Source organism: Egbenema bharatensis FJBBOT/2019, assembly GCF_048077055.1.
Taxonomy (GTDB): Bacteria; Cyanobacteriota; Cyanobacteriia; order Elainellales; family Elainellaceae; genus Egbenema; species Egbenema bharatensis.
In genome coordinates, this window is sequence record NZ_CP182236.1 from 1,870,001 (window position 1) to 1,985,343 (window position 115,343).

A 115,343-nucleotide genomic window follows, 5' to 3' on the forward strand; every position below is an offset into this window, starting at 1 on the left:
CCTCGCTTCTTCAGTTCTAAGATTTGGGCGATCACTGCCATGCTTTCTTCATAGAGTGGGTCTCGTCCCCAACGTTGCAACTGCTGACTGAGTAAAAATTCTGCCTTCTGATCACTTGTGGCTGTAACCTGTTCAGTTCGGCAGCTTTGGGCACTGCCACCTGCTTCCATCCGCATGCAGCCCGTGGTTTCAGAGCAGAGAATGGTGCAGCAGTCTGCATTTAGATTGGTAGAACTGAGACGCAGTCCGGTTAAGTCTCCGATGATTTCACCTGCGTCGGCTGTGGGAATTGCCGCCAGTTCAGCTTCAATGTCAATCCCATTGGAACCTTTGAAGTAAATGTGCTTCAGGTCATAATCGCCCCCCGTTTCTTGGTAGGAGACAGGTTCCCACTCTAGACGGCTAGCGAACCAACCTAAATACATTAAGGCTTGGGCAGCATTTCCCTTTTCGTAATCGATGGAAATTCGATCGATTTCCCCTAAGGACGATCGCCGTTCTGGGGGGTCAAAGGCAGCGGCAGTGAGTTCTTGCCAGGCAGATAGACGATGCCAGTTTAGATCGGCAACATAGGTATCGGCTTCAATGAGCTGTTGAATTTTGAGGAATTCTGACTCCGGATCACTGAAGAAGGAGGAATCCAGGATGATGCAGTTACAGCTATCCTTCAGCTGGTTGAACAGCTCTTGCTCCAGGTTCGGCGTGGCTTTCCACCAGACAAATTTGGGCAAGCCTGGAATCATTAGAGAGGTAACGGTATTCCCGACTCGATTGAGAGCATCCTTCGTTCCCCGCAGGGTGATGTACTCGCAGCAAATCAGGCTACCGCCAGAGGTGGTCTTCTCGATCGGACAGTAGGCAGATACTTGAGCCGTTACTCCTTCATCTTTGCCAAATTCAGGACAGAGCGTGACAATGCGGCAGGGATTTTGCACTGCGATCGCCTCGCTGATGCTGTAACCCCGATTGTCCATGTTGGAATACTTCAACTGTTCGGGGGGTAATTCTGCCGCTTCCTTGCGGAGTCGAGCCAGCGTTTCGGTGTCTACTCGTCCGGTTAGCCGCAATCCGTATGCTTTCTGCGCGGAGCGCACCGCTTCCTTTGTGGCTGAACCATTCACTCCATCGATCGCTTCCTTGTAAAAACCCAACACGGCCAACAATCGCTGGAACTCCTCTGGCTCGTACACTACCATACTGAAAGTAGAGGCCCGAACCGCTCCGGGTGTGCCCTTTTCGCTGTTTTGGCTATGCCAGATCTGGCTCAGTTCCGCCTCAATTTCGCTGACGGAAATATCCTTAGGTTGTTGTAGGGTAACAAGTGGTGTCGTAGTCATGGGCATGGATGGGTTATTAAGAATAGAATTTGCGTTTAATCTGCGTCATTGCCTAAAGTCTGCGCCAACGATGGCCATCTCGGTTGAGTAATAATTCCGCTTCGATCGGGCCCCACGTTCCAGCTTCGTAGAGGGGAATTGATTCGGGAGGGGCTGGAGATTCCCAGGTGTTGAGTAGCGGAGTCAGAATTCGCCACGAAGCCTCCACTTCATCACCACGAGTAAACAGCGTTGGATCGCCTAGCATACAGTCCACTAGTAAACGGGCATAGGCATCTGTATTCGCCTGACCAAAAGCGGTATCGTAGCGGAAATCCATTTCCACCGATCGCGTCCGTAGAGAGGTTCCGGGAGTCTTCACCTCAAAGCGCATGGCAATTCCTTCATCCGGCTGAATCCGCATTGCCAGTACATTGGGATTGGCCTGCCTTGAGGCAGATTGGAACATCAAAAATGGGACTTCCTTAAATTGAATCGCAATCTCCGACACCTTTTTGGGCATTCGCTTGCCCGTTCGCAGATAGATCGGCACCCCCTTCCACCGCCAGTTGTCAATGTAAAGCTTCACGGCTGCATAGGTTGGAGTGATGGAATCAGGACTGGCTCCCTCCTCTTCCCGATAGCCCGGAACCATCTTGCCATCTCGCCATCCTGCGGTGTATTGGCCGCGAATGGCCGCCATATCGATTCGTTCGGTATCAGCCAGACGGGTGGCTTGCAGTACTTTTACTTTTTCATTGCGGATACTGTTGGCATCCAGGGAGTTTGGCGGCTCCATTGCCGTTAGACAAAATAGCTGCATCAGGTGGTTTTGCACCATATCTCGCAACGCCCCAGAGGTTTCGTAGTATCCAGCCCGTCCCTCCAGCCCCACCTTTTCCGCCACGGTAATCTGAATGTGATCGACAAACTGGCGATTCCATAGCGGTTCAAAAATGGCATTAGCAAAGCGGAATACCATCAGGTTTTGAACCGTTTCTTTCCCCAGATAATGATCAATTCGGTAAACCTGGTTTTCATCGCAGGTCTGCTTCACCACCTGGTTGAGCGATTGGGCAGAGGTGAGATCACGCCCAAAGGGTTTTTCAATCACCAAACGCTGTTTAGCCGGATCCGGTAACATCTCAGCATCACCAAGCTGCCGAATGGCTTCTGGGAAAAAGCGTGGAGCCACAGCCAGGTAAAACACTCGATTGCCGCGAGTTCCCCTTGCTTCATCCAACTCCTCTAGAAAGGCCTTGAGTTTTTGATAGCCTTCCGAGTTATCAATATCTGCTGAGAAGTAAAATAACCCCTTAGCAAAACTCTGCCAAATTTCTTCCTTACCTAATCCACCACCAAATTGCTCGATGCCTTCCCGCATGTGCTCACGGAAGTAATCGTGGCTCCATTCTCGACGAGCAACCCCCACGATCGTCAGTTCGGGAGGCAGGCGGCGTTCTAGCTTCATTTGGTAGAGCGCGGGAACCAGTTTGCGCTGCGTGAGATCACCAGAGGCCCCAAAAATCACAAGAATCTGAGGTTCTGGAACGCGATCTTGTTGTAAACCAACGCGGAGAGGATTTTCAACTAGATTGATCATGTTTGGGGAAAGTTAGAGAGTAGGGATAGGGAGTAGGCTTCATCCGGAAGCAGCTCAGGTGAGCTTTGCCGAACCCTTTTGCCAGGGAGAAGGGGAAAGAAAAAGGAAAGGGACTAGAAGTGAGAACTGAGTGGGTGAACCTGATCGATAAACGGAGAAATTGATGAAATCAAAATCGTGATGAGAGCGATCGATTCTAGCCCCTAACCTAGAACGGCCTTTGGGGGTTTGGCTGTAGTGATTCCTACGAATTGAGAGGTGGGTCTAGCATAGGCGATCGAGATTAAACGAGTGTTAAAGGGGGTGAACCAGACTCAGTTCTGGCTAACTTCTGGAGGCAACGGCTTCTTGCTGTTCCCGTAAATGGTCTTGGATGAAGGATTCGACCAGAGCTACATCCTCTTTGCTACCAATCACCAGCGGAGTGCGGGCGTGGAGCTGATCAGGGATTACATCCAGAACTTCCTGAATTCCGGTAGTCGCTCGACCTCCAGCTTGTTCCATCAAGAAGGCCAGGGGAGCGGATTCATAGAGTAAACGCAGTTTGCCCTCTGGCTTTTTCACCGTGCCAGGATAAAGGAACACACCACCCTGGAACAGAATTCGGTGGATGTCCCCCACCAATGCGCCGCTATAGCGAGCTGTATAGCCCTCATGTCGATGAACATAGCGAATGTAGTTGCGAATGGAATCTTCCCATTGCCAGAAGTTTCCTTCATTGACGCTATAGACCGGGCCGTGCTCAGGGATTTGCACATTCTCGCTCGATAGAATAAATTCACCGAGGCTAGGATCCAGAGTAAAGGCGTGCACCCCTCGCCCCAGGGAATACACCAACATGGTGCTGGGGCCATACAGTACATAGCCTGCCGCAAGTTGCCTGCGCCCATCTTGCAATAAGTCCTGAGCCGAGCCGTCCAAATCTTCTCCTTCCTGCCGCCGAATCGAAAAAATGGATCCCACATTCAAATTAATGTCCACATTGGAGGAGCCATCGATCGGGTCATAAAGCAGAGTGTAGCGACCCACCGGACAATTCTCTGGAATGTAGTGAGGTTTGTCCATCTCTTCAGAGGCTAGACGGCAAACCAGACCGCTTTGCTCAAACACAGAGATGAACACTTCGTTGGCATACACATCCATTCTTTTGACGGATTCACCCTGAACGTTGGTTCGCCCCGTAAAACCCAGAGCATCTTCCACCAATCCAGCTCTAGTGAGACGACGGGCAATTAGTTTCGCGGCCAACGCAATCCGATTCATCAGAGCACTCAAGTCTTGGGCATCGGCGGAGAAACTCTGAAGTTGTTGCAATACATGGCGAGAAAGCGTGGTGCAGTCTCGATCGAGCACATATTGCCGATCGATAGCTAACGGTTGCTCAATTTCAGTCATATAACTTATCCTTCCGTTATCATCTGCCCTTCCCTTCCTATAATAGGGAGGCATTTTTGGAAGCTGCCTGAGCTTTAGCTCATCTTCGGAATTGTGAACGAATCACAGGCACCATGAATGATGGGTTGATGGGAAAAGCTTTAACATGAAGCCCGGATCAACAAACTGCAATTAAATCAACACGAAACGATACAAAACTTGGCGATCGTCCCATTAAATTTGAAGAATCCGTGCGAGGACGAGCACAGCCATCCCTATCAGGCAGATAATATGTATCGATTGTAATAAACGATGATGATCAGGTCGGCAGCATTCAGCGATCCGGGAGGCAATATGGGAGGACAACGGCGCATTGGGATTTTGACGAGTGGGGGAGATTGTGCCGGATTGAATGCCGTGATTCGGGCGGTGGTTCATCGGGCCGTATCTGCCTACGATTGGGAAGTCATTGGCATTTGCCGTGCTACCCAGGGGTTAATGCAGCGTCCTATGGATGTGGTCATACTGGACATTCCCCAGGTGGATTCGCTATTGACGGTCGGCGGAACCGTGCTGGGTACGACCAATAAGGGAAATCCGTTTGCCTTTCCCATGCCCGACGGCACTCTGGTCGATCGATCGGCGGAAATTGTTGCAGGCTATCATCTACTGGGTTTAGATGCCATCATCGGCATTGGAGGGGATGGCAGCATGGCGATTCTGCGGCGGCTGGCCCAGCAGGGAAACTGGAATCTGGTTGGCATTCCCAAAACCATTGACAATGATGTGGGGGCAACGGAACGCGCGATCGGGTTTGATACGGCAGTCAATATTGCCACCGAAGCCCTCGATCGGCTGCACTTCACAGCCGCCAGCCATTCCCGCGTCATGATTCTGGAGGTCATGGGGCGAGATGCCGGACACATTGCCCTCAGTGCGGGAATTGCGGGGGGAGCCGATGTAATTTTGATTCCTGAAATTCCCTATAGCATTGAAAAAATTTGTGAAAAAATTGAGGAACGCCAACAGCGCGGACAAAACTTTTGCTTGATGGTGGTGGCGGAAGCGGTTCGGACGGAAACCGGAGAATCCATTACCCAGGTGCAGTGCCAGGGTGAACAACGATTGGGTGGGATTGGCCATTATCTGGCCGATCGAATTTCAACCTGTAGCGGCGCTGAAACCCGCGTTACGGTACTGGGGCACATTCAGCGAGGGGGAATTCCCTCACCGCTCGATCGCCTGACGGCTGCTGCTTTTGGAGTCGCTGCGGTTGATTTGATTGCCGAAGGTAAATTTGATCAAATGGTGACCTGGCAAAACCGGCAAATTGTCAGTGTTCCGATTGAGTCAGCGATTCAGCAGTACAGCACCGTTGATCCAAATGGAACATGGGTCAAGACTGCGAGGGGATTGGGTATTTGTCTGGGGTCGTAGTTTCTCCTGTTCCCTGTCAGCCGTTGCAGAGGTGAAATCGCTTAAGGCAAAACTCTCCAGACCTTCACCGTCCTATCCTCACTACTGCTGACCAGGGTTTCCCCGATTGGGCTAAGCAAAACAGCATAAACCGAACCTGAATGGCCCTTCAGGCTGCGAAGGAGTTGTCCGTCCCGGTTCCACAACTTCACAGTTTGATCGGCATGACCACTGGCGATCGTTTCTCCATCTCCACTCATACTGACTGTGAAGACCTGCCCCCCTTCTTCCCCAAACCGATGGATGGCTTCCCCCGTCTCTAAATTCCACATTGCAATGCCATTTTGATCGCTGCCGCTCACCAGGTGTTGTCCATCCGGGCTAAAGGACAGGGCATTGATATCACTGGCATTACTTTGGAGGGTACGCAGCCGTTGCCCCGTCTCCAGCTCCCAGATCAGGATGGTTTGATCCACGCCACTGGTCGCCAGCAATCGGCTATCCTGGCTCACGGCAACGGCCAGCACAATCCCCCTGTGCCCCCGCAGGGTTTGCCGCTCCTGCCTACTGTCCATATCCCAAAGCTTGACGCTGTGATCGTAACTACCGCTCACCAGGGTTTCACCATTGGGGCTGACCACAATGGAGTTGACGAAATCCCGATGCCCTTGCAGTGTCGTAATTTCGGTTCCAGTTGCGACATCCCACAGTTTAATGGTGCTGTCTTTGCTACCACTCGCCAGGATACTACCATCCGGCGTAAACGCAAGGGAATAGATCCAATCATCATGCCCAGTCAGGGTTTGCAGTTCCTGTCCACTCACCAAATCCCATAGCTTAATTCTGCGATCGTCTCCGCCACTGGCCAGCACCGCACCATCAGGACTCATTGCCAGGGCATTCACCTCATCCGTATGGCCTTCCAGGGTAAAAGCAAGGGCGATTCGACTCCAATTGCCAGCCGATCCAGTGGCTTCAATAGAGGCATCGGAGGATTCCCGGAGAGAGGATTCAGCATCCGCAAAATTGAACTGCGATCGCAGCAGCCAAAATAAGCCACCCCCCACCAGAGCAGTCGCCAGGAGTGCCATCAATAGGACGATCGTCTCGTTGGACTTGGGCTTAGAAGACATTGCAACTCAATTCACTCTCAAGAATTCACTTTCAGGTACACGATCCGCCATTTGGGTAAGACCCACCGATCCATTGCCTCTAGAAAAAGCTAACCTCACTCCCCACTCCTCACTCCTCACTCCTACGAACAATCCAAAGCAATGCTCCCCCCGTAATCGCCCCATAAATTAGCGCATTCACAATCAGTCTAGGCACCAACCCCTCGATCGCTCCAGGGGAAAGCCAGATGCCGCCATAGCAAATCATTTGCACCGGAATCCACCAGGCTGCCCGCGATTGTTTCTGGCGCAGAATCATCCATTGACTGAGGCCCAAGATTCCGCCCACGACCCCACCCCGCACAAAGGGGGGAAACGGCTGCCCAATAAAGGCTCCTAAGGATAGCCCCACACCGCTGGCCAAAATCCATCCGGTCGATCGGGAGATCACCATCTGTAACACGAGCCACTGAGCCGCGCCAATTACCAATCCAATAATGGCGTTGATCACACCGTTGAAGCTGGGATCTGTTAAATCTAAAAAGCCTCGTCCCGTCTGAAACATAAACCCGGTCATCACAAAACTGACCACCGTAGCTAAGACCCAAAGTGCCCAAAAGTTTTTTCCGGCATTGGCCCGATCGTCCGTAGAGTGAGCTGCGGGGGGCTGAGGCGGCTGAGATGGCTGGGGGGGCAACACACCAAGCGGTTGGGCGGCAAAGTCGGGTGGAGAAGGGTATGCGGGCGGATAGGAGGGGGAATGGGGAACCCCCGGATAAATTCCCGGATTCGCAGATTTGGCGGTGGGAATCAGCGGTTCCGGCTTTGGCGTTGGTAGTTGGGCGTTCAGAGGCAGTTGCCCAGGCGGATATTGCCGCAACACAATCATGGAAACATGGAGATCGATATGTCCCAACCGCAGGGTGCTACCCTGACTGAGTTGCCGTTCTCCGTAGGTTAAGAGTTGCCCATCAACCAGAGGTGGATTCGTTTCTCGCAGATTGCGCACATAGAAGCTGCGATCGTGGGTATTGAAAAAAATCTCAACATGCAGTCCCGAAACCGTAATATCCGACAGCACAATATCACAGCGCACCGGATCACGCCCAATCCGAATTCGTCCCGCTTGTCGGCTCGGTTGCTGCGGCGAAATGATCTGGCTGTGAGCCTGTCCACCCTCCACCCATTGCAGCGTTAACTCATGCACCAGTTCAGGAATTAAAGTAGGGTCAGCCACGGGGAGTGGAGCGGAAACTGGAGGCGCTTTCTGTAATGTTTCCTCTAAAGCTTGCAGAGCTTCGGCCGCCGTTTGAAACCGATCGCGGAACTGATAGCGCGTCATGCGATCGAGCACCTCAATCAACCCTGGACTGGTTTTAACCAAATGATGCCAGCGAATTTCCCCAGTTTGACTATCATCTTCTAGCTGGGTGGGATACAGCCCGGTCAACGCCTGAATCCCAATCATCCCCAATGCATAAATATCGCTACAGGGTCTCGGTTTGCCTCGGGCCTGCTCCGTAGGCATATAGCCCACTGTACCAATCCGGGTGCCAGGAGCCGCCAGGCTGAATTCACCAGAACCATCGGGCTGAATCCGCACTTGTTTAATCGCCCCAAAATCAATCAGCACCAGAGAATTATCCTGCTGTCGCCGCATGATGTTGGCGGGTTTAATATCTCGATGGATTACCCCCTGAGCATGGACATACACCAGGATTTTCAGGACTTCTCGCAGCAGTTGAATCACCTGCTCTTCTAACCACCGCTGTTCGGGTTGGAGTTCCGCTTCCAGGGTATGTCCTTCAACGAATTCCTGAACCAGATAAAAGTCTTCCCCCTCGGTGAAATAGGCCAGCAGTCGCGGAATTTGTTTCTCGCTACCCAGTTGAGCCAGAGCTTCCGCTTCCCGGTTGAAAAGTTGTTGGGCTTTGGCAATATGTTTCGGATTATTGCTGGCAGGCTTGAGCTGTTTGACGACACAAAGCGGATTTCCAGGAAAACGAGTGTCCTGTGCCAGATAGGTTTCTCCAAACCCGCCAGAACTCAAACGTTGTGTGATGAGGTATCGTCTGTCAATGAGATGCCCAATCATCAGTCAGCCTACCCTGGATAGTGCTTCAGCCGCCATACCATTTGTTATCCCTGCTACCTTGAGTCTACGTCAAACTCACGGCTGCGAAAAATATTATGGTGAGTCGCTCGCCCGGTACGGAGGCTGACCCATGCTAACCCATCTCGCGTCCCAACCCACACTTTATTTCCGGTATCGGTGGACAGGGACAGGACTCGGCTGGAGGGCAAACCTGCCACTTCCGTCACGATCGCCCCATTATAGTAATTAACCCAGTAAAGCCCATTTGTGGTGCCAACCCAGAGGTTACGGGCATTATCAAACCTTACAGCCGTGACGTTCCGCCCCCGAAACGCAGTGACCGATCGCAATACATCCCCCGTTTCCGGGTCAATGACAAATAAACCGTTCGGTGTCGCGGCCCAAACATTGTCATCAGGGCCAATGGCAAGATCCTGAATGGCTCCCCCCGGAAACGCTTCAAATCGCCTCAGGATAAAGGCACTGGCTGTATCCACTCGCACCAAACCGTCCTGCGTTCCCACCCAAAGCTGTCCCTCTGCATCCAGGGTCATGGCATTGGCACTGGTTCCGGGCAAATCTTGCAGCGTCGTCATGATCAGCCCTTCATCGGGACTAATGAGCACCAAACCGCGATCGGTTCCTGCCCAGAGGTAGCCCCGGCGATCGACCAGTACTGACAAAACTCGGTTAGAGGGCAGAAGAAAATTGCGGGTTGTCACTTCATTGGTCCGCGGATCCACCCGTTGCAACCCTTCATAGCTGCCGACCCAAATCCGTCCGACTTTATCTTCCGTCAGGGATTCAATCACAATGTTGGGCAGGCTGACGCGGGCAATAATCCGCCCTGTGTTGGGATCCAGATGCGCCAAACCCTGCCAGGAACCGACCCACAGGTTGCCACCCACATCTCGCTGAAGGGCCGGAACCCGATCGTCAGCCACCACGGGTTCCGTTACGGGAGACTGCTGGGCGATCGAGGGTTCTGGAGCGAGTGAGGCTGAATTGAGTGATTCCGGAAAGATTAGGGAGTCAATTGCTGGAGGAACAACGACTGCGGAGAGAGGTGGCGTAAAAAAGGGCACAAAGACTTGCCACGTTCGGGCAAGGGGGGCGAAGGGAGTTAAAACCATCGCAGCCCCAAGCACTGGGAAAAAAGCATTCAACGGAGAGGCCATGAAGTCACCTCATCGGTACCAACGATAAATTTGTGCCTCAAAGCTTATCGCTTTTTCGTCGTTTATAGCTCATCGTAAATTCCCAGCGTCTTTAAATCCGTTGGCGGGCGATCGCTACTCCAGGCCCACCAGACCGTACCACACTGGCAGTGATAAAACTCTTGCCATTTGCGACGGTGATCTTCGGTAAAGACGGGTGCTCGACGGTTAATCCAGACCTGATGGGCTTCCAGGGGCGATGCTTTACAGGCAGGACAACCAAAGGCATGGGCATGCGTTGCCGATCGAGTCCAGTCGGGAGGAGTCAGAGCGAAGGCATCCATTCTGTGCGTGATTAAACTTCAAGGAGGGAGGTGTCTTCTCAAGGATAAAGGATAAAAGTGGAAGGAAACAGGCAGGCAGAATCAAGGGGTGGGTTCAACTATTCCACAGTAAATTTCCCGCAATATCTCTTCAAAACAAGCGGTGCAAAGGTTTAAGAATTACAATAACCGCTGGAATTTCCTGATTAAAACCCGGTGCTTCTTTTAAAATTTGGTGTTTTAAAACACAACTGCGTCAATTCCTGAATTCTTAGTTATTCTCTGTAGAGGGGAAATAGTTGCGCTCGCCTCCAGCCCTCTATCTGATCTGCCCCTGTTCTCGTGTAAGGACTTCGACTTATGGGTTTCCTCAACTTAATTTCCCTGGTTGGGATCTTTGGGTTATGTGCGATCGCCTGGTTGTTTTCAGAGAATCGTGACCCGAAATATTTTCCCTGGCGAATTGTGCTTGTGGGGCTGGCGGTTCAGTTTGGGGTAGGCGCTCTGGTGTTTCTGGTACCCCTGGCGTGGGGCATTTTGCAGTCCCTTTCAGGATTGTTAGGCATTGTATTTGAGGCGGCTGATGCTGGAGCCAGGTTTATCTTTGGGCGGCTGTTTGTGCCCTTTTCAGGACAGGATTCGTTTTTCCTAGTGCCACTGGTGCCCGGAGCAGAGAGTTGTGCAACGGACAGTATCGGTCAGGTGGTTCCAGGGTTTTGCGGCATTCGAGTCGGGTATATTTTTGCGTTTCGCGCCTTGCCCGCCGTGGTGTTTCTATCTGGGTTAATCGCGTTGTTCTATCGGATTGGACTCTTCCAACTCATTACCAATTTAGTCACCCGCGTGTCCTATCCCCTGATTCGACTCAGTGGTGCAGAAATCCTGGGGGGAGCCGCTAATATCCTGGTGGGCATTGAGTCTGCGATCGTCGTCCGTCCCTACCTCAGAAAAATGACCCGCAGTGAGTTGTGTGCGATTCTTGCCTGCTGTTTTGGCACGGCTTCCTCTGCTGCTCTAGCCAGCTATGTCAGTATTCTCAGACCGATTTTTCCCAATGTGCTGCCTCACCTCGTTGCTGCAACCATGATGGGAGTCCCCGCCTGCTTTCTCCTGTCTAAAATTCTCATCCCAGAGACGGAAACTCCTTTTACTGCCTGGCCTGTCTCGCCCGATCGCGCCATTAAGTCTGGCATTTCAGAACGCGCGTTTACCGATGAGCGGGAATTGGAGATTGCCCCAGAACGGCTCAGCCCTACGGAAGCAGCGATTTCAGGGGCAGTTGAGGGGGTCAAAATTGCGATATCGATCGTCGGTGCGCTGATTCTGATTTTAGGGATTGTGTATTTGCTGTATGGATTCCTCAACTGGTTGACCACCCTTCCGGCTCCGCTGGGTAATTGGTTTCGGGTGATTTCGCTCCCCAACCTTTTGGGCATTCTCTCCCTACCCTTTACAGTCATGACGGGAATTTCCCTGAACTGGAGTGAACTCTGGCAGTCTTCCGTGCTGATCGGTCGCAGGCTATTGGAAACGGCAATTTTACCCTATCAGTCGATCGTTTCCGGCGTTTCCGGCGTGGGCGATCGTTGGGTCGGCGATCGGGCGTTGCTAATTCTCACCTATACCCTGTCTGGATTTGCCCACTTTGCTTACTGGGGCATTGTGGTGGGTGCAGCGATCGCCCTGGTTCCATCTCGTCGTCATGAAGTAATTGGACTCTGCTGGAAGGCGTTTCTGGCAGGAATTTTGGCGACCTACATGGTGGGCTGTATTGCCGGATTTTATGAAGGAATTTTTGGCGCAGATACGATCGCGGTTTTGGGAAAGTCGTGATAGGAGTCGGGAGTGCGGTAGGGGCGAATCGCGATTCGCCCTCACAAGGAAGTATGCCTGTGTTAATCTCCAAAGCCCAGATAGCCGCGAGGGGTAATCATTGTGTTGGCGTGGATCTGGGTGCTGCGGTTGCCGATGATCACCGTAGTCAGCATATCGATCGGATTTTCCAGGAATTTGTCCAGGGTGGTGAGGGTAATGTGTTCATCGGGACGGTAAACCGATCGGACGATCGCCACTGGAGTCTGTGGATCCCGATATTCCAGAAAAAGCTGCTGGGCTGTTTCAATCTGGTGAACGCGGGTTTGCGATCGAGGATTGTACAAAGCGGTTACGAAATCTGCCTGGGCAGCGGCAATTAATCGTTGTTTAATGACATCCCAGGGCGTTAGCAAATCGCTGAGGCTGATGGCGCAGAAATCATGCATTAAGGGCGCACCAACCCTGGAAGCGGCGGCTTGGAGGGCAGAGATCCCTGGGAATACCTGCACATCCGGCGTTTTGCCATCCCAACCCTGCTGCTGAAGTTGTTCCAGTACCAGGCCTGCCATGCCATAAATGCCACAATCGCCCGACGAAATTACCGCTACCGTTAGCCCCCACTGAGCCAGTTCGATCGCCCGTTCAGCTCGCTGCCGTTCCTGGGTAATCGGCCAGGCTTCAATGATCTGCCCTGGATGCAACAGGGCGGAAACCAAATCAAGATACAGCGTGTAGCCGATCACAACATCCGCCTGACTGATGGCCGTCTGGGCTGCGGGAGTCATCTGAGTCAGTTCACCCGGCCCCGTTCCCACCAACCACAACCGCCCCGATCGCCCTGTAAATTCCTGTTCTGCCTCTGCAATGGCGACGGTAACGGCTCCTGGCTGCCCGGGCTGGCGAAAGATGGTTTTGGCAACTCGCAGGGGGGAGGATGACTCTGAGGGAATGGGACTTGCCTGGGTAATCTCTGCCTGGGTAATCTCTGCCTGGGTAGTCCTGTCTTTGGCAGGATTCTCCTGGCTAGCTAAGATCGCTGCGGCCTCAGCCACGCTGGGAGTCCCTACTTCTGCCGCCACAACATCCGAAGGAGTAGGAACCACAACCGATCGCAGTTGGTCAGCCGCAAAGCAGCGCAACGGCCACTGGCGATCGTGGCACAGTTCCAGAATGCCCGCTTCATCTGACTTCAGGTCAATTGTGGCAATTCCAGCGATCGCTCCCTCGGCAAACTGATGGGTTTGGCAAACCTCCTGAATGGCTGATTCAATCAACGAACGAGCCGTTCCCCGCTCGCAGCCTACCCCAACCCACAGGACTCTGGGATGCCATTGAGCTTGAGGGGGTTCAGTCTCAGGAGAGAAATGCCGTTGGATCGGGCTGATCCAGAGATGGGGCTGAGGGAGTTGGGAGTCGGGAGTCGGCAATTGAGGGTTGAAGGGCGCATGAGGGGTTTGTTCGATGGCACCTGCTTCTGGTGCAAACACCACGTCCTCATCTTTCCCTGCTCCTTGCTCCTCGATTCCTGATTCCCCCTCCCCATGTCCTATGCCAAACGGATGCACCTCTGGCAACCCCTTCTGCCACAGCCTTGAGCCTGCCTCCTGAATCACCTGAACCGATCGCCCCTGGGCCACTGCGGCACTCACCCCAGTCCAGTTCCCTGCCCCCCGCTGCCAGCCAAAGGGCATCCCCAACAAATCGATCGCAGGTAAGTTCAATCCATTGGCTCCCCCCGTGAGAATTGGCGTTGCTCCTAGCTGATGGGCGATCGATCGAGTCAAAGCATCCGCTCCGCCCTGATGCCCGCCACACAGGCTGATGACATACCGTCCTGCTAAGTCAACCACTACGATCGCCGGATCGGTGGCTTTGTCTTGCAGCAAAGGCGCAATCAACCGAACCACTGCACCGGTGGCTAAACAGAACACAAAGCTGTGATGGGTTGGCCAGAGGGTTTCGAGATGGGCTTTGAGGGAGCCGGAATAGGTCTGGATGGTGCAAGTAGGAAAATCAAGAGACAAACCTGGGCGAAGGGTTTCGGGAATCCACAACGTTGCGGCTCCAGTCTGCCAGAGAGGCTGAAGCACGGTCATTCCCGCCGGAGTCGTGGTCATCGCGGCGATCGGCTGAAAATCCTGAAACCAGTTGCCTGGATTGCCTGGCTGGTTCACCTAGCTGCTCACCGTCAGTAAAGGACGGAACCCATGCTTACGGGATACCTGACCAATCAAGTCCATTTTCTCCAGGGTGATCTGGTTACGCCCCCAGGAAAAGTTGGTGTATAGCTTCTCAAATTCCAACAGCATGGATTCGGCAAAGCAGGCAAACAACTGCCGGGCCGGAGCATCCATGTTGACAATTTTCATAATTTTCCAGTCAATATCCAGGGAATGTTCCACAATGCCGCCATTGAGCACATAAACGCCTGGATGCTTCACCAGATTAGACATATTTTTGGGATAGCCGCCATCAATCAGCAAGCAAGGTTGCTTCAGTTGGGTTGGATCAATCTCCATCCCCTTCGGCATACTGGCCACCCAGACAATGATGTCTGCCTGGGGTAATGCCTCTTCCATCGCCAGGATTTTGCCGCGCCCCAGTTCTGCCTGAAGTGCCTGGAGCCGCTCCTGGTTTCGGGCAATGAGCAACAGTTCCTTCATATCCGTGTGGGCATCCAACCAGCGACAGACGGCACTGCCGATGTCCCCCGTGGCTCCGCAGACCGCGATCGTGGCTTCTGACAGATCAACCCCAACCTGTTGAGAAACCTGCTCCACCTGACGGCAAATGATGTAGGCGGTGTGCGTGTTTCCCGTTGTGAACCGTTCAAACTCCAGCTTGATGTTGCGAACCTGGCTAATTTGCTGCAAGTTGAAGTTTTCAAAAATAATCGAAGAGAACCCCCCCAGAGCCGTGATATTAATCCCATTCTTTTGGGCATGAGCCATGGCATTAACAATTTTGCGCGTGGCGGCTTTAATTCGGCGACTTGCCAGCATTTCCGGTAAAAAACAAGACTCTACATACCGTCCTTCGATTTGCTGCCCTGTAACACTAGTAACTTTGATAGTGTCTACGATTTGCGGCGGGGCACTGCACCAAAAATCTAGCCCTTGATCAGCATATTCTGGATAACCTAACTCCCTAGCAACGGACTGGGCGTGTTCTAAACTCGTGAGATGACCGATTAAACCAAACATGGACAGCTATAATACCAAGCCTTGTGGAATCGAATGACAGTGATATGGATTAGTGCGAAAAATTAAGCACTTTCAAAATACTACACAAAATAAGCCTCCGACGAATCCAGAGAAGTTCAGCAGGAACAATCGGGCTGAAATCGTCTTTAGCAGCCATAAGGAGATAAAAACAACCTCCCCAGGTCTAGATCAACTGCCTAGCGGGGGATATCGGATGATTAGAATACCCGATCGCCTTTCCTGACTTAAGTTTTGATGTCACTCATCTGTCACTCATGAGCAACAAACCCAAGTTTACCCTTTACCACTTTACCTTTCTTGATTAAGAAGAATCACCAAACCTAACACTTAATTACAAGATAACCCCAGGAAATTTACTGAAGCCAGGGGGAATGGTAGGTTGAGTGTCACGACTTAAATTAATAGTCACGGCTTAAATTCAACTGCTCTTTTTGATTGATACCGCAATGTACGATAAAAAGCCTAAAAAAGATTGGTTAACGGCGGGTGTAACGGCTGCTCTTGGGGCAGGCGTAGTGACAACGTTTGCGATTAGCCAGGGGCAACATCCCGCTCTGGCGCTGGGTATCACGGCATTTGCTACCATTGCGGCTCTGGTGGTCGAGCAATGCTTGCAACTTTCAAAACAGTAATGTTCAAAACAATAATTTAATTGACTCATAGAGCTTGTATTTTCCCTGTTTCTCGTTGGAGCAGGGAATTTTTCATGTGGGGGTTACTCAAGCCCGAGTAGTTTCCCTTACGAAGAGACAGAGTTTCAGTATAAAAAATCTCACTTTTCTGTATTTTTACTCATGTTTACTTAATGCAGACACAAAGATGCTATGAACTTGGTGGTAATTCACGGATCAGAGCCAGGGAAATTTGAGAACGTTTACAAAGGCAAATCAAAAGGCAAGCCTTGCTATAAACTTCCGCTTCCCTCCACCCTATGCGTAACAATTCCCTCCGCAGAGCGATCCGCATACCGCTTCCTGCTTCCCGTCCCGTCGCTCGTAATGGCAAGGTTAACGAGAACGATTCAAATGACCTCTACAGGCTAAATTTGGGTGCTGGCAGCCTGTTGACGCTAAATTTATTGAATCGTGGCCAGCGATCGCAGATTGGGATACAAATCTTCACTTTGAGACGCTCCAGAGCCGCAGTCCTGAAGGCGATCGGACGACCGGACTTTAATCAGCTCAGTCCAAGGGAAATTCGTCGCAATTTGACCCAGATTCGGCAAACTAACGTGGGTGGGGGCAATCGACGGTTACTTCAGCTTCAACTCAATCCAGGTGAACACTACATTCGGATCTTTCGGCGCAAAGGTTCAAACAGTCGCTATCGATTGAATTTAACCGCAGAGCCGATAGAACCGATCGCTCAACCTATCCCGACTCCCTCGATCGTTCCTGTCCCTCCTCCGATTCCTGCACCTGCGCCTATCCCAACCCCTATCCCTGTACCTGCGCCTGCGCCTGCACCTGCGCCTATCCCAACCCCCATCCCTGCACCTACACCTGCTCCGACTCCTATCCCAACCCCCATCCCTGCACCTGTTCCGACTCCTGCGCCTATACCTGCTCCGACTCCCATCCCTGCACCCACACCTGCACCGACTCCCATCCCAACTCCCATCCCTGCACCTGCGCCTGCACCGACTCCCGCTCCCGCCCCAACTCCCACACCCGATTTTGGAGTCAATGCCGGAGAAGACATTTCAACCTCTAAATTTGCCTGGGTTGGAACCTCCCTGGCTGGCTCGATCGCCCCTGAAGCATTCCCCTCGACAGTCAATTGGACACAGACAAGCGGCCCGGGCGTTGTCACTTTTGCCGATGCAAACAATCTACTGACTTCAGCAAAGTTCAGCGAACCCGGAACCTACGTTCTACGTCTCACTGCGAGCAATGGCGATCGGCAGCAAAGTGATGAAGTGACAGTCACTGTAACCCGTCCAACGGTAAGAATCATGCCGCTGGGTGATTCGATTACCCACGGTGAGGTTAATTTCAATAGTTATCGGCGGCCGCTATGGCAGCGACTGCAACAAGAAGGGTACAACGTTAACTTTGTCGGTAGCTCTACATTGCATTATCAGGGAAGCGAACTTTTCGTAGGCCTGCCTCCCAATCCAGATTTTGATATGGATCATGAAGGCTATTCAGGCTACCGCACAGATCAAATTTTAGGACTGATTAATAATTCCGCAACAATCCAGCGTCCCGATGTCGTATTGCTTCACCTGGGCACGAATGACCTGCTGGCGTGGAATAATAGAACGATCGAGAGCGTTATCAGCAATCTAGGTCAAATCATTGACACTCTACGAAATGTCAATCCTCAAATCGCCATTTTGCTGGCTCAAATCATTCCTGGCAATAACGGTTGGCCTGGAAGTGAAAATTTTCCAGTTTTGAACGCAGCAATTCCAGGTTTAGCCGCTCAAAAACATCGATCCGACTCTCCGGTGATTGTCGTGGATCAATTCACTGGATTTGATCCCAATCGGGATAACTATGATGGGTTGCATCCCAATCCGACTGGAGAACTCAAGATGGCAAATCGCTGGTTTGAGGCGATCGAACGGTTGATGAACTGGGGGAACGAACGCTATGGACAGGGTAGGGTTGATGAACTGATCGGCACTCCTGGTGCAAATACCTTTGTGTTAGGCAAACGGGGCTCACCCTACTACAACAGTGGCAACAACAGTTCTCCTGGACTGGAAGACTATGCCCTGATTAGAAACTTTGAGGTGGGAGTCGATCGAATTCAACTGGACGGGAATCCCAATGATTACCTTCTGAGCAACTCACCCATTGCTGGCATCATCGGCACAGGCATTTTCTTAGATACAAACCGGAATGGGGTGCTCAATCCGACGGATGAGTTGATTGGCATCGTTGAAAACCGAACGGGACTTAACCTGACGAACACGGAGCAGTTCACTTACGTTTAGGAATGAAATCTAATCATCTGGAATTCTTGTGGGGTGGGCATCTTGCCCGCCCAGTCCACGCAGCAGAACCATTACACAGGTTATTGCTTCCACGAACCTAAACAACCGATGCCCCTAAACAAACCGAGTCAACTGCACCCGATAGCGTTCCTTCTTCGTCACGGAAACCTCGCCCACCTCCAGACGACCCTTCCCGCGAATGGCCACCAGATCTCCAGCTTTGAGTTGATGACTGGACTGGGTAACTTCCCGCCAGTTGACCCGGACATCGCCCCCGGTGATTAGATCCGCCATCTTACTCCGCGACATCCCAAATCCAGCAGAGGCCACCGCATCTAACCGCATAGAAGCCTCTACAGTCGTTAGTTCCTTCTTCTTGGGTTCGCGGATTTTAAGTTCGCTCAGGTCAATGCGGCGGGTTTTGACGGGAACCGATCGCACCTGCGTCAAGCTCATTTCCAGAAATTCCACCAGTTCTGGCACCACGATCGCCTGTGCACCGCGATCGCCTGAGACAATAATATCGCCAACCTTTTCCCGCACCAGGCCTGTACCCAGCAGTGCGCCCAAAAAATCCCGGTGAGTGGCAGGGTCAAACAAAAAATTTCCAGCAATTTCGATCGCAGCAATTTCGACCTGAGACACATCCAGGGGTAAATCCGATCGGGCAATGGCGACTCGCTGCCGTTCTGCCTGAGGATAGCCGCCCCAAGACAGCATCTCTACCTCCGTCAGACGACTGAACATTTGCTGAACATCGGCCCACTCAGGCGGCGATAAAAAGTCCGTACAGACCACCTCCCAGGTTTTGATCGCTTGTTCGGCCTGGTCAATGACTCGGACTGCCGTTTCTCGGTTTTCAACTCCACTGAGAAGATTTTCGCGTGGCAACATCGTAATGGGGTTCCTGTGCTGGCGGATCGGTTGCACAATCACAACCTGCAATTATCCCTGATTCTTCCAAACTTTGCAGGAAAAGCCGGATACTCTGCGACAAAAATCTGCCAACTCCATTCACCTCCCGACTCCCGACTCCCGACTCCCGACTCCCCACTTCCCACAAAGCACCGTCGAACTCAGTTCAGGGGCTACTAAGAGCGTGGATCAAACAACCTGTTCACCGTTCTGCTGCTTTGACTGGGCGGGCAAGATGCCCACCCCACAGGAGTTCTAGATTATCAAATTTGTATTCCTAGAGCCAGGCTCAACCTCCGCCGTCGTAGCTAATTTCATTCGATCGATAGGCAGGGGGTTCAACGTGGATCAAAGTGCGTACCGGGCTGAATTTCTCCTCTAGCCTAGTTTCGACTGCCTCTGTAATCTTGTGGGCGGTTTCCACATCGGCCGCATCCACAATCAGGTGCATTTCAATAAAAATTTGCCGACCGAGCAGCCCTCTGGATGCGATCTGATGACAATTCACCACCCCCGGCACCTGCATGACTACGGTATGAATCGCTTCTGGGGCGATCGCCATCTCATCCACCAACCACGGCAAATTTTCCTTAATGACTCGCCAGCCGCTCCACAGCACCATCAGCGCAACGGGAAACGCCAGGGCGATATCCAACCATTGAATATTCCAGAGCCAGATGCCGATTAAGCCTCCAATCACTACGATCGTTGTCCAAATGTCACTCATCGTATGGCGGGCATCCGCAATCAGAATTTGACTACCGATCTTTCGTCCCACCGATCGCTCGTAAAAAGCAACAAAAATATTAATTCCCAGGACAATCAACAGCAGCCATAGCTCAGAACCAGAGATTTGAACGGCACCGCCTCCCTGAATCACCCGTTCGATCGAACTTTCCAAAATCTTGAAACAGGCAATCCCCAAAAATGCGGCAACCCCCAAAGCTCCAATCGCTTCATACTTCTGATGTCCGTAGGGATGATCTCGATCGGGTTGAGGCGAAGCCAAACGATTGGTCAACAAACCCAGAACATTGTTTGCCCCATCCGTGACGCTATGAATTGCATCTGCCACCAGGCTCAATGAACCCGTCCACAGCCCAACCGCCGCTTTCAAACTCATCACAACGAGATTCAAAACCAGCGTAATCAGCAACACTTTACGAACCACTGGCCGCCGATCGATCGCCATTTCCCCTGGTTCCATACCACCAATCAGGACAAGGACCATTATAGGGAAATCACTCTGGGGCAATCATCAACAATTCAAAAGCGCACTGAGGGTTGCCTGCTGCTGCTCCGAAAGGGAATCAAGCCGTACAAGACGATTTAGCCAGGATCGTAGATTCCTTTTCTGCCCCCTCACCGCTACTATGGGTAGCAGAATCACCAGCGTGCATTAATACAACTTATCTAAAATAGTCGTCACATTACAAAAAAAGATGACAGCTTCTCAGATTAGACTTAATCTTTCCGAAGGCTCAGTGATGTTCAACTTCACGCCATCCGCCGCCCGCGATCTGCAAGCGGCCATTTTGGCCTTGATGAATAACCTGAAAGCCGCATCAGCTCAAGGTTCAGGTGGCAGCAGTAAACCTACTCCGCAAAAACCGATGGAGTATCAGTACACAGGAGAGGTCTTTCTAGAAATCTTCTGTAATCCGAATATCTGGTCTTCTCCCTTTGCAGCCAAGGTACTAGTTACCTTAAGGGACGATCGCATTCGCATTAGCACAGAAGCTGAGTTAACCCGCCTGAACGAAGATATTAATCAATACCTGGAGCAGTTTGGCTAGAATCAATCGTTCATATCGTCCATTAAAATATCATTGCTTGCCGTATCTTCCTGAGTTTACCTGTTATGAATCCAGATAGTTTGATTCAAATTGCCCAAAAAGGGCTGCGCGTTACCCTGGGCGCAACCTCGGTTTTGATTGAAACCCTACAGGATCCCCTGCGCCGCGAAGAAACTTTGGCTCGTTTGAGGACAGAATTTGGTCAACTGGCGGAAGAGTGGGAAGTCAAGGGAGAAGTCACCGAACGAGAAGCCCGCGATTTTGTTGATACCGTGATCAATCAACGATTTAATCGCAATACGCCGCCCGCTTCCTCTGCCGGATCAACTCCAGGCACCCCTCCCCCCTATTCGACCACCAGTCCTGTCTCCGCACCGAATGCAACCACTCCGCCCGTTGACGTGCAGCAAGACTTACAGGACTTGACGGAACAACTGGCAGCCATTCGATCGGAGTTGCAAAAATTGCGCGAAGAACAGGGCAATCCTTAGGCTTGTGGATCAAATAACCTGTAATCATTCTGCCTTGTTGACTGGGCGGGCAAGATGCCCACCCCACAAGAATCTCAGATCAGTAAATTTACATTCCTTAAATTTGCATTTCTTAGGTAAGCATACCCAGTCAGCTTGAGCTTAAGCCGAAGTCTTGCCCGCCCAGTCAAAGCAGCAGAACGGTGAACAGGTTATTCAATCCACCATCCTTAGTCGTTTTCCCAGTCTTCTCGTCCCAGCAAATCAGAAATTCGATCGCGCAGCAGAAAGTCATTATCTTCCAAAACAGCTTCCACACAAACCCATTCACGGGCGGGAATGTGCTGACAAAGAACATAGATGGGCTGAGTCCGGCTCACTACACCCTTCTGCACTAACTGCCGTGCTTCGTCTTGGATCAAGTCCATTGAGTACTGTACAGATTGAATCATAACTCACCCTCTTGTTCTGTTTGTAGTGATGAACGGCTAAAAGATAGAAAGTAGATACGCAAGATACGGAGATTAGGCCTTGTCATGAATCTGCGTTATAAATTCGCTGATAACAGATCTAACAATTTCCAATGGCTGTAAATCGGCTGACCTCAAGGCACTAAACTCAAAACTTTAATCAGGTTGACAGACGGAAAGGATCTAACCGTAGATAAACTCGACAGGAAACGGAACAACTTGCTAATTCGGGACAAATTTAGCTTTCTAACGACAAAAGCCAGTGCGAATTGAACAAGAACAACGATGGAACGGGTATAACTGACAAATCCAACCTGGAATACCAGGGTTTGTAGTGAAGTATACTGAATGTTTTCTATTTTCGAGGTAACACCATCAAGATTATATTAATAAACATTACGAAAGTCATCAAGCCTTGACAATTTATTGAAAAAGATTTTGTTGAGGAAGCCTTCAGAAAGTTTGTCGAAAAGCGAGAAAAACTTGAAGGGTCCGCTCTGGCAGGTGTCATGCAGCCGATGCCTGGCTCTCCCTGTTTTGCAGTCTTTGTTACCGTTTCGTGGGATTGCCTTTGAGTATACGATTAGGCTTTAAGCAAAACGGGTGGATTTGAAATGCCTGAAATTGCCCATATCCCAGTCTAGAACCCCTGTGCTTTCCACAATTTTGTCCTGGTACATTCTTTAGAGTTTCTCAAGATCTCTTAGATTTTTCTTAACCAAAGGATTCAAACAGAGAACTGAGACAGACCGGAACAGAGGGAGGGCAAAGCGTAATGAAATTAGGGAAAACCGATCGCACTTGCGAGTCTTCGTTTTAACAGGTGTTTATCATAGGGTAAACCCTACCCATGTTTGCACCGATCGATGTTAAGCCAAATTAAAGACATTGCTGCGACCCTTGCGCCTCGACTGATTGAAATTCGTCGTCATTTCCACAGTCATCCAGAGTTGAGCGGACAGGAGTATCAAACCGCAGCATATGTTGCAGGCGTGCTTTCATCCTGTGGACTGCATGTACAGGAGTTGGTTGGCAAAACGGGGGTCGTCGGTGAATTGCTCGGCAAGAAGGACGATCGCCGCTTACTGGCTATCCGCACCGATATGGATGCCCTGCCGATTCAAGAATTGACGGACTTAGAGTTTGCCTCCCATAAACCTGGCATTATGCACGCCTGCGGTCATGATGTCCATACAACGATCGGTTTGGGGGCGGCAATGGTGTTGTCCCAGCTAGATGAAAACTTGCTGGGAAAAATTCGCTTCCTGTTTCAACCCGCTGAGGAAACGGCCCAGGGAGCCGGTTGGATGATTCGAGATGGAGTCATGGACGGGGTTGATGCCATCCTGGGGGTTCATGTGTTTCCAACCATTCCGGGGGGTTCGATCGGCATTCGCTATGGCGCACTGACAGCCGCCGCCGATGATCTGGAGATTATCGTTGAGGGAGAATCGGGGCATGGCGCACGTCCCCACGAAGCGATCGATGCCATCTGGATTGCCTCCCAGGTCATTACTACCCTTCAGCAAGCCATCAGCCGGACTCAAAACCCCCTCCGTCCAGTCGTGTTGACTATTGGACAAATCCAGGGTGGTCGTGCTCCTAATGTGATTGCCGATCGAGTCCGATTACAGGGAACCGTGCGATCGCTTCATCCTGAAACCAGTGCGGCTCTCCCCACCTGGATCGAAAATATTGTCGCTACGGTATGCCAGACCTACGGAGCCAGACACAAAATTACCTACCGTCGAGGCGTTCCTTCCGTCCAAAATGACCCTACCCTGACGCAACTGATAGAGGAAGCGGCCGAAGAAGCCTGGGGCACAGAGCGGGTACAAATTTTGTTGGAACCCTCACTAGGCGCAGAGGACTTTTCCCTCTATCTCGATCATGCGCCAGGCACTATGTTTCGCTTAGGGGTGGGCTTCCCCGATCAAACCAACTTCCCTCTGCATCATCCCCAATTCCAGGTGAATGAAATATCCATCATCACAGGAGTGGTCACGATGGCATACGCAGTCTATCGGTACTGGCAGATGGAGGGGTAGGAGCGGGGGATGGGGAGTCGGGAGTGGAGAATGAGGCATGGGGAGTAGAGAGTTGCTCAGGAATGCAAATTTGTTAATCTAGAACCCTTGTGGGGTGGGCATCTTGCCCGCCCTTTCCCCTTCTACCTCTTACTCTCTTGTGGGGTAGGTATCTTGCCCGCCTAGTCAGCAAAATAAAACGTTGCACAGGTGATAGAATCCACGCTCCTTAATCTCCCTCAGGCAGCCAAACAACGATCGCCGTTCCTGGAGACGTTGGGGCATTGGATGAGGCGGGAGCCAGCTCAGTCGGCACAAGCTGACAGGTATGCGCCGGACTAAATACTTGAATCTCTCCCTGCATTTGCCGAACCAATTCACGGGCGATCGTTAATCCCAGTCCCGTACCGGGAATGTCGGTGTCTGCTTGCACGCCCCGATAATGCCGTTCAAACAAATGCAGTAAATCTTCCTGGGGAATGCCTGGGCCGGTATCTGCGATAACGATCGCCTGCTGATTGCGCCCCAGATCAGCGTCCAAATTTGGCTCCTGAACCGCTTCTCTGGAGGCATCTTCTGTAGATGGAACGGACTGAACGCCGATGTAAACTTGCCCTCCGGCTGGAGTATATTTAAGGGCATTATCAATCAAATTGTTCAACACTTCTCGCAGGGCCCGAGGGTCTATTTGTATTGGGGGTAGATACTCCGGAATTTCACACCGCAGGGTCAGTTGGCGATCTTGGGCAATCATCACGGCAGAATCGACCAGGGGCAGCAGAATCTCAGAAATAGTCTGCGGCGATCGTTGCAGCGAGGCACCCATCAACAGGGTTGAACCCGGTAGGAGATGCGGGGATTGCGGCCGCTGAGGAGAGGCAGCCGCGTGGAGCGAATCCTGCAGATCGAATTCCTGCCCCGTGAGGTCTGCATCCGCCAATTCTCCATCCTGAATCTCATCTCCCGTCAGCAACCGCCGAAACGCAGCATCATCCAGGTCAATGGTGGCATTAAACTGTTGAAGCAATTCCTGAAGCCGATCGCTCTCTCGTACAATCCCTTCTGCCACGGTGCGATTGGTGTCACTGGGATTCAGCCGTTTGACCAACAACTTACCAAAGGTTCGCAGGGCGGTTAAAGGATTGCGAAACTGATGCAACAAGTCATCCAGCAGTTCATGCCGTTGCTCCCGCAGGAGTCGCTGCTGATGTAAATCCTGAGCGACCCACTGCGATCGCTGGTCAAGAATACAGGAAATAGCCATCGTTTCAGCGATTTTTTCAATTTGTTCCCGTTCAAAGTCAGTCCAGGCACGATCGGCTCTAGCCGTCACAAGCAGACCCATGACCACCTCTTGATACATTAGGGGCAAAACCAGTTGCTGCTGACGCAATAGAGCTGTTTCTGCTGCCTCTAAAGGGGAAGCCCCCTCCGCATCACTGGCAGGATTCGGCATGGATGCAAGGAGTGAGTGCTCACTTTCGGAGTTATCAGAAGCCAGGAGCCGTTGAGTAGAACCATTTCCGCGTCGCCCCTGAGCCAGCAAAGCAAAAACCCGATCGTCATTCCAGTGGGAAACGGAGTCTGGATAAGCCGCGATCGGCACTAGCTTGGTGTCGGAAACCTCGGTCAGCTCTTCAGTCAAATAAACAATGCTAAGAACTGCCCCCAGCCCATCGGTCAGGAGTGCCACCTGTGCTTGACAGAGGGCAATGAATTCAGAACTGGCGGGCATCAACATGAATCTGAACCTGTCTGCACAACCGAATGCTAGGAAATCGCTCACTCAAACCAACTGTACAAGAATCAGAAAAATCGATGGACTGACAGCGGATCAAACGTGGTAGATCAGGCGAGCGCACTATTCCCAATGAAATACTTCTACTGAATCGATCCTGCCACTCCCTGCGATCGCTCAAACTTTCCTTAAATTCCTAAAGCTTTGCGAACCCTTTCGTAACATTCCTTAACACCCAAAGCACAATGTGGGATTTACTGCTTAACCTAACCCAATGCCTCTGCTATTCTATAGATTGAACCTACTCATGATACACGGCCTTCCACTCACAAGGGGATTGTGCAGGTTTGAGAACGGTAGATGAGACAAAAACTTAAAGTTATCGTCGATCACCTTAAGATTTTGTTTCAATTGTTTAAAGGAAGTTGAAATTCCAATTTCAAGCCGATATACTTTGCAGGGTCTTAGTATTTTGTAACCACAGCTACATTAGCTAACGTTACTTAGGTTTAGTCGAGATTCGTCGTCGAGAGAAGAGAGGAGGTAATAAGGTTGGCACGAAGACGCAAACGCAAGAGCCGTCGTCGCTTAGAAGGACGCAGGATTCTGGAGATGGTTCCTCAGTATAGCATTGAGAGTGGCGAGGATAAGCCTGTCACCGCTGCTCGCAAGTTTATTCAAGCTGAGGGAATTCTGCCACCCGCCTTGTTGTTAGTCAAGCGAAACGAGCATACTACAGATCGGTACTTCTGGGCAGAGAAAGGTCTGTTCGGAGCACAGTACGTTGAAGAAAATCACTTCCTTTTCCCCAGTTTGCGCGTCATGGAAGAGGATGTTGAAGCTCTGGCTGTTGGAGCAAAGCGTTAGTATCCATAGTACTGATGCTGGAAGGAGTCAAGAGAATCTGAGGTCTAGTCACGGGGAAAGCGTCCTGCAAAGCAGTTTGTTCTACAGAGTTAGTTTTGCAGAATTGGTTTTGCAGAGATCGATCGCCACAACCATTGATTCGACAAAGCAGTTCTTCTCTCGATTCTTCAGTTTCCTTTATCACCCAATGGCGATGCAATAAGGTCAGGTCTAGTCTGGTTTCAGCCAGCAGGCTAGCTGACAACATAAAGCGGGATCAGGTCAATGATCCCGCTTTTCAATGAGGATATGCAGTTCTCCTGAAATGATGGTGGCAGTCATAGTGCAGGCTTCCAGCCCGGGCGGACAAGATGCCTGCGCTACAAAGCAGCCAATTCCAACAGTTAAATTTAGCCCAGGGCAACCTTAACAACCTTGTTCTTCTCTGCTGCCACCCTCGGCAAGGTTAAGCGAAGAATTCCATCCTTATATGCAGCTTCCACCCTGTCATTTTGCACCCGTGCAGGCAGGGGAATCACTCGCTGAAATGTTCCGTATCGGAACTCTGAACGAACCACTCCATCCTGCTCAGTCCGTTCAGACGCTTGACGAGTCCCGCTGACTGAAACAGCTTCCGCCATCACTTGAACATCCAGATCCTTAGCCTCCATTCCCGGCAATTCAACACTCAAGTAGATTGCCTCAGGCGTTTCATGCAGTTCAGCTGCTGGAACGAAAGATAGCCGCTCCGCTGTGCCATTAGAACGCTTACTGACCGTTGGAGACAACGCATCAAACAGTTGGTTCATTTCCTGTTGCAAGTTTTCGATCTCACGGAAGGGTGCCCAATGTACGATCGCCATAGATCATTTCTCCCAATTAATAATCAATAGCTGAACAATTTGTCGTTTCTCTGTCTCTCCGGAATTCAAAGCCTTTCGTCCTTTGTTTTCCTTAATTCCACTGTAGCGATCGGTTAAATTGACCGGGTTCGGTTGTTCAGAAAGCCAATCGTCGCAATTCCCACACCTGCCTTAAATACAGAAGCAAATACGCAAAAAGTCAGCCCCATCAGCTAACCAAACGGTTGAGTGAATGAGGCTGGAGACGCAGTTAGGAGGTATCTGCTTATAAGAGTAAAGGGATAAACTCAATTTAGTTCCCCTTTTAATAAGTTCTTAAGGGATCTGCAATAAAATGGCATTTCCATCTTTGAGGAAATCTGCTGTCAGGGTGTCCGGTGGTTGTGAAGGTGTCCGGTTGTGAAGGTGTCCGGTTGTGAGGGTGTCCGGTTGTGAGGGCACACAGATATGAGGGCGCACAGCAGTGCAGCCCCTACGGGGGAATCGCCCACCTAATCTGGCTCCCGCTTATGTCTTCGAGGATTGGCTCGATCGCCTTTTGCCGCCTGAGCTTGATACCAGCGTCGCCATTCTGCTGAACTGCGAATCGTTAACCAGAGGAGGAGGAGGGCAATCACCCCCCCCTGTTGAGGCGCATCAAACGCCAGGAGTACCAGCGATACACAAAGAAAATCCTGGACAAAGACTACCCAGAGCGGTAATCCTCGTAACCGATAAAACCAGCCCACCTGCACCAGTTGCAGCACCAGAGCGAGTAAACCACCGACAATACCCAAAATCCAGCTCATCCAGACTTCCATTTGGGCAGTACGGGCGACTGTGATCCCAACGATCGCCCCTACAATAGGACTTCCAATCAGTTGAATGATTTGCAAAAATCTTTGGCCCAGACGTTCTTTGGTGAGAAACAATTCCACTAACGACCAGCTCACCAGAACTCCCAGCACCACCTGGGGATGAAATTGGGAAAGGATCGGCACATTAGCCCAGAGGTCATCGCTATACAGCAAGCCAATCAACAACAAGGGCAGGGCAATCCGCAACCCTGCCGCTGCAGATAAGGAAAGAGCGGCCAACACCTCAATCATTGTCTAATGACTCGCCGTAACAAATTAAGTTGCGCTTCAGTGCCTATCCAAAAACTCGCTAGAATTTTTGGAAGCCAAAACCCCCTGACGGGGTTTGTGGATAGGGTTTAAATACCATTTAGCAACGCTCGATTCCGTTCCAAGCTTAGCCAATCTCTGATTCTGGCGCAGTAATCATCACCGGATCTTGATAGAGCGGCACAGTAAAGGTCACCGTTGAACCCAGCCCTTCTCCCATACTAAAGAAATTTACAACACCTCCCATCGCCTCTACTAGCTTTTGGGAAATAGTCAGCCCTAATCCTGTGCCACCATACTGTCGTGTCCGCGAACCATCAATTTGGCTAAAGGACTGGAACAGCTTATCCTGCTTCTCCAGAGAGACACCAATACCCGTATCAGCGACGCTAATTTTAACCATCCCTGGCTTTTCTTCATCCTGATCGATCGCTGTTTTAGGCAAAATTTCAGCCGTAATCACGACTTCGCCCTCATGGGTGAACTTAATTGCATTGCTAACTAAATTCAGCATCACCTGCAACAGCCGCTGATAGTTGCCATTGATCACTACCTCATCACGGGTGGCAGGAACTCGAATTTCAAAGGCCAGATTCTTCTGCTGCGCCTGGGGACGGGTGAAGTTTTCCACGGCACTCACCAAATCATCCAGCCGAATCGGGTTGAGTTCGAGCTGCATCTTACCCGCCTCAATTTTGGCGATATCCAGGATGTCGTTGATGATGTTGAGCAGATGAATGGCAGAGTGATGCGCCTCTTCGATGAACTGCTTTTGCTCTTCCGGGTCATCCGCCATACCATCCAGAATCAGCTTCAAAAAGCCAATCATCCCATTCAAGGGCGTACGGAGTTCGTGGGAGGTGTTGGCCAAAAACTCGCTCTTACGGCGGGAAGCATCCTCCGCTTGCAGACGGGCCTCTTCTAATTCCTTGTGCTGCTGCACTAAACTCTCATTTGCCTGCTGTAGCTCTGAAGCCAGGGTGCGGGTTTCCTCCAACAGCATGGAATAGGCCACCCCAGTACCCACCTGATCGGCAATTTCCATCAGCAGATCAATCTCGATGTCATTCCACAGGCGCGATCGATCTAACTGGTGCAGCACAATCAACCCATTCGGCTGATCTTTGTAGGTTGTGACAATCACCAATACTGAGAGGGGCGGTTCATCTGGGTCAGTTTCGATCGCATCCAGAGCGATCGGTCTTAAGGTCTCCAATGCCTGTTTCAGATACGGCGTTTCCTCCAGACCCAATTTCGTACCAATGAGAGATTTCAATGGCGGTTGGCGGTACTCTGCCACAACCTTGAGCAAAGTATCATCCGGCTGGTAAGGACAAATAAAACAGCGGCTCAATCCCAACGACTCACCCAATCCATCCACCGTCTTCTGCCAGATAGTTTCCAGATCCAAACTGCGGCGAATATCCCAAACAACCTGCGTCAGACGCTTCTGAGGATCCGTAGAGTGCCCTCCAGACAAGTAGGTTTTGGGATGCATTGCCAACCTGGACACGTCCAGGGCCTGTTCTCTGGAAGCAGCATAGAGCAATTGCCCAGTCACAACAGCCGTCGTTGCAGTGCCGTGGGGCATCAAAATGGGGCTAACCGTCAGGTCAAATACAAAGTGGCGATCGTCGAAGGCAAAGGCGTATTCAAACTGCACTGGAATCAGAGAGTCAACCACCTGACGAACCCGCTCCAGGTATTGTGTAAACAGAACAGGAACAAACACCTGGTTCATGGGCTTGCCGATCAGTTGTTCTAACCGCAATCCATACGCTTCTGCTTCCCGCCAATAGAAAGACAAATAATGCCCCACCCCATCCTGGATGAAGGCCAAATCTCGCCCTGGAAATGATAAGAAGCTATCAAACCGCGAGGTGGATGCCGAAGTTGGCTCAGTTGTGGACAGTGGGAGATCGCTAGGCACAGTCATCAGCTTAAAACTGCAAACTGCAAATGGAAAAATTGACGTTCCATAATCTGATGGTTTCAGATCAGTAAAAGCAGATGCAATGAGTATGGACTTTTGCTCTAAGAGCATAGGCTTACTACGGCCTATGTCTAGGTTAAGTCATTAAACCCAGAATTCCCGTTTTTCTACGATAGACAGACAGTTCTTGAGAAAAAGTATCGTAGAGTGCTGGAAGACTCAATCATAAGAATCTTTAAGCTATCTGCAACGGCTGCATCATGCCTCTGGACTAATCATTCCACTCTCCCTTCGGAGGAACCGGAGGATTTGGCCGTAAGGTACGAGTCACATCGTCATCTCGACGACTCCCGCCGCCCAACCATTGCCGGACTGCCACCTCGATCACCTTACTCGGATCACTGGTTAAATGGCGGATTTGCTCTAGTAACTCCGCATCGATCTGAATGGAAAGGTCTACTTTACCGGGCTTCGGCTGAACACCAGGATCGCTCATAGGGTTTTCATATTCTCCAAAATTGCTAAGTCCATTAAACATCATTGACCTTGTCGTAGGGTAGGGAGTGGGCGGATGAGCGAGTGGTCATTTCCGTGACGCAGGCAGCTTCTCGGTCTGCAAAACGATAAGAGCCTGAAAAACGCTTGCTGGGTGTTGATCTGGGGAGGCAACGATCAGGGATCGCCTCTATAAAGTGTAGTGAGTCTATAAAAATAGTGAGTCTGTAAGTCCGCTGCAACTTACTCCATAATTGAAATTGAAATTGATGAACCTCTCCCAGGATGTTTGAATCGTGGTCTGGGGTGTCTTTAGACCCGTTGATCCCCCCAACCCCTTAAAAAATGAGAATTAAAACTCAAAGCCCCCTGATTCAGCTACCGTGTACACAGATCTTGACTGAGAGGCTCAAACCCTGATAGATCCCCCTAAATCCCCCTTAAAAAGGGGGACTTCTAATCCGGTTCACTCCTTTTTAAGGAGGGTTAGGGAGGATCAAACCCAGTCGTGGCTAGAGCAGATGACTTGTGTGTACACCGTAGCTGATTAAGGGAGATTTGGGTGATCTAAACCGTTCCCCAACCTCGATCTTCAATCCCTGGCTCCTGACTACCATCGACAAAACGATTACAATACATTAAGCATCTTCACGGCTGCCTATTTCCTCAAAAATATATGACTGACGTACCTGTCTCTCGCATTCGCAACTTTTCCATCATTGCTCACATTGATCACGGTAAATCGACCCTGGCCGATCGCCTGTTGCAGGTGACGGGGACGGTGAGTTCGCGTGAGATGAAAGAGCAGTTCCTGGACTCAATGGACTTGGAGCGGGAACGGGGTATTACGATTAAGCTCCAGGCGGCTCGGATGAACTACACCGCCAAGGATGGGCAGCAGTATGTCCTGAATTTGATTGATACACCAGGTCATGTGGACTTTTCCTATGAGGTGTCTCGATCGCTGGCTGCCTGTGAGGGTGCGTTGCTGGTGGTGGATGCATCTCAGGGAGTGGAGGCCCAAACCCTGGCAAATGTGTACCTGGCGATCGAAAATAACCTGGAAATCATTCCCGTTCTGAACAAAATTGACCTTCCGGGCGCAGAACCCGATCGGGTGAAGTCGGAAATTGAAGAGATTGTGGGGCTGGATTGCAGTGGTGCAGTGCTGGCTTCCGCAAAGGAAGGAATTGGGATTGATGAGATTTTAGAGTCGATCGTCTACCTGGTGCCGCCGCCCCAGGATACGGTGGATCAACCGCTGCGAGCTTTAATTTTTGATAGCTACTACGATCCGTACCGGGGTGTGATCGTCTATTTCCGGGTGATGGATGGCACGGTGCGGAAGGGCGATCGAGTGCGGTTGATGGCATCGGGGAAAGAGTACGAGATTGATGAATTGGGGGTTCTCTCTCCAACGCAAATTAAAGTGGATGAACTCCATGCCGGAGAGGTGGGCTACTTTGCAGCGGCAATTAAGGCAGTCGAAGATGCGCGGGTGGGCGACACCATTACCCTGGCAGCTAAACCGGCTCCTAAACCCTTACCGGGATACACGGAAGCCAAACCGATGGTGTTCTGTGGGCTGTTCCCCACCGATGCCGATCAGTTTGAAGATCTGCGGGAAGCCCTGGAAAAACTCCGCCTGAATGATGCGGCCTTGCAGTACGAGCCAGAAACCTCCAGCGCGATGGGGTTTGGTTTCCGGTGCGGCTTTTTGGGACTGCTGCACATGGAAATTGTTCAGGAGCGGCTGGAACGGGAGTACAACCTGGACTTGATCACAACGGCTCCCTCGGTGGTCTACCGCGTCACTAAAATTGATGGGGAAGTGCTGCTGGTGGACAATCCCAGTCTGCTGCCAGATCCACAGCACCGTGAAAAAATTGAGGAACCCTACGTTCAGGTGGATATGATTACACCGGAGGAGTTCGTGGGGCCGTTGATGGAACTGAGCCAGAGTCGGCGGGGCATCTTCAAGGACATGAAGTACCTGACTCTGGGTCGAACCACCCTTTCCTACGAGATTCCCTTAGCTGAAGTGGTCACTGACTTTTTCGATCAGATGAAGTCTCGATCGCGCGGCTATGCCAGCATGGAGTACCACCTGATTGGCTACCGGGAAGATGTGCTGGTGCGGTTGGATGTATTGATCAATGGCGAACGGGTGGATCCTTTAGCTACGATCGTCCATCGGGATAAGGCCTATTACGTCGGTAAAGCATTAGTAGAAAAATTAAAGGAACTGATCCCGCGCCATCAGTTCAAAATTCCAGTCCAGGCTTCGATCGGCAGTCGGGTGGTGGCCAGTGAGCATATTCCTGCCCTCCGGAAAGACGTGTTGGCCAAGTGCTATGGCGGTGACATTTCCCGGAAGAAGAAACTGCTGGCCAAACAGGCCAAGGGTAAGAAGCGGCTGAAGTCGATCGGGACGGTGGATGTGCCGCAGGAAGCGTTTATGGCAGTGTTGAAGCTTTGATGCCCTTTTGGGGGATGTCTTCCCCGATGATGTCTTCCTTGAGGATCGTGGATAATAATCTGTCAATCGTTCTGCCTGTTTGACTGGGCGGGCAAGATGCCCACCCCACAAGAATTTCAGATTATTCCAGCAAATCCGGCTGTAACCGCACCATCTTGTCATACAACGACTGGAAGCAGAACCAGCCCATGTAAGGCGATCCGACCTGAGTAAAAGTCAATCGTGCCGTTTCGGGATCGATCGCCACAGGTTTTCCCACTGCTTCCGCCGCAAGCTGGGCCTGACACGATCGATCCATGGCAATAAACCACCAGGCGGACTCATCCACGGTCTGACCCACCGTCAGCAACCCATGATTTCTGAGGATGACCGCCTTGCGATCGCCCAATGCTGCCCCAATCCGCTGACCCTCCTCCGTCGAAAGCACCACCCCGGTATAGTCATCAAACACCGCATGGTCTTCATAAAACGAGCAGGCATCCTGAGTGATCGGATCTAGCAATCGTCCGAGGGTTGACCAGGCTTTGCCATAGAGGGAATGGGCATGGGCTGCTGCCACAATATCGGGACGAGCTAAGTGAATCTGAGAATGAATCGCAAACGCTGCGGCATTAACCGGACGATCGCCCTCTACCACTTCTCCCTTGTGATTCACCAGGAGTAAATCCGAGACGCGGATGTGCCCAAAATAAACTCCGAACGGATTCACCCAAAAATGATCCGTTAATTCTGGATCGCGGGCTGTAATGTGTCCTGCTACACCTTCATCAAACCCATAGTGGGCAAAAAGCCGGAGAGCCGCCGCTAACCGCTGTTTGCGATGGAGCCGTTCCTGATCGATGCGGTCAAAGGTAGGCGGTTGGGGCAGACTGGGCTGAACCAAAGGTAAAGTCGATGGATTCATAGGTCATATCCTACAGCGCAGGGACGTTAGCAAAGAAAAGAGCTGAAAGAGCTTATTACGGCTTTTACTATTATGATCTTTCCCTTTATCGATGTTTCACATTCTCAATCCGGTATATCTGCGGAGACTTGGGAATAGGCAAGTAAGCCCCGCGAGAATCCTCGCTTTCTTCAGTATTGCCCTCAACCTCCAATGCAAACGAACCTTCATTCCCTTGTCCGCCGCCTTCACCCTCAACCTCAATCCCAATCCCTTTCTGGCTTCACGCTGCTCGAACTAATAGTCGTTCTTATGATGCTGGGCATTCTGTCCGCGATCGCCCTTCCCAGCTTTCTCCAACAAGCCAAGCGGGCTCAGGAAACTGAAGCGAAGCTGGCAGTAGGAAACATCAACCGGGCACAACAGCTATATTTTGCTGAAAACTCTCAGTTTGGCGCACTTGCAGACCTGGAGGTGAAGCTGGCCGACTCCCGTAATTACACCTACGAATCTACCCCAGAGGAGAGTAATCCTGCCGTTGCCGTGACGATTGCGGACCCTGATGCTCCGAACCTCCGAGGCTTTGCTGGAAAAGTTTGGCTCACGTCCCCAGAAGCAGGAGAGGTCAGCCAATCTATTCTTTGTGAGGGCGATTTAGGTGAAGTCCCTGAAGTCGATGGAGAGCTTTGTCCTTGAGGCTTGTGAATTAAACAACCTGTCCATCATGTTGCTTTGATGACTGGGCGGGCAAGATGCCCACCCCACAAGAATTGCGGCAAGATGCCCACCTGACAAGAATTTCCGAGAAGAATCCCCGATCTCCTGATCCCGCAATCTCCCCTAATGCCTGGACTGATCCGCCCAAGGGGTCAGCCACCGGGAAAACCACTTCAGACCATAATCAATCAGCAAGCCAATCATGCCAATCAGCGCAATACAAAACAGCACCTTATCGGTTTGCAGAAATCGCTGCGACTGAATGATTTTAAAGCCCAACCCACTTTGGGCCGCCACCAGTTCAGCAATCACCAGATAATTCCAGGCTCCTGAAATGTTGACTCGCAGCGTATCCAGCACACTGGGAAACGAGGCCGGCAGGATGACTTTGAACAACACATCCCGGCGATCGGCTCCCATTGTGTAAGCCACGTTGATCATGTCATTGGGAATGAACTTCACGGCATCCGCCACCATGATGGCGTTATACAGTACCACGCCCAAAAAAATAATTAGCATCTTCGAGGTTTCGCCCAGTCCCACCCAGATCACAATCAAGGGCACAAAGGCGACAACGGGCATATAGCGCACTGTACCAACGATCGGCGCAAACAGACTTTCCATGCTGTGAAATGTACCCATTGCAATGCCCATTGGTACACCCACCGCTGCCGCCAGCAGGAAGCCAGCCGCTACTCGACCGCAGCTCGCCAGGACATCTCTAATCAGGTTCTCCTGAGTAAACATCCGAATTCCTGCATCAATCACCGCAGTGGGGGTAGGCAGAAAAATGGCTGGCACCCAGCCCCCGTAGCTCATGATGGCCCAAGCTGCCAAAGGAATCGCCAGGGACACTGCAACAATTAAGACCGAGAGCCAGCGGGGGAAGCCTTGCCGCAAACTCCAGAACACCGAGGGCTTCAGATAGCGTTTTGCCTGTTTCTCGGATGAAGTAGGGCTGGGTGAAAGCCTTAACTGTGTCACAAAGATACCTCCAAAAGGGAATAGGGGAATTTGAATATCAGGAGTGGATAAAGTCGCACAGTTGGGTTGGCAGGACTGAAAAGAGCAAGTTTGGCAAAGATGCCTTGGGTAGAATACTGCTTTTTTAGATTGAAGGATTGTAAGGCTCATCACCTCCTAGCCCAGGGAAGCGACCCACCCAAAAAATTTGAACAATCTTATAGTTGATCAATATACAGCTCATCAGTTTGCCATCGTCAACAGCAATCTCCGTAGGCTAGGTGACACCTGCATTTAGCCATACCCATTAAGCTTTTAAGTAAGAGAGACTAAGATGACATCAAGTTCGATCGGGTGCAGGTAACGGTTCAGAACCTATTACGATTCATTATCGAATTAAAAGATTTGCCAGTTAAAGCCTTGATGAAAGGGCAAAGGTTGACGTATGCGATCGCCCCTTCGGCGAATTTTAGTCGGAACGGTATTCTTTTTTGGCACGTTAATGATGGCAGTGGCGGGCTATACGCTGCTGGACTGTCCCTTCATTACAGCAGTGTATATGGTGATCATTACCGTGTTTGGGGTGGGGTATGGCGAGGTTTGCCCAGTGGAAACGCCTGCTGCCCGCATGTTTACAGTATTTGTAATTATTGCTGGGTATGGTTCGGCGGCCTATGCCGTTGGAGGATTTATTCAAATGATTGCAGAAGGGGAAATTAAACAGGTTTTGGAACAACGACGGAAAACAAAGGACATTGAAAATTTGCAGAACCATACGATCGTCTGCGGTTACGGCCGGATTGGGCAAGTTTTATCCCACAAACTGGCTGAAACGCGACAGCCCTTTGTTGTGATCGATCAGGATATCGAGCGTTTAACCAGTGCCGAGGAGTTGGGCTACCGGGTCTGTCAGGGCAATGCTACGGATGAGCAAGTCTTGGAAACGGCAGGAATCACCCGCGCTAACTGTTTAGCAACCGTCCTCCCCGATGATGCAGCCAACGTCTTCATCACCCTCACCGCCCGGGGAATGAATCCTCACCTGACGATCGTTGCCCGAGGCGAGTTACCCTCCACTGAGAAAAAGCTGATTCTGGCGGGGGCGAATCATGTCGTTTCTCCGGCCAGCATTAGCGGTATGCGCATGGCGAACTTAATCACCCATCCCAACACCATTCAATTTCTCGATCAGGGAGACGATCGCAATCGCCTCAACGAACTCCTGGCGCAGATTGATGTGCAGGTCGATGAACTCAATATTCCCGCCAATTCTTCTCTGGTGGGCGGGACGATCGCCGATCTGGAGGTCCGTGGCAAAGGCACATTCATCGTGGTGGCTCTGCGCAAGCTAGATGGCGAGATTATCACTCACCCTAATCACGCCACTCGCCTCGATCCAGGAGATATTGTGATTGTGCTGGGACATCATGGGGATATCCCTCAGTTCAAGCAGCTCTATGGGGTGAAACGGCAGCTTCGGTATCGGGGGGCGAAGGGGTAGGAGGTTGATAATCGGGCGATCGAAGTGCCCTAAACTAAAGTTTGGGCTAAAAGCGCAAGTCAGTTGAAATTGACTAGAATTAGGCACATAACGGGGGGGGGTAATCTGTTTCAGCAGGTTTGAGCTTTGAGCCTGAAATTTATTGCAAGGCGCACTTGACTTGAGGGTCTGTAGCTTCAGGATACGGAATCGCCCCAGGCTTTTTGAACTGTAATTTTTAGCTATTCTAAAGAGGTGACGCGACATTCTGAGGTATTCGTTCATGCTCAATATCTCTCTTCCAGACCAAGTGCAAACGTTTGTTGAAGAACAGGCGATCGCAGCAGGCTTTGATTCAGCCAATGAGTATGTCTATCATCTGATTGTGCGGGAGCAGGAGCGCATTGCCCAACAAGAGCACATCAAATCTCTGTTATTAGAAGGTCTGGAGAGTGGAGAGCCAGTTGAAGCAACGGACGATTGGTGGGAACAAAAGCGTACCCAACTGGTTGAACGATTTCAACAGTCGGACGCATGACCAAACGAATCATTATCAGACCGAAGGCAAGCCAGGATTTGGACGACCATTTTGCATACCTTGATGAGAACAACTTTGAAGGCGCATTGCAATTTTTTGATTCAGCACGATCGACGGTGGCTCAACTTGCCAGAATGCCAGGAATAGGCAGCTTTTACCCAGTTGAAAATCCTCGCTTGCAGGGATTGCGGAAATGGGCGGTGAAGGATTTCAGGAAATACCTGATTTTTTACTGTGAACGGGATGATGCAATCGAAATTGCGCGAATTCTGTACGCAACTCAAAACATCAACAGCATTTTGGATGGTGAAGTATGAGCTACGTCGCCTCGGTGCTGCCTGTGATTTTCGGATTGTGGGGTTGGGGAGCGATCGCCTCATCGAGTGGATTCTGGAACAACAGTTACTGTTTGATTCCTTGTACTACTATGGCTGCGATCAACCTATCCATATCAGCTATGCTCCTCAGCAAAGGCAGAATATTTGGACATTCACAGACGGAGGAGTGCCTACGAGGAAGGGCATTGGGCAATGGCTTAGCAAAGTTTAAGGTGTTAGTATTTTCCCCTAAGCAATTAGGTAGAATTTTATTCAATTCAGCTTGAGGAGATGAGCATTGCCAGATACCTACGATAAACGTTGTCAATTAGGAGCATCTCGCCGTCGTTTTGAAGATGCTATGGCTTTGCACAGTTGTAAACGTTGGTGGGGTGCAGTTTATATAGGCGGGTATGCAATTGAATGTTCCTTGAAGTCTCTTATCTGCTATGACGAGCATAAAAGCAACTTTAAGGAAACTTCAGCCTTCAAAAAGGGCCTACAGGGTGCAAGCTTGCACAATTTAGCAATGTTACTAAGCAAGACTGATTTGCAGCGTACTATCGAATTAGACAGAACTGGAAAACTTAAAGACACATGGAATACTATAGCTTCAGTCTGGATCAGCGATGAACTACGATATTCTGACAAATTAGGAGAGGAATTAGACAGCACAAAATTTATTGAAGCGGTGAAAACGTGGCATCAGCTACTTCTAAGTAAGCAAGGAGTAGCCTCGTGACAGATATATCGATAACATTTGATCAAATCAAGAGCCATCTACTTCAGGAATTACAACTTCAAGATCCTAAAGTAACGGTATCTGTAAGGGAAACTTCTCTAGGTTGGCTCACAGTTCAAGTTGTAACTGATTGCTTTGAGGGAAGGACCTTAGCCGAACGTGAAGAGAAAATTGATAGCTTACTTGCAGCAGTAAAGCTGAACCTTGGTCAATATCCTATTGCCAGCTACAGCTTATTAACTTCACAAGAAGAAGTTGAACAACCAGATGAGAGTATCCAACTACCTCTTTGGTCAGATATATTGATGGCTCCTGACCCTAATCATCGAGCTTCTATTGAAAAAGACATTCCAAATCGCCCACAGATTGTAACCTTTTACTCCTTTAAAGGAGGGGTAGGTCGCTCTACGGCTCTAGGAATGGTAGCCATTCTCCTGGTAAATCGAAACCGTCGTGTAGTTATCATTGATTTTGATCTTGAAGCACCTGGTATTTCAATACTATTCCGACCAAATGCCGTAGATGGAAATGGAGTAGAACCCTATGGAGTCCTAGATTATATTCATCAACGTTATCTAACTCCAAATGAAAATATTCCCGCAATTGAAGATTGCATTCATCAAGTTAATTTACCCAGTCGTGGAGAGCTTTTCTTAGTATCTGCTGGGGAATACAATGAGAACTATGTTCATCGATTAGCTGAGTTAGACCGAAGAACCTGGCAATCCTTCTACAAAGGAGAAACGAATCCAGTTCAACAACTTATAAAAGACATCAAAGAGCAAATAGATCCCGATGTCATTCTGATAGATGCTCGCCCTGGATTTAACGATACAGGTGCAATTGCGTTACTTGACTTAGCAGACACGGGAGTCATTTGTTTTTCACCAACTGACCAAAGCTTTGATGGTTTGCGTTGGGTTATACAAGCTGCTCGTAAGCAATCTGATTATCAAGGTAAACCTGATCTTCGCTTCCTGCTTACACCAATGCCAACCCTTGCCGAAGATCAGCTTGATTCCTGGATAACTAAAGCTGAGGATTGGATAGTAGAACATTGGGGCTTACCTGATGGTGTAAGCGTGGGAGAGCTTTACTATAAAATTTTCTACAACCCAAACATTGCAGCTTTATCTAACTTAATTAATGCTTCAGTAAATCTTCTGAATGATTATTTGCCGATAGTAGATGCTATTGATGCTAGTCTTCCAGATATTAAACCTGTCATACCTGCTACAACAAACGCTGGAAATCGTGAAACTATTCTGAATGAGCTTCGTTTTGAAGCAGCAAGGGCACAAGATTTACAGGCAGATAATATCCCGACTATCTTTCAACGTACAGAAGATTTTCCAAAGTTTCTTAGCAATAGGACATGGCTGGTTCGAGGTGCTAAAGGAACAGGTAAAAGTATTTTATTTAGGCTGTTTGTAGAACAGTCAAATAGAGCCAAGGAATTAGCGAGTGCTGATGTTGATTTAACCATCTGCCAGTTTATTGCTGCACATGGTGAATCTAGATTAAGAAACTCCATTTTGAGTAGTGAAAATCTTGCAAATTATGAGCAGCAAGTTGGTGAAAATAGCTGGGCTAATTTTTGGCTAAACTATGCCGTTTTGCAACTATTTGACAATTTCCCAGAGCTATCTTCTATTCCTGAACTAAACAATGGCTTAGCTGCATTAATTGCCGAAGAGCATTTGACACAAGTTTCGATTGTCGAATGGTTAGTACAACGTACTCGATCACCGCAAGCAGTTCCCCAAGCTAGCGATGAGTTAAGCAAAATCGATCGTTGGTTAAATGAGAACAATAGAAGTGTATGGCTTTTGTACGATGAGCTTGACGCTGGATTTGGATTTGGATCAGATAGTTACGCACGAAGACGACGTGCATTAGAAGCTCTTTTAGCTTGGTGGTTAGAAAGTGGATCTAACTTAAAGCGAATTGTACCAAAGATATTTTTGCGCGAGGACATTTGGAATCAACTTAATTTTGTAAATAAAGGGCATTACGTAGGAAGATCGCTACAACTAAGCTGGGATGAAGCTGATTTGTGGAGACTGGTTTTACGTCAGGCTTTACAAAGTTCTTCCACTTTGAGTCGAGCCTTAGAACAAGAATTTGGAGTAACAGTAGGTAGACTTGAAACATTTGAGTTAGGACAATTGCGTAGAAGTCTCTATCCATTGTGGGGAGAGCGTATGGGGCGAGGAAAGAAAGCCTTTACCCATAACTGGGTTCGTACACGAATTGCAGATAGTAATGAAATCTGTTTTCCACGCAGTTTAATTCTGCTACTAGAGGAAGCAATAAATAAGGAGAAAAACTTCCTTACAGAATATAGCTCTGAAATTATTTTGCGTCCAAAATCATTAATCGATGCATTTCCTCTTGTGTCAGAACAGAGAGTAGATGAGGTACGTAATGAATATCCAGAACTTGAAGAACCTCTTAATAGGCTGCAAGGTGCAAGTTCCCCCATTGATGAGGATAGGCTGTCTAACACCTGGAATTTACAAGATGGTGAGTTATCTCTTCATATCAAAGAAATGGTAGAGGCTGGAATTTTGAAAGAGCGCTCTCGTCCCAAAGATCCTCCGCCTCGCATTTACTCTATTGCCGAATTATATTTGTATGGACTTGGAATGGTTCGTAAAGGGCAGCGATAATTGCTGTGTACATTTCTTGCGCTGTTATAGATTTCAATCTATTCTCTCTGCCTCGTCCGAATATTTGATCGCACCAATTTCTTTTGATAAGGATCAGCATCCTTCCGCCACACCACCCGATGCCCCTTCAACTCCGCACAATGCTCCTCCAGGCACTTCTGCCAACCCCGCCGATCGAAAATTGCGCCCAAATCCTCCAGTAGTCCCCAATGCTCCTCCTGACGGGTTAGTTTAGCGAACTTCTCATAGAGCGGATAGTCCGATGTCACCAGTAAATCCTTCTGGTGTAAGAGAGGCGGATGATCGGGGTCATAATCCCGGTAATGAACGTGGAGATCTCGCAGGTCAATCTGCATACTGGTGTGCAGAACTGGATGAGGATTAGTGTCGAAATCAGGACAGACCAGATAGGTGATCTTCGGTTTGCGGAAGTGGAACTTGATTACATTCGCTTCCTGGGGACGACCGATCGTGCGAGAGGCGCAACCTTCATAGAGTCGCAGGAGGGGATCCAGGGAATCGATCGCCGACACATGCACCCAGAGTGAATTCGGTCGCTTTTGCCCGATTGTACTGTTTTTGCACCGTTCCTCAACCACCGTCAGGTTGCCCAAACTCATCAGCATCAAATCTGCCGCCGTACAGGCTTGCTGATAACCGCCAAACAGAGCTTTGATATCTTGCTGAACCACAGGCGTTAAATCTCGCAGCTTGGGACGACGACCAAAATGGCTTAACGCCAAATAGACCAACAAATCCTGACGACGACGATCGCTAATCGCATCCCACTCCTGTGGGTTTAGGGTTGATTCAACTGCATCGGCAATTTGTCGTGCCCCATGCTCGTAGTCTTGCAGGTTTGGATCTAATGCCGGTAGGGCTGATACATGAACGTACAAAGCACCCGGTAGAAGTTTGCCTATCTTGCTGCGTTGACAGATAGAGGCGATCGCATCCCAATCACTGCTGCAACTCAACATCATGGTAGAAGAGTTGCACCCATTCGCTTCAAAATACTTAGCACCGTGTAAAGCTCATAGCTGGTTTGCACCCGGTCTAAGACCTGGCGTTCTAAATCCGATGGATCAGGGAAGGGGGGCTGCCATTCAGCGATCGTTGTACCATTGACCTGCACTAAGCTAAACTGCTGTTTCACTTGGCGCAGGGTGAGATCGCTAGCAGAAATTGCAGGGGGCATGGCAAAACAGCGAGTAGAAGGATCGGAACGAGTAGAGGTTTGGATAGACAACTATTTTAGAGGATCAGCCTATGTCTGACTCAAAGCAGGTTTCGTCTGGTGTTTCCCGGCAGTGGCTTATCCCTTCTGCGGCACTGGCAGGGAACGGCGATCGCACTAAGGTCATCCAGGCGACAAAGCATCCGCAAAGGACAATTAAGATGCTACCGCTATATATGGAGTAGCATAATAAGTACACGCTATGGCTGGGGCTTTCCAGTGCGCTCTGAATCGCAGAAAATAGGTACATTCGTTCTGTTGTAACCGTATGGTCGGGCAAATCAACCTGAATTTGGGGAGAATTGGCACTCAGCAAGTCAGTGTCTTTGCTCGCCATGAAACGTTTCATCCTCGTTTTGGCTGGCTGAAGAAGGGGTTCGATTACGCTTCGCGCACGTTGCACGAACGCGCCTCAGCCGATCCAGAGATCTTTCTTCGAGACGATGCCCCAGTGCGGCTGGGGGTGGGAAAGAACATGGTGCGATCGATCCGCTATTGGGAGTCAGCATTTAAGCTACTACAGGACGATCGGCCGACTGAGTTTGGTGAACAACTCTTGGGAGAGGCAGGTTGGGACTCTTACTTAGAAGATCCAGCTTCCTTGTGGTTATTGCATTGGAAGTTGCTCGAACCTCCCTGTCCCTGCAAGCAATTCAAACCGCTTACGAGAAGCTGTTAAGCGAATGCCAATACTTGCTGCATAATGTGTTTGGTGTTCGTAATGAAGAAAAGCTACGAGAAGATCTTCGGGTCAGGGCTGGACATTTAGCTGGAATTGCTCGATCGCCAGGCGGACATTATGGCGGAACATGAGAAAATGATGGCACGACAAAGCCAGAAAAGCGATCGGCAATCCCTGGTAGCAGTGTTAGAGTCCGTGTTGGATGATAAGGATGATACGCTGCCGTGTTTGGCGTGTCATTTGTAGTGGCTAACTTTGCTGACTGGGCGGGCAAGATGCCCACCCCACAAGAGTTGTGAGTGATTGGGCGGGCAAGATGCCCACCCCACAAGAGTTGTGGGTGATTGAAGGCTGGCTCCGATCGTTCTGTGAATACAATAAGGGAATCTCCAGGGAGGACTCACCATCATGGCACTGACAGCGCAGGAATTGGCGGATTTAATGCCCGATGCGTCTCAATTGGAGAGTAATGAACCGGAAATGGAAAGCTCGTTGCACTATGCTCAGTTGGCGCTGTTGGTGGCTTGTTTGGAATGGCTCTGGCGCGATCGAACGGATTTTTTTATTGGGGCGAATTTAACGATCTATTTCAGTCGGGAGCAGTTAAAGAATCGGGAGTTTCGGGGCCGGATTTGTTTCTGGTGAAGCAGACGCAGAAACGTCCCCGCCGATCGTGGGTGGTGTGGGAAGAAGGCGGACAGTATCCCGATTTAATTATTGAGTTGTTGTCGGATTCCACGGCGCGAACGGATAGAAATTTGAAGAAGACCCTCTATCAAGATCGGTTTCGGACACCGGAGTATTTCTGGTTTTCGCCAGAGACTCTGGAGTTTGCCGGATTTCGGTTAACCCATCAACGCTATGAGCCGATCGAGCCAAATTCAACAGGATGGTGCTGGAGTGAGGTGCTGGGGCTGTATTTGGGAGTGCAGGCAGGTGTGCTGCGCTATTTTACTGCGAATGGCGAGTTGGTCTTAACGCCGGAGGAGGCTGCGGCTCAGGCGGAGGAGGCTGCGGTTCAGGCGGAGGCACGGGCGATGCGGATGGCGGAGCAGTTGCGGGCGTTGGGGGTAGAGCCGGAGGTTTAGGATTTCAGCGGTTGTTATCATCAGAACGAAAGTGTAATTCCGAAAGTGTAAGTCATTGATTTTTTGTGAGGTCCTATGGTTGCCCAACCCTCCCAATCTTCCCATCCGGCTGAAACGGCTGAAACTACTCCAGCCGAAACGAATGCGATCGAGCAAATTTTGGCAAAACTTCAGCACTTCTCTCCAGAGCGGCAACAGCAAGTGCTAGATTTTGTGGAATTCCTGGATCAGAAAACTCAGCCTCAACCAGCGGAAAAAACAATTTGGGAAGAAGTTGACGAACTGATGGCAGAAGTACCCGATGAAGAGTGGAAGAAGTTGCCAACGGATGGTTCTTACCAGCATGATCACTATCTGTATGGAACGCCTAAGCGGGAGCTATGAGAATTCTGTTTGTTGATACTTCCTACTGGGTTGCTCGGTTTAATCGGCACGATCAATGGCATCAAAAGGCAAGGGAGCTATCGTCTCAGCTGGGTGATGCTCAACTTTTGACATCTGAACTGGTGCTGGTGGAATGTCTGAACTATTTCAGTGCGTTTGGGGCTGAAATGCGGCAGAAAGTTGCGATCGCTGTTCAAAATATTTTGGAAGCTCCTGATATCCAGGTGACTTGGCAGACTCATTCGCTGTTTGAAGCAGGGCTAACCTTATATCGATCGCGGTTAGATAAGGGCTACAGCCTGACGGACTGTGTTTCAATGGTGGTGATGCGGCAGGAGGCAATTCAACGGGTTCTTACCCACGATAAGCACTTTGGTCAGGAAGGGTTTACCATTTTGCTGTAAGGTTGCTGGTTTTTCACTGTCCCCAGGAATTTCTAAAGAACGATTACGACAACAGCTTGACATCCTTGGGAAACATGAAATTATTGAACAGCGATCGGCAAAACCTCATTTAGCAGGAACCTAAACGAGAAGGAAAAAAGATACAGAGGCTTCATTCCAGATCATCCGGTGTTGGGATAATTCCCTCAATCTCTTAGATCAAGCCTATAAAAATGATAGTGCTACACCGAATCAACCTTTGATGCGATCGCTAGAGAGCATTCTTGATGATGACGATGATATTCCTGATTTTTCTAAGTTTCTGGAATGGGTGGTTCACTTACCCCCCCGACAGGCTTGCTTGATGCTCAACTTTGGGGCGATCGCGGTTTAGAAACACAATCCTGGCTCGCAGACTGAAATTCCTGTGACTCAAGGTTGCGGTTTTCTGCGGACGGATCAAACACAATAATAAAATTCCCATCTGGCGTGTACCTGCGAAGGATATGTAAGTAGTTCTCTGCGTCACCTCGTCGTCGAAACCGATTAACGACGACACGCTGCATATTGGGCAGCAGCCGAACGACTGCCCAGACGTGAAGTTGGCTCATAAGACTTGTTGAATGACTTGAATTAGGACAAAGCCAAGTGAGACACTAGAAGTAGTGCCTCAAGGGGCGCGAAATCAGCTATTGCTCAAAAAAGTTACTAGAACAATTTTCTAGAACTTTCTCTGAATTGTCAACCAGTCCGAAAAACTTTGCACGAATGTCTGATCAACCTAAATCAGAAGAGCAACCCACCCTGAAAGCCCTGAGAGAACGAGTAGGTTTATCTCAGGAGGGACTAGCACGGTTGATTGGCGTAAGTAGCAAAACGATCAGCAACTGGGAACGGGGCATTGGTGCGGCAAATCTTACGGTTCCCCAGATGAAGGCTCTATGTAAGGCTTTGAATGTAACCCTGGATGAATTGCCGGATAGCTTTAGCTCATAGTGATAGCTGTGTCCTGGCGAAGGGAATTCTTACAGTAGGTTGCTTATGGCTATTGGAGAAAATTTCTATGGCGAAAAACTATCATGATTTACCTACTTCTGTATGCCTAGACATCGCAACTTTTTCCAGGCTGCTGGATGACACTACAAATTCTTACAAGTACCTATTTTTTCTATCGCTTTTGGATATTTTAAGTAGCCGATTTTTTAATGCAAACGCACCAATTTTGTTAAAGGATTTAGCTGTTGAGATGTTGGTCAATGCTTGGTATCCCTACTCAGTATTTAGGCTGTCTTTCGGCTTACAGGATATGGTCGCTGAAAAGTTAGATTCTTTGGGACTACATTTTGATGAATCTCTTCTAAAGATTACAGAAGGCGATAAAAATATTTTGCGTGAAGCTATACAGGCTGGAAATGTTGATAATCGGCTTACCAGGTATGTTCCCTTTCGATTGATTCGTCCTTTTTTTCGGGAATTAAAAGGATTGAAAGATCAGCAAGTTAATAGTGAGGTGAAACTTGCAGCCGAGCATTATTTTGACGTTCGGAAACCTTTATACAAATTCAATCAAGATGCTACGGCAATCATCATTCATCCCGAAAGCAAATCACTACTTATTATCCAGGCTGTATTTGTTGCTGCACCCAGCCACGAAATTCTCGCTTGGCAACGAGTTCTCCCTGTTGTTTGCACGCTTCCACAAACGTTTGCAGGGTTGTGGGCTGCACGATCGCAAAGGTTGGGCTGGTGTTGACCAACTGATATTGATTGTTCTGTAGAACGTAGAAGCTTAACCGCTGAGTTTTGCCGCTATAAATCCAAAATTCAGGAACCCTGAGGGTTTGATAGATTGCTTTTTTATTGTTGTCGATATTGAAAATGTTGATTTCAACGACCAGATCGGGCGGTGGATCTTGCGACAAATCGACGGCTCTATCTCTAACCTGTGGTTCGTGCTGAATGTAGTAGCCATTGTCAGGTTCGGGAGAGGTTGCCAAAGCTTGAGCTTTGAGCGTGGTAGAACCCATTGTTTTGAGATTGAGGGCAAGTTCTTCGCAAAGGGTGCTGATAATCCAGTCCATTAACCGAATCAGTACCTCGTGGGCTTCTGAAGGCATTACAATTTCGAGGTTTCCGTGATCATACGTGAGGCGGTAGGAGCGAGTATCTCCAGTGCGGGTGAGAAGCTGCTCGTATTGCTCCCAGGAAATGTCTGGAACAGTGACAACGCTGCCAGGGGCAAGCTGAAGGCGATCAAGGGGAATGGTGAGTACGGTTGGAGGTGACATCGGTATGAGATAGCGATAAGAATCTCTAAAGTGAGCAGAAATTTCAATTGAGTCAATCTCAATCATGCCATCCGCAATCTAGTGATGCGTTAGCTTCCAGGACACTTTGATATACAATTGCTCCTGCATTGTCTTTCTGCTAACATCGCGTATTACTCATTTTAACTGGGTTATGCTAACGCGATATAGAAAGAAGGCGATCGATGTTGCCAATGGATTGCCGTTGATGGAGCCGAATGAATATTGTCGTCGTTGGGTTACTCATATTCAGCCAGGAGAGCGAGGGTATCGGGCTGAATGTATTCGTGCATTAGAGAAAGCAACCTTCGGCGTTTACAAGTTCAACACAATCGATCGCAACTGGGGTGCAGAATTCGAGCGACGACCTGAAGCCGCCTTAGAACTACTGCGGGTTGCCAATATGCTAAATGAGATCGATATTGGGCTGGATGCACTCAATACTTCGATCGTAGAGATTTTAGCCAAAGTCAGGCAGGTTGCCCCCCATCGTCAGGATGAAGAGTGACTCATTCTCGATGAGTTAACGGCTTGCTTGTAGGGTGGAAAGTTTTTTATAGTGCGAGAGTCCCTTCAAATCTAAATTCACCAATGGCTGAGGAATTTTTGCCTGACTTCATCCCTCCTGCTCGCTCATCTCAAGCGCAGCGTGAACCGATTCGCCATGTTCTCTATGGCTCCAAATCTACGATCGCTCGTACCATCTCGATTCTTCACATCAAAGGTTATGTATGCAGAAACCTTCGAGTGGAGCAAGCCATTACCGACTGAAACCCCTGGTGAATACATGAGTATTTTGAGCCGTTTAATGCGGATAGAATAGCATCACACTCCTTCTCACCCCATCCCCCATGAGCATCGCCCCCCTCTCCTTCCCCCTCTCCCCCGACGACTACCTTCAGATGGAAGCCCACAGCCCCATCAAACATGAATACGTCAACGGCGAAGTTTATGCCATGGCCGGAGCCAGCGATGCCCACGTCACGATCGCTCTAAACCTGGCAGCCTTACTCCGTGCCCATGTTCGCGGCACAGGATGTCGAGTCTACATCTCCGATATGAAAGCTCGCCTGGAAGCCTGTAATTGCTTCTACTACCCTGACCTCCTCATCACCTGCGACCCCCGCGATCGGGAAACCCCCACCTACAAAAGCTTTCCCTGTCTGCTCGTCGAAGTGCTTTCCGACTCCACCGAAGCCTTCGATCGCGGCGATAAATTTATTGACTATCAAACCCTCGACAGCCTGCAAGAATATGTTCTGGTTAACACTCGCCACCAAAGGGTCGAATGCTATCGCCGCAACGAAGCAGGGTTATGGGTCTTGCAGGTTTACACCCCCAACGTAGACCGCTTTCAACTCACCAGTCTACAATTTACCGGAAACCTGCTCGACCTCTACGAAGATGTCACCCTCGAACCTACCCCTGATCCACCCCCAACGGATTGAGCCATCCCAAATCCCAGATCCCAAATCCAAAATGGCATGATCTACCTCGACTACCACGCCACCACCCCTGTCGATCCTCGCGTTGCCGATCGCGTCTACCACTACATGACCGAGGAATTCGGTAACGCCAGCAGCATCGATCACGAATGGGGCGATCGGGCCGAGGCAGCTGTCAACCAAGCCGCCAGACAAGTTGCTGATTTAGTGGGAGCCTCAGCCAAAGAAATCCTCTGGACATCGGGTGCCACCGAGAGCATTAATCTGGCCGTTCAGGGTAGCCTGACTCCTAACCCAGCCCAACCCCATCGCATCGCTTTACCCCCGATCGAACATAAAGCCGTTCTCGATACCTGCCATGCCCTGAAGAACCGAGATTGGGCTGAATTGGTTTATCTCCAGGTAGATTCCAAAGGCCGACTGGATCTAGAGCAGCTAGAGAAAGTCTGTGCTGAGGGGCTGTCCCTCCTCTGCGTTATGGCAGCTAACAACGAGATTGGCAATATTTACCCTGTTGAAAAGATCGGGCAGATTGCCCAAAACTACAATATTCCTTTCCTCTGTGACGGCTCTCAAGCAGTTGGAAAAATTCCCCTCCAGTTTGAGGAATGGGGCATCACTTACCTGGCAATTTCAGCCCACAAGCTCTACGGCCCTAAAGGAGTTGGGGCACTAGTTCTTCGCAAAGGCTATGCTTTAGAACCACTGATACTTGGTGGCGGACACCAGCAAGGAATCCGATCGGGCACTCTCAATGTTCCAGGGATTGTGGGGCTGGGAGAAGCTTGTCGGTTGCGATCGCTAGAAATGGAAGCAGATGAACAGGCGATCGCCATCAAACGAGACCAACTCCAGGCACGATTAGCCGAGAATATCCCTGAGCTGATCGTGAACGGAGACATAACCGATCGATTAGCCGGGAATCTTCATCTATCAATTCCGGGTGTTCCCAACAGTGCCATTACTGCCAGAGTGCGCCATCAACTAGCCATATCAACCGGTTCAGCTTGCGCCTCTGGGGTTGAGACTCCCTCCCATGTCCTTCAATCCCTTGGACTACCAGAAGAGGTCGTGGATGGGGCCATCCGGATTGGGCTTGGTAAATTCACAACAGTTCAGGAGGTGGAACAGGCTGCTGAACTGATCATTGATGCCTGGGCGAAAACTCGTCACGCCATGAGCCTGACAATCTAAGGTAAAGTATTCAGGACGCATCCAAAGGGCGAAGGAGCTGCTAAAGTAAGCAAACGACGCTATCGCTAGTGGAGTCGCTGTGGTAAAAACCCTAAGTTTGTTTGAAGACGATCGGTTGACGTTGCCGAAAAGTATTGAATTGTCGGCCGAGTCCTTGCGTCACTACGGCTCTTTTTACCAGCACTGGGCGATCGCCTTCTCTGGAGGGAAGGATTCTGCTGCAACGGTGACTTTGATTGCCCACCTGATCGAGACAGGACAAATTCCCAAACCGAAAAGCTTGACGGTTCTCTATGCCGATACCCGCCAGGAGTTGCCCCCTCTGCACGCAGCGGCGATGGGGATTTTAGCGGAGCTGCATCAGCGTGGGGTTGAAACCCGTGTGGTGTTGCCGGACTTGGACTACCGCTATTTTGTTTACATCCTGGGTCGAGGGGTGCCACCGCCTTCCAATACGTTCCGCTGGTGTACGCCGAAGCTGAAGGTGATGAGTATGGAACGGGAGCTGGAGCGTCTGCGGCAGGAGCGGGGCGAGAAGTTTTTGATGCTGACAGGGGTGCGGATTGGCGAGAGTGCTGCCAGGGATCAGCGGATTGCAGTGAGCTGTACGAAGGATGGGGGGGAATGTGGTCAGGGCTGGTTCCAGCATTCGTCTGCGGTGGCGGTGGCAGATACGCTAGCTCCGATCGTCCACTGGCGGGTATGTCATGTGTGGGATTGGTTGCTGCGGGCTGATTTGGAATTGGGATTTCTGACGTTTGAAATTGCCAGGGTGTATGGGCAGGATGTGTCGGATGGGGAGGAACCGCTTAATGCCAGGACGGGTTGTATGGGCTGTCCGCTGGTACAAAAGGATGCGGCCCTCGATCGCCTGATTGCTCAAGCAGAGTGGGCGTATCTTGCTCCGTTGCAACGGCTCAGACCTTTGTATTGGGAAGTCAAAAAACCACAGTATCGCCATCGGAAGCATGAGGAGCGCAATAAGGACGGACGGTTGACCGTAAAACAGGGACGACTGGGACCTCTAACTTTGGAGACTCGTCGCTGGATGTTGGCAGAAGTTTTGGCAATTCAGAATGAGGTCAATCAAACGGCTGCGGCTCAAAAGCGTCCGGTCGTTGACCTGATCAATGATGAAGAATTAGCCCGGATTGAAGCGCTCATTGCTGCAAAGACTTACCCTGAAAAGTGGGATGGTACGGAACCTACAGGCGATGTCCTGTTGCCTGAAATTTTTCCTGATGGAAGTATGCAGCCAATTTTATTTGGTGGTCAGTGGGTGAGTAAAGGATAAAAATTATGGAAAAACGGACGATCGCACAAGCTGTTATTGAGGTGCTGCAAGCGAGCCAACAACCAATGTCCGCTGCTGATATTACCCAGGTCATTCTGAATCAGAAGCTATATGAATTTAGTGCTAAAGATCCAAAAGGAATTGTCCGAGGCGCGATCGAACGACGATGTGATGGGGTGACTCGTAAAGATATTATTTCTCCAACTTATTTCAAGAAACTGCCTAATGGAACCTATCAATTGAAATAGAAGTAGTTTCTTTCTTAACTCGGTACAGGAGCAGCTAGTATGAGTCGTGAATTATTAGAAGACATTGTTCGTCTACCTGCTTTACAACTTGATGATCCGGAGGAGCGATACCTTGTCAGTGGTGTTAGTTGGTATCAATATGAGGAACTTTTAGAACAGCTAGAAGATGGTTCCTGGTATCGAGTCACCTATTTGGAAGGACTATTAGAGATTATGGCTCCCAGCCGCAGGCATGAAGTCAGTAAGGATAATATTGGTAGATTGCTAAGTGTATTTTTTGAAGAAACTAGAACACGCTTTTGGGGACTGGGTTCAACTACGTTTCGGAAAGGAGAAAAGCGAGGTGGAACTGAGCCTGATGTGTGTTATTGCATCGGGACTGAAAAGGAAATTCCTGACCTGGCGATTGAAGTTGTATTGACCAGTGGTGGAGTGGATAAATTAGCAGTTTACCAGCGGCTTGGGGTGCAAGAAGTCTGGTTTTGGCAAAATCATTGCTTTGAAGTTCATGATTTGCAAGGTGAGAGGTATGAACCAATCCCAACCAGTAGATTACTTCCTAACCTGGATTTAAATTTATTGGCTGAGTACGTGGAACATCCTTCTCCTCTCGATGCAATTTTGGAGTTCCGGGAAAAGCTGCGTGGACAAATGCAAAAGTTCTGACCAGTACTATTAATTGGGCTGGTTTGAGTCTAAGCCAATTGCTACTAGCTCCTCAATCTTTTTCATGTTTGGATCGCCTGCCAAATAGCCAATACCCCGGTGAAGATGTAACCGAAATTGAGCAGCAAGGGTTTCCCTGTCGATAGGTAAACCGTCGTTGTAGCAGCGTTGTTTCAGGGCGATGAGGAGGAGATCTGCCATCTCACCGCCGAAAACTTGCCAGGTCATTTCAACGTTGCTATCGGCTGGAATGGGAACGGGGGAGGGGGGAGTCGGTTCTGCGATCGATCGGCAGAATGCCCAACGACAAAGAATATTCCACTGGTCAATTTTGGTGACGCGCTTGAGTTTGATCAGTTGATCTTTGGCGGTTTGGGAGAGTTTGATGCGATCGAGGGGGGATTCCATGAGTGGGTGAGTGGGTGAGTGGGTGAGTGGGTGAGTGGGTAGGTGCGTCGTTGTGTACGAGGACTCGATCAGCACCTACCAAAAATACTTTGATTCCACTGTTGTTCTTTGATGGACTGGATCGTGCTGTAACAGGTATTCGCGGGTGATTACTCCCTTACCTCTTAACTCCTCTACCTCTTCGCGGCCAATTTCGGTGTCTGTTGAAAGCAAAATCATTTGATGGCTGGCACTGGGGAAGTATTGATCGATCAGGTTGCGGCGATGGCTGGAGTCGAGGCGGCTGAGGGGAGTATCAATGGCAATGGGTAGTTGACGCTGGCTGACGTTTGCCAGGGCCCAAAGGAAGGCGATCGCTAGAAGCTGTTTTTCTCCGGCAGAGAGACGCTGTTTTGGGATGGGCTGTCCTGTGGTGTTGTAGAGGGTCAGGCTAAAGGTTTGCTGATCGACCATGATCCGGTGAACCAAACTGGATTTATGGAGCAGGCAGCGAAAACAGTTTGTGATGTTGGATTCGAGGTCGTTCAGCTTCTGCAGGGTGAGATGGGTTCGGAAAGCTTGCAGAGTTTGCTGGGCAAGGGTTGCAGCTCTGAGAAAATCATCTGTATCCTGCTGGTCAATGTGCTGGTCACTGTATCGTTTGAGTTCAGCTTTTGTGGTTTCAATGTCGTGCCGAAGGTTGAGACACTGGCGTTTGCTCAGTTGAACTTTGAAAAGGCATTCATCGTAGCGAAGCTGTGCCTGATCTCGATAGGAACGGAGGCGATCGTAATCTTCAGGGGAGGGAGCAGCCTGGAGTTTGAGGGTGAGTGCTTCGATGGTGGTAGTGAGATGAGTGAGGTGGGTGAGGTGGGTATGGGTGAGGTGGATTTGGGTGGGGAGTTGATGGTTAATCACCTGGGTGAGGTAGTCGAGGGATTCAGGATCAGCGTTCAGCCAGGATTGAGTGGAGGTGGCTTCAGCTAAAGCCTGGGTTTCTTGCTGCAGGAAGGCTTGAATTTCTCTGGTTTGAGTCCGGTTGAGTTTGAGGGTTTGGATCAGGTCAAGGAGGCGTTGATCGCGTTCTGCAATCAAATCCCAGGCAGCCTGGGCTTGGTGGCGGCGCAGTTCGATTTGTCCTTGCTGCTGGGCGGATTGTAGTAGGGGTTGAATGAGTGTCAGAGGGAGTAGATCCCCTGCGAGGTTGCGGAGATTTTGACGATGGTGTTCGGCTTCGGTTTGGAGTTTCTGAAGCTGGCGATCGAGTTCTGGTGCAGATTCGGCAAGACTTCCCCCTTCTGCTTCAAATTGGATCTGGGCTTCCTGGAGCTTTTGGTCTGTGGCTGCCAATTCCTGTTCGAGGGTTTCCTGCCGGTTTTCCTCGGTTTCCAGGTCAGCTTTCTGCTGGTTCAGCCGTTGGGCGATCGACTCTAACACTTGCCGGTCTTCATCTTTAGCGAGATCTCGTTGGTGCTTGCTAATTAGAATTTCAAGGTGATGGTCGAGGCGATCGGGAAGTTCGAGTCCGAGGACGGAACGAATGGCAGTGGTAACGCTGGGGGGTGGCGTATCCTGCTCCGCCAGTTCTTTGATCTGTTCTCCATCAAAAAGGAATAGGTTGGAAAGTCCGAGGGGCAGCCAGGTTTCGACTCGTTCATCCCAAGTTTCAGTCAGGGTCGGATCATCCCATCCGTCAAGGAACACTTGAAGTTTGTCTTTGCCTTTGCGGTTCCATGTGCGCTGGACGCGGATTTCAGCAAGTTTGTCAATATTGCTGATCCGGATGACGTGTTGAAAGGTGAGTTCAATGCTTGCGATGGCATCGGCTGGGGCCTGGCTACAGACACACTGGCTGAGAAATTCGCTGTAGGATTGTTTTTTCTTGCGGCGATCGATCTGGGCCCGTTGTCCGTAGAGGGCAAGGCGAATTGCATCCATCAGGGTTGTTTTGCCGCCACCGTTGAAACCCCCGATCAGGATAATGGGGCGGGTTCCCTCGCTGCTGGGCTGGAGGTTGATGGTGTGGCGATCGCAATAGGAACCAAAGTTTTGTAGGATTAGCTCTTGGAAGATCACAGGTTTGCACCTTTGGCAAAAGCAGCGGACATTGGCAGTAAGCGGTTAGTGAGTCTGGCTCCAGATAGCTGGATCCGGTGGGTGACACAGCAGGATGATGTGATTGCCCAAGACATTCTCAGTTCTGATTTCCAGTGGGTAAGCCGCGAGAGCGATGTTCTGGTCAAAGCGTATAGTCCAACGTTAAAGACATTTTTGGTGCTGAGTGAATTGCAACTCCGCTACACCGATCGGATGCCTCGACGGATGAGGGCGTATGCAGCTCTGGCAGAGGAGCGTTATGATTGCCCGGTCTATCCTGTACTAGTTAACATTTTGCCTCCTGCCTCAACGACGATGATTGCGTCCCAATATCAGTCTGAGGTTTTAGGATTAACGGCGCGGCAAGATTACCGAGTGATTAACCTTTGGGAAATCGATGTGGATCTGGTGTTTGAACAACCCTTGCCCTCGTTGCTCCCCTTTGTTCCTATCCTGCGGGGCGGCCGTGAAGAGTCCTGTATTCGGCAAGCACTACGGGAGTTACGAGCAGACGAACGATTGAATGAACTAGAACCGCTGTTAGCATTTTTTGCTACATTCGTCTTAGACGCTCCAGTTGTTCGACAAATCATGAGGTGGGACATGGCTGTACTCCGCGAATCACCGTGGTATCAGGAGATCTTAAAAGAAGGCTTGGAGAAAGGAATGGAACAGGGGCTTCAGCAGGGGCTTCAGCAGGGGCTTCAGCAAGGTTCGAAGGAAGAGGCGATCGCCCTGGTATTGCGGCTGTTGTCTCGACGGGTGGGGGCTGAGGCTGGGGTATGGCGCGATCGGCTGAAACCGTTGCCGTTGGAGGAATTGGAAACTTTGGCTGAAGATTTATTAGATTTTTCGACTGAGACGGATTTGGTGGCATGGATGGAGCGGCATGGTAGGGGTTGAATGAGTGTCAGAGGGAGTAGATCCCCTGCGAGGTTGCGGAGATTTTGACGATGGTGTTCGGCTTCGGTTTGGAGTTTCTGAAGCTGGCGATCGAGTTCTGGTGCAGATTCGGCAAGACTTCCCCCTTCTGCTTCAAATTGGATCTGGGCTTCCTGGAGCTTTTGGTCTGTGGCTGCCAATTCCTGTTCGAGGGTTTCCTGCCGGTTTTCCTCGGTTTCCAGGTCAGCTTTCTGCTGGTTCAGCCGTTGGGCGATCGACTCTAACACTTGCCGGTCTTCATCTTTAGCGAGATCTCGTTGGTGCTTGCTAATTAGAATTTCAAGGTGATGGTCGAGGCGATCGGGAAGTTCGAGTCCGAGGACGGAACGAATGGCGATGGTGACGCTGGGGGGTGGGGTATCTTGTTCTGCCAGTTCTTTGATTTGTTCACCATCAAAGAGAAATAGATTGGAAAGTCCGAGGGGGAGCCAGCTTTCGACCCGTTCATCCCAGGTTTCGGTAAGGGTGCGATCGTCCCAGCCGTCCAGAAAGACCTGAAGTTTGTCTTTGCCTTTGCGGTTCCAGGTACGCTGAACGCGAATTTCGGCAAAGCATTTTTTCAGATCGTTGAGAAGTAAAGCATTATCTGGATAATTGAGGGACAGAGCATTGTCAGTCTGTCCCTGAACAAGCTTTTTCTTTGAGAAAACCGCTAATTAATTTGAATCATTCGACTGGCTACACTAACCACCTCTGTTGAGTTTTTGATGGCGATCGGACGGCTCCATTCGCTGCCCGCGATGATATTACGGCTGTGCAGTAACAAAATCATGCGATCGACGGCTTCACGGGAAGCTGTCAGCGTTATTTTTACAGGTTCCTCATTAAATGAATGATTAGCAGAAAAATCGGCAGGCGGATCAGCAGGAGGGATAAACCCTCCATTTTCTACAAAGCTCATAAATCTCCTATTTTGTTGCCTTATTGGACTACAAGCAGGGAAAAGCAGAGTCCTTTTGGCTGTGAGTTTTTCTAACTATACACTATTTTGTAGTCCATAAGGACTCACGCCTTTACGTAGTGATCATCCTCTGACACGATCGATGTCATGGGAAAAGCAGGACGAGTTCTTAAAGTTGTGTTGGAGCAGTACAACATCAGCCAAATTAAGTTGGCTGATCAGCTAGGTGTGGGGCGGTCGAACGTCTATCGATGGGCAAATGAAGTGAGAGATCCAACCTCAGAGACAGTAATTGCCATCATTAAGGCTTTGGGTGAAATTAACCCAGATGCTGCCGCAGAATTTAGGAAGCTATATATGGGTGATCCAGATGCAGAAACTTAGGCAATGTGCCAATGATCACGATGCCATGCAAGGGCTTCACTTCGAGGATGGAAATCACTTTGATCAGGTAAGTGTATTTGTTCTCTATTGAATTCCTGCATTCGCTTTGATTCCTCTGGTGGTTCTTCAATAAAGCGATCGGCAGGAATAATGATTCTGTAATCGTCATCAATGCTAAACCACCCATGATCAAATGCCCAATGATGATTTTTGCAGAGGGCTAATCCGTTTGTGTAACTGTCATCCTTGAATCTAGAAAATGGTTTAATATGTGCGCCATCAACAATATCACCGCTATCTCTACTGATGATTCGTAACTTACAGAACGCACACCTTTGACCGTATAAAGAGACAACGTTTCGTCTGAAAGTTGCATCTCTAACGATATCCTCAAACTCTTTAACTTCTTTTTCACTCATTTCATTAGTAGAGTACGTTGCCCCACTTTCTCGTAAGCTATAACGTATATCTTGAAAGGAGTGTATTTGAAATAAGCTTTGGACTTGTTCTATCTTTTCGGAGAAACATTTAGAAGCAATAGCTACAATTAAAGCTGCTCTATTGATGGGAGATTTTAGCAAATCAAAAAGCTCGTCATCTAGTTCTGCATAATCTATGTTTTTTCTTAACAGACTTAATCGGTTTAATTTCACTCCAGATTCTAAAACATTTTCAAATCCTGGTTTCGGTTGCAGATACCAGAAAGGGTTTTTGGCGCGGCTAAGGAAGAAAAAGGGTTGAGCTAAATCAGCTTGATAATAAGGTGTACTTAACTGACTACGAAATTTGGCGAATGTAGAGATTAACTCAAGAGAAAGATAAATTTTGTTCTCCTGGATTAATCTTTGCTCTATAAGCTCAATAACGGATAACAGCAACAGTGGCTGATAGGGAGCTTTTCCACCAACAGTATTCACGTTGAGGTTGGTAAAACGATTGATGTAGTAATTTAGATCTTTCTGCACACTAATCTCAAGCAAGAATTGCTACGTCAGAACTCGCTAGACTGAAAATAGATTTGCTCAATCTGCTCATGCCTACCAGGAAACCACCTTGATACCAGTACAACTAATAAACTTGCTCTTGTAAGAGGTTCTTGTAGAAACTCAAATAAATCTTCATCTAAATGAGCATATTTTATAGCTCGTTTAACTTCTGCAAAGGTTTTTAACTTCATCTTTGATGCAATAATTTTTTCGTACCCTGGATTTGCCCAGAGATGCCAAAACTTACCGCTTCTCATATGAAAGAACGGTCTAGAAATATCTGGATTGTGAGATTCTGAGCCTAAATAAGACCAGTATTTTAGAAATGTCTTGATTAGTTCATCAGATAGATAAATTTTGTTTTCTTTGATAGCTCCTTTCCCAATTAACTCAATTACCGATAGGAGTAATATTGGCTTATGTGGTGCAATACCATGTGCGCGATCGACTCGTAATCGCTGAAACTTCTTGGCGTAATAGCTTAAGGTTTCAATGTCTCTTAATGTTTTTTTATGTTCATCATGAGGCATATTAAAATAGTTGATCTAGATCAAACTCTTCTGTATCAACCTGTTGTCGCTGCCTCTGTGAATACAGAATCAATAGAGTTCGTTCTAAATGATTCTTGATACCGTACAATTCTTGACCCAAAATTTCAAGTCCACCATTTGCGTATTCTTGAAATATTTCTACTCTTTGGAGATCTGCATCCTGATCAGAAGTAAGAATTTTTGGATCATTCGTTTCAGCAATTGCAATAAAGTCAATAACTGAACGATCCCGAAACTGTTCCTGTAATACTGCATCAGGATCTTTTCGAGAGAATCTTCCTAAAGGAATTCTCTTCTTGCGTTGAAAACCTAAAGCCGCAGCAAATGTTAGGACATCAGCATACGTCAGAAATAAGCCAGTCCCATCTTCCTTTGTCCTCAGAGCTTTGACTAACTCTGCTTTGTCTTGCGATATCTGAACCCTAGCTAAAGGCATATCTGCTTGTGTAGAGCCTACTCAGTTCCTTATAGCATTAAAACCGCTTATGGCTTTGACCAGTTTTGCTTTATCTTTCGCAACCTTAATACGGATATCTGCCATTTGGGGAGATGAGTAGATGAGAGAGTGGGTAGAGTAGGATACCTTTAGGATTCCCAGGTGGGCGATCGATTTACAGGGATGAGGCGAGCAATTCAAGCTCGAAGGTTCTTTCAAGAGAAGCAGGAGATCGGCGCGATCGGTTCTAGGGGGTAAACTGGGCAATTAACTCCTCCCGCGATCGGTGCAACAACAGGGGCATATATTCAGCAGGCGGCAATTGCAACAAAGGTTCAACAATGGCCACTAATGCGGTATCCAGTTCGCCAAACCTGGCTCTCAACAGGCTTTCAATCACCTCCCTTTGCCCCTCCTGTAACGCTTCCTGGTACACTCTGGTCTGTTTCAAATTGTCAAGTCCTAACATCGCTTCAATCTCCTCTCGACTTAGATGGATGAACTTATACACAATGATAGTTTCAATTAACTCGATCAAAACCGGACTTGAAACCCCTGCGACTGTCTCCTGCTGCGACCGAGCAATCAACTGTCTGGCCCGAACTGGGGCTGTGGCTTCCGGTTCAATAATCAGTTGCATGATGCTAATGCCCAACGGCAACTCAGAGATTGAACCCAATTCATTGAGATAAATGCGCTGCACCTTTGCGCTATCCAACAACTCCTGAAACAGCTTTGATTTTGGAGGCTCCAGGCTGCGATCGGGGTAAATCACAATGCCTTGCCAATCAGCAGTTTTGGGATGCTGTGATAAATATAGGAAAACCTCAGCAAAGAAGCGATGATAAAGCTGCATATCCTTCTGAAACTGAATCTCGCAGAAATAGATAGGTTGCAGCAATGAGGTATCGATCGGCAGCAGTACGCCATCAATCCGAAATGCTGTTTGCTTAATCTCAACCGATCGGAACCGATATGCCTCAGCTTGAGTAGCTGAACGCCCTGCCAGTTCCAGCAAAATACCCGGCGCAGTTTGAAACAGGCGATAGAAAATGCTATCAGTTTTCACACAATTTCTTATCCGTTTCTTATCCGAGAAGTGCGTCAGTGGGGCGATCGATATTTAGGGGGTAAACCGGGCAATTAACTCCTCCCGCGATCGGTGCAGCAGCAGAGGCATATACTCAGCAGGCGGCAATTGCAGCAGAGGTTCAATAATAGCCACCAATGCGGTATCCAGTTCGCCAAACCGGGTGATTAACAAACTTTCAATCACCGCCCTTTGCCCCTCCTGGCGACCCTCCTGACGACCCTCCTGGCGACCCTCCTGGCGACCCTCCTGGCGACCCTCCTGCAATGCTTCCTGATAAACTCTGGTTTGCTTTAAATCGTTCAAGCCCAACATTGCTTCAATCTCCTCTCGACTCAAAGTTGCAAACTTATACACAATAATAGTCTCAACCAACTCAACGATCGCCGCGTGGGAGACACCCGCCACTTCCTCCTGTTGTGCCCGCTCAATCAATTGCCTTGCTTGTGCTGGTGCCGTTTCCTGGGGTTCAATCACCAGTTTAACGAGGCCAACACTCAAAGGGAGGTTGGCGATATCACTCAGTTCACTGAGATAAACTTCTTTAACCTTGCAGCTATCCAATAACAGTTGATGTAGCCTCGCCTGATCCGGCTTCAGACTGCGATCGGCATAGATCAAAATGCCCTGCCAATCATAGGTTGCCGGATTTTGCGCCAGGTATAGAAAGACCTCTGCAAAAAAGCGGTGATAAAGCTGTTGATCCTTCTGGAACTGGACTTCTGTGAAATAAACCGGACGTTCTGTTGAGTCTTCGATCGGCAGTAGAACCCCATCAATCCGAAAGGCGGCTTGCTTCAACTCGATGGAGCGAAACTCGTAACCCGTGGCTTCACTACCGGGTTGCCCGATCAACTCAAAGAAAATGCTAGGTGAAAGCTGAAACAAAAGATAGAACAGCGTATCCGTCTTCACCGCCGATCCACCTCCACCACCTCCGTCCACTCAAACTGATTCGGGCTTTGCCTCACCAGGGGATAGGTTTCCCCATTCAAGACGATCGACTCTGGCTGACAGTCAGGCTTTGCCGAATTAAACACCAGCACATATTCCTTGCCAATGTAAGGTTCCATTTCCGTTTCTACCTCACCCCGCCACTGCGTTTTCGTCGCCAACACCACCAACTGATCCGCCAGGGTAGGAATGAGTCGTGCAATCTGCCGTCGATAGTTTTCATCCAACGTGCCGAAGGGCGAGTCCATCACGATCGGGAAACTGCTGCCATCTAACCCAATCAGGGAATGCTTTTCACTCCAGTAGCGTACCCGCTCAATAATGCTGCCAATGAAAGATAGACTGAGAATCTGGTTCTCCCCGGTTGAAGGAGCCACAACACTCTCTCCATCTGTCAGATTCTCAACCAATACCAGTTCATAATTCTCCGTCAACTTTGGCACCTGGGTCTTAAACGACACCTTACGGAAAATTTCTCGGATTTTTTCCTCCAGCTTGACTCGGAAAACCCGATCAATGCGCGATCGCACCTCACTAATTCGATCGATCGCATCATCGGTTGCCCTGATCTGCCGTTGAATCAGTGCTTGCTGCTTACCCTTCGCCTTCAGTTCCTTGATTTGCTTGTTCAGGTTCGCAATTTCTCCCTCGCATTCCTCAATATCCCGCGCCAGATTTTCATCCTCTCGGTGCAGATCAATGATTTTTTCCTCGATCTCCTCCAGGCGTTTTTCCAGACCACTGACATTGATATCCTCATTGCCTTTCAACTGCTCCCGGATATCGTCAAGCTGCGTCTCTAACGTCGAAAGATGTCGTCGCAAATTTTCAATGCTGGCTTGTTCTTGCTCTACCTCCGCCCAAAACTCCGGAATCTGCCGCTCAATGCTATTGACCTCACCCCCCATCTGGATCACCGCTTCTTCCACCTGCTGAATTCCAGAGCGATCGAGCCATGATTCCACCTGTTTGCGCGCCTTTGTCCCCTGCTTCAGTTCCGCTCCACAAATGCACGATCCATCTTCCAGCAAGTCTTCGACAAACTGTTGCTTAATTCCAGCAGGTAATTCTCCTCGTTGCCGCAGGTCGTTCGCCAGGTTACGAAACTGGACGATCGCATCGGTGAGAAATACCATGTATCCCCGTGCAGAGATTGTTCGTCGCAGCTTATCCTGACTGCGCTCTAGTTGCGCCTGAATTTCCTCCGTTTGCTGCTGCAAATCATCTCGTCGAGCTTGAACCTGCCCTACCTGATCCAGTTCCCGGAGCTGCGCTGTTACCCTTTGCTTCTGCTCCTCAAATGCTGCAATTTCAGTCTCAATTTCTTTGCGCCCTGCTTCTAACTCCGCCTTCTCCTCCAGCAGGTCTTCCTTTTCCTGTACCAGTCGCTTCGTTTCCGGATCGCCAATCTCTGCCAGTTCTCGATTCAGCGATCGCAGAGCATCCTTCAAGTGATTGATCGCTCGATCCAGGACTTCCACACTTAACAGAGTCCGAATTGCTTTAGAGATCTCCAACTTGTTTTCTGATTTAACAATGCGATCGATCCGTTCTCCATCAAAGAAGAAGTAGCGGTGTAGGCTCTCTGGCAACACCTGCCCAATTTTGTCCTCCGGCACCTCTGGCGGCTGAACGAGTTTACCATTGATCTGAAGTGCAAGTTCACCAGGGAGTTCGGTGAGATCGGAAGTGGGTGAATGGGTAGATGGGTGAGTGGGTGGTTTTTCGAGGTGACAGGAGCGACGGGCGCGATAGCGATTGCCGTTGTGTTCAAATACCACCTCGACCCAGCAATCCACACGACGACCCGGAGGGGTTTCAGCGATCGATCGTTTGTTAATATGCTGTTCGGGTGAAGCAAAGGCTCCCGTATGTTGACCGTATAGCACCCAGGTAAAGGCATTCAGTAGCGTCGTTTTACCCGCCCCATTATTGCCATGAAACACAGTGACACTCTGCCCTGGTTGCCCTGCCAGATCGATCGCCACTTCTCCCCAAAACTGACGGAAGTTGAACAGCTTCATTGAGAGTAGCTTCATTTCACCGCATCCTTAATGATTTGCAGAATATCGGCTTTAATGCCTCTGGGTCTATCCGAGTGTAAGTTCTCCTTCTCCACTCGAATCACCTGCCGAATAATTTTTTCAACTTCAGGCGGTGCGGTTGTAATTGGTGCTTCGATGTCGTTTTCAGATTCAGGATTCATAAGAGATAATAAACAGTACCTGAGTCCGCAAAGGGGTTTAACCTCTATGATGCCTGTTATTCTAAGCCTCAATGCAGTCAATCTGACCGACGAGCAGTTTTATCGCCTCTGTCAGGCAAATCGGGATGTGCCCCTTGAACGGACTGCGAAAGGAGATTTGGTGATTATGCCACCCGTAGGCGGAAGGAGCGGTAATCGTGAAGCGGGTTTGATTAGCCGTGTTTGGGCATGGAATGAGCAAACCCAGCTCGGACAAGTATTTAGTTCGTCTACTGTGTTTAGATTACCGCAGGGGGGCGATCGCTCTCCCGATGTCGCTTGGGTCAAACGCGATCGATGGGAGGCATTAACCCCTGAAGAACAGGAGGTATTTCCGCCCATCTGTCCCGATTTTGTGATTGAACTGCGATCGCGGACAGATTCCCTCAAGCCACTACAAGAGAAAATGCAGGAGTATCTCAATAGTGGTTTGCGCCTGGGTTGGCTGATTAATCCTCAGGATGAACAGATTGAAGTTTACCGTGCAGGTCAATCTTTAGAAGTGCTTCAATTTCCGGTTAGTGTATCAGGTGAGAACGTGCTTCCAGGGTTTATACTGGTGCTGCCTCTCTAAACGGAGCAAGTCTTTTTTAGCTGATTGGCTGACAAAAGTTGTGTGCCCTCACCCCCAACCCCTCTCCCAAAGGGCGATGGGAGCCAATCCGTTTCTTCAGTTCCCTCTCCCCTTGGGAGAGGGCTAGGGTGAGGGCTTCCACGGTTTTGGCTGAGAAGTTTTGTCAGTCAACCAGCTTTTTTAGCGTCCTTAAAGCTCTAACAGTTGATACTTTTCTTGTAGTGGTAACAGAACTTTCCTCGCCTGACCACTATTCACTGCCAGATCAGCAAACTCCACAAACCGCTGCAACTCCTTTCGTAGCAAATTTCGCTCGATACGCCAGGATTCCCGGCCCAAATCAGGCGGTATCACAATCATGTCAAACAACTCGGCTCTCTCCTTACCTGGACTAGGACGCAGAATTCGTCCGCGTCGCTGCACAAACTGCCGGGGATTACTACTACTCGCCAGGATCACAGCCGTTTGGATTTCTGGAATATCTACCCCTTCATCCAAACAGCGGATGGCAACTAACCCTTGGAGAATGCCATGCGTGAATTGGTAGCACAGTTCTTCTCGCTCCTCCAGACTCGTTGCGGCAGTGTACGTTTGAACTCGATAACTGAACTCGTCTTGCAGCAAAGTAGTCACCGCTTCAAGTTGACGAACACTTGCTTCCGTCACTTCACCTTCCACAGAGCCATCACCGCAATAGAACAAAGTATGGCTGGTTTGCAGGCGATCGGACATGATCTGGCGCAGAGCCTTGATCTTGTTGGTTGCTGCCCCAATCAACCGTGCCCGTTGCACCAGCAATGCTGTTAATACTTCATTGTCATCCATATCGCCTCCTATCCCAATCGCCCGACCCATTCGACGGGTTAATTCCTCATACCGTTCGATTTCAGGCTCCGTTAACTCCACTAAAACTGGATAGTAAAGGTAAGGAACCAATGCTTTAGCCGCGATCGCATCCTTCAGGGTAAATTCTGGCTCCAACACAGAACCAAAGTATTCCAGCAATCGCTCCGTGCCACGTTCATCAAAATAGCGTTCAGGTGTGGCAGAAAGTGCCAGACGCAACTTGATTTCCTGAGGCAAACTGGACTCTAAACGGGTTGCCCCTAAATTGTGGGCTTCATCGCCAATAATCAACGATCGCTGCGGGAAAAATTGCAGTTGGGACTGAAGGCTATCTCGGATTAACGTTGCATTCGTTGTAATCACAGTGACAAATGGTTGATTCCCTGAAAGCACGGCCAATAGCTGCGATTGCAGTTCTCCCTGCCAGTTTTGCACAGACTCAAACGCCAAAACGGGCTGCAAGCCAAACTGACGAGCTGCTGTGGCCCATTGCGTGACCAGATGCCGATACGGACAGACAATCAGCAAACCCTGAAGTGGTTTGTTGTGTTCAACACTTCTTTGATACAGTTCAGCCGCGATCGCCAGAGCCGTAATCGTCTTACCACTTCCGGTTGCCATCTTCAGCGTACCCCGGCCTTTATTCGCGAACCAGTTGGCGATCGCTTGCTGTTGGTAAGAACGTAACTTCAACCACGAGGGAAGAATGGGAACTCCATCTGGAGATGAGGCTGAAATTGAATAGCGACCACTCGGCTCCGATACTCTGGGCTCTGTCAATGGCGGCTCCTCCGGGCATAGCTTTAGAAGCTTTTGCCGCGCTGCCTCTGGAAATTCCAACACTTCTACGTTTTCAGTTTGGTTATCCCAAAGCCGCTGAAAATTCTCAACCTTTCGTAAGGTTCTTCTACGCAGGGTGGTGTCCCATGACCAATAAACGTCAATGCACTCAAAATTTTCAATCAAGGCATTGTAGCTTTCATTGGCTGACCCCATAAAAGTGACAAAATTGCCCTCACCATCCGCAAAAATTCCCACCTTCTCGTGATAAAGCCCCCTCTTCTTAGAAACGGCAAGCCTGATCTCCAACAATCCTTGAGCCAGCAACCAGGCCAGACAAGCCAGGCGATCGTGAACGACCTGATCAAATTCCTGTTCCAACTCTCGTAGGAGGACAGTGCAAATGACCTCCTCTCGCTGCTTTAAACCTTGTTTGATCGCCTCTGCATCTTCAGGTGATAGTTGTGGAGATGCAACCAATTGCATTCTCCCGCCAGAACGAATTAATGCGGACAAACCCTTTGCTGCCGCTGCCATTGAGGAACTGGAGAAATAGCCCACTGCTCGGTGATAGACGATCGAATGTTCGAGACAGGGAATATAAAAATCCTGAATCAGATCACAGCCATCACTGCGATATTCATCCTGAATCTTTAAATCACTCAAACTCAATGCCAACAGCCCTTCAATTGGTTTGCTTTAGTCTAGCCCGTCTGACTCTACAGCCCAAAGTGCCATTGCTCAAACTGCGATCGCTATGGAATTTGCAGTCTGGGGGCAGATTGTTGCCAGGTTTGAATTTGCTGCTGGGCAGTGGGATAGGCTTCCGTGTAGGAAGGAATGCTGCGGGCAATGTTGATGGCGGATGTAGGATCCAGATTCAGTTGAGACTCGGCAATTTCTAGTATGCGCCAACTCCACTGGCTGATCAGGCGATCGGCCTCAGCACGAGCAGAATTGTCTGCGGGAATCTCATTGGCAATTTGAATGGCCGTCAGCAGCATAGCAGGAGTGCCCACGCTCGCTGCACTTTGGGCCTGCTGAATCCGTCCTTCACCCTGAAACTGAGTTTGCCAGAGCTGAATTTCACCCTGGGCTTCATCGTACAAAGTCCGTCCCGCAGAAATTTGCTCGGCCACATTGATCGCCTGAGTTACATTGCCCTGACTGGCATAGCGCCGGGCTAAATCAAGGAGCGGTTGATCCTGAATCCGTTGGAACTGCCCCGTCCAGGCTTGAATTTCGCCCTGTGCTTCGTCATACAACGCTCGACCAGAGGCAATCTGTTCGGCCACACTAATCGCCTCCACCAGGTTCCCAGAGTTGGCCAACAACCTGGCCCGATCGAGAATCGGACGATCTTGAATTCTCTGAATCTGACTGCGCCACTCGCCAATTTGATCCTGGGCCTCCGCATAGAGTGCCCTGCCAGATCCCACTCTGCTAGCCTCATTGATGGCAGACTGTAGGGCATTGATGTCCCCTCGTCCCGCTAACTGCTGCGCTCGCGTCAGGTAAGGACGATCCTCAACGGTTTGAATGGTTGTCGTCCATTCATCAATGATTTGCTGGGCTTCATCGCCACGAGGGTTAGAAGCGGGAATCAGTCGGGCCTCTGAAATAGCCGCTCGCAGGTCAGCCGTCGTCCCCCCCTGAGCCACCTGACGGGCAATGGCAAGCCGCTGGACATCCTGGATCTCTAACCGCCAACGGCTGATTAAATGCTGGGCCCGGCTATAGAGAGGACGATCGCGGCCAATCCGCTGCACTCTGGCGATCGCGCCCTGAATATCATCCGGTGTACCGCTCCAGGCCTGGGCCTGGGCCTCTGCCAGGATCTTGAAATCCTTAATTTTCTCCTGAAGCTTGGGCTGGTCAGGAACTTGTTCCAGGATATTCAAAGCTGCCATGTAGTCTCGCTGATCCAGCGTTTCCTGAGCCAGGTCAATCATGCTCTGCCCAAATTCGGCAATATGCCGTTGTGCCTTTGCGTGGAGCGGGCTATTAGCCGTCACTTCCTCCGCCAGCTGAATTGCCGCCAGCAGATTGTTCAGTCCACCCTGCCGGGCTAGATCCTGGGCCCTACCTAGCTTATTAGAGTCCTCACGAGTCAGCGTGATCAGTTGATTGAGTTCTCGATACTTCGTAGTGCGCCAATACTCATTGCGGACATCTAACAGGCGGGTTGCGACCCGAAACGCCTGCCGCAGATCGTGCTCATAGAGGAATGCTTCTGCCTCGTCATAAATGCCTTCCGCTTCAGTCCAGATTGCCTGCCAACTCTGGATCTGATCCTCCACGAGCTGATGTACCTCCGTATTGTCAGGAATACTTTGAGCAGTTTTGATCGCCTGTTGCAAGTCTCCCCGATGAAATGACTCTTCTCCCAGATCCAGAATGTCCTTAGCCCATATCTCAATGTTGCGATCGATTTTAGGGCGCAGGGGATGATCATCCGGCAAAGCATTCACCAGGGAGATCGCCTTGAGCAAATCATCTACCGTTCGTCGTTCCGCACTGAGTTGAGCGCAGTAAATCCGTAGGGAAGCCGAGGCAGTGGGCCAAAAGATAGTGGGACAGTTGGGCAAGGAAGGCAGGCGCAACAGCGTCAGAGCTGAAAGGATGCCTAAACCACTGAATGCAACGATCGAGGTAATTCCCCAAAATTGCCAGCGTCGAAAGAAGCGTTTGGGAGCGACTGGAACCTCAAAGGGCGTTTCATTCTCCTCCCATTGAGCCGTTGGAGACACTGGGGATACAGCGGGGTCTTGAGCTTCTGCATGATCGTCCGCCCTGCTGGCAGCATAGGGATTGGGTGTGGTTGAGGCGATCGGCACGGCAGGACGCACCTTCGCCTCTGCCGGATGGGGCGGTAACTCAACCCGAAACGGCGGAATGCCTGGGGGATGAAACTCCCCAGAGATTGACTTAGCTCCATCCCCGTTGGAACGGCAATCGGGCATTTTGCGCTTTTCGGTCATACCTCACCCCAGCACGTTAAAGCTGTTAGTCTAGCGAACCTGCGAACCAATGCACCCAACAGCAAACACAACAGTTAAAAGTACAACAGAAAAACCCAGGATTGTCATCCTCATTGTAGGAATTTTGATTAAGCAAAGATTTTGATCAAGCAGGAATTTTGATTAAGGATGAAGTCGCAAGCCCGAAGAGAAGGGTAGAAAGCAGAAGCAAGGGGGTTGTTATTCCTTACTTGATGATTCTTGACGATTCCTTTCCGACTGCCTTTCCACTCCCTACTCCCCATTCCCTACTCCCTACTCCCTACTCCCCATTCCCTACTCCCTACTCCCTACTCCCTACTCCCTACTCCCTACTCCCCACTCCCTACTCACAAAAAGCAATCTCACTCACTTGAAGCTCAAAGGGCACACCAATTTCTGGAGGTGGACTAATGTGGATCTTAGCACTGAGGCTAAACCGGGCTAACTGATTCGCCAGGGGAACCAGGTTGTGGAGCACTCGCCAATGCGCTGCGGCATTGACACAATCAATCCTCAGGGTCAGGGCGACTGCCTGAGTGGTAATTTGCCATTTGCACTGGCAGAGGAGAGACTGCGTGACTCCATCACAAGCCTCATAAAACCGCTTGGCGATCGATTCCTCTAGCTGCTGTCGCAGTTTTTCGTCCAATGCGGTAAGTTGAGTTGGCGGTAAATCGTCTGGTGGAAGAAATGTTGGGTTCATGATCACTGCTCATGGATTGCCAGTTGACATACCGCCATTAAAATACTGTTTTGCCCTATAGACAGTACATCTTTATCTGTTCGTTAGGTTTGGCGAAAAATTCTAAACATTCAGCCTTCTGGATCGCTGGGTTAGGTTGGGCAAAAATTTTAAGCATTTAGCATTCTGGCAGCTGCGATCGCGGCTTGCCCCACGGAAAGCCCACTTTCATTTGCCGGAATTTGCTGATGGGTGAGCACCGTTAATCCTTGAGCCTGCAAGCGTTCCGTAACCTGGTGCGCCAGAATTGAGTCGCGGAAACTGTGCCCGGTCAGAGCCACCTGCCTAAAGGGATGCTGAGACTGGAGCTGCATCACCATTTGAGTAATGGCATCCACCAACCCTAGATGAAAGCGCGTAGCAACCCGACGGGCTGAAGCTCCCTGGAACAGATCTTCCAGCAGGGAATGCCACATGGAGCGGGATTCGATGTAGGGAATCGGTGGGTTCAGCGCACCACGGTGTAAGGAACGAATCTCAAAGGGGTAGGGCTGTCCCTCCCGCTGGATCTGTTCGGCATCGACCAGTGCGGCCAGTTCGATCGCGCCCTGCCCATCATAATCTGCCGTTTCACAGCGAATTCCAACGGCCGCCGCTACCGCATCCCACAGGCGATCGACGGAGGAAGCCGCAGGGGCATTCATGCTGTTGAACAAAAGCTGGTTGAGTAACAGACGCGGTTGGCGATCGAGAAATTGCAGCACCTCAAGCTGACCGTATACCGTCTGTAAATCTTCCCAGTCAAACGCAGAAATGAGATGGGCATAGGTATTCCGCCAGGGTTGATAGATGGCTTGCTCTCCTCCCAGCAGCGCCACGGGCTTAAAGGTTCCGACTCGCTGAAGTTGGCAGTAATCTGCCAGGAGAAATTCACCTCCCCATAGGGTTCTGTCCTCACCGTACCCCAATCCGCCCAGGGCAATGCCTAAAACTGGCTCGGTATTCAGTGGAATCTGGTTATCCACCATACAGGCCGCAACGTGAGCATGGTGATACTGAATATCGTGAAGGGGAAGGCTCTGATCCACCCAACCATTGAGCTGATGGGCCAACTCTTTCCCAAATTGGGCTGCTGGATACTCTGGATGCTGTTCAATCGCAATCGCCACCGGAGAATGGGTCAGGAGGCTCAGGTAAAGATCCAGGGTGCGTTGATAGGTTTTGAGGGCGATCGCACTTCTCAGATCACCAAGCTGCTGGGAAAGGACAGCTTTGCCAGTTTGCAGCATACAGAAAGCACTTCTGACACGGCTTCCCATCGCCAAAACGGGAGGAGCCTGCTCAAACCCATCAGGCAACCGCAGGGTGATTGGCGCATTCTCTTTAGCCCGTTGAGCCAGGGTTGCGATGTGGGCGATCGGTAAATCGTTTAGTTGCGAATAACTTGCAGATTGGCGTAGTGATTTCGTCATATCCGTCGTACCTAAAAATACACCCCAGTCACTGGTTTGCGTGGTTTTACTGAGCATTGAGAATTTAACAGGGTTGATGGAGTACAGGCATCTAACTCATGAGGGAGACAATTACATGACTGCAATCAATCAGTTGAAGTTAATCATTACCATGCCAGAATAGTGAATTAACCAGGTAAATTAAACAACCGAAAAACCCACATCCGTACGAGCTTGACCCTATACGAGCTTGCCCCCTGGTTGACTGACAAAACTCCTGAAACCCCGATTCTTCCGTAGGTTGGGTTAGCGATAGCGCAACCCAACAGAACATAGGCTGGTGTTGGGTTTTCTCCGTTTCGGATCTGATTGAATTTCATCTTCCGAGGCAGACCGGCTTTAAACCTTCAAAACCATTGCTCTGAATCACTCAGAATTAAATAAAATCAGATTTCAATATTGCTTATATCCAAAATATAGGGATTTCAGTTAAACTTCATTTTTAACAATTGGTGAATGCTAATGCTGTATTCTTAACGTCTTTCTGGCTCCCTCTTGCTTCAAAAGCGATCTACCGTGAGGACAACGCTTTAGAGAGTTGATTACTCTGGAATAGCTTTACCATTGCTCCAGATAGAACAGTTTGCAATTAAACCAGATACACTGTCAGTGTCGAAGATCACTTATTACCGCAGATCACGGTCAAGTTAGGTATCGAATTATCAAGAATAATTATCAAAGCAATATGATTTTGCAATATGATTTTGCAATATTGACAGCAATTTTTACACTTCCAAAGAACCGCACAATGGGCTGTATATCAGTTATGCAACGACGCTGTTAAGCTTAATGCTTAGGTTCTAACCGCAATTTTTAATTCTCCTGCCGCTGCTTTTATGGACTATATTCTTGAGTCGCTGTCCGACACGCCACTGGTCGGATTTACTGTTCTGCTGCTGGTTATTCTGACGGTGCCGCCCGTCTTTGAACAACTGCGATTGCCTGGTTTAGTCGGCTTGCTGGTGGCAGGGGTGGTTTTGGGGCCAGATGGGTTAGGCTTTTTAGATCCTGGCTCGGAAGCGATGAAGCTCCTGTCTGACATTGGCAAGATTTACTTAATGTTTGTGGCAGGGCTGGAAATCGATCTGATGGAATTTCACAAAACCAGAAATCGATCGCTGGGGTTTGGCTTGGCTACCTTTCTGGTTCCCCTTATCTTTGGCACTGTGGTCGGGCAAGGGTTTGGGTTTGGACTCAATGCCTCGATTTTAATTGGTTCTCTGCTGGCTTCCCATACGCTCCTGGGCTATCCGATCGTCAATCGGTTAGGGGTTACAGGCAACGAAGCGGTGACGGTGACGGTGGGAGCAACCATTTTTACGGATACGGCCGCTCTACTGGTTTTGGCGATTTGCATTTCCATCCATGCCGGCGAATTTTCGGCAACTAGCCTGATTATCCAGTTGGGAGCGTTGGCGATTTACGCTGTGGTTGTGCTGTACGGGTTCGCCCAGGCTGGAAAGGTCTACTTCCGTCGCACTGGAAACGATGAAGGCAATCAGTTTTTGTTTGTATTGCTGGCGGTGTTTCTGGCATCGGTTGGGGCCCAGGTGATCAATATTGATCAAATCGTGGGAGCGTTCATGGCGGGGCTGGCGGTGAATGGCGTGGTCGGTCGTGGCCCGGTGCAGGAGAAGGTAATCTTTGTCGGGAGTACTCTATTTATTCCCTTCTTTTTTGTGGGAATGGGTCTGTTACTCTCGGTCAGCAGCTTTATTGAAACCTTGACCACTGGATTCTGGCTGACTGTGGCGATCGTCGGGGCATTGATTAGCAGTAAATTTTTAGCCGCTTGGGTGGCCAAATTACTCTACCGCTACAACTGGCATGAAACCCTGAGTATGTGGTCGTTGTCCCTACCCCAGGTGGCGGCAACCCTGGCGGCAACCCTGGCGGGAGTCAATGCGGGATTATTAACCTCAGATATCTTTAATGCCGTAATTGTGTTAATGCTGGTGACTTCGGTGTTGGGGCCTATCATTACCTCCCGTGCGGCACGGCATCTCACCATTCCCAAAACGACGATCGAGGTGGAGGAAGAAGTCTGGGGATTGCGAACCGATGATTCTATTGGGCCACCCTCTGAAGAAACTCAGTCTGCTTTACCCTTTACGGTCGTTGTCCCGGTGCATAATCCCCATACCGAACGCTACTTAATTGAGGCGGGGGCGTTGTTAGCCCGGCATGAGGCGGGGGTTTTAATTCCGTTGTCGATCGCCAAGTCCCACATTCACATGGATGATCCAGAGCTGGAGAATGAACTTCAGAAAAGCCGCAGGTTATTACAAAAAGCATCTACGGTCAGTCAGGAACTGCGTACCAAAGCCAAGCCGATCGTACGGATTGATGATGATATTGCCCACGGAATTTGTCGTGCGGCCAGGGAGTACCATGCCAATTTAATTGTGATGGGATGGGCAGAAATGACGGGATTTCGGGCCCGACTGTTTGGCAACGTGATTGACAGCGTGTTCTGGTCTACCCATTGTCCGGTAGCGGTAATGCGGCTGCTGGATGAACCCATGCAGATTCGCCGGATTCTGGTTCCCGTGAAAAACCTGACGGCCCAGGCTCTCCGCCCGGTGGGATTTGCTCAGTTATTAGCCGATACTAATCAAGCCAGCATTACCCTGCTCCATGTCTGCGATCGCCAAACCACGAAAGACCAAATTTTGGAGTTTGAATCTGAGCTGACCACCGTTCTTGCGGCCACTCCGTTTCACGTCGATATCACGATCCAAACGACTCCAGAGGATAATGTGGCTCAGGGGATCCTCAAGGCGGCTCGCAACCATGACCTGGTGATTTTACGTTCCCTGCGTCGCCGTACGGCGGGAGGTCTGGCCGTCAGTGATGTGACCACGGAGGTGCTGTCTAAGGTGTCGGGTTCTGTTGTGTTGTTTGGGGAACCCCATCATTTAGCTTAGGAATGCAGATCGTCGGCATCGGTCACGCGCCAACTCAGCTTCAGGTTAAGCCAGAAGTTCCATAGAGTCACTGCTGCAATGGCCAAAAGATTGGCGACATAGCGGTTCAGGCCAAAGACATTGAACAACAGGTTTAGTAACAACACATTCAGCACCAGGCCTGCCAGGCAAATTAAATTAAATTTGAGAAATCGCTTCAGGCGTTTACTCCAGCCCTTTTGTTGCTGAGAAATATCACCAAACGTCCAGCGATCGTTCCAGAGAAAGTTATTCACGATCGCCAGCTCTGAGGCAATGATCTTACTGCGGGTCAGTCCCCAGCCTAAAGTGGTGGGATCACTGAGCAAGTAGAGAATCGCCATGTCCACAAATACGCCACTCAAGCCCACAATGCCAAATCGGAAAAAGCGCGTGAGGGGAACCACAACTGGCCTTTGGCCATACCGTCGATTGCGATCGAACCGCAGACGGAGCAAATGCCGCAGATAGTCAACGTACTGTTTCCAGGTGACTTTACTTTCGCCGCTCTGTCGTTCCTGAAACACATAGCCCACCTCCGCCACCTGTTCAATCTCACCACGACCCAACACCTCCAGCAGCACTTTATATCCCACCGGGCTGAGGGGTTGGTTGGCAATGGCACTCCGTCGCACCATGAAGTAACCGCTCATCGGATCAGAAACTCGCCCCACCACATCTGGCAAAATCAGGAGTCCCACCACCTGGGCCCCCCGCGACAAAAATCGCCGCACCAGACTCCACTCGCTGACCCCTCCTCCATCCACATGGCGACTGGCCACGGCTAAATCTGCTCCTTGCTCAATGGTTTCCAGGAGCTTTAACAATACCTGCGGCGGATGCTGAAGATCCCCATCAATGACTCCCAAAATGCTCCCCCGTGCCACCTGCCATCCCCGCACCACGGCAGTGGATAAGCCTCGTTCCTGCTGTCGTCGCATGACCTGGAGCTGCGGATAATCTGCCATCATCCCCTGGGCCAGATTCCAGGTGCGATCGGGGCTATCATCATCCACCACAATCAGCTCATACTCTCCAGGCATCATTAAGTCCAGCAGATGGCTGAGTTGCTGGATCATCTTTTGAATTGATTGCCCTTCCTGGTAGGTGGGAATCACCAGCGATAGCTTAACTAGGTGAATGGGATCAGAAGTGGCGCGATCGAATGGTTCAGCCAGCTCCGGATGCGAAGCAGGGACTTGCAGGATCCCCGTAGGAGGGTGAACTAAAGACGGGGTAGAAGTCATGGGGCAAAGACAAGGCTTCGGAATTCCTGATTATAGAATTCTTGCCCTGGATTATCCACCCAGAAGCACCGTTCACCCTCGTTTCTCCAACAACGCCACATTTTCCACATGGTAAGTCTGGGGAAACATATCAACCGGCTGGACGATCTGGAGTTGGTATTGGTCACTCAACCGCTTCAGGTCAGGGCCCTGCGTATGGGGATTGCAGCTCACGTAAACAATGCGCTGGGGCTGAATCTGGAGAATTTGCTCAACCACATCGGGGTGCATGCCGGCGCGGGGCGGATCGGTGATCAGAACATCGGGTTCACCCTGCTGCGCCACAAAGTCTGGCGTTAGAACCTCCTTCATATCCCCAGCAAAAAAGCGCGTATTGTAAATTTGATTCAGCCGAGCATTTTCCCTGGCATCCTCGATCGCCTCTGCCACAAACTCAATCCCAATCACCTGACGAGCCTGGCGGGCAACAAAATTGGCGATCGTTCCAGTTCCGGTGTACAGATCGTAGACGGTTTCCTGTCCGGTCAGTCCTGCCAGATCAGCCACCTGTTGATAGAGGTGAAAGGCTTGCTCTGTATTCGTTTGAAAAAAAGACTTGGCCCCAATCCGAAACTTTAAGTCTCCCAGTTGCTCCGTAATGTAGTCTGACCCATGCCAGCGATGCATTTCCAGATCAAACAGGGTGTCATTAAGTTTGGGATTAATTGTATAGAGCAGGGCCGTGATCTGGGGAAATTCAGTGATCAAATGCTGGAGGACGGACTCAATGGTAGGGCGATCGTCCCAGGCAAACACCACAACCACCATGACCTCCCCAGTGGAGGCAGTGCGAATCATCAAAGTGCGTAACAGTCCTGTGTGGGCGATGGGATCATAAAATTCCAGGTCATGCTCCAGGGCGAAGGCGCGTAAGGATTGACGGATCGCATTAGACGGTTCTGGCTGGAGATAGCATTCTTTCAGATCCAAAACGCGATCGAACCGCCCCCGGACGTGAAACCCCAGAGCATTACGGTGCGTCACACTTTCCCCCGCCTCCACCTCCGCCTGACTGAGCCAGCGACGATTCGAGAAGGTATACTCCAGCTTGTTGCGGTAATACTGGGTTGAGGGAGAGGGCAAAATATCCCGAAACTCGAAGGGTTCAGCCCAATGCAGTTCCTCCAGCGCAGTCCAGACGGCTTTCTGTTTATATTTCAACTGTTCCCCATAGGGCAAATTTTGCCACTTACAACCACCACAATCCCCGAAGTGCTGGCAGAAGGGAGGAATTCGCTGCTCCGAGTACTGATGAAAGCGCAAAACGATCGCTTCAAAGTATCCTTTTTTACGCCGTTTCAGTTGCAGATCCACAATATCGCCAGGAACCCCCTGATCCAGGTAGGCCACCACACCGTCAATCAACGCGATCGGCTTACCCTTAATGCCTATGCTGGATACAGCAACCTGTTCCACGATCGGTAATTTTTTTCTTCGCCTGCCCAATCCCTTACCCCGTTATTCACCATGACTCATCTGTAGCTCGATCGCCTGTCACCCGATCGCAGCCCGATCCACGCCTTGTAATTTTCTCTTCATTATTTCACTATAGCGATCATGTAAAACTGTTGGAGGATGCCTCAAACCATGAAGAGGTATAAATTCATATCAAGAAATGAGTTACATCATTTAGTCTGCCGTGGTGAATAGGAGACATTAGGGACAGCACCCCGGATACTCTCCACTTCCCACCTCTCACTTTCCTCAAGACGTGACCTATGCAAACTCAAGGGCTTGAATTTCGGTTAGAAGATGATCGGGCGGGCTTAAGCTTCGATGCCCTCAAACAATCTCTGGTCAGTCACCTGTTTTATCTGCGCGGCAAATTTCCTCAGAATGCGGAACTGCATGATTACTATATTGCACTAGTGCATACTGTGCGCGATCGATTACTTCAGCGTTGGGCCGCTTCCCCCGCTGCCCATTCGACGAAGCACGTTGCTTACTTCTCCTCCAAGTTCCTGACGGCTCCGCAGTTGGCAGCCAGCTTAATCAACCTGGGCATTACCGAACCAATGCAGCAAGTTGCAGAATCCTTGGGGTTTGATCTCCCCTTACTGTTGCAGCAGCATGAACTGATGATCGGCAGTCAGGAACTCGGCCAGCTTGCCACTTGCCATCTGGATTCTTTGGCAACGCTGGGTATTCCCTCGATCGCCTATGGCATTCGCTATGAATTCGATCGCTACCGGGAATATTGTCCGAGTGAACCCGTGGGCATTGTCAATCAATGGCTGCGGCATGATGGTAGCCCCTGGGAGATTTCCCATCCAGAGTGGAGTGCTTCAGTAAAATTTAGCGGCTCTACAGAGTCTTACCTGGATGAACAGGGACAATTTCGCGTTCGTTGGCATCCGGCGACGATCGTTCACGGTATTCCCTACGATGCCCCGATTTCAGGCTATCGATCGTCCACAGTTAATACGCTACGCCTCTGGTCTGCCTCGCGGATTGAAACCGTTGCTGCCGAACCACCCTGCATTCGTCAGGCGCAAAACACCAGCTACCCCATCGTCACCCTGGAACACTTGATCACGGTGTTGTCCCTGGAGGTTCCATCGCTATCAAACCGCCTGACGCAAACCCCTTCTTCCGATCAACTGCTGTCCCATCCCTCCTATCCTCAGCGTCCTCCCCTGGAAGCTCAATGTCTTTATCTTCAGCAGCAGTATTTCTTCATCTCTTGCTCACTTCAGGATGCCATTCGGATGCATCTGGAACAGTATGGCTCGGTTCGCAGTTTACCCGATCGCCTGGCCCTGCAGCTGAATGAAGTCCATCATGCCATTGCAATTCCTGAACTCATGCGTCTGTTGATGGATGATCATGGATTGGACTGGGATACCGCCTGGGGGATCACCCAAAATACCTTCACCCATACCCATCAAGCTGTCCTCTCCGAAGAACTGGAACGGTTCCCGGTGAAGCTGTTTGCCTCCCTTTTACCGCGCCATTTAGACATTATTTACGAAATTAATCAACGGTTTTTGTCCGATGTGCGATCGCGCCATCCCAATGATGATGGCCGGGTGCAGCGTATGTCGTTGATCGATGAGTCCGATGAACGGTTTATTCGCCTATCTCACCTGGCTTACGTCGGCAGCCGCATGGTGAGCAGCATCGCCGGACTGCATACAAAACTGTTGAAGCAGGAAAGCCTGCGAGATTTCTTTTCTTTTTTCCCAGAGCGATTTAAAGGTCGTTCTAACCGCGTAATTCCCGATCGGTTTATGGCAATTCATAATCCGGAGTTAGCCCAGTTGATCACCAGTAAAATTGGCGATCGGTGGTTAAGTCATTTAGATGAACTCAAGGCTCTGGAGTTGTTGGCCCAGGAACCCCAGTTTTGTGGACAATGGCAGTCGCTCAAGCGTTCCTTAAAACAATCCTTTGCCCGTAAAATTTTTGAGCAGCAAAATATTCAAATTAATCCAGATTCCCTGTTTGATGTCCACACCCGGCGCATTAGTGAACGACATCGACAGCACCTGAGCTTGCTGTACATTATCACTCTTTATAATCGGCTCAAAGCAAACCCAGATCTGGATCTTCAGCCACGAACCGTAATTTTTAGCGACTCGAGCCCCTCCGCCTGCTACATGACGCAACTGATTGTCAAACTGACCCGTGCGGTGGCCGGGGGGTGAATCGGGACCCTGACGTACGCGATCGACTGAAGGTGATTTTTCTGGAACAGAACCCTGGGTTGACTCCATCCCTTTATGCCGTTGCTGACTTGATTGAACAGCTTACGGTTGCCAGCCAGGACACCTCCGGCGTGGAGAGCATGAAGTTTGCCCTGTCGGGGGCACTCACCATTGGCACGCTGAGTCCAGTTAATCTGGAGATCTGTCATCAGGTGGGAGAGGCCAATTTCTTCCTGTTTGGACTGGCGATGGAAGAGGTCAACGCTCTGAAGTCCAGCGGCTTCAATCCCTGGAATTTCTATCACAACAATCGGGAACTGCAAGGGGCGATCGATCGGATTGCATCGGGTCATTTTGCAGAGGGCGATTCCAGTATATTCAAACCTTTGATTGATGAAGCCTTTGGGCGTGGGGATGAATACTTGTTATTGGCAGATTATCCCTTCTACGTAGACTGTCAGGATCGGGTAGGGGAAGCTTACCGGGATACTGACTGGTGGACGCAGATGGCCATTCTGAATGCTGCACGGATCGGCTATTTTTCTTCCGATCGCGTGATTCAGAACTACAGCCGCGAAGTTTGGCAAATTTCAGCGCAATAGTTTCAGCCTAATTTTTTCAGTCTGACCTCGTGCAGCGTTTTTGCTGATTTTCTCGATTTTCTCGCCAGTTTTTTCGATCGCTGTAATCAGCACTACTTCACTCGGCTCCATTTATGGGGATGCTAGTAGGGCAGGTGCGATCGGGCAACACTAACTGAAGGGTAGTCTTGCGCAGGCGTGACACAGGAGTTTTACAGGCACTTTAAGGTATGGTTCTCAAAGACTCAATCGATGCAACACCCGTTAACGCGAGAGCAAACGATCGATTTGATTTGTTTGATTTCAAGTACTATCCTGGCCCAAATCCCTACCTGGAGCGTGGGGCACTGGTCTTCAACTTTGCCCAGACGGATTACGATGACCCGCCGCCCCTGTCCGACTTCATTGAGATCATTGCTGAACGCTACCCCCACATTCAGCAGGACACAACCTATGATTCCTACGCTCATCTGCTCGCTCGGACGGCAGTGGAGGTGGGGAAGCTAGACATGGAACTGCACATGGAGCGGTGGAGCGTGACGGGGGAACCTTCTCAGCCCATCAAGATTGCGGTGGAGGCGATCCATGAAGCAACCAGTCACGGGGTGGTCTATGCCGTCTGGGATTGGTTTGAGTCTATCTGCCGGGGGCAATCCTTTCAAGTCGAAGAGCAAATTAAGCTGCTGCAAACTCGATTCCGGCGATCGGTCTATGGTGGGCCAACGGTTTATGCCCTATTGCAATCAGCCAACAAGAAGGGAATTCCGACGGTCTATTTGCCCGATGAAGGCCTGATGCAGTATGGCTACGGGCGAAAGCAGGTGCGAGGGATTGCAACCACGTTCGATCGAGATAGCCACCTGGATTCGGATTTCACCACCCGGAAGGATGACTGTAAAGCATTTCTGCACGCTCTGGGTTTCCCAGTTCCCATTGGCGATATCGTCATTACCCTGGATGAAGCCTTTCGGGTGGCCGATCGAATTGGCTATCCGGTGGCCGTGAAGCCAGTGGTGGGCCACAAGGGCATTGGCGTGACGGCCGAGGTGAATGATGATAAAGACCTGGAATTTGCCTTCGATCGCGCCGTCATGGCCCACGGGGAAGATCAACGGATCCGGGTCATCATCGAACGACATATTTCAGGTCACGATTTTCGCTTACTCTGCGTTGACGGTAAGTTTGTTGCTGCAACGGAACGACGGGCAGCTTCGGTGGTGGGAGATGGCGAGTCCACGATTGCTGAACTGATCGAGCAGGAAAACGCCAAGCCTGAACGGTTAGATACCCCTACTTCCGCCCTGGGAAAAATCATTGAAGATGAAGCGATGGATCGCTATCTGGACGAGCAGGGACTCTCTCTAGACAGCATTCCTGCCCCCAATGAGGTGATCTATCTGCGTAAAGTCGCTAATCTTTCCTCTGGTGGCGTGAGTATTGATGCCACTCTGAAAGTCCATCCTGACAATATTATTCTGGCTCAGGACATCGCCCAACACTTCAGTCTGGTGTGCCTGGGAATTGATATTCTCGCAGCCGATATCTCCCGTTCCTGGAGGGAGGGGAATTTTGGCATCGTCGAAATTAATTCAGCTCCAGGGGTCTACATGCACCTGCGTCCAGCGGTGGGAGAACGGGTGGAAGTGGCCGATCGCATCCTGGAAACCTTCTTCAGCAGTGGCTCGGATGCCCGCATCCCCATCATCAGCTTCAATTACATTACCATCGAAGAAATTCAGGAGTTGATCGATCAGATCACCATGAAGCATCCCACCTGGGTGATTGGGGCAGCCTGTCGAGATGGGGTGTTTATCAACCGCTCCCAGAAGCACATGGCTGGCAGCTATAACAACAAAATTCAGAGCCTGCTGCGAAATCCCAAGCTAGATTTGCTGATTGCTGAATACTCCCACGACATTTTGCAAGATTCCGGCTGTTTTTATGACCTCAGCGATATTGTTGTCCTGGATAACCCCACGGCAACGGAAATGTCCCTGGCCCACAATATTCGGGATTATGAAACGATCGTGATTAAACAAGATGATGTCGTCTCCATTCGCAGCCATGGCTTAATCGATCGCTATACGCTGGGCGAACACGAACCCTTCAAGCGAGTCTACTGGAAGCAGATTGCTGCAATCTTGTAGGGCAATCGGCTGTAGGACAATCGGGTAGGGCAATCGGGTAGGGCAATTGAGAGAACCATCCCTCGCAGTCCAAATGCCAGTACTCCCAAGGCTTCAGAAATACGAGAGGAATAACCTGGAATTCTTGGGGGGTGGGCATCTTGCCCGCCCAGTCCGTTACTCAACCCTCTCCCCCCTCTATGGCGATCGGTGAAGCAATGGGGATTTCTTCCACCCTGGGCAGCTTCTCCAGGGCCAGATCGGATTGATTATTACCACCTGCCAACTGTCGCAGGAGTTTAGGACGGGGATCATGGAGGAGATAGATAATGCGATCGCCCGGTTGCCATTCTTCAGTACTGGGAACCACCATCAGGCGATCGTCCCGTTCAATCAGAATCGGCACTAATTCTCCGGCCGAATCAAAGCCCTGAGATGGGCCTGCTGAAACAGTAATCCAGATTCTTTTAATGTCGTTTCTCCCAGTTTGACAGCCCGATCGTCCAGGTAGCGGTTCCAGGTTTTAAGGGACATCTGAGGCGCAAAGGCTTGTTGGATCTTGGTGGTACTGGAAACGGTTGCCTGCGAGTCTTCGGAAAATACAGCAAGAACTCTGGCGGGCTGAAATTCCTCGACTGCCCGTTGAGATAAAACCAGATTCACCTCGCCATTGTTTGTCATGGCAATAAACGTTCCAGTTGAGCCTAATCCTGCCTCTTCCAGAACCTGGACATCTAAAGCACTGCTCGTCAGCACCTTGAAGTCCTGATCGGCTGCCAGGGAGCAGGCCTCCGCATCCGTATCAATAATCACAACCGATTCTCCTCGATCGCGGAAAAGCCGAGCGATCAAAACGCTGAGGGGATTGCAGCCCACAATCACAGCTCCCGTCGCCTGATTCAGGGTAATTCCCAGTAAGCGAGCTACCCACCGGGCCGAAAGTCCCTGGAGAAAAACCGTTGAAATAATTGTTAAAAACACCAGTGCCTTAATGGAGTCTCCCCCATTGATGCCCCGCTCCGTCAGCAGGATGGCAAACAGGGAAGCGACCGATGCGGAGACAATTCCCCTGGGAGCCACCCAGCAGATAAACAGCTTTTGTCGCCAGTTTAAATTACTGTTCCAGGTACAAACCCAAACGTTGATCGGCCGCACAATGAACATCAGCACCGCTACCGTCAGAATGGCTCCCTGCCCCAATGCCACAATACTGGCGATCGACAGATCCGCTGACAGCATCACAAACAGCACCGACACGGCCAAAATCGTCAACTGTCCCTTAAACCGTCGCAGCAATCGGACTTCCGGCAGGGAGAATGTACCCAACACAATTCCAGCCGTGACCGTCGCCATCAGCCCCGACTCACTGCGAATCAACTGGGCAAAGCTATACAGCCCCCACACCCCCGCCAGAACGACCAAGTTTTTCAAATCATCTGACAGCACCTTGGCCCGTTGCATACTAAATCCCAACAGCCAGCCCCCCGCCGCTCCGATCGCCCCTCCCACTCCTAACCGCAGGAAGAGTCCACTCACCACAGACAGGGGAGCCGCCCCCCCATTGAGAATAATGTTCAGCACCACCACCGCCAGGATGGCACCCACCGGATCAATTAAAACGCCTTCCCCTTCCAGCAGGGTGGCCACTTGTCGTTCGACCTTGACCTGCTTCAAAAGGGGGCCAATCACCGTCGGCCCCGTCACGACCACCAGAGCAGCGTAGAGGAAAGCGATCGTCCAGGGAAATTCGCTCAACCAGTGAGCTGCCATCCCACCGCCCATCAAGGTAATCAACGAGCCAAAAGTAACTAAGTTCCGTAAACTGCCAGAAACCTTGCCCAGCTCGCGCAATTCCAGGTTGAGTCCCCCTTCAAACAAAATCAGCGCAACCGACAGGGAAACAATCACCTCTAACCCTGCCCCCAGGATGTTAGGGTGGAGCAATCCAATACCATCATCCCCCAGCAGAATGCCAAATAAGAGCAGAAAAACAATGCTGGGAACCCTGGCATAATCTGCTACAACCTGGGCACTGATGCCTGCAATCACGGCAATCACCATTTGCAGGGTAAGCTCAAGCGGTGCATCCATAAGCTTTATGGCAGGCTAACCTACTACCTCTCAACAAAAACAATCCATTGATTTAAACAGATGGCCAGTCTGGCAAGCCATCGATCGGTGGTTGAGTTCATCATAGAGAAATAGCAGGTGACGAAACATCAGGGTGAAGACGGGGTTGAACTTCGCAGGGAGTACTCGTTTAAATTCTGCTGTAATCCTGTAGGAACTTCAACAAGTTAACCCGCACAGCATAGCATTTTAGGTGACGAATGGGAGAAAACAAGGGATTTTTGGGGATGAGGAGGGATGGCGCGATGGGGGCATGAGCTGATTGGAATCAGGCATTGCGGGGGAAGTGTTGCGCAGGATCTTGCTGGGGTCAGGGCCGATCGCAAGACAAAAACAACCCGTTTCAGGGTTAACTTTACAGGATTAACTCTAAGTGAAGACCGCTTCGAGCCACGCCCTCGGGTTTGCCAGCCCCTATTCCTTTAAAAGCAAATAGTAGAGTTCTCCCGGCGTGTTGATTAACCCTGCTCGATCGCCCGCCAATTCTCCGGTTCCCATGAAAATATCAACCCGTCCCGCGCCCCGAATTGCGCCGCCTGTATCCTGATCCAGCACATAGCGGTTGACGAGACGAGGGGTCAGCGTGCCATCGGTGTCGGGGTAGGGAATCTGGGTTTGGATCAGAGCCAGAGCCCCAGGGGGCATCAGGGATTTATCCGTGGCGATCGATCGCTCTGGGGTGACGGGAACGCTGAGGCTACCCGTGGCCGGAGTTCCCCTGGTTTCCCGGAAAAAGACAAACCGATCGTTGCGGGGTAAGTAGAGGTTGAGATCGGCAGGATTGGATCGAAAATGATCAATCACTATCGGTAAGGTCAGTTCGTCTTCCCGAAACTTGCCATCGTTAACCAGCTCCCGCCCAATGCTGACATAGGGATAATCCGTCCGCCCAGCATAGCCGATCGACATCATGCTGCCATCGGTTAACTGTAGCCGTGCCGATCCCTGAACCTGAACCAGATAGGCTTCCAATCGATCGCGTAACCAGACCAGTTCCAGCCCGCGCAACTGTCCCTGCGATCCCCGCAAGCCATCCTCCCCTTCAAGCTGTCGGCGGCTGGGATGGGGAGAAGACCATCGCTCCAGATCGGGAGGCACCCGGTAGAGGGGATAACGATACTCGGCGGTGCGAGTGCGGCTGGCGGCATATACAGGCTCAAAATATCCAGTAAAGCTGACCGTGCCCTCCCCGTCCGACCCAACCGACTGATACAGGTCAAACGTTTGTAAAACGGCTGCCTGGAGTTCTGCTGCCGAATGACAGGACAACACAAGCTGCCGAAATCGCTCCAGCGATCGTCGGACTCGACTGCGAGTAAACCCTGGTACGGCATACGCTTGATACGCCTCAGCCGCCTCAGCCGTCCGCAAATAGGCTAACGAGTGATCAATAGCTGTCACTAATGCGGCCTGATCGCCCCTCCCCTGTTCAGAATCCCAGATCTGCTCATCCAACCCCAACAGCGTTGGCAGAAAATCCGTGATCTCAGACGCTTCAACCCGTCGGAGCGGTTCGGTACTTCGGTTCGCCCAACCCGGAGCAACCGGCGAAGCCAGCAGCAAACTGAAGGTTAGGGTGGCGCAAAAAATAGCAACAGTGGCGATCGGTTTCATGAGTCCTCAAAAATCTCGTTCCACACTGCCATAGAAAACAGGTTCTACTCGTAAGGCAATGACCCGTGAAGGACGCACAACCATGTATTCGCCTTGAATATTTTTAATTGGAACGCTAATAAAATCATCGGAGCTAGCCTTGGGCATTAGCTCACTGCTATACCATTTTTGGAAATCCTGGATGGTGGGGAAACGGACTTCCTCACGGTGGCCGCCTTCCATCATAATGTACACCGAAAATTCGCTGGGAGTTCTAGGCATGATAGGAGATGCTTCTAAACACCAAAAACTTTAAGATTGACAACTTAAACCTGAGATCACCAACTCGAAACTGCAAACCTGAGATTGCTTCAGAGTAGCCCCGTAAAGAGGGTACAACGTAAAGATTCCCAAAAGTAAATATTCCCAAAACTGCAATAAAAGCCATCGCTTCACTCAATTCTCCTCAATCCTGCGATCGGGCAGGCAAGATGCCTGCGCTACGAGGGGCTGCGATCGGGTAGGCAAGATGCCTGTGCTACGGGGGCTGCAATCGGGCAGGCAAGATGCCTGCGCTACGGAACTCTGACTCCTGACTCCTGACTTCCCAGCCTCTCCCCCACCTCCAGCCGCATCCCATTCACAAAATCCCAACCCGTCTGCGATCGCTTGCCTGCAACCTGAACTTCTCGCAGCAACAATCCACCCGCTCCAGTTTGAACGACAGCTCCGTAGTTTTTGAGGAGAGCGACGATTGTTCCAGGGGTAGCATTAGAGGGGCGATCGCTGGTTTCCCAGGTCTGCTCAACCGGTTGGAACGCTTCTGGGAGAGAAAGATCAGGCACGCCCAGCGGTAAGGTCGCAGTGATTTTCAGGGAGGAATCGCGGCAGGGAGTCCAGCAGTTGGGATAGAAGCCACGGATCTGGTTGTGCAAATCGATCGCAGACCGTGACCAGTCCAGGACGTAATCAGATTTTTGAATCAGGGGAGCATAGGTCGCTTGCTCATTGTCCTGGGGGATCGGTTGAATCGTCTGCTGATCCAGTCCCTCCAGGGTATCGACCAGCAGATCGGCGGCCTGAGTGGATAGGGTTTTCGCCAGATCCAGGGCATTGTCCAGCAGAGCGATCGGAGTTGTCGCTTTGAGTAGCATGGGGCCCGTATCCATCCCTTCATCCATCAGCATGGTGGTGATTCCCGTTTCGGATTCCCCCTGATAGAGGCACCACTGGATGGGAGCCGCCCCCCGATACTGCGGCAGGAGAGAACCGTGGGCATTAATGCAGCCGAGCCGAGGCATGGCCAGAATTTCTGGAGACAGAATTTGTCCATAGGCCACGACCACAAAGGCATCCGCCTGAGCCGATCGCAGTTTTTCCAGGGTTTCTGCATCTTTCTTAACCCGCCGGGGTTGCCAGACGGGAATTTGGTGGGGGGTCGCCAGGGCTTTCACCGGGGAAGGGGACAGGGTGTTCCCCCGACCGCGTCGTTTATCGGGCTGAGTGACGACTGCCACCACATTAAAGGCTTCATGGGACAGTAATCGCTCCAGGCTGGGCACAGCAAACTGAGGAGTACCAAAGAAAATCAGGTTCATGCAGGTTCATGCATTGAAAAACAAACAGAATCCAGTGCAAATCGGAGCTAAGTGGGGTCGATAAAGATCTCAACTCGACGATTGCGCTGACGGTTGATGTCACTCGTATTTTCAGCAACGGGGCGAGTACTACCCAAACCAACCACCAGCCAGCGTGCATTCTCTCCTAACTGACCCGAAAAGTACTGGGCCACCGCATTGGCTTGCTCAAAGGAACGGGCCCGATCGGCGGCTGAGGGGCCCTGGCGATCGGTATGTCCTACCACGCGGACGGTTGCGCCGGGGAATCGTTGCAGGTCTGCAATCAGGGTATCCAGAATGGCAGGAGCGGTGCTGGAAAGCTCAGTGGGTTGATTGGCATCAAACAGGGCATCACTGGGCAGCGTGACCACCAGGATCTCACCACTGCTGGATAGGGTGGTTGCGGTGGGCGCGAGCCAGCTTTGATTTTCGGCTGGAGCCGGGGAGGGACTGGGTGCCGGAGGAGGAACTGCATCTGGATCCAGTTGACGCTCGATCGTCTGAAGTCTCTCTTCCAGAGGATTTCCTGAATTCGTTGCCCCCACCCGCGACTCCAGAATTCCGGCTCGGCTATTTAACTGTTGCAGTTCAGTTTGAATGGCGGTCAATTCAGTCTCCACTTGCTGGCGATCGGTTTCTGATAACTCTACAGTCGGAGTCGGAGACGCTTCGGGCGGAGCAGGCAGGGTGGGTGAGTCAGCGGGATCAGCACCAGCGGGATCAGTCCCAGCGGGATCAGTCCCAGTGGCACCAGTCCCAGCAACAGTCGATCCAGGAGTTTGGGGAGACGCTGGAGTTTGCCAGGACTGAGGTAAACGGTTGATCCCCCGCCACAGGGTCTGTGATCCCTGGAGTAGTTTTTCAGCAAAGGGAGGAGACTGGATATTCCCAGGACGAAGATTGGCGATCGCAATGCCCAGAAGTACCGCCAGGATACCCGAAACGCCCAGCAGCAGCAGCCGAAAAATGAACACTAAAATTCCTCGCCCTGCCCCATAGGCTGGAGGCGGTGAGACGGGTCGCCGCTTGGGTGGGTTTGAGACGGGAGGGGTGGGAGTTGAGGATTCAGTCATGCACTTACCTCATGCAAATTCCTGATGATGCTACCTCAACTTACTGCAAAACCCTGCATTTTTGATGAATAGATTATGAGATCGAAAAACCGTCGATGAGTAAGGGCACACAGCAGTGCGGACTTACAGCAGATTTCCTCCAGGAGTGAGATACCGTTTTATTGCAGATCCCCTGCATCCCAACGTTAAGTCGTTTGAAGTCATTTGAAAATTTTCATGATGTCAGCTTGCAGTCTTCCACAAGCTTGTTATACATAGAGGTATCAAAGCTGAAAGTCTAGTTTGGACCTCGCTTCTCACACACAACCGTCGTCCTTAGGCTTCTTGACACAATGTATCAATCTCAATGGAGTTCCGGGCGATCGCTGTGGCGGTCGATCCCATTTTTCGCCTTTGCTATTTCGCTGTTGTTCCTTAAGTTGCTGACGCTCGAATTCGCATCTCCCCGATCTGCCCTGGCGCAATCTTTTCCAGGCGATCGGCCGACCGCTGAATCTGGGCTAGAATCTGTTCCTCCAGGGGAATCTCTTCCTGAATCCCTTCCTGAGTCTACTGTTGACCCTCCTCCGCAGCCCCCTATGTCGTCTCCCACTGTGCATGATCCGTTAAACAGCCCCTATCCGGTTCCCTGGAACTGGGTGCTGGCAATGATGGCAGAACATAGCTCTGTCTCTCATCCGAAATTTCGTTACTACCGCAGTCAGTCGTTGATTTCCCCAGATGGACAGTACGCTGCCTACAGCCGAATTCAAATGCAGCTATCAGCCGACTTTACCCAAAGCCGAGTGGCCAGCGTTTTGTTCCTGGAAGATTTGCAAACCGGAGAATTACAAACTATTACTGCATCATCCCCCTTTGCCGATAATCCCTTCCTATCGGGTGAACCTAATCCAACGGGAACGATCGCCATCCTGATCCCCGTTGCCTGGTCGGAAACCAGCGATCGAGTACTGGCCCGCGAGTTTGAGTCGATTTTTGGGAGTGATATTGCATCTGATTTTGCAGTGGTCTGGGATCGGCGCACCAACCGAACCCACACGATCGCACCGACGGTTGTTCAGTACAGCAATGCCGTTCTGTTAGGCTGGAGCCAGAGTAATCCCCAGCAGGTTCTATTCCGAGCAGGCATGATGGGGCAAGAAGACTGGTCGATGTATGCAGTGGATGTGCAGGGTCAAACGGCCTATGCCAGTCATGATCAACCCATTACCTTTGGGCGCGTTGTGAATAGCGTCTGGGCAGGCCCTCAGGCCCACATGCAGCCCTAATCCGGGTCACAGAGGTAGGGATGCTTGATTTTTTGCATCGCCCAGGCATCCTGTACTGCCTGAACCTACTTCACCCCATTCCTGAGGCTGGCTTGCACAAGTATTGAATCTGCCGATCGTTAGCCTGGACAGAACCCGCGCCCAGAAATCTAATGCTGCAAACACGGCTTTGTCTTACGCTGCGATTTTTTCCTACAAATCAGCATAACGATAGATGAAAAGCAAAAAAGTGTCGTAATAAACAAAATTTTCAATTTTTAGTTTCAATTTTTACGATCGCTGGTTGATCACTCAATGAATGCTGGAGCGACTGGATCGAGAAGGAAATAACCAGGAAATCGCCAAGTTATGTGAACGGCAGATGACATGATGGTTAACCGACAAGCCAACTCCATTGCAGCCACAATAGAGAGAACGAAAAATCAAGGATTAAAAGCGATTGGGTAGCCAGTTTAATCAGGGTGAAGTGAGGGTTTGGCGGATAATCGTGACTTGAAGCTGAAGCGGGATAGTAGGCGGATTGGGATCGCCAGGGGTAGGGCTAATGGGGGCAGGGTTAATCGGGTTAAACTCCCACGATCGCACAACGCATTCCACCAACTCGTTATAGGCAGGATTATCGATCGGGTCTAAAAGAGTAACCTGTTCAACGGCACCCGTAGGAGCGAGGTTAGCTTGGGCAATTAGGGTAGTTTCCAGCGATCGCAAAATTTCTGGGTTAATCAAACTAATGCAAGGCGAGGTGGCCGGATCGGAAATATTGCGGCTCAGAATTTCACCCAAACCAGAAGTCTCGGTTGCGTCCCCAACCAGAGGCATGATCATCAACAATGCAATAAACGTAACAGTCGGGGCATCAGGATTGATATCGGTTTGAGACAGGGTAGACGGATCGATCGTATCGGGCGGAATTTCCATTCGTTCAGACAAATCAGGTGGAGGGCGATCGATGGGAATGGTGAGAAACTCATCAGGCTGTGAAGTTTCAGGTAAATTCTCAGGCAAATTCTCAGGCAAGTTCTCAGGCAAATTCTGAAAATCCTGCTCTGGTTGTCCTACGGACTGCTCAATGGGCGACTCAGGTAGCAGAGGTTCAGCATCAGGAATGATGGGAGCTGGCTCAACTGATGGAACTTCAGGACTGTAACCAATGTCTGTTTGCGCCGTTGGTGCAGGAAGAGATGGAGGGATCGCATCAAGCTGACTCAGATCTCCCACGATCTTCTGAGGAGGCGATTCGGGTGGCTGGGACTCCTGGGCAGATGGCTCTGGTGCGGGTGATGTGCTTTCGGGTACTGGGCGATCGATCGGTGGTAATTCTACCCATTCCACTGGCACTGAATCCACTTCAGCCGATGGAGTCAGCAATCGATCGAAAAACGGAAAAGCTGCAATGACCAACCCAGCATGAACCGCCACCGAACCCGCCAATAATCCCAGCCAAAGCCAGGGATGATCATCCCTTCGCCGCAAATTAAATGATTCAGAAGCTTGATTGTCCTGCACGCGCTACTCCATCCCTCTCATCTACTTTCAATCGTCGAGTGGACAAGATGCCCATCCTAACAAGAGGCAAGATGCCCATCCTACAAGAGGCAGGCAAGATACCTGCGCTACAAATTCTAATTCCCCACTCCCTACTCCCTACTCCCCGTTCCCCACTCCCCACCCCTTCCAGCCCAATCATAACGATCGCCCCTCCCCGATGGAGCAAAATGACTTGCATCATGGAACTAGATTGTGCAAGATTCAGATACGCCTGTACCATAGGAAATCATGGCCATCATTTCCTCTAAACAACCGCAAGATTCTGATCCGAATCAGGATAGATTGACTGCAAAGGCTCCTCAACGAGTCCGTCGATCGCGTGCTGCATCTGAAGAAGACTTACTGAAATCCACTGCCCAACCGGAGGAGAGCGGGCGGCAGGAAGAAAGTCTGCGTCCCCAGCGATTGGCAGATTACATTGGGCAAAAAGCTCTGAAAGAAGTGCTGGACATTGCGATCAAAGCAGCGAAATCTCGTAATGAAAACCTGGATCATTTGCTGCTGTATGGGCCACCCGGTTTAGGGAAAACCACGATGGCGCTGGTGTTGGCGGTGGAAATGGGGGTGAATTGCAAAATTACGACGGCTCCAGCCCTGGAACGACCCAGAGATATTTTGGGGCTACTGGTGAATCTTCAGCCTGGAGATGTGTTGTTCATTGACGAAATTCATCGACTACCCAGGGTGACGGAGGAGATTTTGTATCCTGCAATGGAAGATTTCCGGCTGGATATCACAACTGGTAAAGGTCAAAGTGCTCGCACCTGCAGCATTCCGCTTCGTCCCTTTACCTTGGTGGGCGCAACAACTCGGGTCGGGGCCCTCACTTCACCCCTGCGCGATCGATTTGGGATTGTGCAACGGTTGCGGTTTTATGAGCTGGATGAACTCACGCCCATCATTCTCCGTACGGCTGATATTCTCTCTACTCCCATCACCCCCGATGGAGCCACAGAAATTGCCCGTCGGTCAGGGGAACTCCTCGAATTGCGAATCGGCTCTTACGGCGGGTGCGGGATTATGTGGCCGTTAAGGCGAATGGAGCAACTATTACAGAAACGATCGCCGCTGAAGCTCTGGAACTATTCAACGTCGATCCTTGCGGGTTGGACTGAGCCGATCGCCGCTTACTGACGGTAATGATTGAAAACTTTGGGGGCAGACCCGTTGGGCTAGATACGATCGCCGCTGCCACCGGAGAAGATGCCCAGACGATTGAAGAAGTTTATGAGCCGTACTTGCTGCAAATCGGCTATCTTCAGCGCACGCCCAGAGGTCGAGTGCCCACCCCTGCGGCATGGAAGCACTTAGGATATGAACCACCGGAGAGCCAGTTGTCAATTTTGAATTAGGGGTCGGCTTTGAGCCAGAGAATCAGCAGTCAAAACAGCAGAACCAGTCGCAGGTTATTGGATTCGCGCTCCTAAACAAACCAGCTTCGTCGGGTTCGGGGGAGCAGCAGTTCATTGACCGTTTCCGCAGAGGCAAGTTTGAGCTGCATAATCACAGCATTCAATCGCCAGATGGAGGCAGGTGTCCTGGGCAAGGCAGGAACCCTGAGCGCGGATTTTGCGTCCGAGGAGGAGCGATCGGTGGGATAGTGGGTTGTCCGATTCATAGTCATTGCGTTCATGGTGGTGTTTGGGGGTCTACTAGACTTAATCCTCTCCCTCCTCTGTCCCTCAGGATAAAACGCAAGATCCAGACTGCACTCCTCCAAGCAGGGGAAAGCAGGATCACCCAAGGAGGTGATCTCATCCAGTGTCATCAGTACCGAGAGCAGCTAGAATCGGCTCACCCGAATCCGCTAACCGCTGTGGGTGAAATCGATCGCGGTCAATCACGGCTCTGCTGATCATGCTTTTGTAGCATTCAGAATACAGATCAATCACGCTTGCATCTTAAACCCAGCAAATTATCCCGATTTCATGATCCACCGCCGAAAACCTGAGAAGGGAAATTGTTTGCAGAGCCATTTTGCAAAAGCATTCTGTAGAGCCATTCATTGAATCAACCCATCGATCGAGGACCCATCTGAATGAAACAACTCATGCGGTCAGTAATCGGCATCGGACTCCTGACAGGGCTGTGTTCAATTAGCTGCACCTCCCTGCCTCTGCAACCGTCTAACCATTTGATCTCCAGCATTGAGCCATCCACTCCAGATCCAGAGTCGATCGCCCTACCAGCCTGCCCCCATGCGGACTGGGAACTGATTCAAGGATTTGAAACGCCCCAATATTTCCTCGCCCTCTGTCAGCAGGGAGAGTCCCTTTATCTGGTCGGTCATGAAAAACAGCGATCGGCCCTCATCGTCGTTGCTCCTGCCCATTGGGAAAACGATCGGATTCTGGCGGAAGATGGCAACAAATACTCCTACGAAATCCGTCACGGCACCCTAACCGTCAAACACAACGGCAAGATTATCGTCCAGGAAGGCATTAGCTAGTCAACCTCGGCAGCAATACCCCTACCTTTCCTAGGGCAGGCTTCCAGGCTGCGCGGGCAAGATGCCTACCCCACAAAAATTCCAGATCATTCAGTTCGCATTCCTCAGGATCCTAGAAGAAACTCGTTAATAATGCTCCAATCCTGGGAGTAGGTTGTTTGTTTGCGCTTGGCGATGATGTAATCGGCCAGATAAACAGCATCTCTAGCCACTCCTGAAAATCGGCCAGATCCCCAGGTATAAAGCCAGGGTAATCCCAGGAAGTACAAACCTTCTACCGTGGTTACGCCGCGATCGTGTCCTGGATAACCCTTACCATCAAAAACGGGAATTTCAATCCAGCTAAAGTCCGTCTCATATCCCGTAGACCAAATCACTGTACCAATCTCCGCCTGATCGTAATCCAACTGCAAACTCTCTGCTTCCGGTTCCCATACAGGGACGTAGGGAGAATCCGTTGGGGCTGAAATCTGGTTTTTAGCAATAAACTCGTCGATCGTCTTCTTAATGCTTTCCGCCACTGCATCGGCTTGATCGAGATTTTGCTTCAGGTTTGGCTCAAATTCCAGCCTGTTGTCGTTAATCTGCTTCAACCTGCCGTGAAGCTGCATTCCCTCCAGGGCAAACTGCCGCAGGTTAATTTCCCGCCCGCCATCCCGTCCGGTGACGTAATGATTCGCCTTTGCCCGCACCTTTTCCTTTTGCGGATGCTCATCGATCGGCAGATCGTAATACCCCATCTGATCCAGCCAAGCCACCACATCCTTCCCCCGGTAGCGACGCGGTGATCGAGGGGCACTGCCAACACAGAGATGAACTTTCTTCCCTGCCAGGTGCAGATCTTCGGCAATCTGACAGCCTGACTGTCCGGTGCCCACCACTAAAACGGCTTTGTCGGGCAAGGCATCGGGGGATTTGTACTCAGAGGAATGAAGTTGGACGATCGTGTCCGGCAATCGTTCGGCAATTCTGGGAATTTTGGGGTGATGGTAACCGCCCGTGGCGATGACCACTTGATCAGCAGTAAAGTCGCCGCTAGAGGTCGTGATTTCAAATCCGGTTTGAGCAGCATTTCTGCGAACGGACAATACTGCAACGCCCTCCTTCACGGGAGGACTAAACGATGCGGCATAGTCTTCAATGTACTGGACAATTTCGTCCTTCTTCATAAATCCATGCATCGCCTCACCCTGGTAGGGATGTCCAGGAAGCTGACATTGCCAGTTCGGAGTCACCAAACAAAAGGAATCCCAGCGTTTCGATCGCCAGGAGTAGCCAATCTGATGTTTCTCAAACACGATGTGATCCAAGCCTCTTTCCGTTAAGCAATAGCTCATGGACAGTCCGGCTTGTCCTCCCCCGACAATCACAACGGAATAATGATTCATCATTGGCTTATCTTCTAATTGGGTAGATGGTGATTCGACTAGTCGGTTCGACTGTTTAGAAAGATTAAAGGTTCATTCCAACGCTATTTTGTCTTGCTTGATACGAAAACGGCAAGTCTAGCCATAGAGACAGGGAAGGCCATTCTTACCGTTTCCAGAACGACGCGGGAAATCAGGCAAGCCTCACCATACCTGTCCAAATTGACAGTTCACCCACCCCCTCCAGGTATCCGTCCATCACGTTCTTTCTAGAGCCAAGTTTTATAGAGCCAAGTATAGAATCAACGTCGTCTGGATATAAGTTCTGGATATAAGTTAGGGCAACTCTTCTGAAGGCATCTCTGTTTGATATTTACCGTCAGCCAGATCAATCGGGGAAGAGTCTAGAACGTGGGTTTGCTGAGGAATACCGATTTTAATGCCATTGGCTTCTAATGCCTTGCGAACTCGTAAGCGAAACTCTCTGCCGACAGCCCACTGCTGAATCGGTACGGTCTGAATCCAGGTTGTGATGGTCATCCCGCTATGGGAAACGCTGTCGATCCCTAACACTTCAGGCAAGTCCAGGATCTTATCATGCCATTCCGGATCATGATACAGTTCTTGAGCAACCTCTCGCAGCACTGATAGTGCCTTCTCTGGATCGGTTTGATAAGCTACATCAATGCTAAAGTTTACCCGTGACCAGGTTCGGGTCAGGTTCTTTACTTCAGTAATGGCACTATTCGGAATTGTAATCAACTCACCATCACCGCTACGGAGTTGAGTAATTCTTAAGTTAAGGTTCTCCACCAGTCCTGAAACTCGCCCTAAATCAATCACATCTCCGATCGCATATTGGTCTTCAGCTAAAATCAAAACGCCATTTACTAGATCTTTCACCAGGCTTTGAGAACCAAACGACACTGCCAAACCCAGCAAACCACCGATCGCCAAAATGGAACCCGTAGGAATTCCCAGCACTCTCAAAATCCATAAAAGCCCCGTTGTGGCAATCAGCACCGTGACCAACCCTTTTACGGCTCCAGCGATCGTGGAGGTGCGTAGTTTACGGCGTTGAGTGTCACCCAAATCGATAAAGTTGACGAAATTATAGTTTTCCCAGGTCATTTTCAGCCGATCGATCAAGCGAAGACTAATTCGGATCGTCAAACCCGTCAGAAACCAGATGCCCAGCAGTTCGATCGGCAGACCGAGTACGGAAGCCTTGTATTGCAGCAATCCAGGCGTGTTGCTAACAAACCAAAATATTCCCCAGTACCAGATCAAAATGAGCAGCCAGAACAACAGCCATTGCAATAGATTGAACAGCCCTAACTGTTGCTCTAGCTTGAACGTTCGTCTTAACCTTTGCAAAAGTTGGGTTCGTTCAGCAGCAAACTGTTCCTCTGGGGAACCCTGGAAGGGGTTGGATTGGGGTTCAGTTCGCCCATCTAACTGCCCTGCCGATCGCCCATTTGCAGCGGTGGATTCGTTGAATCCTTGCTTCCGCTGGCGTAGAATCGCTTGCCGTCGGGAGATACTATATTTCCCTAAAAAGATCATGCCGGTTGCTGCCATTAGCCCCAACACCGTTTGAGCCAACTTGCCAAGGTAACGACTCAAGGCATCTACAGAAAACTGGTTGACTCCCTCCTCCAACTCTTGCTGGAGGATACTACGCCACTCTGCTGCCAGCGTCTCGATCGGTTTACCATTGAAGTCTGCATCCAGATCTGTCACCGATACAAGAACCAATGGACGAGTAAACTCCTCATCTCGTGCAACAATGATCGTGACATTGTTTAGCTGAGACACCTCAACGACCAGAGTTTGCGGATCTTTAAATCGAGTGATGGCAAGCCACAGGCGATCGTGGATTTCTTCAGCTCGCGCTTCGACCCGTTGAGCGGAAGCGGAAGCATCCATACTGCGGTCATGAACGGTGGAAGAGGCGATCGTAAACAGCGTTCGTCCATTTAGGGGAGAAGTCACTGAAGTTGTTTCAAAACTGCCATAGCGACTCACATTTCGCGGTGGGTCAACACTGTTACTTTGACCAAAATCATTGGGCAGGGAAAACTGAGCATGGCCGACATGACTCGTTGTCAAGATCAAACTGAACGTCAGGAACAACAACAAACCTAAGAAAAGATATCGCTTGGAGGATAGCAATGGAGATTGTGCAGTTTTGTTGTATTTCATTCTGCTCACTATGACGCTTTGACAACTCTATGGGAACAGGTTGTGAAAGCTAGCGATCGCAGTCTGCTGTCGGCGTGTAAGCGATCGATGCATATCGTCCATCGGTGGTTTGGATAGCAACACAGTTTCCAGTTTCCAGTTCCGTCCAGTTACTATAACTGCTGTCATCCGAGTGAGCTGTATTTCGCCATTCATAGCCCCGTTCACGAAGTTCATTCTCCGCTTGTCCGGCGCGCGCTCCGACCAAATCGCTGAGGGCAGGAACGGTTTCGCCATACTCAACCGATGAAGCTGGCTCACCTTCTGATGTCGTTTCCCAGTAAACGAAAATTGACTCGTCCGCTAATCGGAAGATTTGCCCAGCATCCCCCAATCCCGACTCACGATAAACGGGATTGCCGGCCGCATCGACAAAGTTTCCAGGCTGATCACCAACGGGGCTAAACTCATATACTCTGCCATCTGGTGTTCGAATCGTGATATAACCCTGGCGTTGAGAGAAGGTGCAGGAACCCCAAGACGAGGCAGAATCTTCTCCGATCGGATAAAAGTCGCAACGAGCATCTACAGTATCTGCCTTTGCCAACGATGTCATACTAATCGATGCTAAAGACACAATTGTTGCAATCAAAACCGTGTATATTTTCATCTTTTTGTATAGCTTTTGTAGCGAGTACGATAAATAGAGTGGATTATAGAATAAAACGAACTTTCTTCATTTTTGTACACTTTTTACCGTGTATAGTCAGTGTACAACAGTGAATCAACTAATCAATATAGTTCCTTTTCACAGTTGCGTAAATGCAGCCGCCGCAAACTTAACTCTTTCTAAAGGAGCAAACTAAAAGATTAAATCGAAGGGTTGGTTCAATGCTGATTCAGATTTTCATTCTATAGCTGTAGTCACAGTAGTTAGGACAAATTTAGAGGTAAAAGCCCCGCAGCGCGGGGCTTTTACCTTCCTAATCTCAGTGCGTAGCACTATATATAGGCATTTTCAGTTGTATAATGCCTCATCTAAGATTTACCGTTGCTCACGCGGAAAACCTTAGGAGTCATTCCCGTATACTGCCGAAACCATTTACCCAGATGGCTATGGCTGCTAAAGCCACACAGTAACGCAATCTCCATAATTGATAAATCGGTGGTTTGAAGTAAACGTTTGGCGCGATCGATCCGCTGCTGAAGAACATAGCGATAGGGCGAGACTCCAGTGGATTGCTTAAAGAGCCGACTGAAGTGAAACTGGCTCAGTTGCAGTGATTCAGCCAGATCAGCCAGTTGAATTTCATCGGCTAAATGTTCACGAACGTAATCTGTCACTTGCAGCAATTGGCAGTCATTCAGCCTTCCTTCATAGGTTGTGGAACCCGATCGCAGGGCTGAATAGTTTCTGAGCAAATGAACTGCTAAAACATTGGTCAATGATTCAACATACAGTTTGCCTGCGGTTCCGCCAGTACGCAGTTCGTTGAGCAGCATCATGCTCACTTGCTCAATCTCAGGACTTCTGGCTCGAAATTCGGGTAGTAGCTCCACGCGATCGGAGTCCACATCGATCGCAGTTTGTGCCACCTGTTCTAGAAGCTGAGAAGCGATCTGAATTCGCAAGTAACGATCGTCCTGATTCCATTGACTGAATAGAACTGAGCCAGCGGGAGCAATGGAAATATCTCCTTTCCCAAACAGGCTGATATGGCGACGATTGGCAATGGTCTGGAACAAACGCCCCGGTCGCGGGTTCAGTGATAAACAAAGGGTGTGTTCGGCTACATTTTCATACCTTTCCTCCCCCGGAGGCTGATGAAACTCTTCCAGCACAATATTCTGCCAACCATAGGCTTTGCTAGAAATAACCGGGGGTTGGAGTCCTGTCTCAGGTTGAGCAATTCTGTCTGAGGATGTCACGGCTAACTGCGCGGAAGAACCTTGCTACATACTTTAGTCTAATGGATCGGAGCACGATGGTTTTCTGCATGGTTTCCTATCCTGCCAAACTCACCGCAAGAACCTGATAGTTGAGCAAAGTTTGAGTAGTTTGACTTTATTACATTTCTTTAAATTATAGGCCGTGAATCAATGTGCAGTAGAGAGGCGCGGCAATGGTGACAAAGATATTGACTCGATCGCAGGTTGGCATTGAAACCCGCGAATTCCTGAAGCTTGCAGTCCCCCTAGCCAGTGCCTAGGTTGCTCAAGCCGCCGTTGGGTTTGTTGATACGATTATGATGGGGCATTTGGGCGCAGAAACCCTGGCAGCAGGAGGGTTAGCTTCAACGACTTTTCAGCTTTTGCTCAATACCGCAAGTGGATTAGTGATGGCCGTCAGTCCCCTGGTTGCAGCCGCCTATGGATCGGGACAAAAAGCAAAAGTTGAGCAAATTGCACGTCAAGGTCTATGGTTAACCCTATTCCTTGGTATTCCCCTCATGGTTGCGATCGGACATCTGGATGCAGTACTACGTTTTCTCCAACAGCCTGCACCACTGGTTTCCCTTGCCGATCGCTATTTTGACTTTATCCTGTGGGGTATCTTTCCAGCCTTAGGATTTGCCATGCTCAGGGGATATGTTTCTGCCCTTTCACAAGCTCATGTTGTTACTGTAATTGTCATGATCGGAACGTTGTTCAATATTGCCGGGAATTATGTTCTGGGTTTTGGTCAATTGGGTTTTCCGCGCATGGAGTTAGCAGGGCTGGGATTAGCAAGTGGGTTAAGTTTCTGGCTGATGTTCGTAATCTTTTTGCTGTATGTCTTGAAACATCCGCAGTTGAAGGAATTTCGCTTCTTGAAGGATTTTTATCAGTTGAAGCCTCGTCTGTTGAAACGGCTGGTGGTGATTGGTGTGGCGATCGCCGTTACGATCGTGCTGGAATACGGTTTATTTGCCGCTATTACTTTTCTGATGGGAATTTTAGGAACGGAGTTTCTGGCAGCTCACCAGACAGCTTACCAGACTGCAACTGTGATTTACATGGTTCCCTTAGGAATGTCCTATGCCGTGACCGCCCGTGTGGGGCGGTGGTTTGGGCTGCAAGACTGTCAGGGTACAAGACGTGCGGGTTATGTGGGAATTGCCAGCGTGGCAACATTCATGGTTTTGATGGCGATCGTCTTGATCTTTTATCGTCAGCAAGTCATCGGTATCTATTTAGATGTTCGTAATCCAGACAATGCTCACATCATCCAATTAGCCGTTCCCATCCTGCTGATTTCAGCCCTAGCCCAACTCCTGGACGGCATCCAGCGGGTGGCAATGGGCGCGTTATACGGACTACAAGATACTCGCATTCCCATGCTATTAAGCGGAGTTGCTTTTTGGGGAGTAGGTTTAACGAGTGGTTATTTACTGGGATTTCTTCTGGAACTGCAAGGGATTGGCTTGTGGATTGGGCAGTCGATCGGTGTCGCTGTGGCTGGAGTCTTTTTTGTCTGGCGGTTTCATCGGCTAACCGCTCAAAGCGGAAAAACTGCCACTCAATAACTTCTCGATCGCACTGAACGCTAAACCAGAATAGTGGTGATTTGAGCAGGGTGGGCATTGCCCACCCTACGGTTTTTATTCGATCGCACTTTAGCTCTTGACCAGGAACTTAGATAGTCCAGAGATCCGTTCGAGTACCATCATCAGCAACGCAGTCGCCACAATCAAAATACCCGAAACCGCCGCCGCACGCACATCCAAATCATTCTCAATCATCGACCACATCCGAATCGGCAGCACCTCAGTTCTGGCATCTGAAAGGAACAGCGAAACGGTAATGTTATCGAATGAACTCAGGAATGCCATGAACGCCCCCGTAATCACACCCTGCTTAATTAGAGGCAGCGTCACCTTAAAGAAAGTGTAGGTCTGGCTGGCTCCTAAAACCGTTGATGCTTCCCGCATAGAGGAACCGAGTTGGGTCAAACTGGCGAGGGTGGTTCGTACCAGGTAGGGAATACAGATTACCACATGGCTGATGATCAGTGTGAAGACAGAAAGCCGAACTCCAATCATGCTGAAGTAGGTCAGCATCCCTAAACCAACCGCAATTCCCGGTAATGCCAGGGGCGACATGACGAGGGCATCCATTGCAGCCACCCACCGGGCCCGACTGCCTGCCATCGCCAGGGAAGCACATACCCCCAGCACAACGCAGATCAAAGTCGTCCAAATTGCAACCTGCAAACTTGTCACTGCGGCTGACCACAGTTCGGGATAGCTAAACAAAGCTGTGTACCACTGGAGGGATAATCCGGGTGGCGGGAAACGCATGGTTTGAGCAGAACTAAAGGAAACCACGAGGACAATCAGGGTGGGAATGGTGAGGAGCAGCAAACTAAACACTGCAATTCCGCCAATGACCCAGGAAAATGAAAGGCGATCGAACTTTTGGCGTTGTTTTGCAGAAGCAGCCGATCGAGATACAGACTGAGAAACAGCAGGATTAGCGGACATATTCACGACTCCTTTGACCTAATGCACTCAACCCAAACACAACTAACAGCACCATTGCCAGCAGAATTGCAGAAATGGCAGCCGCAAACGGACGATTCAGTAACACCACTCCTTGCTGATAAATCAACGTTGGCATATACATTACCTGTCCCCCCCCAATGATGGAAGGCGTGACAAAGGAACTGACCGTCAGCGCGAACACCAGCAAACAACCAGAAATAATTCCAGGTAAGGTCAGGGGGAGAGTAACTTTCCAGAAAGTGCGCCAGGCTCCACCCCCCAAACTGGCAGAGGCGGCTGCCAACCGGGGATCAATCTGCGCCAGAGAAGCAATAATCGGTAAAACCATGAGTGGGAGCCAGATCTGCGTCATGGCAATCATGACTCCTTTGTGGGTAAACAGCAAGCGAATGGGTTCTTCAATGAATCCTAAACCCTGGAGGAATGAATTCACTAATCCTTGTCGTCCGAGAATCACAACCCAGCCAAAGGTACGAACAACAGAGCTGGTGAGTAGCGGTAGCAGGATCAAAAAGGTGAGAATTCCTTTCCATTTGGCGGGGGCATGATGATACAAATACGCGACAGGATATCCCAAAATTAAACAGCCGATTGTCACCTGGACACCCAGCCAGAAGGTATCTGCCAGCACTTTGAGATTAATGGAATCCTGAAAGAACTGCAAATACTGGCCCAGGGACACGCCACCCTCGCGGGATTGGAAGCTGGAGGCGAGGAGAACGACGAGCGGAGCAACATAAAACAAATGCAGAAAGATTGCTAACGGCAGGGCTAATTGGGACTCACGGGGAGCCAACAGCTTGGGAATTTTCATCTTAGATTCTGACCTCCTATACTTGCACTTCTCGATCGAACCGTTCAATCCAGGCAGTCCGATTTTTGTTGATCTCGTTCCAGTTCAATAACACCAACTTGTCCAGTACCTCAGCGGAACTATCTCCCAGCTTGTCTTCCAGCAACCCCGACAGGGAGACATTGCGGTTAGAGGGCAGGAAGTAGTACGGTTCTGACGACATCGCCGTTTGCACTTCTGTACTGAGGGCAGTATTAATAAAAGCAGCAGCCAGTTCCAGGGAAGCACTGGTATTTTTGACAATTTGCTGGGCTGGACGCAGGGCAATTCCGCCTTCCCGGGGCATCACCCAATCAATATCTGCACCTCTGGCTTTCAAAGCAATCACATTATTCAAATCGTGGGGCGCGATCACCACTTCCTCTTGCTGAAACAGGGTTGCCAGGGCTCCAGCATTAGAGGCAATCCCAGCCAGGTTCGGCTTGAGTTCTTGCAGGGCTGCAAAGGCAGGTTCAATGTCCATCTCGCTACCGCCATTCATTTTGGCGATCTGTACCATCAGGGAAGTCCCCTGAGTCGTTTGCATTCCCTGCATAGACACGCGCCCTCTGTATTGGGAATCCCACAAATCTTCCCAGGAGGTTGGCGGTGTGGAAACAAGGGTTGGATTGTAGGCAATGCCCATCACCTGCACACCCGTCGTGGGGCCCCATCCCTCTGGATTTTGCAACTCCGGCAGCACCTCGTCGTAGTTCTCAACTAAATCAACGGGAAGTTTTTCAAATAGTTCATCTCTGGGGGAAGCATTGAACGGGCCTTCATCCAGTAACGCCACATCGAAGGGCGGATTTTGGGGAGCGGCGGTCAACTGAGCGACTTGCTCCAGAGACACCATCGGAGTCAGGCTGACATCACCTCCAGTGACTTCCACAAAGGCGGGCACTAAAACCTCACGGTAAAACTGCTCCCAACTTCCAGCAAAGCAAGTGGCAACTAAACTACCGCCGATCGCCCCGGTTGCGGCACCATTGGTTGCGACAGTTGAACTAGTTCCACCGCAGGCTTTAAGAAGTAGGCTGGTTCCGGTAAACAATCCGGCTCCCAGGACAGCCCGACGAGATAGGCGATTGAAATATGGATAGGTCATACCATCTTTCTCCGTAATATCAAAGATAAACAATGTCTGAACAAAGGCAAGATAGTTTATGGAATCGAACCAGAACGAAAAATGGACGATCGGAGAAATACGTCATCCCTAAACCTGAACAATGCGATCGAATTGCTCAACCCATTCAGTGCGATTTTGGTTAATGGTTGCCCAGTCCATCAGTTCCAGCTTTGTCAAAATCTCGTCCAGGTTGCTTCCCAACTTCTGAGCAATTTCTGCTGGAATCGGGACATTTTTATTGGTGGGTAAAACGTAGTTCGTTTCCACCATCTGGATTTGCACATCCTGGCTTAAGGCTGCATCAATATAGGCCGCCGCCAATTCCACGCTAGCCGTAGGATTTTTGACAATGCTCATCATGGGAGTCAGGGCAAATCCGCCTTCCTGAGGCAGTACCCAATCGATGTCTACGCCTTTTTCTTGCAACAGACGAACACTGTTCAAGTCGTGCGGTGCGATCACCACTTCCCCCTGTTCAAACAGAGTAATCAGTGCGCCAGAGTTTGCCACCACTCCCGCCAGGTTTGGAACCAATAACTCTAATTCAGCAAAAGCTGGATCAAGATTATCGGCACTGCCCCCTTTCATCTTGGCGATCTGCTGCATAAAGCCGATCGTGTGATTATTCCGCATGGCCATCAATGCCACCTGACCTTTGTACTCCTCATTCCACAGGTCAGCCCAGGAGGTCGGCGGGGTTGTAACCACGGTCGGATTATAGGCAATTCCAACGGCTTGTACACCAATTAAAGGGCCCCAGGTATCAGCCGTCTTAAACTGATCAGCCAGATCATCATAATTCTGGAGCAGATCGACGGGGAGCTTTTGGAATAACTCCTCTTTGGGCACCCCCTCAAACACACCGGAATCCAGCGATACCACATCAAAGGGCGGGCTATTCGGTGAGGCTTGCAGCTTGGCGATTTGGTCAGCGGAAACGGCCGTAACCAGGGAAGCCTCTGCCCCAGTGTCCGCCGCAAATTTGGGAACGAGAGTACCCCGATTAAACTGTTCCCACGAACCCGGTAAAGTGGTCGAGATTAATGTACCTCCTGCCAGGGAGTTGGTCGCCGATTCGCTGACCGGACTGGCCGTTGAACGACTTGCATCATCTGGACTGCTGGCTGTATTGGAACCATTCGCGCATCCCTTGATGACCAGACTGGCTCCTGTAAACAACGTAGCCCCCAACATCGCACGACGGGTCATGCGAAAAAGTTCACGGTTTGACATAATAAATGTCCTTAATTTGAGAAGAATGGAATTAAACGTGCGTCAATCGCTTCAGTTTGGAGGGAAAATAGCGCAAGCCTGAGGCGAAACCAGTTCCAGATAGATTTGTTCACCAGGGGTCAAGGGGGGGAAACCTGGAATTCGAGGTTGCGTCACCTTCACCTTCGTATCTGGCGCGATCCGCACTTCATAGGTCATGACCGCTCCCAGGGGCAGGCAAATTTCCACCGTGCCAGGTAAGCAGTGCGCGCTGGGTTCCGTTTGAACTCTGAAGTTTTCTGGTCGAACTGCAAACAAAAGATCTCGATCGTCGGGCAATGGGACATCCTTGTTGATCATTAAACGACCGCCTCCTGGAAGCTGAAGCAGACGGCTGGTAGCATCCTGTCCGACCACCTGAGCTGGCATCAAATTGCAGGTTCCCACGAACGTACTCACGAACAACGTTTCAGGTTTGTCGTAGATTTGACTTGGAGAAGCAAACTGATGGATTTCACCCTGGGACATGACTGCAATGCGATCGGACATACTCATGGCTTCTTCCTGATCGTGGGTGACAAGAATTGCCGTCACGCCCTGTTCAGAGAGTAATCGCCGAATCTCAATCTGCATATCCAGCCGCAGATTTTTATCCAACGCGCTGAAGGGTTCATCCAGTAGCATCAGCTTCGGTTCCACTGCCAGGGCCCGGCGATCGCCACCCGCTGTTGTTGTCCGCCGGATAGCTCACTGGGATACCGTTTGGCTAAATGTCCGAGCTGCACCAATTCCAGCATTTCACCGACTTTATTAGACACTCGACCTCGCGGCATTCCCTTGGCACGTAACCCATAGGCGATATTGTCCCAGACGCTCATATGGGGAAAGAGGGCATAGTTTTGAAACACAATGCCGACCCCCCGCTGATTAGGGGTTAGTCCACCCACCGACTGACCATCAATGCGAATTTGTCCCGAAGTTGGCGTTAGAAATCCAGAAATGATCCGCAGCAGCGTAGTTTTGCCGCAACCGCTTGGCCCCAGCAGCGAGATAAATTCTCCTGGCTTGATGTTCAGGTTAATATCCCGCAGGGCCACCATTGCCCCAAAGCGGTGCATGATCTGCTCCAGGGAAAGGCTATGTCCTTCATGGGCTATCGAAGCTTGAGTGGGAACTGGCGTAACGATCGAACTCATTTGCTCTACTGACTCCATTGGTTTGTCCTCTCAAGGTGGTTCAAAGCATACAAACGAACGTGAAAATAAGGTGAATAGGATAAGTGCAAGTAAATTTCCTAAAAATGAATGCTAGCAAGTTGTTTAAGCCACACCATCAACTCAAACAGCAGGCATAGGTAAAGGAAACAACTCACCAATTTTGGTGTATTCGATCGGGCCGCCCAAACGAGTGATTGGCTTCATTTGTACTGTGTCAACCAAACCTAGCTCAGGTCGATACAAATCTTCGCGGACATGAAAACGCAGGACTCGACCCAACACCATGACATTCGTTGCGCCTTCTACAGGTACAATCTGCGTCACCTTACATTCCATCGCCACCGTTGCAGCAGCAATGCGGAAGGGGCGTACATCAAGGGCAGGAACCATTGCCAGATTTGCTGTTTCAAACTCATTTACCTCATAGGGAAATTCGATCGCCGTTTGAATCATTGCCTCTGACAGGGATTCATCCACCACATGGCAAACAAATTCATCCACCTCTTTGATATTGCGGAGTGTATCCTTTTCCCGCGGTTCTTTCCGGCGATAGGCCACGGAAAACATCAAGGTGGGCGGAAAACCTGCCACCGCATTAAAGAACGAATAGGGTGCAAGATTTGGAATTCCACTGGAACTAATGGTAGAAACCCAGGCGATCGGACGAGGTGCAACAACGCTGGTCAATAGATGATAGGGAGCCGGATCGGTCATTTCCTCCGGCACGAACGAGAGCATACTGGGTTCCGATATAGTAGACGACAGGGTGGCGGACATAGGGCTACATCTTTGTAAATATCAATTGGGAACGACACTTGTAGGGTGGACATCTTTGCCCGTTCTTGTGGGGTGGACATCCTTGCCCGTTCTTGTGGGGTGGACATCCTTGCCCGCCCAGTCCATTGAGTATCATGCTCTCAGCGATCGCTCCCCTGCCTACACTTGAATTTCTCGGTTGAATTGCTCAATCCAGGCCGATCGCTGCTGATTAATGGTTGCCCAATCTAACGTATTTGCCTTGCCCATGAAGTCAGCAATACTGGATACGCCCATCACCTCTTCAAACTCAGGCGGAAAATCAACGGTGCTGTTTGCCGGAATATAGAAATAGGGATCTCCGACGACCGCTTCCTGGGCCTCTTTACTCAGCATGGCATCAATGTAAGCTGCCGCCCGATCGACTCCCGAAGCAGGATTACTCACCATATTCAAGCTGTACCGCGCTGCAATAATGCCGGACTCTGGCAATCCCATTTCGATCGGCAGTCCCCTCGCCTTCAAATTCATCACATCGTTGTGCCACATCGGCGCGATATCAATTTCTCCTTGTTGGAAAAGTGTCAGTAATGCGCCGGGGTTCGCTGCAACTCCATTCACATTCGACAAAATTTCCCGCAGAGCCGCAAAAGCAGGTTCAATATCTGATTCACTCCCACCGCGCAGCTTTGCCAGTTCCACCATAAACGACGTTCCCAATACGCTGTTCATGCTCACCAGACCAATCTGCCCTTGAATGTTGGGATCGAACAGAATATCCCAGGAATCTGGGGGCGTTGAAAACCGTTCTGGATTGTAGCCCAGCACTACCCCCTGGGCATAGAAGATGGGAGCCAGACCTCGATCGTCAATGAAGGATGACTCAACATCAGCCGCGTTGGGACTTTTATCGGCTGGGAAAGGCTGAATCAAGCCCTCTCTCAGGGCAATATCGTTCTGCCCATCATCCAAAATCACCACATCGAAGGGAGGATTGGTGGGCGATGCCTTCAGCCGCGCCACTTGCTCAAACGCCAGTAACGGTAGGGCACTCACCTTGATTCCTGTCTCTCGATCGACGATCGGGGCTAACTTTTCTCGAAATAGGGTATCCGTTGTACCTGGGAAGGAAGCCACCACAATTTCGCCTGCGGTAGTACCTCCCCCCCCTCCAGCTTCAGCTTCAGCGGTAGCTCCTCCATTCGATGAGGCACAGCCCTTGAGCGCCCAACTGGCTCCCATAAACAACCCCGTCCCCAAAACGGCTCGACGAGTCATGCGGTAAGTCGATCGGCTAATCATATTTAACTATCCCTCCATTGAACAATTCTTCTGAACCAGGACTTACTCCGTCACTTGTTTACCCCTGAATCGATTGACTGGTGCTGCGCGAGAATTGTATGCAAAAAGCGTACACAACCTGTGCAAAACCAATTGCACAAACCCGTACTTCGTCAAACTGCTTCAAACGCTAATTCAGCCATTGTCAAGAGAGTTGCAACAAATAACCGTATTGCTCAACACACTTTTTCAACCGAAAATTAGTTTGAGTAGCAGTGTAAGCCGAATCAAGTTTTGCAATACGCCACGATGAACAGTGTCCGTTAAAAACACCAGATCGTAGCTTTGGATACAATTATCAGGGAGTGAAACACTGTACAAAATCTGTATACAACTCTTGTACACAGATTATCACGACAAAAAAGTAGTAGAGGCTACATTTGAACTGAAATGTCATGAATAGCAGGGCAAGATTTCAGTGCAGATTCATCCTGGATGGATTCGTCCAAACCCGATCGCCGCTACGGTATGCATCGATCGCAACAAAACTGAGATGAAGGTTATTTCAATAGGATTTTTGCCATGGCCAGCAGTCGGCAGCAACCTCAAACCAACCCTAAACCCACCGAAGATTTTATTTACACTGACCTGTACAACGCCATTTGTGAACGTCATTTGCCCCCTGAAACGAAATTGGGCGAGGCAATGCTGGCCGAACATTATGGGGTCAGCCGCACCATTATTCGCCAGGTACTCCTGCGGTTATCGAGCGATCGTCTGGTCAAGTTGGAACCCCGTCGCGGTGCATTTATTGCTCGGCTCACCCTGGAGGAAGCCCGGCAAATCTATGAAGCCTGGCGGTTAGTGGAAGCGGCAATCATTCAAGATGTGACTGTGTCGATTTCGCCCCAGGAAATTGCAGAGTTACACTCCCTGGTTGCCGCAGAACGGGTTGCCTGCGATGAACAGAATTATCCTCTGCTACTGCGCTTATCTATTCAATTTCACATGCAGTTGGCTGACCTGTGCAGCAATCAATTTTTAGGACGATTTCTCAAGGAGTTAATTCCCCAAACCTCACTGGCTTACTTCTACGAAATTCACAAAATGCCGATTTGCACTAAAGATGAACATCGTGAAATTTTAGAATGTGTCATTGCAGGAAACGCAGAGGCTGCTGTTAATGCGGCGAGACAGCATCTAGATGGTATTGAGGCTGCCCTGAATGCCCGTGCCACCCTCGATCGACAAATTAGCCTGGCAGACAAGCTAAATGCTGGAATTTTGCCGCAGCGTAAAGGGCATGGGGATGATTTTTAAGGATGTTTTATGAGGGGGTTTTGTGAGGGTGATTTGTAGTAATATTACGATTGCTCTGACTGTCGAATCCAGTTGCGAATAGTGCTGTGGCTGATGCCAGTCAGCTGTTCAATTTTGCGTATATTCAACCCAAGTCGATGCATTCGCAGGCAAATCTGTTTGGCATCGTCGGAATATCCTCTTTGGGTATAGGAAGCAATAAACTGACATCCGCAGTCTTTACATCGGTAGTTTTGCTTGCCGCGCCGATTTCCATTTTTCTGTAATTGTATCGACGTACATTTGGGACACTGCATGGCAATCTCTGCCTCAAAACAATCCTGCTATCGTGAGCCGTGTTTCAGGGATAGGGGACACGCACCAACCCGATTTCAGTCCTATTCAGGTTCAGTTTGACGAACCATCTGAGAGAAGCATCCCATTGAGGCAAATCGATCGACTTCCATAGCGCAGGCAACTTGCCTGCCATTCAATAAAGTGCCAGTCGCTATGCGATTACATACAAAAATTGTATACATAAAATTGTATAGCGTATTCTGTATACAATCAATAGGAACAAGAAAAATCCGTCGAGATTTACAGATCACAAATGCTGGATGGCATTCTTCACCTGTTATCCCAACGGAACAGTTCTGGTCTTGCAACGATCAGGAAAATTTGGCTACTCCTGCTGTCGCTTTGAGAAAAATTGGAAGCTGAAAAAGCCGATCGCAATCATCGCCAGAGAGAACAGAGTGGTTAACGTTCCCAGTGCGTAAAGTGCGGGAGAAGTCACGTTTGTTGTCATCCCAAAAATTTCCAGGGGCAGGGTATTTCGTTGTCCAGAAATGAGGGAGGTGCGGGTGAATTCATCGTAGGACAGGGTGAAGCCAAGCAGCCCAATCCCGATCAGGCTGGGCAAAATCAGCGGAAAGACAATTTCCCAGAAGGTGCGACTATCGCTAGCACCCAGATCGCGGGAAGCTTCCTCATAGGAGGGATTAAACCGATTAAACACCCCCAGCATAATCAAAAAGGCAAAGGGAACCGTCCAGGTCAAATGGGCCCCCAACCCAGAGGTAAACCAGTTAGTAGGAATTCCCGTCACCTGAAAGGCAATCCCAATTCCCAACGAAATCAAAATGCTGGGCACAATCAGGCTGGCGATCGTCAGATAAAACACCACCACTGAACCTTTAAAGCGATTACGGAAAGCGAGTCCTGCCATCACGCTGACGGCAGCGGCAATTAAAGTAACCACTAATCCTAAAATGAGCGATCGCTGGAAGGCATCCACAAAATTGCCGACTCGCTGCTCCTGGAAGACCTGTCCCAACCAGTAGAAGCTAAAGCCACGCATGGGGAAAGTCAGGGTTCCCTGGGGCCCCTGGAGCGACAGGATGAAAATCCCCAGCATCGGCCCGTAGAGGAACAGGACAAATAGCCCGAAGAAGGCCGCTAGAAAGTAGAAAGAGAGAGGGCGTTTGGGCATGGGAGTGAGGAGTGAGGGGTGAGGAGTGAGGAGTGAGGAGTGAGGGGTGGGGTAGGGGTAGGGGCAAATTGCGATTCGCCCTTATCAGTGAGGAGTGAAGAGTGAGTAGGGTGGGCAATGCCCACCAGGAGAAAGTGAGGAGTAGCGAATGAATGCAATTCACCTCTACAGTTCCTTGCGGATATCGACAACCCGCAGAATTGCCATCACCAGCAACAGGGTAATGATCAATAAAATCACTGCATTGGCAGCCGCCAGGGGATATTGAATACTGCCAATTTGCGTCTGAATCAATTTACCCACAGAGGCCGCCTGTCCCCCGCCCATCAACCGCACCGTGACAAACTCACCCATCACCAGCGTCACGACAAAAATTGAACCGATCGCAATTCCTGGAGCTGACAGGGGCAAAATCACTTCTTTGAGAATCTGAAAACCAGAGGCTCCCATATCTTCAGCCGCCGTAATCAGGCTGCGATCGATCCGCATCAAGCTATTGAAGATGGGAGCAATCATGAAAAAGTTAAACAAATGCACCATCCCCAGGACGATCGCAAAATCGGAATAGAGCAACCAGCTAATCGGCTGCTGGATTAAACCCAGATTGAGTAATGTACTGTTGACTAACCCTTCCCGTCCCAAAACTGGAATCCAGGAAATCATCCGAATAATATTGGAAGTCCAGAAGGGAATGGTGCAGAGTAAAAACAAAATAATTTGCCATTTCTGGCTTTTGATGTGGAATGCCAGAAAGTATGCCACTGGGAAAGCAACGGCCAGGCAGAAAAACCAGACCAGAATCACATACTTAAAGGTATTCAGATACGTCCGCAACGTGACCTGAGATGTAAAGACACTGATGTAGTTATCCAGCGTGAAGTCAGGCACCATCGAGTATCCGGTGAATTGCCAAAAGCTGACGATCACAATCATCAGAATGGGAAACACCAAAAACAAGAGGAACACCAGGGTTTGAGGAGTCACCAGCGCATAGGGTTCGATCGCTTTCCAGGCTTTAGAATTCATCTGACTCAACCCTATGCCGCAATAAACTCATTCCACTTCTGCACCAAATACACATTCTCCGGCATGGTGGAATTCCAGACGACAATGTTGCCAAACCGCTCCTTGAAGGAACCACCGTCCCGCACGGCTCCGGCAGACTCTAGCTTGTCCCCGAAGGGATCGATCATATCTTCGGCTGCGGCCTTGCCTTCATACCAGAAGTCGTATTCTGCTGCCGACATGAACTTCCTGGCATTCTCTGGAATCGCGCTGTAGTAGCCCTGACGACCCAGGAACGCACCCACCCAGCCATCCAGCATCCAGTTGAGGTATTCATAAGCGGCATCTAGCTCCATTCCAGAGAGATTTCTGGACAGACCCAGTCCACCTCCCCAGCCTCGATAGCCTTCGTTCAATGGAGCATAAACACACTGAATGCCCCGCGACTTCACAGCCGTTACCGCAGGCGACCACATGGATTGCAGCACAACCTCACCAGAGGACATCAGGTTCACGGATTCGTCAAACGTTTTCCAGAAAGCGCGGAATTGTCCAGCTCGCTTCCGTTCAATCAAAATCTCAGTGATTTGATCAATTTCCTCGCGGGTCATGTTGCCCTTATCGCCAAACTTCATCAGCCCGGCTGCCTCTGCCACCATCGCTGCATCCATAATGCCAATTTGAGGAATATCCAGCAGTGCCGTCTGCCCTCTGAAATCCTCGTCAAATAACTCTGCCCAGCTTTCAATCTCACGTCCCACCAGATCCGGGCGATAGCCGAGGGTGTCCGCATTGAACTGGAAGGGAATCAGGGTGGCGTAGTCTGTGGGAGTGGTCGAAAACTCAGTGGAGTCTGGCCCAGTCAGATACATCACCCGATAGGGAGCCGTTCCCTGGGAATCTTCTACGGGCGCACCTTCAAAGGTTCCCTCGGTAAAGAAGGAAATGATCTTGTCAAAGTCGGTAATCCGGCTCACATCGATCGGCTGCAAATTGCCAGAGGGAATCACCAGTGGCAGGCTAAAGTATTCCCCATCAAAAATGTCGTACTGTCCAGGCTGAGTGATGGCGATCTGGTTGTTTTCTTCCGTGCTGAGGGCGCGAACTTCAATGTTGAATCCCAGATCTTCCTGGGCCTTGTCCCGAATCTGGTTAATTTGCGATACGCCCGTGCCGATAAACCGCAGGGTGACATTTCGGCTCTGGTTGGTATTGACCTCTGGCCCCTGGGCTGGATTGTTTGGGGTTCCAGCAGGGGCTTCCGATTGGGTTGTGCCACCTGCACAGCGAGCGACGGCAAATCCGGCTCCAGCCGCTAATCCAGTTTTGATGAGCTTCCGACGAGATACGTTAGTCATGATGGTATTGCTAGTAAATAAAGAAACAGCAGCAGGGTTAAACGTTGCCCTGGGCAGCAATCACGCCAGCGATCGCCAACCCGTTTGTCACCCAAATGAGTGATGCAAACAGAATTAGTGAGATAGGAAAATACAGTCCTCAGCAGCCCAGGTGACATTCACCACTTGCCCTTCGTTGAACGGTTGTTCCATCCAGTCTGAAGTCCGCGCCTTATACAAAATTTCTTGTCCCGTCCGCTCCAGGGCCAGGGTGGCACGGGTAATGTATCCGGTAAATTCGATCGCCACAATCCGAGCAGTCACTTGATTGTGATTGGACTCCGTTACAGAAGATGCTACCTCCAGAGGCGTTAAATGGACGCGATCGGCTCGTATCGTGCAGGCAGCATTGGCTTCCACCTGAGCATAGTCTCCCTGGCAGAAGAAGCTCCCCAGGTCTGGAACGTTCAACTGTACCAGATAGTTTTGCCCATTCTGTACCACACTGATCACCTTACCCATAAAGATATTGTTATCTCCCGTGAAGCGAGCCACAAATTGGGAGATGGGCTTGGCAAAAATCTCCTGGGGCGTTCCCACCTGATCAATCCGTCCATGATCCATGACTACAATTTGATCAGATAGGGAATAGGCTTCATCATGGTTATGCGTCACTTGAATGAACGTCATGCCGAATTGCTTCTGTAAGCGACGTAACTCAGTGCGCGTCTTAATGCGTAGATTTTCATCCAACGCGCTGAGGGGTTCATCCAGTAGCAGCACCTGAGGGCGTGTCACCAGGGCCCGTGCCAGGGCAACCCGCTGTTGCTGTCCACCACTGAGCTGAGCAGGTTTGCGCCGAGCGAAGGAACTCAATCCCACTATTTCTAGCATTTCACTGACTCGATGCTCCCGTTCCGCCTTGGAAATCCCCTTCATCTTCAGCCCAAAGTCTACATTGTCCCAAACGGTTTTATGGGGAAACAGGGCATAGCTCTGGAACATCATGGAGGTGCTGCGCTTGGTGGGGGGCAGATCATTCACCCGCAAATCTCCGATATAGATATCACCGCTAGTAATATCTTCGTGCCCTGCAATCATCCGCATCGTGGTAGTTTTCCCGCAACCACTTGGCCCTAATAAGCAGCAGTAGGAACCGGGCGGAATTTCCAGATTAATATTTTCTACAGCGGTGAAAGAACCATATTTTTTTGTAACCGATCGCAGCAAAATACCTACCGTTGTGGCGGGAACTAATTCATGAAGTTCCGCCTCATCGATTTGAGGGGAAGGCATTCCCACGGTTGTAGAAGTTGAAGCATTAGTCATAGCGTGGGGTCGGGTAAAGGTGCTGAGTCAACGATGAAGCGAACCGGATCGAGCCATACACTACTACAAACCTTTCCTGGCTTATAGAATGTGTTTCAGAATACACTTAGACCATCAAAAGCGCGCAAGAGTTTTGCAATTTTTAAAGACGAGCACCGTCCCAGGAAAAATTAAACGAGATGTTGCAGAGCTGATTGACTAGTAGACCTCGGCAGCAACACGCCCACCTTTCGTAGTGCAGGCTTCCAGCCTGTGCGGGCAAGATGCCCGCTCTACGGTTGCTCAATTCACGCTCGCTTCTACTAGACAAAACCCCAGCCCCAACCCCTCTCCCAGAGCAACTGAGGGACTGCAAAGCCACAGCCTGGTTTGCATCTCCTGGGGCGGGAATTTTGTTGGGAGCAGGGACTTGAGGATGAGAAGAAAGTTCTGTCAGTCAACTCGATCGCAGAGATGCCTGCGATATCTATCTCTCTATATCCCTCTACGGACTACGGCAAGCTAACGGACATAGTAAAATTGAAAGCGCAACTTCTGGAAAAATTTGCATACAAATCTTGTACACAAACCCACCAGGGGAGAAAGTAGTCGGGGCTACCGTTTTGCTGAAATCTTGATTTATTTAGAATGTTTTTGGATTTATGAAAATCGGGCATTGACTGGACATTGACTGGACATTAAGTGCCTATGCGAAACTTGCTAGAGTTTTCGGAATCCATCCCTCCTGACGGGTTTTCCGATCGGTTCTAACCAGATAGGTTCCACGTCGTTGCCATTCGGCGATCGTCTCCTGCGGTATTGAGTGGATTGTGGTATGAATCATCTTAGTTACCTTTTCACTGGCATCATTCCACACCTCGTTCAGCGGTGCAGGGTTTAAGGAGGGATGAAAGCGGGTTTGTAAATTTACCTTGTAGTCACTCCACCATTGCCGATTAATATGGTTTTAGACATTGAGGGCGTTTTCTCAAATCAATCCTGTTTCATCCCATCATCTTCCACTGTTTCTCACGTTAGGACTTTCACTATG

The 115,343-nt window shown here is 50.2% G+C and carries 104 protein-coding genes and 6 pseudogenes (2 of these 110 running past the window's edge); 45 read left to right on the forward strand and 65 right to left on the reverse strand.

Going from position 1 to position 115,343, the window contains the following annotated elements; genetic code table 11:
* From opcA to fbp, 3 genes are all read right to left on the reverse strand, one after another.
* On the reverse strand, positions 1–1,337 hold the 5' portion of the coding sequence (gene opcA / locus ACM1PF_RS08755; RefSeq protein ID WP_416674055.1) for a glucose-6-phosphate dehydrogenase assembly protein OpcA. 4 nt of this gene lie to the left of the window's left edge; only the first 1,337 of its 1,341 coding nucleotides appear in the window; its start codon is at positions 1,335–1,337; its stop codon lies off the left edge, out of view.
* Between the two features lie 52 nt (positions 1,338–1,389).
* Positions 1,390–2,919 (reverse strand): glucose-6-phosphate dehydrogenase, encoded by a 1,530-nt coding sequence (zwf, locus tag ACM1PF_RS08760; protein WP_416674056.1) that lies wholly within the window; start codon positions 2,917–2,919, stop codon positions 1,390–1,392.
* A 324-nt stretch (positions 2,920–3,243) separates the two neighbouring features.
* On the reverse strand, positions 3,244–4,314 hold the full coding sequence (fbp, locus tag ACM1PF_RS08765; protein ID WP_416674058.1) for a class 1 fructose-bisphosphatase: 1,071 nt from the start codon (positions 4,312–4,314) through the stop codon (positions 3,244–3,246).
* Positions 4,315–4,647: 333 nt separating this feature from the next.
* On the opposite strand from fbp, the gene ACM1PF_RS08770 reads away from it, so the two are divergent.
* Entirely contained in the window at positions 4,648–5,730 is a 1,083-nt protein-coding gene (locus ACM1PF_RS08770) for an ATP-dependent 6-phosphofructokinase (protein WP_416676598.1), read from the forward strand.
* Positions 5,731–5,771: 41 nt separating this feature from the next.
* On the opposite strand, the gene ACM1PF_RS08775 is transcribed toward ACM1PF_RS08770, so the two are convergent.
* From ACM1PF_RS08775 to ACM1PF_RS08790, 4 genes are all read right to left on the reverse strand, one after another.
* Entirely contained in the window at positions 5,772–6,842 is a 1,071-nt protein-coding gene (locus ACM1PF_RS08775; protein WP_416674059.1) for a WD40 repeat domain-containing protein, read from the reverse strand.
* Between the two features lie 109 nt (positions 6,843–6,951).
* Positions 6,952–8,916, reverse strand: a complete 1,965-nt coding sequence (locus ACM1PF_RS08780; RefSeq protein WP_416674060.1) for a protein kinase domain-containing protein — start codon at positions 8,914–8,916, stop codon at positions 6,952–6,954.
* A gap of 53 nt (positions 8,917–8,969) precedes the next feature.
* Positions 8,970–10,094 (reverse strand): ligand-binding sensor domain-containing protein, encoded by a 1,125-nt coding sequence (locus ACM1PF_RS08785; RefSeq protein ID WP_416674062.1) that lies wholly within the window; start codon positions 10,092–10,094, stop codon positions 8,970–8,972.
* A gap of 62 nt (positions 10,095–10,156) precedes the next feature.
* On the reverse strand, positions 10,157–10,417 hold the full coding sequence (locus ACM1PF_RS08790) for a hypothetical protein (RefSeq protein ID WP_416674064.1): 261 nt from the start codon (positions 10,415–10,417) through the stop codon (positions 10,157–10,159).
* A gap of 339 nt (positions 10,418–10,756) precedes the next feature.
* On the opposite strand from ACM1PF_RS08790, the gene ACM1PF_RS08795 reads away from it, so the two are divergent.
* Positions 10,757–12,229: a nucleoside transporter C-terminal domain-containing protein gene (locus ACM1PF_RS08795; protein WP_416674065.1), complete on the forward strand. Its 1,473-nt coding sequence runs from the start codon at positions 10,757–10,759 to the stop codon at positions 12,227–12,229.
* Between the two features lie 62 nt (positions 12,230–12,291).
* Here the strand turns inward: ACM1PF_RS08795 and cobJ are convergent, their stop codons facing one another.
* Together cobJ and ACM1PF_RS08805 are read right to left on the reverse strand one after the other, a co-directional pair.
* Positions 12,292–14,328 carry a precorrin-3B C(17)-methyltransferase gene (cobJ, locus tag ACM1PF_RS08800; RefSeq protein ID WP_416676599.1) on the reverse strand — a complete coding sequence of 679 codons (2,037 nt, stop codon included), beginning with the start codon at positions 14,326–14,328 and terminating at the stop codon, positions 12,292–12,294.
* A 57-nt stretch (positions 14,329–14,385) separates the two neighbouring features.
* A complete protein-coding gene (locus ACM1PF_RS08805) occupies positions 14,386–15,414 on the reverse strand; it encodes a long-chain acyl-[acyl-carrier-protein] reductase (RefSeq protein ID WP_416674067.1) in 1,029 nt (342 codons plus the stop codon).
* Positions 15,415–15,881: 467 nt separating this feature from the next.
* Between ACM1PF_RS08805 and ACM1PF_RS08810 the strand changes: the two genes are divergently transcribed.
* Positions 15,882–16,067 (forward strand): hypothetical protein, encoded by a 186-nt coding sequence (locus ACM1PF_RS08810; RefSeq protein WP_416674068.1) that lies wholly within the window; start codon positions 15,882–15,884, stop codon positions 16,065–16,067.
* A gap of 299 nt (positions 16,068–16,366) precedes the next feature.
* Positions 16,367–18,379 (forward strand): SGNH/GDSL hydrolase family protein, encoded by a 2,013-nt coding sequence (locus ACM1PF_RS08815; protein ID WP_416674069.1) that lies wholly within the window; start codon positions 16,367–16,369, stop codon positions 18,377–18,379.
* A gap of 114 nt (positions 18,380–18,493) precedes the next feature.
* Here the strand turns inward: ACM1PF_RS08815 and ACM1PF_RS08820 are convergent, their stop codons facing one another.
* Together ACM1PF_RS08820 and ACM1PF_RS08825 are read right to left on the reverse strand one after the other, a co-directional pair.
* The gene (locus tag ACM1PF_RS08820) at positions 18,494–19,273 is read right to left on the reverse strand and encodes a photosystem II S4 domain protein (RefSeq protein WP_416674071.1); all 780 of its coding nucleotides are present in this window, start codon (positions 19,271–19,273) and stop codon (positions 18,494–18,496) included.
* 310 nt (positions 19,274–19,583) lie between these two features.
* Entirely contained in the window at positions 19,584–20,486 is a 903-nt protein-coding gene (locus tag ACM1PF_RS08825; protein WP_416676600.1) for a cation diffusion facilitator family transporter, read from the reverse strand.
* A 250-nt stretch (positions 20,487–20,736) separates the two neighbouring features.
* Between ACM1PF_RS08825 and ACM1PF_RS08830 the strand changes: the two genes are divergently transcribed.
* Both ACM1PF_RS08830 and ACM1PF_RS08835 read left to right on the forward strand, forming a co-directional pair.
* Positions 20,737–21,090, forward strand: coding sequence for a hypothetical protein (locus tag ACM1PF_RS08830; RefSeq protein WP_416674073.1), 354 nt, complete (start codon positions 20,737–20,739; stop codon positions 21,088–21,090).
* A 65-nt stretch (positions 21,091–21,155) separates the two neighbouring features.
* Positions 21,156–21,581 carry a hypothetical protein gene (locus ACM1PF_RS08835; protein ID WP_416674074.1) on the forward strand — a complete coding sequence of 142 codons (426 nt, stop codon included), beginning with the start codon at positions 21,156–21,158 and terminating at the stop codon, positions 21,579–21,581.
* 209 nt (positions 21,582–21,790) lie between these two features.
* Here ACM1PF_RS08835 and ACM1PF_RS08840 read toward each other — a convergent pair whose 3' ends face one another.
* On the reverse strand, positions 21,791–22,012 hold the full coding sequence (locus ACM1PF_RS08840) for a DUF4327 family protein (protein ID WP_416674076.1): 222 nt from the start codon (positions 22,010–22,012) through the stop codon (positions 21,791–21,793).
* Between the two features lie 884 nt (positions 22,013–22,896).
* Here ACM1PF_RS08840 and ACM1PF_RS08845 point away from each other — a divergent pair.
* On the forward strand, positions 22,897–24,078 hold the full coding sequence (locus tag ACM1PF_RS08845) for a M20 family metallopeptidase (RefSeq protein WP_416674078.1): 1,182 nt from the start codon (positions 22,897–22,899) through the stop codon (positions 24,076–24,078).
* 208 nt (positions 24,079–24,286) lie between these two features.
* On the opposite strand, the gene ACM1PF_RS08850 is transcribed toward ACM1PF_RS08845, so the two are convergent.
* Entirely contained in the window at positions 24,287–25,792 is a 1,506-nt protein-coding gene (locus ACM1PF_RS08850) for a sensor histidine kinase (RefSeq protein WP_416674080.1), read from the reverse strand.
* 555 nt (positions 25,793–26,347) lie between these two features.
* On the opposite strand from ACM1PF_RS08850, the gene ACM1PF_RS08855 reads away from it, so the two are divergent.
* Positions 26,348–26,662: a DUF3155 domain-containing protein gene (locus ACM1PF_RS08855; RefSeq protein ID WP_416674081.1), complete on the forward strand. Its 315-nt coding sequence runs from the start codon at positions 26,348–26,350 to the stop codon at positions 26,660–26,662.
* 389 nt (positions 26,663–27,051) lie between these two features.
* On the opposite strand, the gene ACM1PF_RS08860 is transcribed toward ACM1PF_RS08855, so the two are convergent.
* The 4 genes from ACM1PF_RS08860 to ACM1PF_RS08875 form a co-directional block, all read right to left on the reverse strand.
* The gene (locus ACM1PF_RS08860) at positions 27,052–27,504 is read right to left on the reverse strand and encodes an Hsp20/alpha crystallin family protein (protein ID WP_416674082.1); all 453 of its coding nucleotides are present in this window, start codon (positions 27,502–27,504) and stop codon (positions 27,052–27,054) included.
* Positions 27,505–27,995: 491 nt separating this feature from the next.
* Positions 27,996–28,592: a DUF4126 domain-containing protein gene (locus ACM1PF_RS08865; protein ID WP_416674084.1), complete on the reverse strand. Its 597-nt coding sequence runs from the start codon at positions 28,590–28,592 to the stop codon at positions 27,996–27,998.
* Between the two features lie 145 nt (positions 28,593–28,737).
* Positions 28,738–30,546: an ATP-binding protein gene (locus tag ACM1PF_RS08870; RefSeq protein WP_416674086.1), complete on the reverse strand. Its 1,809-nt coding sequence runs from the start codon at positions 30,544–30,546 to the stop codon at positions 28,738–28,740.
* Positions 30,547–30,814: 268 nt separating this feature from the next.
* A complete protein-coding gene (locus tag ACM1PF_RS08875; protein WP_416674088.1) occupies positions 30,815–31,039 on the reverse strand; it encodes a hypothetical protein in 225 nt (74 codons plus the stop codon).
* A gap of 675 nt (positions 31,040–31,714) precedes the next feature.
* Between ACM1PF_RS08875 and lepA the strand changes: the two genes are divergently transcribed.
* Positions 31,715–33,517, forward strand: coding sequence for a translation elongation factor 4 (gene lepA / locus ACM1PF_RS08880; protein ID WP_416674090.1), 1,803 nt, complete (start codon positions 31,715–31,717; stop codon positions 33,515–33,517).
* 121 nt (positions 33,518–33,638) lie between these two features.
* Here the strand turns inward: lepA and ACM1PF_RS08885 are convergent, their stop codons facing one another.
* Entirely contained in the window at positions 33,639–34,421 is a 783-nt protein-coding gene (locus tag ACM1PF_RS08885; protein ID WP_416674091.1) for a class II aldolase/adducin family protein, read from the reverse strand.
* Between the two features lie 192 nt (positions 34,422–34,613).
* Between ACM1PF_RS08885 and ACM1PF_RS08890 the strand changes: the two genes are divergently transcribed.
* A complete protein-coding gene (locus ACM1PF_RS08890; RefSeq protein ID WP_416674093.1) occupies positions 34,614–35,096 on the forward strand; it encodes a type IV pilin protein in 483 nt (160 codons plus the stop codon).
* Positions 35,097–35,240: 144 nt separating this feature from the next.
* Here the strand turns inward: ACM1PF_RS08890 and ACM1PF_RS08895 are convergent, their stop codons facing one another.
* Complete coding sequence (locus ACM1PF_RS08895; RefSeq protein WP_416674095.1) at positions 35,241–36,101, reverse strand: ABC transporter permease; 861 nt, start codon at positions 36,099–36,101, stop codon at positions 35,241–35,243.
* Positions 36,102–36,525: 424 nt separating this feature from the next.
* Here ACM1PF_RS08895 and ACM1PF_RS08900 point away from each other — a divergent pair, with 424 nt between their 5' ends.
* From ACM1PF_RS08900 to ACM1PF_RS08925, 6 genes are all read left to right on the forward strand, one after another.
* On the forward strand, positions 36,526–37,581 hold the full coding sequence (locus ACM1PF_RS08900) for a potassium channel family protein (protein ID WP_416674096.1): 1,056 nt from the start codon (positions 36,526–36,528) through the stop codon (positions 37,579–37,581).
* Positions 37,582–37,843: 262 nt separating this feature from the next.
* Positions 37,844–38,098 carry a ribbon-helix-helix domain-containing protein gene (locus ACM1PF_RS08905; RefSeq protein ID WP_416674097.1) on the forward strand — a complete coding sequence of 85 codons (255 nt, stop codon included), beginning with the start codon at positions 37,844–37,846 and terminating at the stop codon, positions 38,096–38,098.
* Entirely contained in the window at positions 38,095–38,415 is a 321-nt protein-coding gene (locus ACM1PF_RS08910) for a type II toxin-antitoxin system RelE/ParE family toxin (protein ID WP_416674099.1), read from the forward strand. The genes ACM1PF_RS08905 and ACM1PF_RS08910 overlap by 4 nt, the downstream gene beginning before the upstream one ends.
* Positions 38,402–38,647 (forward strand): hypothetical protein, encoded by a 246-nt coding sequence (locus tag ACM1PF_RS08915; protein ID WP_416674101.1) that lies wholly within the window; start codon positions 38,402–38,404, stop codon positions 38,645–38,647. The genes ACM1PF_RS08910 and ACM1PF_RS08915 overlap by 14 nt, the downstream gene beginning before the upstream one ends.
* 66 nt (positions 38,648–38,713) lie before the next feature.
* Positions 38,714–39,157: a hypothetical protein gene (locus ACM1PF_RS08920; RefSeq protein WP_416674103.1), complete on the forward strand. Its 444-nt coding sequence runs from the start codon at positions 38,714–38,716 to the stop codon at positions 39,155–39,157.
* Positions 39,154–41,829 carry a P-loop ATPase, Sll1717 family gene (locus ACM1PF_RS08925; protein ID WP_416674104.1) on the forward strand — a complete coding sequence of 892 codons (2,676 nt, stop codon included), beginning with the start codon at positions 39,154–39,156 and terminating at the stop codon, positions 41,827–41,829. Before ACM1PF_RS08920 ends, ACM1PF_RS08925 begins: the two co-directional genes overlap by 4 nt.
* 38 nt (positions 41,830–41,867) lie before the next feature.
* On the opposite strand, the pseudogene ACM1PF_RS08930 reads toward ACM1PF_RS08925, so the two are convergent.
* From ACM1PF_RS08930 to ACM1PF_RS08940, 3 genes and pseudogenes are all read right to left on the reverse strand, one after another.
* Positions 41,868–42,635, reverse strand: a pseudogene (locus tag ACM1PF_RS08930) (DNA phosphorothioation-associated putative methyltransferase); the annotation flags it as partial.
* A gap of 173 nt (positions 42,636–42,808) precedes the next feature.
* Entirely contained in the window at positions 42,809–43,027 is a 219-nt protein-coding gene (locus ACM1PF_RS08935; RefSeq protein ID WP_416674106.1) for a hypothetical protein, read from the reverse strand.
* A 64-nt stretch (positions 43,028–43,091) separates the two neighbouring features.
* A complete protein-coding gene (locus ACM1PF_RS08940) occupies positions 43,092–43,403 on the reverse strand; it encodes a hypothetical protein (protein WP_416676953.1) in 312 nt (103 codons plus the stop codon).
* Here ACM1PF_RS08940 and ACM1PF_RS08945 point away from each other — a divergent pair.
* The 7 genes and pseudogenes from ACM1PF_RS08945 to ACM1PF_RS08975 form a co-directional block, all read left to right on the forward strand.
* Positions 43,335–43,706, forward strand: a pseudogene (locus tag ACM1PF_RS08945) (DUF4007 family protein); the annotation flags it as partial. The gene ACM1PF_RS08940 and the pseudogene ACM1PF_RS08945 overlap by 69 nt on opposite strands.
* Entirely contained in the window at positions 43,670–43,879 is a 210-nt protein-coding gene (locus ACM1PF_RS08950; protein ID WP_416676954.1) for a hypothetical protein, read from the forward strand. The pseudogene ACM1PF_RS08945 and the gene ACM1PF_RS08950, both read left to right, overlap by 37 nt.
* Positions 43,866–43,994 (forward strand): hypothetical protein, encoded by a 129-nt coding sequence (locus tag ACM1PF_RS08955; protein ID WP_416674108.1) that lies wholly within the window; start codon positions 43,866–43,868, stop codon positions 43,992–43,994. The genes ACM1PF_RS08950 and ACM1PF_RS08955 overlap by 14 nt, the downstream gene beginning before the upstream one ends.
* Positions 43,995–44,156: 162 nt before the next feature.
* Positions 44,157–44,836, forward strand: a pseudogene (locus tag ACM1PF_RS08960) (Uma2 family endonuclease).
* Between the two features lie 75 nt (positions 44,837–44,911).
* Entirely contained in the window at positions 44,912–45,220 is a 309-nt protein-coding gene (locus ACM1PF_RS08965) for a DUF2281 domain-containing protein (protein ID WP_416674109.1), read from the forward strand.
* Positions 45,217–45,624, forward strand: a complete 408-nt coding sequence (locus tag ACM1PF_RS08970) for a type II toxin-antitoxin system VapC family toxin (RefSeq protein ID WP_416674110.1) — start codon at positions 45,217–45,219, stop codon at positions 45,622–45,624. The genes ACM1PF_RS08965 and ACM1PF_RS08970 overlap by 4 nt, the downstream gene beginning before the upstream one ends.
* A gap of 238 nt (positions 45,625–45,862) precedes the next feature.
* Entirely contained in the window at positions 45,863–45,997 is a 135-nt protein-coding gene (locus ACM1PF_RS08975; RefSeq protein ID WP_416674112.1) for a hypothetical protein, read from the forward strand.
* Here ACM1PF_RS08975 and ACM1PF_RS08980 read toward each other — a convergent pair.
* Positions 45,972–46,214 carry a hypothetical protein gene (locus tag ACM1PF_RS08980; RefSeq protein WP_416674114.1) on the reverse strand — a complete coding sequence of 81 codons (243 nt, stop codon included), beginning with the start codon at positions 46,212–46,214 and terminating at the stop codon, positions 45,972–45,974. The two genes, ACM1PF_RS08975 and ACM1PF_RS08980, sit on opposite strands and share 26 nt — an antisense overlap.
* Positions 46,215–46,371: 157 nt before the next feature.
* Between ACM1PF_RS08980 and ACM1PF_RS08985 the strand changes: the two genes are divergently transcribed.
* Positions 46,372–46,599 (forward strand): helix-turn-helix transcriptional regulator, encoded by a 228-nt coding sequence (locus tag ACM1PF_RS08985; protein WP_416674115.1) that lies wholly within the window; start codon positions 46,372–46,374, stop codon positions 46,597–46,599.
* 620 nt (positions 46,600–47,219) lie between these two features.
* Here ACM1PF_RS08985 and ACM1PF_RS08990 read toward each other — a convergent pair.
* A complete protein-coding gene (locus ACM1PF_RS08990; protein WP_416674116.1) occupies positions 47,220–47,891 on the reverse strand; it encodes a Uma2 family endonuclease in 672 nt (223 codons plus the stop codon).
* A 172-nt stretch (positions 47,892–48,063) separates the two neighbouring features.
* Here ACM1PF_RS08990 and ACM1PF_RS08995 point away from each other — a divergent pair, with 172 nt between their 5' ends.
* From ACM1PF_RS08995 to ACM1PF_RS09025, 7 genes are all read left to right on the forward strand, one after another.
* Complete coding sequence (locus ACM1PF_RS08995) at positions 48,064–48,417, forward strand: hypothetical protein (protein ID WP_416674117.1); 354 nt, start codon at positions 48,064–48,066, stop codon at positions 48,415–48,417.
* Between the two features lie 83 nt (positions 48,418–48,500).
* Complete coding sequence (locus ACM1PF_RS09000; protein ID WP_416674118.1) at positions 48,501–48,680, forward strand: hypothetical protein; 180 nt, start codon at positions 48,501–48,503, stop codon at positions 48,678–48,680.
* 80 nt (positions 48,681–48,760) lie between these two features.
* Positions 48,761–49,357, forward strand: coding sequence for a Uma2 family endonuclease (locus ACM1PF_RS09005; protein WP_416674120.1), 597 nt, complete (start codon positions 48,761–48,763; stop codon positions 49,355–49,357).
* A 36-nt stretch (positions 49,358–49,393) separates the two neighbouring features.
* Positions 49,394–50,548, forward strand: a complete 1,155-nt coding sequence (locus ACM1PF_RS09010) for a cysteine desulfurase family protein (protein ID WP_416674122.1) — start codon at positions 49,394–49,396, stop codon at positions 50,546–50,548.
* A 79-nt stretch (positions 50,549–50,627) separates the two neighbouring features.
* Positions 50,628–51,842, forward strand: a complete 1,215-nt coding sequence (locus ACM1PF_RS09015; RefSeq protein ID WP_416674124.1) for a phosphoadenosine phosphosulfate reductase domain-containing protein — start codon at positions 50,628–50,630, stop codon at positions 51,840–51,842.
* A gap of 5 nt (positions 51,843–51,847) precedes the next feature.
* The gene (locus tag ACM1PF_RS09020) at positions 51,848–52,090 is read left to right on the forward strand and encodes an HTH domain-containing protein (protein ID WP_416674126.1); all 243 of its coding nucleotides are present in this window, start codon (positions 51,848–51,850) and stop codon (positions 52,088–52,090) included.
* A 39-nt stretch (positions 52,091–52,129) separates the two neighbouring features.
* The gene (locus tag ACM1PF_RS09025) at positions 52,130–52,756 is read left to right on the forward strand and encodes a Uma2 family endonuclease (protein WP_416674128.1); all 627 of its coding nucleotides are present in this window, start codon (positions 52,130–52,132) and stop codon (positions 52,754–52,756) included.
* Between the two features lie 9 nt (positions 52,757–52,765).
* On the opposite strand, the gene dndE is transcribed toward ACM1PF_RS09025, so the two are convergent.
* Entirely contained in the window at positions 52,766–53,164 is a 399-nt protein-coding gene (dndE, locus tag ACM1PF_RS09030; RefSeq protein ID WP_416674129.1) for a DNA sulfur modification protein DndE, read from the reverse strand.
* 75 nt (positions 53,165–53,239) lie between these two features.
* A complete protein-coding gene (dndD, locus tag ACM1PF_RS09035) occupies positions 53,240–55,219 on the reverse strand; it encodes a DNA sulfur modification protein DndD (RefSeq protein ID WP_416674130.1) in 1,980 nt (659 codons plus the stop codon).
* Positions 55,220–55,231: 12 nt separating this feature from the next.
* Between dndD and ACM1PF_RS09040 the strand changes: the two genes are divergently transcribed.
* Together ACM1PF_RS09040 and ACM1PF_RS09045 are read left to right on the forward strand one after the other, a co-directional pair.
* Positions 55,232–56,143, forward strand: a complete 912-nt coding sequence (locus ACM1PF_RS09040) for an Rpn family recombination-promoting nuclease/putative transposase (protein WP_416674131.1) — start codon at positions 55,232–55,234, stop codon at positions 56,141–56,143.
* 50 nt (positions 56,144–56,193) lie between these two features.
* Positions 56,194–56,406 carry a hypothetical protein gene (locus ACM1PF_RS09045; RefSeq protein WP_416674133.1) on the forward strand — a complete coding sequence of 71 codons (213 nt, stop codon included), beginning with the start codon at positions 56,194–56,196 and terminating at the stop codon, positions 56,404–56,406.
* 428 nt (positions 56,407–56,834) lie between these two features.
* Here ACM1PF_RS09045 and ACM1PF_RS09050 read toward each other — a convergent pair whose 3' ends face one another.
* Positions 56,835–57,083, reverse strand: a complete 249-nt coding sequence (locus ACM1PF_RS09050; RefSeq protein WP_416674135.1) for a hypothetical protein — start codon at positions 57,081–57,083, stop codon at positions 56,835–56,837.
* 147 nt (positions 57,084–57,230) lie between these two features.
* Between ACM1PF_RS09050 and ACM1PF_RS09055 the strand changes: the two genes are divergently transcribed.
* The gene (locus ACM1PF_RS09055; RefSeq protein WP_416674136.1) at positions 57,231–57,467 is read left to right on the forward strand and encodes a helix-turn-helix domain-containing protein; all 237 of its coding nucleotides are present in this window, start codon (positions 57,231–57,233) and stop codon (positions 57,465–57,467) included.
* Here ACM1PF_RS09055 and ACM1PF_RS09060 read toward each other — a convergent pair.
* The 7 genes from ACM1PF_RS09060 to ACM1PF_RS09090 form a co-directional block, all read right to left on the reverse strand.
* Positions 57,464–58,432: an HNH endonuclease gene (locus tag ACM1PF_RS09060; RefSeq protein WP_416674137.1), complete on the reverse strand. Its 969-nt coding sequence runs from the start codon at positions 58,430–58,432 to the stop codon at positions 57,464–57,466. The two genes, ACM1PF_RS09055 and ACM1PF_RS09060, sit on opposite strands and share 4 nt — an antisense overlap.
* A 26-nt stretch (positions 58,433–58,458) precedes the next feature.
* Complete coding sequence (locus tag ACM1PF_RS09065; RefSeq protein WP_416674139.1) at positions 58,459–58,983, reverse strand: hypothetical protein; 525 nt, start codon at positions 58,981–58,983, stop codon at positions 58,459–58,461.
* A gap of 1 nt (position 58,984) precedes the next feature.
* A complete protein-coding gene (locus ACM1PF_RS09070) occupies positions 58,985–59,440 on the reverse strand; it encodes a DNA phosphorothioation-associated protein 4 (RefSeq protein ID WP_416674141.1) in 456 nt (151 codons plus the stop codon).
* 247 nt (positions 59,441–59,687) lie between these two features.
* Entirely contained in the window at positions 59,688–60,509 is an 822-nt protein-coding gene (locus tag ACM1PF_RS09075) for an Rpn family recombination-promoting nuclease/putative transposase (RefSeq protein ID WP_416674142.1), read from the reverse strand.
* Positions 60,510–60,563: 54 nt separating this feature from the next.
* Positions 60,564–61,445, reverse strand: a complete 882-nt coding sequence (locus ACM1PF_RS09080) for an Rpn family recombination-promoting nuclease/putative transposase (protein WP_416674143.1) — start codon at positions 61,443–61,445, stop codon at positions 60,564–60,566.
* Positions 61,442–63,523, reverse strand: a complete 2,082-nt coding sequence (locus ACM1PF_RS09085; protein ID WP_416674145.1) for an AAA family ATPase — start codon at positions 63,521–63,523, stop codon at positions 61,442–61,444. The genes ACM1PF_RS09080 and ACM1PF_RS09085 overlap by 4 nt, the downstream gene beginning before the upstream one ends.
* The gene (locus tag ACM1PF_RS09090; protein ID WP_416674147.1) at positions 63,520–63,690 is read right to left on the reverse strand and encodes a hypothetical protein; all 171 of its coding nucleotides are present in this window, start codon (positions 63,688–63,690) and stop codon (positions 63,520–63,522) included. Before ACM1PF_RS09090 ends, ACM1PF_RS09085 begins: the two co-directional genes overlap by 4 nt.
* Before the next feature lie 46 nt (positions 63,691–63,736).
* Between ACM1PF_RS09090 and ACM1PF_RS09095 the strand changes: the two genes are divergently transcribed.
* A complete protein-coding gene (locus ACM1PF_RS09095; protein WP_416674149.1) occupies positions 63,737–64,303 on the forward strand; it encodes a Uma2 family endonuclease in 567 nt (188 codons plus the stop codon).
* Positions 64,304–64,492: 189 nt separating this feature from the next.
* Here the strand turns inward: ACM1PF_RS09095 and ACM1PF_RS09100 are convergent, their stop codons facing one another.
* The 4 genes from ACM1PF_RS09100 to ACM1PF_RS09115 form a co-directional block, all read right to left on the reverse strand.
* On the reverse strand, positions 64,493–65,929 hold the full coding sequence (locus ACM1PF_RS09100) for a DNA phosphorothioation system restriction enzyme (protein ID WP_416676601.1): 1,437 nt from the start codon (positions 65,927–65,929) through the stop codon (positions 64,493–64,495).
* A gap of 755 nt (positions 65,930–66,684) precedes the next feature.
* Complete coding sequence (locus tag ACM1PF_RS09105) at positions 66,685–68,910, reverse strand: chromosome segregation ATPase (RefSeq protein WP_416674151.1); 2,226 nt, start codon at positions 68,908–68,910, stop codon at positions 66,685–66,687.
* Between the two features lie 364 nt (positions 68,911–69,274).
* Complete coding sequence (locus ACM1PF_RS09110; protein ID WP_416674153.1) at positions 69,275–69,634, reverse strand: hypothetical protein; 360 nt, start codon at positions 69,632–69,634, stop codon at positions 69,275–69,277.
* 149 nt (positions 69,635–69,783) lie between these two features.
* Positions 69,784–71,085 carry a Kae1-like domain-containing protein gene (locus ACM1PF_RS09115; RefSeq protein WP_416674154.1) on the reverse strand — a complete coding sequence of 434 codons (1,302 nt, stop codon included), beginning with the start codon at positions 71,083–71,085 and terminating at the stop codon, positions 69,784–69,786.
* Between the two features lie 875 nt (positions 71,086–71,960).
* Between ACM1PF_RS09115 and ACM1PF_RS09120 the strand changes: the two genes are divergently transcribed.
* A complete protein-coding gene (locus ACM1PF_RS09120; protein ID WP_416674156.1) occupies positions 71,961–74,051 on the forward strand; it encodes a cation:proton antiporter domain-containing protein in 2,091 nt (696 codons plus the stop codon).
* On the opposite strand, the gene ACM1PF_RS09125 is transcribed toward ACM1PF_RS09120, so the two are convergent.
* Both ACM1PF_RS09125 and rlmD read right to left on the reverse strand, forming a co-directional pair.
* A complete protein-coding gene (locus ACM1PF_RS09125; protein WP_416674157.1) occupies positions 74,048–75,316 on the reverse strand; it encodes a glycosyltransferase in 1,269 nt (422 codons plus the stop codon). The genes ACM1PF_RS09120 and ACM1PF_RS09125 overlap by 4 nt on opposite strands.
* A 72-nt stretch (positions 75,317–75,388) precedes the next feature.
* A complete protein-coding gene (gene rlmD, locus ACM1PF_RS09130; RefSeq protein ID WP_416674158.1) occupies positions 75,389–76,801 on the reverse strand; it encodes a 23S rRNA (uracil(1939)-C(5))-methyltransferase RlmD in 1,413 nt (470 codons plus the stop codon).
* A gap of 272 nt (positions 76,802–77,073) precedes the next feature.
* Between rlmD and ACM1PF_RS09135 the strand changes: the two genes are divergently transcribed.
* The 3 genes from ACM1PF_RS09135 to ACM1PF_RS09145 all read left to right on the forward strand — a co-directional run bounded on the left by ACM1PF_RS09135 (position 77,074) and on the right by ACM1PF_RS09145 (position 81,730).
* On the forward strand, positions 77,074–79,002 hold the full coding sequence (locus ACM1PF_RS09135; RefSeq protein WP_416674160.1) for a glycogen/starch/alpha-glucan phosphorylase: 1,929 nt from the start codon (positions 77,074–77,076) through the stop codon (positions 79,000–79,002).
* A complete protein-coding gene (locus tag ACM1PF_RS09140; RefSeq protein WP_416674162.1) occupies positions 78,999–79,604 on the forward strand; it encodes a glycogen/starch/alpha-glucan phosphorylase in 606 nt (201 codons plus the stop codon). The genes ACM1PF_RS09135 and ACM1PF_RS09140 overlap by 4 nt, the downstream gene beginning before the upstream one ends.
* Positions 79,605–79,813: 209 nt before the next feature.
* Positions 79,814–81,730 (forward strand): ATP-binding protein, encoded by a 1,917-nt coding sequence (locus ACM1PF_RS09145; protein ID WP_416674163.1) that lies wholly within the window; start codon positions 79,814–79,816, stop codon positions 81,728–81,730.
* 160 nt (positions 81,731–81,890) lie between these two features.
* Here the strand turns inward: ACM1PF_RS09145 and ACM1PF_RS09150 are convergent.
* The 5 genes and pseudogenes from ACM1PF_RS09150 to ACM1PF_RS09170 form a co-directional block, all read right to left on the reverse strand.
* Positions 81,891–83,800: pseudogene (locus ACM1PF_RS09150) on the reverse strand (cation:proton antiporter).
* Between the two features lie 453 nt (positions 83,801–84,253).
* On the reverse strand, positions 84,254–85,453 hold the full coding sequence (locus ACM1PF_RS09155) for a murein transglycosylase A (RefSeq protein WP_416674165.1): 1,200 nt from the start codon (positions 85,451–85,453) through the stop codon (positions 84,254–84,256).
* A gap of 6 nt (positions 85,454–85,459) precedes the next feature.
* On the reverse strand, positions 85,460–85,714 hold the full coding sequence (locus tag ACM1PF_RS09160) for a hypothetical protein (protein WP_416674166.1): 255 nt from the start codon (positions 85,712–85,714) through the stop codon (positions 85,460–85,462).
* A 293-nt stretch (positions 85,715–86,007) separates the two neighbouring features.
* Positions 86,008–87,030, reverse strand: coding sequence for a methionyl-tRNA formyltransferase (gene fmt, locus ACM1PF_RS09165; RefSeq protein ID WP_416674168.1), 1,023 nt, complete (start codon positions 87,028–87,030; stop codon positions 86,008–86,010).
* A 47-nt stretch (positions 87,031–87,077) separates the two neighbouring features.
* On the reverse strand, positions 87,078–88,124 hold the full coding sequence (locus ACM1PF_RS09170) for an OmpA family protein (RefSeq protein WP_416674169.1): 1,047 nt from the start codon (positions 88,122–88,124) through the stop codon (positions 87,078–87,080).
* A gap of 332 nt (positions 88,125–88,456) precedes the next feature.
* Between ACM1PF_RS09170 and ACM1PF_RS09175 the strand changes: the two genes are divergently transcribed.
* Positions 88,457–89,392 carry a hypothetical protein gene (locus tag ACM1PF_RS09175; RefSeq protein ID WP_416674171.1) on the forward strand — a complete coding sequence of 312 codons (936 nt, stop codon included), beginning with the start codon at positions 88,457–88,459 and terminating at the stop codon, positions 89,390–89,392.
* Positions 89,393–89,848: 456 nt separating this feature from the next.
* Here ACM1PF_RS09175 and ACM1PF_RS09180 read toward each other — a convergent pair whose 3' ends face one another.
* On the reverse strand, positions 89,849–90,898 hold the full coding sequence (locus ACM1PF_RS09180) for a hypothetical protein (protein WP_416674173.1): 1,050 nt from the start codon (positions 90,896–90,898) through the stop codon (positions 89,849–89,851).
* Between the two features lie 270 nt (positions 90,899–91,168).
* Between ACM1PF_RS09180 and ruvB the strand changes: the two are divergent.
* Positions 91,169–92,292 (forward strand): annotated as a pseudogene (gene ruvB, locus ACM1PF_RS09185) (Holliday junction branch migration DNA helicase RuvB).
* Between the two features lie 71 nt (positions 92,293–92,363).
* On the opposite strand, the gene ACM1PF_RS09190 reads toward ruvB, so the two are convergent.
* Positions 92,364–92,573: a hypothetical protein gene (locus ACM1PF_RS09190; RefSeq protein WP_416674175.1), complete on the reverse strand. Its 210-nt coding sequence runs from the start codon at positions 92,571–92,573 to the stop codon at positions 92,364–92,366.
* 417 nt (positions 92,574–92,990) lie between these two features.
* On the opposite strand from ACM1PF_RS09190, the gene ACM1PF_RS09195 reads away from it, so the two are divergent.
* On the forward strand, positions 92,991–93,389 hold the full coding sequence (locus ACM1PF_RS09195; RefSeq protein WP_416674177.1) for a hypothetical protein: 399 nt from the start codon (positions 92,991–92,993) through the stop codon (positions 93,387–93,389).
* Between the two features lie 104 nt (positions 93,390–93,493).
* Here ACM1PF_RS09195 and ACM1PF_RS09200 read toward each other — a convergent pair whose 3' ends face one another.
* The 4 genes from ACM1PF_RS09200 to ACM1PF_RS09215 all read right to left on the reverse strand — a co-directional run bounded on the left by ACM1PF_RS09200 (position 93,494) and on the right by ACM1PF_RS09215 (position 98,869).
* Positions 93,494–94,780: an MSMEG_0569 family flavin-dependent oxidoreductase gene (locus ACM1PF_RS09200; RefSeq protein WP_416674179.1), complete on the reverse strand. Its 1,287-nt coding sequence runs from the start codon at positions 94,778–94,780 to the stop codon at positions 93,494–93,496.
* 312 nt (positions 94,781–95,092) lie between these two features.
* Positions 95,093–96,868, reverse strand: a complete 1,776-nt coding sequence (locus tag ACM1PF_RS09205; protein WP_416674181.1) for a mechanosensitive ion channel family protein — start codon at positions 96,866–96,868, stop codon at positions 95,093–95,095.
* A 142-nt stretch (positions 96,869–97,010) separates the two neighbouring features.
* Positions 97,011–97,556 carry a hypothetical protein gene (locus tag ACM1PF_RS09210; RefSeq protein ID WP_416674182.1) on the reverse strand — a complete coding sequence of 182 codons (546 nt, stop codon included), beginning with the start codon at positions 97,554–97,556 and terminating at the stop codon, positions 97,011–97,013.
* Positions 97,557–97,978: 422 nt separating this feature from the next.
* Complete coding sequence (locus tag ACM1PF_RS09215) at positions 97,979–98,869, reverse strand: helix-turn-helix domain-containing protein (RefSeq protein ID WP_416674183.1); 891 nt, start codon at positions 98,867–98,869, stop codon at positions 97,979–97,981.
* 293 nt (positions 98,870–99,162) lie between these two features.
* Here ACM1PF_RS09215 and ACM1PF_RS09220 point away from each other — a divergent pair.
* Positions 99,163–100,446, forward strand: a pseudogene (locus ACM1PF_RS09220) (MATE family efflux transporter); the annotation flags it as partial.
* A gap of 90 nt (positions 100,447–100,536) precedes the next feature.
* Here ACM1PF_RS09220 and ACM1PF_RS09225 read toward each other — a convergent pair.
* From ACM1PF_RS09225 to ACM1PF_RS09260, 8 genes are all read right to left on the reverse strand, one after another.
* Positions 100,537–101,403, reverse strand: coding sequence for an ABC transporter permease (locus tag ACM1PF_RS09225; RefSeq protein WP_416674185.1), 867 nt, complete (start codon positions 101,401–101,403; stop codon positions 100,537–100,539).
* Positions 101,393–102,238, reverse strand: a complete 846-nt coding sequence (locus tag ACM1PF_RS09230) for an ABC transporter permease (protein ID WP_416674187.1) — start codon at positions 102,236–102,238, stop codon at positions 101,393–101,395. The genes ACM1PF_RS09225 and ACM1PF_RS09230 overlap by 11 nt, the downstream gene beginning before the upstream one ends.
* A 16-nt stretch (positions 102,239–102,254) precedes the next feature.
* Positions 102,255–103,364 carry an extracellular solute-binding protein gene (locus ACM1PF_RS09235; RefSeq protein ID WP_416674189.1) on the reverse strand — a complete coding sequence of 370 codons (1,110 nt, stop codon included), beginning with the start codon at positions 103,362–103,364 and terminating at the stop codon, positions 102,255–102,257.
* Positions 103,365–103,472: 108 nt separating this feature from the next.
* A complete protein-coding gene (locus ACM1PF_RS09240) occupies positions 103,473–104,618 on the reverse strand; it encodes an ABC transporter substrate-binding protein (RefSeq protein WP_416674191.1) in 1,146 nt (381 codons plus the stop codon).
* A gap of 51 nt (positions 104,619–104,669) precedes the next feature.
* A complete protein-coding gene (locus tag ACM1PF_RS09245; protein WP_416674192.1) occupies positions 104,670–105,281 on the reverse strand; it encodes an ABC transporter ATP-binding protein in 612 nt (203 codons plus the stop codon).
* Positions 105,281–105,811 (reverse strand): ABC transporter ATP-binding protein, encoded by a 531-nt coding sequence (locus ACM1PF_RS09250; RefSeq protein ID WP_416674194.1) that lies wholly within the window; start codon positions 105,809–105,811, stop codon positions 105,281–105,283. Before ACM1PF_RS09250 ends, ACM1PF_RS09245 begins: the two co-directional genes overlap by 1 nt.
* Before the next feature lie 123 nt (positions 105,812–105,934).
* Positions 105,935–106,591, reverse strand: coding sequence for a flavin reductase family protein (locus ACM1PF_RS09255; protein WP_416674196.1), 657 nt, complete (start codon positions 106,589–106,591; stop codon positions 105,935–105,937).
* A 159-nt stretch (positions 106,592–106,750) separates the two neighbouring features.
* Positions 106,751–107,872 carry an extracellular solute-binding protein gene (locus tag ACM1PF_RS09260; protein WP_416674198.1) on the reverse strand — a complete coding sequence of 374 codons (1,122 nt, stop codon included), beginning with the start codon at positions 107,870–107,872 and terminating at the stop codon, positions 106,751–106,753.
* Between the two features lie 561 nt (positions 107,873–108,433).
* Between ACM1PF_RS09260 and ACM1PF_RS09265 the strand changes: the two genes are divergently transcribed.
* The gene (locus tag ACM1PF_RS09265; protein ID WP_416674200.1) at positions 108,434–109,171 is read left to right on the forward strand and encodes a GntR family transcriptional regulator; all 738 of its coding nucleotides are present in this window, start codon (positions 108,434–108,436) and stop codon (positions 109,169–109,171) included.
* Between the two features lie 44 nt (positions 109,172–109,215).
* On the opposite strand, the gene ACM1PF_RS09270 is transcribed toward ACM1PF_RS09265, so the two are convergent.
* The 6 genes from ACM1PF_RS09270 to ACM1PF_RS09295 form a co-directional block, all read right to left on the reverse strand.
* Positions 109,216–109,467, reverse strand: coding sequence for an IS1/IS1595 family N-terminal zinc-binding domain-containing protein (locus ACM1PF_RS09270; protein ID WP_416674202.1), 252 nt, complete (start codon positions 109,465–109,467; stop codon positions 109,216–109,218).
* 365 nt (positions 109,468–109,832) lie between these two features.
* The gene (locus tag ACM1PF_RS09275) at positions 109,833–110,642 is read right to left on the reverse strand and encodes an ABC transporter permease (RefSeq protein ID WP_416674204.1); all 810 of its coding nucleotides are present in this window, start codon (positions 110,640–110,642) and stop codon (positions 109,833–109,835) included.
* Between the two features lie 165 nt (positions 110,643–110,807).
* On the reverse strand, positions 110,808–111,668 hold the full coding sequence (locus tag ACM1PF_RS09280; RefSeq protein WP_416674206.1) for an ABC transporter permease: 861 nt from the start codon (positions 111,666–111,668) through the stop codon (positions 110,808–110,810).
* Positions 111,669–111,679: 11 nt separating this feature from the next.
* Positions 111,680–113,005: an ABC transporter substrate-binding protein gene (locus ACM1PF_RS09285; protein ID WP_416674208.1), complete on the reverse strand. Its 1,326-nt coding sequence runs from the start codon at positions 113,003–113,005 to the stop codon at positions 111,680–111,682.
* Positions 113,006–113,119: 114 nt separating this feature from the next.
* Entirely contained in the window at positions 113,120–114,280 is a 1,161-nt protein-coding gene (locus tag ACM1PF_RS09290; RefSeq protein ID WP_416674209.1) for an ABC transporter ATP-binding protein, read from the reverse strand.
* 718 nt (positions 114,281–114,998) lie between these two features.
* Complete coding sequence (locus tag ACM1PF_RS09295) at positions 114,999–115,136, reverse strand: hypothetical protein (protein ID WP_416674211.1); 138 nt, start codon at positions 115,134–115,136, stop codon at positions 114,999–115,001.
* Between the two features lie 204 nt (positions 115,137–115,340).
* On the opposite strand from ACM1PF_RS09295, the gene ACM1PF_RS09300 reads away from it, so the two are divergent.
* A protein-coding gene (locus ACM1PF_RS09300) for a GntR family transcriptional regulator (protein ID WP_416674212.1) crosses the window boundary here: on the forward strand, positions 115,341–115,343 show its start. Its footprint extends 714 nt past the window's final position; 3 of the gene's 717 nt are visible here — the first part of the coding sequence; it begins with the start codon at positions 115,341–115,343; the stop codon falls past the right edge of the window.

Coding starts and splice junctions, on each gene's coding strand:
- zwf (WP_416674056.1), bottom strand. CDS start 2,919: ATGATCAATCTAGTTGAAAATCCTCTCCGCGTTGGTTTACAACAAGAT.
- fbp (WP_416674058.1), bottom strand. CDS start 4,314: ATGACTGAAATTGAGCAACCGTTAGCTATCGATCGGCAATATGTGCTC.
- ACM1PF_RS08770 (WP_416676598.1), top strand. CDS start 4,648: ATGGGAGGACAACGGCGCATTGGGATTTTGACGAGTGGGGGAGATTGT.
- ACM1PF_RS08775 (WP_416674059.1), bottom strand. CDS start 6,842: ATGTCTTCTAAGCCCAAGTCCAACGAGACGATCGTCCTATTGATGGCA.
- ACM1PF_RS08780 (WP_416674060.1), bottom strand. CDS start 8,916: ATGATTGGGCATCTCATTGACAGACGATACCTCATCACACAACGTTTG.
- ACM1PF_RS08785 (WP_416674062.1), bottom strand. CDS start 10,094: ATGGCCTCTCCGTTGAATGCTTTTTTCCCAGTGCTTGGGGCTGCGATG.
- ACM1PF_RS08790 (WP_416674064.1), bottom strand. CDS start 10,417: ATGGATGCCTTCGCTCTGACTCCTCCCGACTGGACTCGATCGGCAACG.
- ACM1PF_RS08795 (WP_416674065.1), top strand. CDS start 10,757: ATGGGTTTCCTCAACTTAATTTCCCTGGTTGGGATCTTTGGGTTATGT.
- cobJ (WP_416676599.1), bottom strand. CDS start 14,328: ATGACCACGACTCCGGCGGGAATGACCGTGCTTCAGCCTCTCTGGCAG.
- ACM1PF_RS08805 (WP_416674067.1), bottom strand. CDS start 15,414: ATGTTTGGTTTAATCGGTCATCTCACGAGTTTAGAACACGCCCAGTCC.
- ACM1PF_RS08810 (WP_416674068.1), top strand. CDS start 15,882: ATGTACGATAAAAAGCCTAAAAAAGATTGGTTAACGGCGGGTGTAACG.
- ACM1PF_RS08815 (WP_416674069.1), top strand. CDS start 16,367: ATGCGTAACAATTCCCTCCGCAGAGCGATCCGCATACCGCTTCCTGCT.
- ACM1PF_RS08820 (WP_416674071.1), bottom strand. CDS start 19,273: ATGTTGCCACGCGAAAATCTTCTCAGTGGAGTTGAAAACCGAGAAACG.
- ACM1PF_RS08825 (WP_416676600.1), bottom strand. CDS start 20,486: ATGGCGATCGATCGGCGGCCAGTGGTTCGTAAAGTGTTGCTGATTACG.
- ACM1PF_RS08830 (WP_416674073.1), top strand. CDS start 20,737: ATGACAGCTTCTCAGATTAGACTTAATCTTTCCGAAGGCTCAGTGATG.
- ACM1PF_RS08835 (WP_416674074.1), top strand. CDS start 21,156: ATGAATCCAGATAGTTTGATTCAAATTGCCCAAAAAGGGCTGCGCGTT.
- ACM1PF_RS08840 (WP_416674076.1), bottom strand. CDS start 22,012: ATGATTCAATCTGTACAGTACTCAATGGACTTGATCCAAGACGAAGCA.
- ACM1PF_RS08845 (WP_416674078.1), top strand. CDS start 22,897: ATGTTAAGCCAAATTAAAGACATTGCTGCGACCCTTGCGCCTCGACTG.
- ACM1PF_RS08850 (WP_416674080.1), bottom strand. CDS start 25,792: ATGCCCGCCAGTTCTGAATTCATTGCCCTCTGTCAAGCACAGGTGGCA.
- ACM1PF_RS08860 (WP_416674082.1), bottom strand. CDS start 27,504: ATGGCGATCGTACATTGGGCACCCTTCCGTGAGATCGAAAACTTGCAA.
- ACM1PF_RS08865 (WP_416674084.1), bottom strand. CDS start 28,592: ATGATTGAGGTGTTGGCCGCTCTTTCCTTATCTGCAGCGGCAGGGTTG.
- ACM1PF_RS08870 (WP_416674086.1), bottom strand. CDS start 30,546: ATGACTGTGCCTAGCGATCTCCCACTGTCCACAACTGAGCCAACTTCG.
- ACM1PF_RS08875 (WP_416674088.1), bottom strand. CDS start 31,039: ATGAGCGATCCTGGTGTTCAGCCGAAGCCCGGTAAAGTAGACCTTTCC.
- lepA (WP_416674090.1), top strand. CDS start 31,715: ATGACTGACGTACCTGTCTCTCGCATTCGCAACTTTTCCATCATTGCT.
- ACM1PF_RS08885 (WP_416674091.1), bottom strand. CDS start 34,421: ATGAATCCATCGACTTTACCTTTGGTTCAGCCCAGTCTGCCCCAACCG.
- ACM1PF_RS08890 (WP_416674093.1), top strand. CDS start 34,614: ATGCAAACGAACCTTCATTCCCTTGTCCGCCGCCTTCACCCTCAACCT.
- ACM1PF_RS08900 (WP_416674096.1), top strand. CDS start 36,526: ATGCGATCGCCCCTTCGGCGAATTTTAGTCGGAACGGTATTCTTTTTT.
- ACM1PF_RS08905 (WP_416674097.1), top strand. CDS start 37,844: ATGCTCAATATCTCTCTTCCAGACCAAGTGCAAACGTTTGTTGAAGAA.
- ACM1PF_RS08910 (WP_416674099.1), top strand. CDS start 38,095: ATGACCAAACGAATCATTATCAGACCGAAGGCAAGCCAGGATTTGGAC.
- ACM1PF_RS08915 (WP_416674101.1), top strand. CDS start 38,402: ATGGTGAAGTATGAGCTACGTCGCCTCGGTGCTGCCTGTGATTTTCGG.
- ACM1PF_RS08935 (WP_416674106.1), bottom strand. CDS start 43,027: ATGCCCCCTGCAATTTCTGCTAGCGATCTCACCCTGCGCCAAGTGAAA.
- ACM1PF_RS08940 (WP_416676953.1), bottom strand. CDS start 43,403: ATGGCGAGCAAAGACACTGACTTGCTGAGTGCCAATTCTCCCCAAATT.
- ACM1PF_RS08955 (WP_416674108.1), top strand. CDS start 43,866: ATGGCGGAACATGAGAAAATGATGGCACGACAAAGCCAGAAAAGCGAT.
- ACM1PF_RS08965 (WP_416674109.1), top strand. CDS start 44,912: ATGGTTGCCCAACCCTCCCAATCTTCCCATCCGGCTGAAACGGCTGAA.
- ACM1PF_RS08970 (WP_416674110.1), top strand. CDS start 45,217: ATGAGAATTCTGTTTGTTGATACTTCCTACTGGGTTGCTCGGTTTAAT.
- ACM1PF_RS08980 (WP_416674114.1), bottom strand. CDS start 46,214: ATGAGCCAACTTCACGTCTGGGCAGTCGTTCGGCTGCTGCCCAATATG.
- ACM1PF_RS08985 (WP_416674115.1), top strand. CDS start 46,372: ATGTCTGATCAACCTAAATCAGAAGAGCAACCCACCCTGAAAGCCCTG.
- ACM1PF_RS08990 (WP_416674116.1), bottom strand. CDS start 47,891: ATGTCACCTCCAACCGTACTCACCATTCCCCTTGATCGCCTTCAGCTT.
- ACM1PF_RS08995 (WP_416674117.1), top strand. CDS start 48,064: ATGCTAACGCGATATAGAAAGAAGGCGATCGATGTTGCCAATGGATTG.
- ACM1PF_RS09000 (WP_416674118.1), top strand. CDS start 48,501: ATGGCTGAGGAATTTTTGCCTGACTTCATCCCTCCTGCTCGCTCATCT.
- ACM1PF_RS09005 (WP_416674120.1), top strand. CDS start 48,761: ATGAGCATCGCCCCCCTCTCCTTCCCCCTCTCCCCCGACGACTACCTT.
- ACM1PF_RS09010 (WP_416674122.1), top strand. CDS start 49,394: ATGATCTACCTCGACTACCACGCCACCACCCCTGTCGATCCTCGCGTT.
- ACM1PF_RS09020 (WP_416674126.1), top strand. CDS start 51,848: ATGGAAAAACGGACGATCGCACAAGCTGTTATTGAGGTGCTGCAAGCG.
- ACM1PF_RS09025 (WP_416674128.1), top strand. CDS start 52,130: ATGAGTCGTGAATTATTAGAAGACATTGTTCGTCTACCTGCTTTACAA.
- dndE (WP_416674129.1), bottom strand. CDS start 53,164: ATGGAATCCCCCCTCGATCGCATCAAACTCTCCCAAACCGCCAAAGAT.
- ACM1PF_RS09045 (WP_416674133.1), top strand. CDS start 56,194: ATGGTGTTCGGCTTCGGTTTGGAGTTTCTGAAGCTGGCGATCGAGTTC.
- ACM1PF_RS09050 (WP_416674135.1), bottom strand. CDS start 57,083: ATGAGCTTTGTAGAAAATGGAGGGTTTATCCCTCCTGCTGATCCGCCT.
- ACM1PF_RS09055 (WP_416674136.1), top strand. CDS start 57,231: ATGGGAAAAGCAGGACGAGTTCTTAAAGTTGTGTTGGAGCAGTACAAC.
- ACM1PF_RS09065 (WP_416674139.1), bottom strand. CDS start 58,983: ATGCCTCATGATGAACATAAAAAAACATTAAGAGACATTGAAACCTTA.
- ACM1PF_RS09070 (WP_416674141.1), bottom strand. CDS start 59,440: ATGCCTTTAGCTAGGGTTCAGATATCGCAAGACAAAGCAGAGTTAGTC.
- ACM1PF_RS09085 (WP_416674145.1), bottom strand. CDS start 63,523: ATGAAGCTACTCTCAATGAAGCTGTTCAACTTCCGTCAGTTTTGGGGA.
- ACM1PF_RS09090 (WP_416674147.1), bottom strand. CDS start 63,690: ATGAATCCTGAATCTGAAAACGACATCGAAGCACCAATTACAACCGCA.
- ACM1PF_RS09095 (WP_416674149.1), top strand. CDS start 63,737: ATGATGCCTGTTATTCTAAGCCTCAATGCAGTCAATCTGACCGACGAG.
- ACM1PF_RS09105 (WP_416674151.1), bottom strand. CDS start 68,910: ATGACCGAAAAGCGCAAAATGCCCGATTGCCGTTCCAACGGGGATGGA.
- ACM1PF_RS09110 (WP_416674153.1), bottom strand. CDS start 69,634: ATGAACCCAACATTTCTTCCACCAGACGATTTACCGCCAACTCAACTT.
- ACM1PF_RS09115 (WP_416674154.1), bottom strand. CDS start 71,085: ATGACGAAATCACTACGCCAATCTGCAAGTTATTCGCAACTAAACGAT.
- ACM1PF_RS09120 (WP_416674156.1), top strand. CDS start 71,961: ATGGACTATATTCTTGAGTCGCTGTCCGACACGCCACTGGTCGGATTT.
- ACM1PF_RS09125 (WP_416674157.1), bottom strand. CDS start 75,316: ATGACTTCTACCCCGTCTTTAGTTCACCCTCCTACGGGGATCCTGCAA.
- ACM1PF_RS09135 (WP_416674160.1), top strand. CDS start 77,074: ATGCAAACTCAAGGGCTTGAATTTCGGTTAGAAGATGATCGGGCGGGC.
- ACM1PF_RS09145 (WP_416674163.1), top strand. CDS start 79,814: ATGGTTCTCAAAGACTCAATCGATGCAACACCCGTTAACGCGAGAGCA.
- ACM1PF_RS09155 (WP_416674165.1), bottom strand. CDS start 85,453: ATGAAACCGATCGCCACTGTTGCTATTTTTTGCGCCACCCTAACCTTC.
- ACM1PF_RS09160 (WP_416674166.1), bottom strand. CDS start 85,714: ATGCCTAGAACTCCCAGCGAATTTTCGGTGTACATTATGATGGAAGGC.
- fmt (WP_416674168.1), bottom strand. CDS start 87,030: ATGAACCTGATTTTCTTTGGTACTCCTCAGTTTGCTGTGCCCAGCCTG.
- ACM1PF_RS09170 (WP_416674169.1), bottom strand. CDS start 88,124: ATGACTGAATCCTCAACTCCCACCCCTCCCGTCTCAAACCCACCCAAG.
- ACM1PF_RS09175 (WP_416674171.1), top strand. CDS start 88,457: ATGTATCAATCTCAATGGAGTTCCGGGCGATCGCTGTGGCGGTCGATC.
- ACM1PF_RS09190 (WP_416674175.1), bottom strand. CDS start 92,573: ATGAACGCAATGACTATGAATCGGACAACCCACTATCCCACCGATCGC.
- ACM1PF_RS09195 (WP_416674177.1), top strand. CDS start 92,991: ATGCGGTCAGTAATCGGCATCGGACTCCTGACAGGGCTGTGTTCAATT.
- ACM1PF_RS09200 (WP_416674179.1), bottom strand. CDS start 94,780: ATGATGAATCATTATTCCGTTGTGATTGTCGGGGGAGGACAAGCCGGA.
- ACM1PF_RS09210 (WP_416674182.1), bottom strand. CDS start 97,556: ATGACATCGTTGGCAAAGGCAGATACTGTAGATGCTCGTTGCGACTTT.
- ACM1PF_RS09225 (WP_416674185.1), bottom strand. CDS start 101,403: ATGTCCGCTAATCCTGCTGTTTCTCAGTCTGTATCTCGATCGGCTGCT.
- ACM1PF_RS09230 (WP_416674187.1), bottom strand. CDS start 102,238: ATGAAAATTCCCAAGCTGTTGGCTCCCCGTGAGTCCCAATTAGCCCTG.
- ACM1PF_RS09235 (WP_416674189.1), bottom strand. CDS start 103,364: ATGACCTATCCATATTTCAATCGCCTATCTCGTCGGGCTGTCCTGGGA.
- ACM1PF_RS09240 (WP_416674191.1), bottom strand. CDS start 104,618: ATGTCAAACCGTGAACTTTTTCGCATGACCCGTCGTGCGATGTTGGGG.
- ACM1PF_RS09245 (WP_416674192.1), bottom strand. CDS start 105,281: ATGCTACTGGATGAACCCTTCAGCGCGTTGGATAAAAATCTGCGGCTG.
- ACM1PF_RS09250 (WP_416674194.1), bottom strand. CDS start 105,811: ATGGAGTCAGTAGAGCAAATGAGTTCGATCGTTACGCCAGTTCCCACT.
- ACM1PF_RS09255 (WP_416674196.1), bottom strand. CDS start 106,591: ATGTCCGCCACCCTGTCGTCTACTATATCGGAACCCAGTATGCTCTCG.
- ACM1PF_RS09260 (WP_416674198.1), bottom strand. CDS start 107,872: ATGATTAGCCGATCGACTTACCGCATGACTCGTCGAGCCGTTTTGGGG.
- ACM1PF_RS09265 (WP_416674200.1), top strand. CDS start 108,434: ATGGCCAGCAGTCGGCAGCAACCTCAAACCAACCCTAAACCCACCGAA.
- ACM1PF_RS09270 (WP_416674202.1), bottom strand. CDS start 109,467: ATGCAGTGTCCCAAATGTACGTCGATACAATTACAGAAAAATGGAAAT.
- ACM1PF_RS09275 (WP_416674204.1), bottom strand. CDS start 110,642: ATGCCCAAACGCCCTCTCTCTTTCTACTTTCTAGCGGCCTTCTTCGGG.
- ACM1PF_RS09280 (WP_416674206.1), bottom strand. CDS start 111,668: ATGAATTCTAAAGCCTGGAAAGCGATCGAACCCTATGCGCTGGTGACT.
- ACM1PF_RS09285 (WP_416674208.1), bottom strand. CDS start 113,005: ATGACTAACGTATCTCGTCGGAAGCTCATCAAAACTGGATTAGCGGCT.
- ACM1PF_RS09290 (WP_416674209.1), bottom strand. CDS start 114,280: ATGCCTTCCCCTCAAATCGATGAGGCGGAACTTCATGAATTAGTTCCC.
- ACM1PF_RS09295 (WP_416674211.1), bottom strand. CDS start 115,136: ATGATTCATACCACAATCCACTCAATACCGCAGGAGACGATCGCCGAA.